96 protein-coding genes, 1 pseudogene and 1 other annotated feature are annotated in these 108,651 nt (G+C 43.2%); of the genes and pseudogenes, 11 read left to right on the forward strand and 86 right to left on the reverse strand.

Annotation, left to right across the window (positions count from 1 at the left end; genetic code table 11):
• Positions 1-303 precede the first annotated feature (303 nt).
• The 19 genes from NV379_RS23775 to addB form a co-directional block, all read right to left on the reverse strand.
• The gene (locus NV379_RS23775) at positions 304-618 is read right to left on the reverse strand and encodes a hypothetical protein (protein WP_258209837.1); all 315 of its coding nucleotides are present in this window, start codon (positions 616-618) and stop codon (positions 304-306) included.
• Positions 619-866: 248 nt separating this feature from the next.
• Positions 867-1,355, reverse strand: coding sequence for a GNAT family N-acetyltransferase (locus tag NV379_RS23780; RefSeq protein WP_258209838.1), 489 nt, complete (start codon positions 1,353-1,355; stop codon positions 867-869).
• 245 nt (positions 1,356-1,600) lie between these two features.
• On the reverse strand, positions 1,601-2,044 hold the full coding sequence (locus NV379_RS23785) for an NUDIX hydrolase (protein WP_258209839.1): 444 nt from the start codon (positions 2,042-2,044) through the stop codon (positions 1,601-1,603).
• A gap of 1,521 nt (positions 2,045-3,565) precedes the next feature.
• Complete coding sequence (locus NV379_RS23790) at positions 3,566-3,970, reverse strand: GNAT family N-acetyltransferase (RefSeq protein ID WP_258209840.1); 405 nt, start codon at positions 3,968-3,970, stop codon at positions 3,566-3,568.
• 171 nt (positions 3,971-4,141) lie between these two features.
• Positions 4,142-5,614, reverse strand: coding sequence for a caspase family protein (locus NV379_RS23795; RefSeq protein WP_258209841.1), 1,473 nt, complete (start codon positions 5,612-5,614; stop codon positions 4,142-4,144).
• A gap of 243 nt (positions 5,615-5,857) precedes the next feature.
• Positions 5,858-6,802, reverse strand: a complete 945-nt coding sequence (locus NV379_RS23800) for a hypothetical protein (protein ID WP_258209842.1) — start codon at positions 6,800-6,802, stop codon at positions 5,858-5,860.
• Between the two features lie 697 nt (positions 6,803-7,499).
• Positions 7,500-7,955: a hypothetical protein gene (locus NV379_RS23805; RefSeq protein WP_258209843.1), complete on the reverse strand. Its 456-nt coding sequence runs from the start codon at positions 7,953-7,955 to the stop codon at positions 7,500-7,502.
• A 236-nt stretch (positions 7,956-8,191) separates the two neighbouring features.
• A complete protein-coding gene (locus tag NV379_RS23810) occupies positions 8,192-8,644 on the reverse strand; it encodes a GNAT family N-acetyltransferase (protein ID WP_258209844.1) in 453 nt (150 codons plus the stop codon).
• Positions 8,645-9,496: 852 nt separating this feature from the next.
• Positions 9,497-10,174: a hypothetical protein gene (locus NV379_RS23815; protein WP_258209845.1), complete on the reverse strand. Its 678-nt coding sequence runs from the start codon at positions 10,172-10,174 to the stop codon at positions 9,497-9,499.
• 4 nt (positions 10,175-10,178) lie between these two features.
• Positions 10,179-10,550, reverse strand: a complete 372-nt coding sequence (locus NV379_RS23820; protein ID WP_258209846.1) for a hypothetical protein — start codon at positions 10,548-10,550, stop codon at positions 10,179-10,181.
• The gene (locus tag NV379_RS23825) at positions 10,525-11,424 is read right to left on the reverse strand and encodes a ParA family protein (RefSeq protein WP_258209847.1); all 900 of its coding nucleotides are present in this window, start codon (positions 11,422-11,424) and stop codon (positions 10,525-10,527) included. Before NV379_RS23825 ends, NV379_RS23820 begins: the two co-directional genes overlap by 26 nt.
• A gap of 471 nt (positions 11,425-11,895) precedes the next feature.
• Positions 11,896-12,288, reverse strand: a complete 393-nt coding sequence (locus NV379_RS23830; protein WP_258209848.1) for a hypothetical protein — start codon at positions 12,286-12,288, stop codon at positions 11,896-11,898.
• 178 nt (positions 12,289-12,466) lie between these two features.
• Positions 12,467-13,585, reverse strand: coding sequence for a tyrosine-type recombinase/integrase (locus NV379_RS23835; protein WP_258209849.1), 1,119 nt, complete (start codon positions 13,583-13,585; stop codon positions 12,467-12,469).
• A gap of 277 nt (positions 13,586-13,862) precedes the next feature.
• Positions 13,863-15,287, reverse strand: a complete 1,425-nt coding sequence (locus tag NV379_RS23840) for a sensor histidine kinase (RefSeq protein WP_258209850.1) — start codon at positions 15,285-15,287, stop codon at positions 13,863-13,865.
• Between the two features lie 3 nt (positions 15,288-15,290).
• On the reverse strand, positions 15,291-16,004 hold the full coding sequence (locus NV379_RS23845) for a response regulator transcription factor (RefSeq protein WP_258209851.1): 714 nt from the start codon (positions 16,002-16,004) through the stop codon (positions 15,291-15,293).
• Positions 16,005-16,027: 23 nt separating this feature from the next.
• Positions 16,028-17,395 carry a hypothetical protein gene (locus NV379_RS23850; RefSeq protein ID WP_258209852.1) on the reverse strand — a complete coding sequence of 456 codons (1,368 nt, stop codon included), beginning with the start codon at positions 17,393-17,395 and terminating at the stop codon, positions 16,028-16,030.
• 238 nt (positions 17,396-17,633) lie between these two features.
• The gene (gene adhE, locus NV379_RS23855; protein ID WP_258209853.1) at positions 17,634-20,243 is read right to left on the reverse strand and encodes a bifunctional acetaldehyde-CoA/alcohol dehydrogenase; all 2,610 of its coding nucleotides are present in this window, start codon (positions 20,241-20,243) and stop codon (positions 17,634-17,636) included.
• A gap of 484 nt (positions 20,244-20,727) precedes the next feature.
• Positions 20,728-24,849: a helicase-exonuclease AddAB subunit AddA gene (gene addA / locus NV379_RS23860; RefSeq protein WP_258209854.1), complete on the reverse strand. Its 4,122-nt coding sequence runs from the start codon at positions 24,847-24,849 to the stop codon at positions 20,728-20,730.
• The gene (gene addB / locus NV379_RS23865) at positions 24,846-28,448 is read right to left on the reverse strand and encodes a helicase-exonuclease AddAB subunit AddB (RefSeq protein WP_258209855.1); all 3,603 of its coding nucleotides are present in this window, start codon (positions 28,446-28,448) and stop codon (positions 24,846-24,848) included. The genes addA and addB overlap by 4 nt, the downstream gene beginning before the upstream one ends.
• A 201-nt stretch (positions 28,449-28,649) precedes the next feature.
• Between addB and NV379_RS23870 the strand changes: the two genes are divergently transcribed.
• Complete coding sequence (locus NV379_RS23870) at positions 28,650-28,868, forward strand: hypothetical protein (RefSeq protein WP_258209856.1); 219 nt, start codon at positions 28,650-28,652, stop codon at positions 28,866-28,868.
• 93 nt (positions 28,869-28,961) lie between these two features.
• On the opposite strand, the gene NV379_RS23875 is transcribed toward NV379_RS23870, so the two are convergent.
• The 3 genes from NV379_RS23875 to NV379_RS23885 form a co-directional block, all read right to left on the reverse strand.
• On the reverse strand, positions 28,962-29,174 hold the full coding sequence (locus NV379_RS23875; RefSeq protein WP_258209857.1) for a DUF3006 domain-containing protein: 213 nt from the start codon (positions 29,172-29,174) through the stop codon (positions 28,962-28,964).
• A 7-nt stretch (positions 29,175-29,181) separates the two neighbouring features.
• Positions 29,182-30,081, reverse strand: coding sequence for a ComEC/Rec2 family competence protein (locus tag NV379_RS23880; protein WP_258209858.1), 900 nt, complete (start codon positions 30,079-30,081; stop codon positions 29,182-29,184).
• A gap of 109 nt (positions 30,082-30,190) precedes the next feature.
• On the reverse strand, positions 30,191-31,396 hold the full coding sequence (locus NV379_RS23885; RefSeq protein WP_258209859.1) for a serine hydrolase domain-containing protein: 1,206 nt from the start codon (positions 31,394-31,396) through the stop codon (positions 30,191-30,193).
• 111 nt (positions 31,397-31,507) lie between these two features.
• Between NV379_RS23885 and NV379_RS23890 the strand changes: the two genes are divergently transcribed.
• The gene (locus NV379_RS23890; RefSeq protein ID WP_258209860.1) at positions 31,508-32,098 is read left to right on the forward strand and encodes a TetR/AcrR family transcriptional regulator; all 591 of its coding nucleotides are present in this window, start codon (positions 31,508-31,510) and stop codon (positions 32,096-32,098) included.
• A 54-nt stretch (positions 32,099-32,152) separates the two neighbouring features.
• Here the strand turns inward: NV379_RS23890 and NV379_RS23895 are convergent, their stop codons facing one another.
• Positions 32,153-33,199: a class I SAM-dependent methyltransferase gene (locus NV379_RS23895; RefSeq protein WP_258209861.1), complete on the reverse strand. Its 1,047-nt coding sequence runs from the start codon at positions 33,197-33,199 to the stop codon at positions 32,153-32,155.
• A 433-nt stretch (positions 33,200-33,632) separates the two neighbouring features.
• Between NV379_RS23895 and NV379_RS23900 the strand changes: the two genes are divergently transcribed.
• Complete coding sequence (locus NV379_RS23900; protein ID WP_258209862.1) at positions 33,633-34,415, forward strand: TerC family protein; 783 nt, start codon at positions 33,633-33,635, stop codon at positions 34,413-34,415.
• A gap of 199 nt (positions 34,416-34,614) precedes the next feature.
• Here the strand turns inward: NV379_RS23900 and NV379_RS23905 are convergent, their stop codons facing one another.
• The 9 genes and pseudogenes from NV379_RS23905 to NV379_RS23945 all read right to left on the reverse strand — a co-directional run bounded on the left by NV379_RS23905 (position 34,615) and on the right by NV379_RS23945 (position 46,195).
• Positions 34,615-36,939 carry a YcdB/YcdC domain-containing protein gene (locus NV379_RS23905; protein ID WP_258209929.1) on the reverse strand — a complete coding sequence of 775 codons (2,325 nt, stop codon included), beginning with the start codon at positions 36,937-36,939 and terminating at the stop codon, positions 34,615-34,617.
• A 137-nt stretch (positions 36,940-37,076) separates the two neighbouring features.
• Positions 37,077-39,368: a YcdB/YcdC domain-containing protein gene (locus tag NV379_RS23910; RefSeq protein ID WP_258209863.1), complete on the reverse strand. Its 2,292-nt coding sequence runs from the start codon at positions 39,366-39,368 to the stop codon at positions 37,077-37,079.
• A gap of 71 nt (positions 39,369-39,439) precedes the next feature.
• Positions 39,440-41,194 carry a YcdB/YcdC domain-containing protein gene (locus NV379_RS23915; protein WP_258209864.1) on the reverse strand — a complete coding sequence of 585 codons (1,755 nt, stop codon included), beginning with the start codon at positions 41,192-41,194 and terminating at the stop codon, positions 39,440-39,442.
• Between the two features lie 65 nt (positions 41,195-41,259).
• Positions 41,260-41,790: a hypothetical protein gene (locus NV379_RS23920; protein ID WP_258209865.1), complete on the reverse strand. Its 531-nt coding sequence runs from the start codon at positions 41,788-41,790 to the stop codon at positions 41,260-41,262.
• 154 nt (positions 41,791-41,944) lie between these two features.
• On the reverse strand, positions 41,945-42,598 hold the full coding sequence (locus tag NV379_RS23925) for a FusB/FusC family EF-G-binding protein (protein ID WP_258209866.1): 654 nt from the start codon (positions 42,596-42,598) through the stop codon (positions 41,945-41,947).
• 746 nt (positions 42,599-43,344) lie between these two features.
• Positions 43,345-43,911 carry a histidine phosphatase family protein gene (locus tag NV379_RS23930; protein WP_258209867.1) on the reverse strand — a complete coding sequence of 189 codons (567 nt, stop codon included), beginning with the start codon at positions 43,909-43,911 and terminating at the stop codon, positions 43,345-43,347.
• A gap of 113 nt (positions 43,912-44,024) precedes the next feature.
• Positions 44,025-44,204 (reverse strand): annotated as a pseudogene (locus NV379_RS26240) (ABC transporter); the annotation flags it as partial.
• A gap of 49 nt (positions 44,205-44,253) precedes the next feature.
• On the reverse strand, positions 44,254-44,796 hold the full coding sequence (locus tag NV379_RS23940) for a carbohydrate-binding protein (RefSeq protein ID WP_373426164.1): 543 nt from the start codon (positions 44,794-44,796) through the stop codon (positions 44,254-44,256).
• Positions 44,797-44,827: 31 nt separating this feature from the next.
• Positions 44,828-46,195: a class I SAM-dependent rRNA methyltransferase gene (locus tag NV379_RS23945; protein ID WP_258209868.1), complete on the reverse strand. Its 1,368-nt coding sequence runs from the start codon at positions 46,193-46,195 to the stop codon at positions 44,828-44,830.
• 121 nt (positions 46,196-46,316) lie between these two features.
• On the opposite strand from NV379_RS23945, the gene NV379_RS23950 reads away from it, so the two are divergent.
• On the forward strand, positions 46,317-47,306 hold the full coding sequence (locus tag NV379_RS23950) for a Na/Pi cotransporter family protein (RefSeq protein ID WP_258209869.1): 990 nt from the start codon (positions 46,317-46,319) through the stop codon (positions 47,304-47,306).
• Positions 47,307-47,336: 30 nt separating this feature from the next.
• On the opposite strand, the gene NV379_RS23955 is transcribed toward NV379_RS23950, so the two are convergent.
• From NV379_RS23955 to NV379_RS24030, 16 genes are all read right to left on the reverse strand, one after another.
• Entirely contained in the window at positions 47,337-47,765 is a 429-nt protein-coding gene (locus tag NV379_RS23955; RefSeq protein WP_258209870.1) for an NUDIX hydrolase, read from the reverse strand.
• Between the two features lie 288 nt (positions 47,766-48,053).
• Positions 48,054-49,391 (reverse strand): tRNA (N(6)-L-threonylcarbamoyladenosine(37)-C(2))-methylthiotransferase MtaB, encoded by a 1,338-nt coding sequence (gene mtaB / locus NV379_RS23960; RefSeq protein WP_258209871.1) that lies wholly within the window; start codon positions 49,389-49,391, stop codon positions 48,054-48,056.
• Positions 49,392-49,394: 3 nt separating this feature from the next.
• Positions 49,395-50,147 (reverse strand): 16S rRNA (uracil(1498)-N(3))-methyltransferase, encoded by a 753-nt coding sequence (locus NV379_RS23965; RefSeq protein ID WP_258209872.1) that lies wholly within the window; start codon positions 50,145-50,147, stop codon positions 49,395-49,397.
• Between the two features lie 229 nt (positions 50,148-50,376).
• Complete coding sequence (locus NV379_RS23970) at positions 50,377-51,075, reverse strand: site-2 protease family protein (protein ID WP_258209873.1); 699 nt, start codon at positions 51,073-51,075, stop codon at positions 50,377-50,379.
• A 38-nt stretch (positions 51,076-51,113) separates the two neighbouring features.
• Positions 51,114-52,082, reverse strand: a complete 969-nt coding sequence (gene prmA / locus NV379_RS23975) for a 50S ribosomal protein L11 methyltransferase (RefSeq protein WP_258209874.1) — start codon at positions 52,080-52,082, stop codon at positions 51,114-51,116.
• Between the two features lie 92 nt (positions 52,083-52,174).
• Positions 52,175-53,386 carry an ABC transporter permease gene (locus tag NV379_RS23980; protein WP_258209875.1) on the reverse strand — a complete coding sequence of 404 codons (1,212 nt, stop codon included), beginning with the start codon at positions 53,384-53,386 and terminating at the stop codon, positions 52,175-52,177.
• A gap of 12 nt (positions 53,387-53,398) precedes the next feature.
• On the reverse strand, positions 53,399-54,112 hold the full coding sequence (locus NV379_RS23985; RefSeq protein ID WP_258209876.1) for an ABC transporter ATP-binding protein: 714 nt from the start codon (positions 54,110-54,112) through the stop codon (positions 53,399-53,401).
• 115 nt (positions 54,113-54,227) lie between these two features.
• The gene (locus NV379_RS23990) at positions 54,228-54,437 is read right to left on the reverse strand and encodes a hypothetical protein (protein ID WP_258209877.1); all 210 of its coding nucleotides are present in this window, start codon (positions 54,435-54,437) and stop codon (positions 54,228-54,230) included.
• A 62-nt stretch (positions 54,438-54,499) separates the two neighbouring features.
• Entirely contained in the window at positions 54,500-55,366 is an 867-nt protein-coding gene (locus tag NV379_RS23995) for a hypothetical protein (RefSeq protein WP_258209878.1), read from the reverse strand.
• A 9-nt stretch (positions 55,367-55,375) separates the two neighbouring features.
• A complete protein-coding gene (locus NV379_RS24000; protein WP_258209879.1) occupies positions 55,376-56,623 on the reverse strand; it encodes an ABC transporter permease in 1,248 nt (415 codons plus the stop codon).
• Complete coding sequence (locus tag NV379_RS24005; RefSeq protein WP_258209880.1) at positions 56,620-57,297, reverse strand: ABC transporter ATP-binding protein; 678 nt, start codon at positions 57,295-57,297, stop codon at positions 56,620-56,622. Before NV379_RS24005 ends, NV379_RS24000 begins: the two co-directional genes overlap by 4 nt.
• An 82-nt stretch (positions 57,298-57,379) precedes the next feature.
• The gene (locus NV379_RS24010) at positions 57,380-59,113 is read right to left on the reverse strand and encodes an alkaline phosphatase (protein WP_258209881.1); all 1,734 of its coding nucleotides are present in this window, start codon (positions 59,111-59,113) and stop codon (positions 57,380-57,382) included.
• Between the two features lie 205 nt (positions 59,114-59,318).
• Positions 59,319-60,437 carry a molecular chaperone DnaJ gene (dnaJ, locus tag NV379_RS24015; RefSeq protein WP_258209882.1) on the reverse strand — a complete coding sequence of 373 codons (1,119 nt, stop codon included), beginning with the start codon at positions 60,435-60,437 and terminating at the stop codon, positions 59,319-59,321.
• Positions 60,438-60,560: 123 nt separating this feature from the next.
• On the reverse strand, positions 60,561-62,402 hold the full coding sequence (dnaK, locus tag NV379_RS24020; protein WP_258209883.1) for a molecular chaperone DnaK: 1,842 nt from the start codon (positions 62,400-62,402) through the stop codon (positions 60,561-60,563).
• A 45-nt stretch (positions 62,403-62,447) separates the two neighbouring features.
• The gene (gene grpE, locus NV379_RS24025) at positions 62,448-63,023 is read right to left on the reverse strand and encodes a nucleotide exchange factor GrpE (RefSeq protein WP_373426165.1); all 576 of its coding nucleotides are present in this window, start codon (positions 63,021-63,023) and stop codon (positions 62,448-62,450) included.
• A gap of 249 nt (positions 63,024-63,272) precedes the next feature.
• Positions 63,273-64,670, reverse strand: a complete 1,398-nt coding sequence (locus tag NV379_RS24030) for a TCP-1/cpn60 chaperonin family protein (protein WP_308860324.1) — start codon at positions 64,668-64,670, stop codon at positions 63,273-63,275.
• Between NV379_RS24030 and NV379_RS26125 the strand changes: the two genes are divergently transcribed.
• Positions 64,621-64,758, forward strand: a complete 138-nt coding sequence (locus NV379_RS26125; protein WP_308860325.1) for a hypothetical protein — start codon at positions 64,621-64,623, stop codon at positions 64,756-64,758. The two genes, NV379_RS24030 and NV379_RS26125, sit on opposite strands and share 50 nt — an antisense overlap.
• Positions 64,759-64,833: 75 nt before the next feature.
• Here NV379_RS26125 and hrcA read toward each other — a convergent pair whose 3' ends face one another.
• The 4 genes from hrcA to NV379_RS24050 form a co-directional block, all read right to left on the reverse strand.
• Positions 64,834-65,871, reverse strand: coding sequence for a heat-inducible transcriptional repressor HrcA (hrcA, locus tag NV379_RS24035; RefSeq protein WP_258209886.1), 1,038 nt, complete (start codon positions 65,869-65,871; stop codon positions 64,834-64,836).
• Between the two features lie 155 nt (positions 65,872-66,026).
• Positions 66,027-66,488, reverse strand: a complete 462-nt coding sequence (locus tag NV379_RS24040; RefSeq protein WP_258209887.1) for an N-acetyltransferase — start codon at positions 66,486-66,488, stop codon at positions 66,027-66,029.
• Positions 66,489-66,642: 154 nt separating this feature from the next.
• Entirely contained in the window at positions 66,643-67,797 is a 1,155-nt protein-coding gene (gene hemW, locus NV379_RS24045; RefSeq protein ID WP_258209888.1) for a radical SAM family heme chaperone HemW, read from the reverse strand.
• A 94-nt stretch (positions 67,798-67,891) separates the two neighbouring features.
• Positions 67,892-68,371 carry a hypothetical protein gene (locus NV379_RS24050; RefSeq protein ID WP_258209889.1) on the reverse strand — a complete coding sequence of 160 codons (480 nt, stop codon included), beginning with the start codon at positions 68,369-68,371 and terminating at the stop codon, positions 67,892-67,894.
• 147 nt (positions 68,372-68,518) lie between these two features.
• On the opposite strand from NV379_RS24050, the gene ytaF reads away from it, so the two are divergent.
• A complete protein-coding gene (gene ytaF, locus NV379_RS24055) occupies positions 68,519-69,124 on the forward strand; it encodes a sporulation membrane protein YtaF (protein WP_258209890.1) in 606 nt (201 codons plus the stop codon).
• A 57-nt stretch (positions 69,125-69,181) separates the two neighbouring features.
• Here ytaF and lepA read toward each other — a convergent pair whose 3' ends face one another.
• The 4 genes from lepA to gpr form a co-directional block, all read right to left on the reverse strand.
• Positions 69,182-70,996, reverse strand: a complete 1,815-nt coding sequence (gene lepA, locus NV379_RS24060; protein WP_258209891.1) for a translation elongation factor 4 — start codon at positions 70,994-70,996, stop codon at positions 69,182-69,184.
• Positions 70,997-71,078: 82 nt separating this feature from the next.
• Complete coding sequence (locus tag NV379_RS24065; protein WP_258209892.1) at positions 71,079-71,465, reverse strand: DUF3679 domain-containing protein; 387 nt, start codon at positions 71,463-71,465, stop codon at positions 71,079-71,081.
• A gap of 43 nt (positions 71,466-71,508) precedes the next feature.
• Positions 71,509-72,735, reverse strand: a complete 1,227-nt coding sequence (spoIIP, locus tag NV379_RS24070) for a stage II sporulation protein P (RefSeq protein WP_258209893.1) — start codon at positions 72,733-72,735, stop codon at positions 71,509-71,511.
• A gap of 433 nt (positions 72,736-73,168) precedes the next feature.
• Positions 73,169-74,194: a GPR endopeptidase gene (gene gpr / locus NV379_RS24075; RefSeq protein WP_258209894.1), complete on the reverse strand. Its 1,026-nt coding sequence runs from the start codon at positions 74,192-74,194 to the stop codon at positions 73,169-73,171.
• A gap of 219 nt (positions 74,195-74,413) precedes the next feature.
• Between gpr and rpsT the strand changes: the two genes are divergently transcribed.
• A complete protein-coding gene (rpsT, locus tag NV379_RS24080; RefSeq protein WP_258209895.1) occupies positions 74,414-74,686 on the forward strand; it encodes a 30S ribosomal protein S20 in 273 nt (90 codons plus the stop codon).
• 169 nt (positions 74,687-74,855) lie between these two features.
• Here rpsT and holA read toward each other — a convergent pair whose 3' ends face one another.
• The 6 genes from holA to NV379_RS24110 all read right to left on the reverse strand — a co-directional run bounded on the left by holA (position 74,856) and on the right by NV379_RS24110 (position 81,991).
• On the reverse strand, positions 74,856-75,890 hold the full coding sequence (gene holA, locus NV379_RS24085) for a DNA polymerase III subunit delta (RefSeq protein WP_258209896.1): 1,035 nt from the start codon (positions 75,888-75,890) through the stop codon (positions 74,856-74,858).
• A gap of 250 nt (positions 75,891-76,140) precedes the next feature.
• Complete coding sequence (locus NV379_RS24090) at positions 76,141-77,334, reverse strand: zf-HC2 domain-containing protein (RefSeq protein WP_258209897.1); 1,194 nt, start codon at positions 77,332-77,334, stop codon at positions 76,141-76,143.
• On the reverse strand, positions 77,331-77,879 hold the full coding sequence (locus tag NV379_RS24095; protein WP_258209898.1) for an RNA polymerase sigma factor: 549 nt from the start codon (positions 77,877-77,879) through the stop codon (positions 77,331-77,333). Before NV379_RS24095 ends, NV379_RS24090 begins: the two co-directional genes overlap by 4 nt.
• A 125-nt stretch (positions 77,880-78,004) precedes the next feature.
• On the reverse strand, positions 78,005-80,626 hold the full coding sequence (locus tag NV379_RS24100) for a DNA internalization-related competence protein ComEC/Rec2 (RefSeq protein WP_258209899.1): 2,622 nt from the start codon (positions 80,624-80,626) through the stop codon (positions 78,005-78,007).
• A gap of 96 nt (positions 80,627-80,722) precedes the next feature.
• The gene (locus NV379_RS24105) at positions 80,723-81,235 is read right to left on the reverse strand and encodes a deoxycytidylate deaminase (protein WP_258209900.1); all 513 of its coding nucleotides are present in this window, start codon (positions 81,233-81,235) and stop codon (positions 80,723-80,725) included.
• An 81-nt stretch (positions 81,236-81,316) separates the two neighbouring features.
• Entirely contained in the window at positions 81,317-81,991 is a 675-nt protein-coding gene (locus NV379_RS24110; RefSeq protein ID WP_258209901.1) for a ComEA family DNA-binding protein, read from the reverse strand.
• Positions 81,992-82,164: 173 nt separating this feature from the next.
• On the opposite strand from NV379_RS24110, the gene comER reads away from it, so the two are divergent.
• Positions 82,165-82,992, forward strand: coding sequence for a late competence protein ComER (gene comER, locus NV379_RS24115; protein WP_258209902.1), 828 nt, complete (start codon positions 82,165-82,167; stop codon positions 82,990-82,992).
• Between the two features lie 199 nt (positions 82,993-83,191).
• On the opposite strand, the gene leuS is transcribed toward comER, so the two are convergent.
• From leuS to NV379_RS24230, 23 genes are all read right to left on the reverse strand, one after another.
• Complete coding sequence (leuS, locus tag NV379_RS24120) at positions 83,192-85,639, reverse strand: leucine--tRNA ligase (RefSeq protein ID WP_258209903.1); 2,448 nt, start codon at positions 85,637-85,639, stop codon at positions 83,192-83,194.
• A gap of 68 nt (positions 85,640-85,707) precedes the next feature.
• Positions 85,708-85,956 (reverse strand) — a binding site (T-box leader).
• A gap of 94 nt (positions 85,957-86,050) precedes the next feature.
• Positions 86,051-86,803: a class I SAM-dependent DNA methyltransferase gene (locus NV379_RS24125; protein WP_258209904.1), complete on the reverse strand. Its 753-nt coding sequence runs from the start codon at positions 86,801-86,803 to the stop codon at positions 86,051-86,053.
• Between the two features lie 98 nt (positions 86,804-86,901).
• Positions 86,902-87,783, reverse strand: a complete 882-nt coding sequence (locus NV379_RS24130; RefSeq protein ID WP_258209905.1) for a CvfB family protein — start codon at positions 87,781-87,783, stop codon at positions 86,902-86,904.
• Positions 87,780-88,127: a ribosome silencing factor gene (rsfS, locus tag NV379_RS24135; protein ID WP_258209906.1), complete on the reverse strand. Its 348-nt coding sequence runs from the start codon at positions 88,125-88,127 to the stop codon at positions 87,780-87,782. The genes NV379_RS24130 and rsfS overlap by 4 nt, the downstream gene beginning before the upstream one ends.
• Before the next feature lie 33 nt (positions 88,128-88,160).
• The gene (gene yqeK, locus NV379_RS24140) at positions 88,161-88,727 is read right to left on the reverse strand and encodes a bis(5'-nucleosyl)-tetraphosphatase (symmetrical) YqeK (RefSeq protein WP_258209907.1); all 567 of its coding nucleotides are present in this window, start codon (positions 88,725-88,727) and stop codon (positions 88,161-88,163) included.
• The gene (locus tag NV379_RS24145) at positions 88,717-89,304 is read right to left on the reverse strand and encodes a nicotinate-nucleotide adenylyltransferase (RefSeq protein ID WP_258209908.1); all 588 of its coding nucleotides are present in this window, start codon (positions 89,302-89,304) and stop codon (positions 88,717-88,719) included. Before NV379_RS24145 ends, yqeK begins: the two co-directional genes overlap by 11 nt.
• Positions 89,305-89,328: 24 nt before the next feature.
• The gene (gene yhbY, locus NV379_RS24150; protein ID WP_258209909.1) at positions 89,329-89,628 is read right to left on the reverse strand and encodes a ribosome assembly RNA-binding protein YhbY; all 300 of its coding nucleotides are present in this window, start codon (positions 89,626-89,628) and stop codon (positions 89,329-89,331) included.
• Positions 89,629-89,635: 7 nt separating this feature from the next.
• Complete coding sequence (locus NV379_RS24155; RefSeq protein ID WP_258209910.1) at positions 89,636-90,499, reverse strand: shikimate dehydrogenase; 864 nt, start codon at positions 90,497-90,499, stop codon at positions 89,636-89,638.
• A 193-nt stretch (positions 90,500-90,692) separates the two neighbouring features.
• Positions 90,693-91,805, reverse strand: coding sequence for a ribosome biogenesis GTPase YqeH (gene yqeH / locus NV379_RS24160; protein WP_258209911.1), 1,113 nt, complete (start codon positions 91,803-91,805; stop codon positions 90,693-90,695).
• A 39-nt stretch (positions 91,806-91,844) separates the two neighbouring features.
• A complete protein-coding gene (locus NV379_RS24165) occupies positions 91,845-92,342 on the reverse strand; it encodes a YqeG family HAD IIIA-type phosphatase (RefSeq protein WP_258209912.1) in 498 nt (165 codons plus the stop codon).
• A gap of 129 nt (positions 92,343-92,471) precedes the next feature.
• Positions 92,472-94,727, reverse strand: a complete 2,256-nt coding sequence (locus NV379_RS24170) for a DUF4129 domain-containing transglutaminase family protein (protein ID WP_258209913.1) — start codon at positions 94,725-94,727, stop codon at positions 92,472-92,474.
• Positions 94,720-95,985: a DUF58 domain-containing protein gene (locus NV379_RS24175; protein ID WP_258209914.1), complete on the reverse strand. Its 1,266-nt coding sequence runs from the start codon at positions 95,983-95,985 to the stop codon at positions 94,720-94,722. Before NV379_RS24175 ends, NV379_RS24170 begins: the two co-directional genes overlap by 8 nt.
• Before the next feature lie 3 nt (positions 95,986-95,988).
• Positions 95,989-96,948 (reverse strand): AAA family ATPase, encoded by a 960-nt coding sequence (locus tag NV379_RS24180; protein ID WP_258209915.1) that lies wholly within the window; start codon positions 96,946-96,948, stop codon positions 95,989-95,991.
• Between the two features lie 199 nt (positions 96,949-97,147).
• On the reverse strand, positions 97,148-97,498 hold the full coding sequence (gene spoVAE, locus NV379_RS24185; RefSeq protein WP_258209930.1) for a stage V sporulation protein AE: 351 nt from the start codon (positions 97,496-97,498) through the stop codon (positions 97,148-97,150).
• Positions 97,499-97,503: 5 nt separating this feature from the next.
• Complete coding sequence (spoVAD, locus tag NV379_RS24190) at positions 97,504-98,517, reverse strand: stage V sporulation protein AD (protein ID WP_258209916.1); 1,014 nt, start codon at positions 98,515-98,517, stop codon at positions 97,504-97,506.
• 1 nt (position 98,518) lies between these two features.
• Positions 98,519-98,992, reverse strand: coding sequence for a stage V sporulation protein AC (spoVAC, locus tag NV379_RS24195; RefSeq protein ID WP_258209917.1), 474 nt, complete (start codon positions 98,990-98,992; stop codon positions 98,519-98,521).
• A 31-nt stretch (positions 98,993-99,023) separates the two neighbouring features.
• Positions 99,024-99,902 carry a DUF421 domain-containing protein gene (locus tag NV379_RS24200; RefSeq protein WP_258209918.1) on the reverse strand — a complete coding sequence of 293 codons (879 nt, stop codon included), beginning with the start codon at positions 99,900-99,902 and terminating at the stop codon, positions 99,024-99,026.
• Positions 99,903-100,166: 264 nt separating this feature from the next.
• Positions 100,167-100,937: a C1 family peptidase gene (locus NV379_RS24205; protein WP_258209919.1), complete on the reverse strand. Its 771-nt coding sequence runs from the start codon at positions 100,935-100,937 to the stop codon at positions 100,167-100,169.
• Between the two features lie 68 nt (positions 100,938-101,005).
• The gene (locus NV379_RS24210) at positions 101,006-101,311 is read right to left on the reverse strand and encodes a hypothetical protein (protein WP_258209920.1); all 306 of its coding nucleotides are present in this window, start codon (positions 101,309-101,311) and stop codon (positions 101,006-101,008) included.
• Positions 101,312-101,341: 30 nt separating this feature from the next.
• Entirely contained in the window at positions 101,342-101,569 is a 228-nt protein-coding gene (locus NV379_RS24215; RefSeq protein ID WP_258209921.1) for a hypothetical protein, read from the reverse strand.
• A gap of 116 nt (positions 101,570-101,685) precedes the next feature.
• A complete protein-coding gene (locus NV379_RS24220) occupies positions 101,686-102,279 on the reverse strand; it encodes a TetR/AcrR family transcriptional regulator (protein ID WP_258209922.1) in 594 nt (197 codons plus the stop codon).
• 27 nt (positions 102,280-102,306) lie between these two features.
• The gene (locus tag NV379_RS24225) at positions 102,307-103,476 is read right to left on the reverse strand and encodes a YhgE/Pip domain-containing protein (protein ID WP_258209923.1); all 1,170 of its coding nucleotides are present in this window, start codon (positions 103,474-103,476) and stop codon (positions 102,307-102,309) included.
• 83 nt (positions 103,477-103,559) lie between these two features.
• Entirely contained in the window at positions 103,560-105,011 is a 1,452-nt protein-coding gene (locus NV379_RS24230; protein WP_258209924.1) for a 4-hydroxyphenylacetate 3-hydroxylase family protein, read from the reverse strand.
• A 198-nt stretch (positions 105,012-105,209) separates the two neighbouring features.
• Between NV379_RS24230 and NV379_RS24235 the strand changes: the two genes are divergently transcribed.
• Both NV379_RS24235 and NV379_RS24240 read left to right on the forward strand, forming a co-directional pair.
• The gene (locus tag NV379_RS24235; RefSeq protein WP_258209925.1) at positions 105,210-105,851 is read left to right on the forward strand and encodes a Crp/Fnr family transcriptional regulator; all 642 of its coding nucleotides are present in this window, start codon (positions 105,210-105,212) and stop codon (positions 105,849-105,851) included.
• Between the two features lie 17 nt (positions 105,852-105,868).
• A complete protein-coding gene (locus NV379_RS24240) occupies positions 105,869-106,510 on the forward strand; it encodes a Crp/Fnr family transcriptional regulator (protein WP_258209926.1) in 642 nt (213 codons plus the stop codon).
• Positions 106,511-106,588: 78 nt separating this feature from the next.
• Here NV379_RS24240 and kynA read toward each other — a convergent pair whose 3' ends face one another.
• Complete coding sequence (kynA, locus tag NV379_RS24245) at positions 106,589-107,425, reverse strand: tryptophan 2,3-dioxygenase (protein ID WP_373426163.1); 837 nt, start codon at positions 107,423-107,425, stop codon at positions 106,589-106,591.
• A 207-nt stretch (positions 107,426-107,632) separates the two neighbouring features.
• Here kynA and NV379_RS24250 point away from each other — a divergent pair, with 207 nt between their 5' ends.
• A complete protein-coding gene (locus NV379_RS24250) occupies positions 107,633-107,920 on the forward strand; it encodes a hypothetical protein (protein ID WP_258209928.1) in 288 nt (95 codons plus the stop codon).
• The last annotated feature ends 731 nt before the right edge of the window (positions 107,921-108,651 follow it).

Consider the following 108,651-nt stretch of genomic DNA (forward strand, 5'->3'; position numbering starts at 1 on the left):
TAAATATGTCTATAAAGTCATTATTGACGATATAAAACTTTCTTCGAAAAAACATAACGTAACCTCCTAGAGTACTTATTTATTTGATCTGTTCTTTCACGCACTTTCGGATATTTCCGATAACGTTTGCTGTGTTCACGAACCCGAGAGGCTTAAGGGAGCGCAGCGACTGGGTCCGCAGGACTTAGCCTCGCAGGGTTGTCTGCCTGAACCTCACTTCTCCGAATTGCCTCGGGCAGACCAAGGAGCCGAATGGTGACGCAGTGTGAAAACGATGTTAGGCGATTTTGCTGGCTTCTTGAGTTAGCTCTCATATATCCTTGTGGCTTCTAATAAATCATTATTTCTTTCCAGATCTTCCAACACTCTTTGAATATCACTTTCCGAATAGCTCTTAACGATTATCATGTGTTTTATGTAAAAGCCTGGTGGATCAATATTGTCTCTCGATAGATTATTCTTTAATCTTTCGGGTGTATACAAGATACTCCAACGCTTTGATCCATCATCAAAAATCATAGTTATTTCAATCCAATTCCATTCTTTTGGATCATCGCAAACCTCGTCATCAAAACTCCAACTAACTAATTTTGGTGTGCCTTGATTATTTTTTAACAACTCAGATTGCCCCCTAAATTAAATAATTTCTTCAGCAATTTCGCCTAACGTTCTGTGTGTTCACGAACCCGAGAGGCTTAAAGGAGCGTAGCGACTGGGTCGAAGACTTAGCCTCGCAGGGTTGTCTGACTGAAACCACTTCTCCGAATTGCCTCTGGCAGACCAAGGAGCCGTATGGTGACGCAGTGTGAAAACGATGTTAGGTGATGTTAATGCCCTCGCGGATTACTTACTAACTCTTCTCTTATTCAGACTTTAAAATATTGATAAATTACTTTGTGCCCTTCCTCAATCTCTGCTTTCTCATAAAATTCAATTCCAAATGATCTGTAAGTGTTCTTCCAAAATTGAATCGCAGGAATATTGGTTTCTATTTGACTTATAGCATATCTTCCGGGGAATTGCTTGAAGAATACTTTACATGCCTCTTTCCCTAAGCCCTGTCTACGATATTTCTTAAGGATAAAAAATGAATTCAAAACATAATCAGCAAACTCTTGATTAGAAAAAGGTCCGCTCTGAAGCAGTATAAATCCTATTATTTTATCTGTGTTCTTTATGAAGAATGGAGTTAAACCTTCCTTCTCAAAGAACCAATCAAATACATCAAATTCAAACACACCTGTACTTTGGTTAATTTCTATATCATTGTTGTATTCTGATAAATCATGAAGAAATAAAGTCATTAATTGTTTGAGAATATCCTTGCCGTTCTGATCTACTCTGATAATTTGCATCGTTTGCCTCTTTTCAGTTTTTTAACATCGCTCTGCATTAATTTCACCTAACGTTTCTGTGTTCACGAACCCGAGAGGCTTAAGGCAGCATTGCTGCCGAGTCGATAGACTTAGCCTCGCAGGGTTGTCTGCCTGAACCTTACTTCTCCGAAATACTTCGGGCAGACCAAGGAGCCGACAGGCGACGCGGTGTGAACACGATGTTATAAGATGTCCCCGCCTTCTTTGAAATTTATATCAAATTATTATTCGTGTCTTAAATCGCATTTAATATTTATTGATTCATTAATAGTTTTTGTCGTTATCTTATCATACATTTTGTAATAAACATCTCCATAGTTCAATCCCTCAGGCAATGACTTACTGAACCGTATTTCTGCAATTTCATATGCTGGCAATTCACTCATTGCTTCTACATCTGCACAGAAAATCATTCCATAACTTTCATTAAACAAATATGTACCTATTGGTGTTAATTCAAATATTATTGATCCTGTTTCTTCATACAATTCTCTTTTTGCTGTTTCAATTATTGCTTCTCCTTCTTCTCTTCTACCTCCTGGAAGTTCCCAAACAGTACGATCCTTATTTCGTATTAATATCAATTCACCTCTATACTTTGCAATTACCACCACGAATTTGATCTCACAGTCATCTATTTCATTTAGGTCATACCAGCTAATATTCATACTTTTTTCCTTTCAAGACCATATTTTTTAACGAATTGCGGGGATTTCTTATAACGTTTGTGTATCTACGAACCAGAAAGGCTTAAAGGAGCATAGCGACTGGGTCGAAGACTTAGCCTTGCAGGGTTGTCTGCTTGACTCAACCTCCTCGAAATACCTCGGGCAGACCAAGGAGCGTATGCGACGTAGTGTAGATACGGTGTTATAAGTTGTTCCCCCGTATCCCCTTTGAAATGCCTTCTGCTCTTACTTCACTTGATCTATATATCATCTGAACTATTACCAGTTCTTGACCTGTATGTTCCTTAATCTTATTCGAGTTCTTAACCTATACGTTCCTTGATCTTATTCGAGCTCTTGACCTGTACGTTCCTTGATCTTATTCGAGCTCTTGACCTGTACGTTCCTTGATCTTATTCGAGCTCTTGACCTGTACGTTCCTTGATTTTATTCGAGCTCTTGACCTGTACGTTCCTTGATCTAATTCGAGTTCTTGACCTGTACGTCCCTTGATCTTATTCGAGCTCTTGACCTATACGTTCCTTGATCTAATTCGAGTTCTTGACCTGTACGTCCCTTGATCTTATTCGAGCTCTTGCACAATATTATCCTTAATCTTATACAAGTTCTTGATCTTTACGGGGGAATTTCTTATAACGTTTGTATATTCACGAACTCGAGAGGCTTAAAGGAGTGTAACGACTGGGTCCGTCAGGACTTAGCCTCGCAGGGTTGTCTGACTGATTCCACTTCCCGAAATTCATCGGGCAGACCAAGGGGGCTTGTCCCCCGCAGTGTGAATATGTTGTTAAGCGATGGCACTGACTTCTTAGAGTTACATTCAAAAAACTTCACTTCAACTGCTTCTTCGATTCGCTTTCAAAACCAAGCCCTTCAACCGCTTCTTTGAATCGCCTTCAAAACCAAGCCCTTCAACTACTTCTTCGAATTGCCTTCAAAACCAGTCTCTTCAACTACTTCTTCGAGTCGCCTTCAAAACCAGTCCTTCAACTACTTCTTCGAGTCGCCTTCAAAACCAGTCTCTTCAACTACTTCTTCGAGTCGCCTTCAAAACCAGTCCTTCAACCGCTTCTTCGGGTTGCCTTCAAAACCAGTCCTTCAACCGCTTCTTCGAATCGCCTTCAACACCAATCCTTCAACCGCTTCTTCGAATCGCCTTCAAAACCAATCCTTCAACCGCTTCTTCGAATTGCACTCAAAACCAGTCCTTCAACCGCTTCTTCGGGTTGACTTCAAAACCAATCTCTTAGATATGCCTTTGATATTCCGCTAAGTTTAAAATTATATTGTTTCGGTGCTTTCGCTTAACGCTGTTGTATCTACGAACCCGAAAGGCTTAAGGCACTTGCGCCGGGTGGTTCTGCCACTTAGCCCCTGAACCCACTTCCCCGAAATGCCTCGGGCAGACCAAGGAGCCGATAGGCGACGCAGTGTGAACACGATGTTATATGCTGTGACCGACTTCTTGAGATACATTCGATTATCTGTTTATATAGAGTACTATTCGAAGGTTTTATAAAAGTATGTTACTTCAGGTAGAGGCTTCCATCCATTATATTTCCAATATGACTGTGCACTTTCGTTTGTATTACTTACAAATAAAAAACCGTTATCTATTCCTATTTCCTTTAAGCAATTAATACTTCTTTCAATCATTTGTTTGGATATTCCATTTCCTCTAATATTCTCATCCAAAACAACGTGAAATAATGAACCTCGTCTGCCATCATGCCCACATAAAGCCGTTCCAACAACTTCCTCTTTAATTATGGCTACACTGCTTAAACCAGGATTTCTTGTTAGATATGAATTCATTCGATTTCGATTATCAAACTCTAAAGAAATATTAACTTCAGTTAATTTACCCCACAACTTCGAAATACTATCATAATCTTCAATTCTCATCTCTCGAATTTCAATCATTTCATGCCCTCGCTTTATTTATGTATTTTACTGATTTTCGGTCATTGCATATAACGTTTCTGTATTAACGACTCAGCGTATGCTGAGTGTCCGGCGAATGCCGGACCCAGGACGTATGTCCGCAGCGTGAATATTATGTTATGCGATGGTCTTTTATCTATACAATATTCTCTCATTTAAAATATAATCCTGAAAGCTAATTGTACCTTTTATTATATTTGTATCATATATAACTAAAACACTGTCTTTTGGTATTTTGTCAAGTATTATAGTGACAGCTGAACGAACCTGACTCATCGCTATATTTCTTTTTGGAGTGTAATAATAATATTTTTTGCATACTCCACTGGGCAATATAATATCTTCAGCTGTATATCTTCTAAAACCAACTTCATTTAATTTAATAACACAAATATCTTTGATAAAAAAAGCTGGTTCTTCTTCGAAAATAAGTGTGATAATGTTTTTTCCATTTTCATATTTGTACGCTGCACTCACTTGATTTAAATAATTCATTAAATAATTGTTTACAAAACCTAAACCTCTCTCTGCTGTTGTTTTTGCTCTTTCTAAGCTGTGAAATTCATTACCGTTAATGTATAAAGTTATTTCACTTGATGAGATTTCAAGTTGAATATCAGTCGATTTTTCATATTCGAAACCATTCATTATCAACTCAGTAAGTGTACGTTTAGTATCATGCCATAGAGAATCTGAAATTCTAATTTTTAAATCTTTAAAAACGGAATTGAATATGTCCTCATCCTCTCTAATTTGTATAATTGTATTGTTATCAAAATCATTTTCTCCTTCTAAAGTCAATTTATCATAGATACCCAAAATAACTTCTCCATTAGATTTTTCAGCAATATTAGGCCTTTGTTCAATACCTTGATATTCACGACAAATTGTCCTAACATTATCGAAAATGTAATTATACATACTTTGAACAGTTAGATAACCATTTTTCAAGCTTTCACTTTTTCCTTCAAGTGCTTCTATTAAAAAAGTAGTAAACAGACTATATTCACTGCTAGGAGATTCTTCATAAGATGCCTCATTTCTTCCACTCGAACTAAGAAGAATAGTTGAGCGTGACTCTTTCAAATAATCTTTAAGATTTTTAAAATTATAGCTTTCTATCCCCTTTACTCCTGAATTTACGACTCCGCTAAAGCATGCATCAATAATTATTAACTTGTGCTTACACTCACACATTTCAATAATTTCAACAATTTTTTTTATCTCTATTAACTCGTTTTCTTCGTTATTTATTGAATCTGATGGAACAATAAAATTTTTTCCATCAGATTCATATCCATGTCCACTAAAGTAAATTACAAGATCTTCATTTGCTGACACTCTTTTAGTGACAGCCTCTATTTCTTGAAGGATATTTTTTTTTGTACCTTCATTAAGAGTTCCGTTTGAAACGATTAACTTACTCTTTTCTATATTTAAGTTTAGATTTTTCACTTTGCTAAAAACTTCAAAAACTCCTAATGCATCTTTACATGCTTTGTTCAAATTTCTGAAGCATTCGTTGTCATAATTATTAACGCCTATGGATAACATAACTTTCTTTCCTAGTCTTTCATTAAGTATTTTTCTTTGCTTTTTATTCATCTATATCTTCCCTTCATTTCTTTTCAAAGACTTTCGCATAACGTTTCCCGTATTCACGAACCCTCACAGGCTTAAGGGCGCTTGCGCCCGGGTCCGACGAACTTAGCCAGTGCAGGGTTGTCTGCTGATTCCACCTCCTCGATAAGCCTCTGCAGACCAAAGGCCGTAAGGCCCGCCGCGTGAATATTATGTTAGGTGAGGTTGATCTCTAAAATGAATAACGTTTATATTGTAATGTTTGAATTATTTTGACTTATATCCAAGTATAGTTATCAATGATATTACATTCTCTACTCCATCAAGTAATTGTTCTTTAGATACACCCTCAGGTAAATGTCCCGTCCTATGTACAATGTGATTTCTCCATTTTACAACACTTTTTACTTTCTCAAGATCCGTCAGTTGAAGCTCATCAATATTCAAAATTAGATCAAGTAATCCAGAAAGTTTAGCGTAAAGACCAAATTCAGTACTTAAAAAATCTTTAACTCTATTACTACTAAACCCTTTGGAACTGGTTAAATATTTTGTTAGGAATCTAGTCAATACTATTTCAAGTCCAATAATCGATTCAACAACAGCATACCTGTAATTTTTATTTATTAGATGTTCTAGAGCATTTGTAGTAAACTCTATCTCTGGTGAAGGCGTGATATCCTGTAGCATAGCTTCTTCTATATCATTCCACTTCATCATATTAATGTTTACAAGACTTTGTAAATTCGAATAAACATTAAATAATAATGACCTATCAATCGATTTATCGAGCAATGGCATCCATGTTTCCTCATTTAAAATTTCAACACTCCATATTAATAATATATAATTATATTGACTAAAATTATAACTTAACTCTTTTAGAGGTGCTACTAGACCAAAATTGCGCACTGATCTTATGAATCTATTGGATGTATCAATCAGAATCTTAAACAGCTTCTCTTTATTAACAGAAGAGACAATATTGAATAATTTATTACTACCATCGAGGTCAGAAATAATGATTTCTAATTTTTTAATAGTTCTCATGTACTTTTCGTCAATTGCAGCTTCAAAATATTCTGGGTCATCGCCTAGGAATCTATACGTACAAAGAATACCCTTGTAATTATGTGTAAGCTCGACAAACAACATGTCAGATTTTGGAGCGTAAAGAAGTGCATTAATAGGAACTTCCCATTTAATTTTCATTATTTTTCTCCTTAGATCAATTTCACCTAACGTTTCCGTATCTACGAACCCGAAAGGCTTAAAGGAGCGTAGCGACTGGGTCCGCAGGACTTAGCCTCGCAGGGTTGTCTGACTGATTCCACTTTCCGAAATTCCTCGGGCAGACCAAGGGAGCTTGTCCCCATAGTGTGAATATGTTGTTAAGCGATGGCGCTGACTTCTTAGAGTTACATTCAAAAAACTTCACTTCAACTGCTTCTTCGATCCGCTTTCAAAACCAAGCCCTTCAACCGCTTTTTCGAATCGCCTTCAAAACCAAGCCCTTCAACTACTTCTTCGAATTGCCTTCAAAACCAGTCTCTTCAACTACTTCTTCGAGTCGCCTTCAAAACCAGTCTCTTCAACTACTTCTTCGAGTCGCCTTCAAAACCAGTCCTTCAACCGCTTCTTCGGGTTGCCTTCAAAACCAATCTCTTAGATATGCCTTTGATATTCCACTAAGTTTAAAATTATATTGTTTCGGTGCTTTCGCTTAACGTTCTCTGTGTTCACGAACCCGAGAGGCTTAAAGGAGCGCAGCGACTGGGTCGTCAGACTTAGCCACGCAGGGTTGTCTGCCTGAACACACCTCCCCGAAATACCTCGGCAGACCAAGGAGCCGTATGGCGACGATGTGTGAAAACGATGTTATCGGATGTCGGTGTCTTCTTTGATTCTACTATAAAAATGTTTGAAAAAATTTATTCTTTACTGATTTATTATTCCGTACTGCCCATTCATTCAATTGTCTTATCCCTATCGATTCTTGGTTTTTCTGAAAATAAAAGCATAATTCATTTGGAACCACTCTCTTACCGTATAACTTTATCCCTATTCTATTGTCATTCATGTAAATGCATTCAATGTCAGTTACTTTATACTTCTTACTACTAGTTGATATAACATAATCAGTTCCTAAAGTGATATTAAGTTTTGTGAAATATCGTCGCTTTACTATAGCTATCAAGTAAATCAATATGAATATCATCAATCCAACATTTATGTATTTTAAAATGACTTCATCACTAATGGATAGAGTAAGGTATAGACTTCCTTCAAGAAGTAACATAGCCATTATGTTTACAAAAGCCCTTGGATAAATGGTGTTAAATGTTAGATCATTTTGGTTCTTCATTTAGATAATTCCTTTCCCGTCGATTTCCGATAACGTTATTGTGTTCCTGACGTCGATTTCCCTAGATAGCCCTTATCTTAGGGGAATCGATGTGTCTGCCTGATTCTACTTCCTTGATATTCCTCGGGCAGGCCGAGCGGCGTCAGCCGCGAAGCAGGAACACTGTGTTATCTGATGGAATCGGCATCTTCGAAATAACCCTGATTCTCTTTAATTTAATCCCCTATGGTTCTTTATTACATATAGTAACTTAAAATTATATCTCCATTATCTTCCACTTCCCCGGTGTCTTGAAATCCGGATTTCTTATATAATGTGTTTGCTACAATATTGTGTGGTACATGAGATACTCTTATTTGTTTACAATCTATTCTATTTTTTAGCTTTTTAATGACTTCCTTGATCGCTAATTTAGCATAACCTTTTCCTTGGTATTTCTCATCAATCATAAACCTTAGTATCCAGTAGTATCCATCAGGATATATTTCATTATCAAACAAAATAAATCCTACCATTGAATCTTCTGCATATATCCCAAATGGCTTTGAAGTAATCTCTTTAGTTGCATGTAAAAGTGAATCTGAGTTCGATGCAACTAAATTTAATTGGTCTTCTCGCGGTCTTAGATTAATACACTCTAATTCTCTTTCTTTGGTAATAAGTTTTAGAATTACATTTGTTTGGAACATCGGACCACTCCTTCATAGTGACTATTGTTCTTTTGATTTATTAGATTTCCGATTCTTTCAGATAACGTTTGTGTATCTACGAACCCGAAAGGCTTAAAGGAGCATAGCGACTGGGTCCGTAGGACTTAGCCTTGCAGGGTTATCTGCCTGATACCTCTTCTCCGAAATCCTCCGAGCAGATCAAGGGGGCTTGCCCCCGCAGCGTAGATATGATGTTAGCTGATGCTTCCTCTTCTTAGTCTATACAATCAAATCGCTCTTCAAAGTTTTCGACTTTCAAATACTTTAAACTATTTCTTGGGGGAAATATTTTTTTCAACCTTCGAACCAAACACCTAAATACTGATTATTTGAAGTCTATTTATTGATGAAACTCTTTCTAACTTTCTCAAATTACATAGATATTTAACATATTACAACAGCAGTTTTATTGAAGATTCATTATTTAAAAAATCAAAAAGCATCGAGGAATCCCGATGCAAAAAGATTTATTTATCTTGGATCCTTAGGAGCCTCCGCATCTCATTGTTAGCATTGCATTACCATACTTTTTAAAGTTCACGAATCATATTTACCGCAACAGCCTATGAAATAATTGTGCTATTCGCTGTGCTTCGGGGTAAAATGTAAATTTGCTATGCTAATAGAGTGATTTGATACGGAGTCTCTGTGGGCATGAATAATAGCGAAAGAAGTGAAACACTAAAAACTTCGTTAAGCTAGCTAACATATCATGCCCATCTCTCCATCTAAAATCGTTCTCATTTAACCCACGTTAAGTAGCTTGAAGTATAAATTCATTTTTTAAATTCTCAAAAAAATGAGCTCTATTCTTTAGAACTACCATCAAATTCATATAATACTTACTTCCTCAAGTCTCTTAGAAGTTTGATTGATTAACTGATTTCTCAATCGCATTTTTGAAGCCAGATCCAAGTCAGCCTCTCCAACCTTCGAAATAAAGAAATCTTCAATGAATATTTCTTTCAAGATCTCAACCTTTTCACTAATATAGGTTATCAAATCAACATTAATTTCACTTAACTGTCTAAAGTTTAAAAGATCGGATGTGGTTGGATTGGAATGATGTATTAGCTCAGAATATTCATTGTATAAGTTATCTAAATCATCTTTTTTATTTAACTTACCTATCAATCTACTGCTCATTTTTCTTCTTTCATGCTTCCTAATAGAAGCCTCCAAAAGGTTAACATGATAATGTGCATATAAAATCCTATATAACTTTTCAATTAATAACCTAAAAAGAGAATCTACCAAATATTTATCATTAATCGGAACAACTAACAAAAGTCTACTTATATAACTTTTAAATTCATTTATTAAGTTGAAAAAATTCGCACTTTCATATTCCGATTTATTGAAACAACTACATATGACAAAAAAATCATTTATAGAAAAGTAAAGCTCTTTTAGAACATGCAAGTCCTCTTCTGATAAATTTGCATGATATTGCGGAAAGCTCATTTCCATATAATCAAAATAATTATTTACAATCCAAGAGTTAGTCATTTTTCTATTCCTTACTGTTTCTAGAAAATTTATTAATAATATTTGTCACTTCATTTGTGTGTATCAAATCTTTTTGCTCCAATAATTTTATTGTAGTTTTCTTAAAAACTTCTATGTTGAATTCTAAGTCTTCTTCCGAATCAGATTGTATTTCCCTTATAACTCTTGCTATTAAAGCCGTTCTACTATCAAATAAATAATCTTTTATACTGATTTTCAATTTCAGTTTTTCGATAAGCTCTTTTATTTCACGATTATTTTTAAAAATCTCTCTTGATAAAAGTGTAGGAATAAGCACAGCGTAGAAATCCATTTTGGTTTGGTACGGATCTCGTCTTACTTCTAATAGTTTAATTCTCTTCCACAGTGTTATCACTATTCATCACCACCACTCTTTTAATAAACTCATCACATATTTTGATCATCATATCATCTAAACTTTTGTCATTTCTATCGACAATACTTTTATCGAATGTTGAAGTAGATAGTTTATTGGATTCATAAAAAATATTCTCGAAAATATGAATCTTATTGTTTATGACAACCTCCGCTGTTTCCAGACCTTCCATAAAATCAGCCTGTTTAGGCTTAGCTCCCAGTTGCACCCGTGTCCACATTACACCTAGATTTTTGGGTTGCGAATCTTTAAATACAGTATTTCTTTGAGAATATACTATATCTTTAACTACTCTTTCTAATAAATCTACACCTAAAACAGAGTAAGCATCCGGAACTGCAGGAACGAAATAGTAATCACTGGTATAGAACGACATTTCTGTATAAACTGAATATGTAGGTGGGCAGTCTAAAAAGATAAAATCATATTGACTTCTTAAGTCTTTATCTATAATGTAATCCATTAATTTATTCGGAGTACTTGGATTCTGCTGCCTTTGCAGAAAAATCGTCTCTAATTCACCTGGAATTAAGTCTAAATTCTCGCTAAGCTCTAAGATTACATGTTTCCTTGTCATACCTACCATTTCTTGTTTGAAAACATTATCCACTGAGCACTTATAATCAATCTCTCGATTTTCTTTATAAAACGTGGTCTCTTTGTTGAATTTTTCCAACAGTGATTGAGTAAGATTAGCTTGGGGATCAATATCGACCAACAATACTCTGACCGATGATTTATCTTCATAATTATAGCGTTCTGATAAATAAAGCGCCATTTCTTTACATAAGGTCGTTTTTCCAACTCCCCCCTTCATATTAATAAAAGAAATAACCTTTGCGTCTTTAACCATATCCATATCCCCTATACGATGATTTTAAGTAAAAACACTTAGTAGAATCTTTACAACTTAACACTCTGCACTTTGTTGATTTCAAATTATGACACTATTCTTGTTTTATTCGACTAATTTCGTCTAATTCCCTGCTTTGATTATGGATTTATGATGTTATGTTTTAGCAAACTTAAATATCAACTAGCTATACTAATCTTAACCAATTAATTCAATATGATATTTTTCTTAATATTGTATTTGCCGTAGGAAGTTTCAGCTAACGTTTCTGTGTTCACGAACCCGAGAGGCTTAAAGCAGCGTAACTGCTGGGTTCGTTAGGACTTAGCCTCGCAGGGTTGTCTGCCTGATCCTACTTCTCTGAAATGCCTCGGGCAGACCGAGGAGCCGATAGGCGACGCAGCGTGAATATTATGTTATAAGATGTCCCCGCCTACTTCGAATTGCATCAAAAATTCACTTGATAATCCTTTAACTTTGATTCTCTTTTCTTTTCATTAAAAGCTTTTCGATTGTTTTGAAAATGGCTTTTGATAAAGTTCCGCCACTCCCCTTGTATTCCTTGGCCTCCTTATCGAAAACTATAAATTTATACCCTGAACCAATATTCTTTAATAATCTCATTCCATATCCCTCTATATGTATCCAATCAAAAATCTCATCAATTGTATACAAACGTAATCCTTCTAAAAATACTTCCTGTGGAGCTAGCATTGATTCGTTACCTGTTATTTGCCCCCCAATAGACCATTCTTCATTCTTATATTGATAAAATTGATATGCATAAACCTCCCCTGATTCATAAGGCGGTTTAAAACCTAATTGATTCAGTCTAATTACATCTTCCTTCTCTAGGTATATCATAGTCCTCCTATAGATCCGTTATCTTTATGAGTTTTTGAATGTATTTAAGACTTTGCGGGGATTTCTTATAACTCCTTATTTACGTACTTCGTATAATTATATCATATATGGGAATTTACGTATTTCGTAAATCCCCATAATTACCCTATATTTGCGCCCTTCCCATTGCACTTCCACCTCACAACTCCATCTGATCCAGGGGACTCTTAATATTCCTTATATCTTTCACACTCACATGTGTATATCTTTCGGTCGTTCGAACACTTGCGTGTCCTAGTAATTCTTGAATAAACCGAATATCTATACCTCCCTCCAATAGATGCGTAGCGAAAGAATGACGCAGAACATGGATACTCACTTTCTTTTGGACTCCTGATGCAACTCTTGCTTGCTCGAATATTTTCTGAACGGAGCGTTCTGTAATGTGGCTATTCGGATGTTGACCAGGAAACATCCATTTATCTAGCTTTTCCTTCTGCATATATTCCCTTATCATCGCCATCGCAGAATCTGATAGGAATGTGATTCGATCTTTACGTCCTTTTCCTTGGCGGACACGCAATGTCTTACGTTCATAATCAAAGTCATCTAACTTTAATCGAACAACCTCACCTACTCGTAGTCCTGAGGAATAAGTGATGTACAAGATAGCACGATGTTTCAAATTATGTAGAGCTTTCAATATACACATGACCTCCTTCAAAGATAGAACATGTGGCAGCTTACTTTCCTTCTTCGGTCGAATATAAGATGCTTTTGTCACCATACAGAGTACATGCTCGACATAAAATTTTATTGCACTAATTGCTTGATTTACATAAGAATGCGAACGATTAAGTTCAAGCAATTGAAGTGCATATTCAGTAATGTTCTTCTCCAGGCTAAAACTTTTGTTCGCTTTAACAAAAATGTGAAACCTTTCAACCTGACTACAATATGCCTTAATCGTCTTTACACTGTAACCACGAAGTTTTAGCTCATTAGTCAATTTTTTCTTTGCGTTCTCATCCCAGGACAATTCATGATCATCTTCTTCGATAGAATCGTGATTATCTGAAGTTTGTTTTTGAAAAATGTAGCCTTCATCTATAAGATCAGGCGATACATGAATTTTGGCATCAGTAAATGATTGTACAAATTCTTCTGCCGCTTCCAACGTATAAGGAATAACCCATTTCCGTTCTGCTTGAATCCATTTTCTCCCCTTGATCCCTCTAATTCGGTTAATTATCTCTTCGTTATACTCAAATTGAATATAAAGATACTTGTCATCCTTCTTCATAACATGAATAATCACAATAATCCCTCCACCTGGTAATCAATCTACATCATTGACAACAAAAAAAGAGCCCACACAAGTCTTTATCGACTTGTAAGTGCTCCCGATGCTTTCGGTACAATCTCTTATAATTTTATCATAGATTACTACTCACTATATCTCCAAAACTATTCATCAGGTTCAATTAATCCCAAATCAAATGCAATGATATTTTCACTAACCGGTTTTATTTCAAAAATAACATAACAAGAGGATGGCATCTCTACCATCCTCTTCCCCTCTATCCTTAATCTATCTACTCCACCATTCCGCCTTCAAGCCCCAACTCTTCCAAATCCAGCGCTGGTATCTCTAGTGTAACAGTTGTTCCCTCGCCCCACTTGCTTGCAATGTGCAGCTTACCGCCATGCAGGCGGGTAAGTTCCTTACTGATCGACAGGCCTAAGCCGCTGCCCGCGTGAAGGGTTCCTGCCTTGTAGAACTTATCTGTTACATAGCGCAACTTCTCAGGAGGAATGCCAATACCCGTATCTTTCACTTGAACAGTTACAAGCTTATCTACCTGCTCCGTTATAATCGTAATCGTTCCACCTGCAGGGGTGAATTTAATCGCATTATCAAGTAAGTTAACGAACACCTGCTTCAAGCGATTCATGTCCCCCTCAATCAACAGCATTCCTTCTTGCATCTGCAGCTGAAGGTTTATCTGTTTCTGTGTACAAGTGGGAATGAATTGACTGCCAATATCGGTTACGATCTGGTTCATGTTTAAATCGTTGTAATGCAGTGTCATGGTGTCGCCATGCAGCTTGGAGAAATCAAGCAAGTTCTCAACAAGGCCAATTAGCCGATCCGTCTCTTTAGAAATGACATTGAGTCCTTCACTGATCTCTTCTTTATCGTCCATTCCACCTGACACGAGTGTCTCATTCCAGCCTTTAATCGAAGTCAGCGGTGTCCTTAATTCATGAGAAATTGAAGAAATAAACTCACTCTTAATCTGATCATTTTTCTGGATTTCGGAGCTCATATAGTTGAGTGTCTCTGCCAAATGACCAATCTCGTCATCCTGCCTCTTAATCGCTTTCACTTCAAAATTACCATCAGCAAGTGTCTTCGCTACTTGGGTTAGCTCCTGAATCGGGCGCACAATCTGATTCGCCATAATAATTGATCCACCAATGGCAAGTAGTATGATCGCAATACCAACACCAATCGTAATGTATACGATCAATCGGACAGTCTCATCGATAAGTTCCATGGATGTCGTATAGCGTACGACACCAATTACGGTGTTTTCTTTTTTCAGAGGCTTAGATAATGCCAGAATACGCTCACCCGTACTTTTATTGATTCCGATCCATTGCCCCGTATCGCCTTTAAGTGCGGACTTCACATCAGGGGTCGTAAGCTTCTCCTTCGATTGAAATCCATACGAATCAATAATTAACCCACCATATGGATCTAATATCTCCGTTCGCGTCTCATCGTTAACTGGTGAATTATCTAGAATATATCTAGCTTTCTCTAGTAACGAGGAGCTTTCCAAATATTTATTGTAGAATGCTACCGAGATGTCTGCCTTCTGATTCAGCGCATGGGAAGCACTGCCATAATAATATTGCCAAGTCATACCTGTGAACATGCCGCCCATTAAGACCACAACTACGAAAATAATAATGACAAATTTCCAGACAACCCTACCCTTAATACTGTTCAAGTACTATTCCTTCTTCCACAAGTAACCAAATCCCCATACCGTTTCAATATACTGCGGTTGTGAAGGCTGATCTTCAATTTTTTGCCGGATCCGTCGTATGTTAACATCCACGATCTTGAGGTCGCCCATGTAATGTCTACCCCATACCTCGTTGAGAATATCGTCCCGGGAAATACTTTTGTTCGGTGAATCCATGAATAGCTTCATGATCGAAAATTCAGTAGGAGTAAGTTCAATAAGTACATTATTCTTATAAAATTTACGTGTATCCATCGAGATGCAGAATGGTCCTGATCGCTGTTCATCGTGATCCGTCTCTTGAGATGTACTTACTGAACCCATTCTTCGTAGTAGTGCTTGAACCCTTGCTACAAGTTCTACTGGTGAAAAAGGTTTGGTTACATAATCGTCTGCTCCACTTTCAAATCCTTCAACTTTATCATGATCCTGTCCTTTGGCCGTCAGCATAATAATCCCGATATGCGGATATAATTTGCGTAGTTCGCGACATACATCAAAGCCAGAACAAGAAGTTGGAAGCATCACATCAAGTAGAGCGATACGAATATCTGTCTCTCTTTTGACAATATCAAGCGCTTCTTCACCTGTCTCTGCTTCAATGACTTGGAATCCGCCACGTTTTAAGTTAATACGTACAAAACTGCGAATCGATGATTCATCTTCTAACACCAGTACTTTTGTTTCAGTTGTTTCCACTCCATTACCCTCCCACTTGCCTCTTACTCGACATTCAATATCTTAATATTCTCGTCCAAATAGGTCGTATTCGTTCTTAAATTACTATATCGATTACGGTCCGTTACCTTTAAATTTTCAGGCATTGGATATACAGCAGCAAAGATCGTTTTGCCGTAATTTTGTCCAATTAATGTGTATTCGGTCATCGCATCTTTTAACTTCTTCTCCGTATCAGGCCAGTCCAAATTATCTACATATCGGATTGCAGCAAGTGGAATCAAACGTTTCTTATCCTCCGCTATGTAGTTGAAGATCGACTCCCCGCTCGTTTCACTTTCATTGCGCTGAATGGTCATATACGAATTCCAAGTTTGTGGATAATCAAAGCGATAGCCAGCTGTGTAGTTGTTATAGTTTTTGTGAACCGGTATTAGCCCATTCTTACCATCCCACTGCAGCCAATTCGTGATCCAAGGCATTTCGGCTAAGCTCACATTCTCTTGTTGTGGCGGCTCTTCAAGCACAGCAATCTCGATGAGATTATCCCCATTCATATCTTCTGAATAGACCGATTGCGCTTTATAGGTCAGTTCATAATCGAAATCTCCCTTTCGAAGCACATCGAACAGCTTTCCATTCTCCATCGTTAACAGCAATGTATAAGCGGAATGTGCGCCAACACCAATCTCTGCAAAAACTCCCTTTTGCTTCGGTGTTGCTAGTCCCGTAGTCACATTCATAAATCCATTGATGCCACCATCAAGCATGATAGAATCAATGCGAATGAGTCGCTCTTTTTCCAAATGATAGACGGAAGCGCTCGTTTCCATTTTGACATGATCGTGGTTAAAAAGAATTAGGTCTTGCTTGCCATCTTCATCCAGATCATCAATCGCAAGATCCGAGTAGCTCATCTGCCCGACTTGCTTTAACTTTTCATTGTCATAGTGATAAATATTAAGCTGTTTCAGGCCATAGTCCCCGCCATTCCAGCCTACGAGTAGTTCTTTTCTCCCGTCACCGGATAAATCACTGAATTGAATATAGTCAATAGATGCACCGACATCGGTGTACTGCTCAGTCTTGATCCACTTGTTTCCTTCTTTTTTCAAGATTAAGATGCCAACTTCAAGCTGTGTTTTCTCAATTTTGTAAAATGCTACTGCTTCATCAATGCCGTCCCCATCCATATCGATCTCCTGAATAGAAGATTCCACGGTCTTGTGCCGCGAAGGAATTAACAGCCTTGCTCCTGATGGCATGTAGTACGAAACCGCTTCACGAATTTGATTCAGATCAGTCGTCATTTTCGGCGCACGAAGCAGCTCCGTAGGGAATGTCTGAAAGCTGCATCCGCTAAGAAGTAAGGATAACGCTATAAGGATGAAGCCAATTGATATTCTAGGCATTCGATAAATGGCCTCCTTCTAGGGTAGTTTCTAACGCTCATAGAATTGTATTCATTGTAGAAAACACGCCTAGTAAAAGCGTAACAATACAGTAACAAAAAGAGGCCAGCAAAGCAATTTAACGAATCACACTCTCAATTGATAAAAAAAGTGCCGTGCAACAATCGCTGCACGGCATAAGAGGGTGGACACTATGAGGTTCATGAGTCAAACATGAGTAAAGCTCCAAAATACTTGCTTAGAATTTGCCGTAGAATGCGTTGCGATACACATCTGCAAGTTCACTTACTAGCGGCATCTTCGGATTGGCAGTCGTACATTGATCTTCGAACGCACGGTCTGCCAAGTAATCCACTTTGGATTCAAAGTCTTTGGCATCAAAGCCTAGGGCTTGGAAGCTTTCAGGTAAGTTCAAACGCTTGTTCAGATCACGAATCGCTTGGATCAAGGAGTTAACCCCTTCTTCTGTTGTGCTAGCTGGAAGTCCAAGAATTCTTGCGATCTCTGCATAACGCTTATCCGCTACGAAGTGGCTGTATTTCGGGAATGAAGCGAACTTCGTCGGTTTCTTCGCATTGTAGCGAATGACGTGAGGCATTAGAATCGCGTTCGTACGACCGTGAGCTGTGTGGTACTGACCGCCCCATTTGTGTGCAAGGGAGTGGTTAATGCCTAGGAATGCGTTAGCGAATGCCATTCCTGCAAGTGTGGATGCATTATGCATTTTCTCACGAGCATGTGGGCAAGCCGTCTTATAAGATTCTTCAAGGTGCTCGAATACCAGTTGAATCGCTTTGATCGCAAGACCATCTGTATAGTCACTTGCCATCACAGACACATAAGCTTCAATTGCGTGAGTCAGTACGTCCATACCTGTATCAGCTACCGATGTTTTCGGTAAGGAGTATACGAACTCAGGGTCGATAATGGCTACGTCTGGTGTTAGCTCATAATCCGCTAATGGATATTTCGTATTTGCTCCCTCACTCTTATCAGTAATAACCGCGAAGGATGTTACTTCGGAACCTGTACCGGAAGTTGTCGGGATGGCAACGAACTTCGTTTTCTTGCCAAGCGCTGGATATTTGAAGACACGCTTACGAATGTCTAGGAATTTCTTTTTCAAATCGCTGAAGTTTGCATCTGGGTGCTCATAGAAGAGCCACATTGCTTTCGCAGCATCCATTGGTGAACCGCCGCCTAGTGCAATAATGCAGTCTGGCTTGAACTCGTTCATGAGCGCAGTTCCTCTTTCCACTGTATCTACAGACGGATCTGCTTCAACCGCGGAGAACACTTCGATCGCTACTGGAACTTGGCGTTGGCGTAACCAGTGCTCAACTTTAGCTACATAACCAAGCTTCACCATCACTTCGTCCGTTACGATCATTACTCGGGAAATATCCTGCATTTTCGCAAGGTATTGCGTTGAACCTTTTTCAAAGTAAACTTTAGAAGGAAGCTTGAACCACTGCATGTTAGTTGTACGATGTGCTACACGTTTCACGTTAATAAGATTCACCGCCGTTACGTTAGAAGATGTGGAGTTCTTACCGTAAGATCCGCAACCAAGTGTTAGAGATGGCAAGTTCGTATTGTAAAGGTCACCAATCGCACCATGTGTGGACGGGGAGTTTACAAGGATACGGCCAGTCTGCAATCGTTCACCGAACGCTGTAATGACAGCTTGGTCTTTGGAGTGAATCACGGAGGAGTGACCCATACCGCCGAATTGTACTACCTGTGCTGCACGCTCAATACCTTCTTCAGCTGTATTCACTTTATAACAAGCAAGGATCGGGGACAACTTCTCAGCTGATAGCGGGAAGTCATATCCTACACCATCAATTTCTGCAATCAGAATTTTCGTATCTTGTGGTACATCAATACCTGCAAGAGCAGCAATCTTAGCTGCCGGTTGGCCGACGATGTCAGGGTTAACGGCACATTTTTCAGGATTAATCGCAAGTTTAGTCAATTTCTCTGTTTCTGCTTTATTTGTGAAATAGCAACCTTTTTCAATCAGAAGTTTCTTCACTTGATCATAGACAGGTTTTTCAATGATTACGGCTTGCTCAGAAGCGCAAATCATACCGTTATCGAAAGTCTTCGAAAGAATTAAATCCGTTGTAGCTTGCTGAAGATCTGCCGTCTTTTCAATAAAGCAAGGTACGTTACCAGGACCTACACCAAGTGCTGGCTTACCCGTGGAGTAAGCGGCTTTCACCATGCCTGAACCACCTGTTGCAAGGACAAGTGCTACACCTGTATTATTCATCAGTGCATTCGTTGCATCAATGGAAGGTGTTTCGATCCATTGGATACAGTTCTCAGGAGCGCCATGCTTAATAGCTGCATCTCTTAGAATCCGAGCTGCTTCCGCCGAACATTTCTGTGCAGATGGGTGGAATGCGAAGATGATCGGGTTACGCGTCTTGATTGCGATTAGCGCTTTGAACATCGTCGTTGAAGTTGGGTTCGTTACGGGTGTAACCCCTGCAACCACACCGACTGGCTCCGCGATCTTCTGGAAGTTGCCGTATTCATTATCTTCAATTACGCCTACTGTCTTGTCGTTCTTAATGCTATGATAAATATATTCTGTTGCGAACATGTTCTTAATAATCTTATCTTCGTACACGCCTCTGCCTGTTTCTAAGTGCGCCATCTTCGCTAGCGGCATATGTTGCTCAACACCCGCAAGCGCCATTTCATGAACGATCGTGTCAATCTGTTCTTGATTCATTGTCATAAATTGATCGAGTGCAACTTGAGCTTTCTTCACCAATTCATTCACTTGGTCTTGCGCAGTAACCGGCTTTTTGATCTCTTTTTCTGTTTTAGCCATTTTGTTTCCCTCCAATGTTATCTCTCTATTTAATGAGTTATGGGTGATTAAAAATGTTAAACACGTTGTTACGGTGTTGCTCGAAAATCTGATCAAATGAAGCATGTGCGTGAGGCAGTTCTTGATGCTCTAAACCTTTAAATTTCTTAGGTTTTTGATGTTTGTGTGTGCCTCATGTCTGTATTATAATCCACTGCCATTTCGGCGTATGTGAAATTTATCACAAAATATGTGAAAACAATCACAAAGTTTTGGGAGGTGTATTTATTGATTGGTTTGTAAGGGTAAAATTAAGATTTTGTAAGGACTTAGAGTGGGTGTTGGGCTGGTGGTGGCCGGGGACAACGAAAAAACTGCTGTCAGATCGTTAACGTATCCCCCTTCTTTGCAAAAGAGTTTAGAGAATGCGTGATCCAACAGCAGTCCTTATGAAGTTTACAACTACGTGTTCCTTGCTAGCTCTTACTGCATTTCACAGACACTCTTACTCAACGTTTTTGAGCGCCTCATCCAGATCCACAAGAATCTGACCTTCAAAGTAATATAGATACTTACGCTCCAGTGGCTTGCGATAAATATGCTCAATTGCTCGTGCATACAAGTCCATCTGCACTTGATATTGCTTCGCTAAATCTTCTAGCGTCTTACCATGTGTGCGGTCTGTCTTATAATCGAGCAACACAAGCCCCTCTTCATCTTCAAACAAACAGTCGATGACCCCTTGAATGAGTACGGTTTCCTGCGCTGTGATTGGATCAGCTTCCCCATACACCTCTCCTGCACGAAGTCCATAAGAGAACGGAACCTCACGGCGGATGATCGATGCCTTCAATAACCTCTTACCCACTTCGGTCTGGAAAAAGGATACAATCATCGCGGCATCCACCGCTTCGCACTGTACGCTCGTCAACATCTCACGCTCTACCATTCGTGCTAACGTGTGCTCCACGAGCTGTTCATCTGGCACTTCCCCTTCTAAAGGCAAGTTCTGCATGACTGCATGGTACACGGTTCCCCGCTCTGCTGATGTCATCTTCCTCTCTTCCAAGAATCGAGGACGACGCAATAAGGAGGAAGGTTTCCATTCCAATCGTGCATCAGGCATTTCGCCAGCAAGCGCTAATCGCTTCTCTTCCCCAACACGCTTCATTTCCGAAACAGTTGTCTTTCCGAAGTACGTCTGTGCAAATGGATGAGCATACTGCCACTCCAAGCGTTGTCTAACCTCGTGACTCGTATTAAGCTCGACTAAGTCTAGGCTAACTTCACTCGTAACTAAAGCCTGTTCTTCAACCACGTCCGCACGCGCCTCATCAGCTTCTGCGAAGGTCTGATGAACATCTACTGGTCTGCCCTCTTTAACCGCAGTTAAGAAAGGGTCACCCACAGTCGGATCAACTACTTCATTACTCACTTCAAAAAGAGCATGCAGCGCTTTGATCTCAAACGTCCACTTGGAACGGTCATTCGCCACGTCACCAGTCAGCCTATCGAATCCATATTCTGCAGCTTCTCGCCACATGCTTGCATCTTGATGTCTCATTAGAGCAGGTCCGAGCCAATCCAAGTAACTCTTCGCCTTCGCTAAATCATTATCAGGCAAGTTCCATGGCTTATGTTCGACGAGTCTAGACCAATCTTTCATTTGTTTCACTGCGTCTTTCACGGTTCCAACAAGATAGAGCTTCTCTCGCGCACGCGTTAAGGCGACATACAAGACTCGCATTTCTTCCGCTAATGTCTCAAGCTTCATCGCACGGCGAATCGCTAGAAGCGGCAAGGTCGGATAAGCAACTCGAAGTTCCGTATCCAAGAACCTCGGACCAAACCCTAACTCCTTGTGCACTAAAAATGCTTCATTCAAATCGCGCTGATTGAACATCTTCGCGATACCTGCTACGAACACGATAGGGAATTCAAGTCCTTTACTCTTGTGAATCGATATGATGCGTACGACATTCTCGCCTTCACCGAGCGCTCTTGCTGTACCTAGATCACCACCTGAATCCTGCATTCGCTTAATAAAGCGCAAGAATCGGAACAATCCTCGAAGTGACGTACTTTCGTACTGCTTCGCACGATCATACAGCGCGCGTAAGTTCGCCTGACGCTGACCACCATGCGGCATCCCGCCGACAAAGTCGTAGAAGCCTGTTTCACGGTAAATGTTCCAGATCAGCTCTGCAAGTGATCCGCGTCTTGCCGCGGTACGCCATTCGTTCAACTTGGCAAGGATATGCACAAGTTTCGCTTGAAGAGCGGAAGCTGTAGCTTCATCATCCATATCTTCAATTACAGCTGCAGCACGTAGGGTGTCGTAGAAGCTAATCTTCTTACCACCATTAATTCGAATGAGCGCCAGCTCGTCCGCTGTAAGCCCGACAAGCGGTGAACGAAGTACAGCTGCAAGCGGTACGTCTTGATACGGGTTATCGATTATTTTCAAAAGAGAAATCATGACTTCTACTTCAGTTGCTGAGAAATAACCTGAACTTAAATCCGCATATGCCGGAATACCCTGCGTTTGCAATTCTTCCATAAATGTCGGAGCCCAAGAGGAAGTCGCACGCATCAAGATCACAATATCGCGATACGTCGCTTCACGCATGCCTTTACTCTGCTTGTCATACACCATGAACGGCTTGCCACTCTCAGGGTTCAACAGTTCATGAATTTGACGCGCAATCGTTCTCGCCTCTGCTTCTGCGGTCGCTAGTTCTTGCGCTTCTGCAAACGGACTTTCACTCTCCGCCCCATCACCCGATTGGGATTCAGCTGAATCCGCTGCTTCCTCCGTGTCTAGCGCCTCATCTCCACCTGAACCATCACTACTGCGATCGATTAACGTCACATGCACAGCAAAATCTTGATCTGCATTCGGATACGTGGCACCATGAATCAATTCGGCATCCACATCATACGAGATTTCACCTACACGCTCATTCATTAATTGACGAAACACAAAATTGACCGCATCTACCACTTCCAACCGAGAACGGAAATTACGCGCCAGATCAATCTTCACGCCATCTTCGCTCGCACCTGTTGAGAAAGCTTTATATTTATCCAAGAAAAGTCCTGGTTCGGCTAGACGGAATTTATAAATACTCTGTTTCACATCACCCACCATAAATCGGTTACCTGGAGATGTATTCGAGATCAGATCTAAGATCGCTTCCTGTACACGGTTCGTATCCTGATACTCATCAATAAGTACCTCAACGAACTGCGCCCGATACTCAAGTGCTGCTTGCGATGGTACTGTATGTGTCGGAGAGGAAGATGGATCCCGTAAAATTTGCAACGTATAATGCTCCAAATCTCCGAAATCCAGTAATCCCTTATCCGCTTTAGCCGCTTGATACCGCTGACCGAAATCTACAACAAGCGCAGACAACGTCCTCAGCATCGGTGCAAGTAATCGAACTTCTTCGGCATACTCATCTTCTGATCGGGAAAATAGTTCGGTACGCAGCTTGTCGAGCGCTGTCTTCGCTTTCTTTCGCAAATCGGAGGCTTGTTCTTTAAGCTCCGTATCGATTGAGTCACCACGACAAGGCTTGAGCCTCCGTGAAGGAATTTGCGAGAGCAGCTCTTGTACTTTAAGCCAAGACTGACTGGAATAAGCAATGAGTTCTCGAACCTCACTCAATTCCTCCCGGAACGTTTCCGCATAAGGCTCAGGGCCGCTTGGTATCTCCGCAATTCGAAGTGCTTGAGCAAATAACTCTGCCGCTCCTTCAAGCTCCAGTCTAACGATAGGGAGCAGGCTCTCCTGCCACAATCGAAGAGCAGCCTTGTCACAAGACAAACGATCATCAATTGCAGCTTCCGTTGATCCTGTGGATTCTGTTACCCATCTATCTTCCTCTGCATCTGAACTCATGCTCGCTAATTCAGCCACTTCATCATTCAGACCACCATCTGATCTAATACCGTCTTGCTGCCCACCAAACATCGCAGCCGTCTCCGTGAGCCAATGTTCTGGCCATGGCTGACTTCGTGAAATCTCATACAGCTTCTCGATCAGCTCAATTAATGGACCATCCCCGCGCTCACCGCCGAATCCATCAACGAGTTGCCAGAATGGCGCATCGTCAGCGCTTTGCTCATAATACTGCTCCAGCATGTCTTCCATCACATCCTGGCGAAGCAGGTCACCTTCGGTCTCATTCGCAATTCGAAACCCTGGGTCTAACCCAATCAAGCTGTAATAACGCTGAATCACCTCTAGGCAAAAAGAATGCAGTGTCGTTACCGACGCACGACCCATCAGCGCTAACTGCTTACGAAGATGTTCGGATTGCGGATTATCTTCCAGCTTACGCTCCAGTGCTTCACGAATTCGTTCTTTCATCTCAGCTGCCGCTGCTTTCGTAAAAGTTGCAACTAATAGCCGATCCACATCCACAGGGGCGTCTTCCGATGAAATACGTCCAATGATTCGTTCTACAAGTACCGCTGTCTTCCCTGATCCTGCTGCCGCAGCGACGAGCAGATCACTGCCACGTCGTGCAATAGCTTCCCATTGTTCATCCGTCCATGTACTACCTTCAGGCTTAACTGGAGCCGTCTGCATGATGATCTTATTCGCATCTAATGTCATACTCCGCTTCCCCCTTCAGCCTGTCTTCCTGTACCTACTTCTTGATTCATCACACACCGGTCAATCTCTGACCAGAGTTCATCCCCACTCATTTTCCTTCTTACTTGATACTGGCTACCTGCAAAATGCGGTTCGAACTGGCAGACTGAGCGATATGAACAGCGCATACACGCTGCTTTATTTCCCATCCGGTATGGAGATATATCGACCGCTCCATCGGTAATATCTGTCCCAATTTGCTTAATCTGACCTCGTACATACGAACGAATCTGCTTCCACTGCTTGTCTGTAGCAACAGATGAGTTTTTATAGAAACCGCCGTCCTTCGTGATTGCAACAGGCAATAGTTGTGAATGTCCTGTACCTGTCTTGAGTGCACTGTCCATCATCCCGATAATTTCCGTATCTGCCGCAAGCAAGCCCTTCATTTTATAGCGCTTGCGCGTCTCCTCTTCGGCCTTATCTGCTCCAATGCGATTGGCATGGAGTAGCAGTGGATTGTGCACGTGGAAATACAGAACACCCGCAGGCTTCGCTTCAATACCGAGCCATTTCTCCGCATGAGTAATGACAACATCCAAGTAAGTGAGCATTTGTAGCGACAACCCGTGGAACACTTCTGCCATATCAAGCGCAGTCGCAGAGGATTTATAGTCAATCACGCGCAATAGCACGCCGCCTTCGGTATCTGCCTGATCTACGCGGTCGATTCGACCGATAATCTCCATCGTACAACCGTTCTCCAGCGTAAATTCAAGCGCTGGCAATGTTGATCCCGGTCCAAAATCCAGCTCTGTCGCGAGAGGTTTGAACTCGCCGCGCTTTGCATGTTCAGCAAGTACAACCGATGAACGTCCCACAACATCCTGAAGCTTACGCGTAATGTGACGGAAGCGATGTGAACTTAATAGAATATCCCCTGGCAGCTTCGGTGCCAGCTCTTCAACAACCTGAGCAGAACGCTTATAACAATCCTCAGGCGATAGATCGCCCCAATCCAGTCCATCTCGCTGTAACCCTTGAGCGAATTCACTCAATGCCGCATGATACAGTTGTCCAATATCTGGTGCTTCAAGCGCATAGACCTTACGTTCACGCAATCGCAAACCATGTGAAGCAAAATGAGAGAACGGACAGCCAGCAAATCGCTCCATTCGAGACACACTCGCCTTCAGATGAGAGCCGTACAACTCACGACTTGTTGAAGCAGGCAGACGGTCCACATGATTGTCGAACATTAGGGCTTGTACCATACGTTCCAGTTTCCCGTTCCACGCCTCATTACCCAATAACCAGTTGTACACATCCCACCACGTCTTCGCGATATCTTCGCCTTGCATTCTGCGCTTTAACTGCACACCAAGGAATGAGAAGGCTTGCTGCGGATGTGCCAAGTAACTAAACAATTCCTTCTCACTCATAAATGGAGTCGGTTCAAGTGCTAGCTGCTTCACCTTCACCTGCGGGAATAAATAACGAATTCGCTTCATAATTTCTGATGGCAATAAACCCTTACCCTCTTCATCTGCAAGCGGGTAACTCATCCACAAGTACGAACTTGCTGAAGTTATCGCGTTATAGATCAAGAATTGTTCATCAAGCAACTTCCGCTTCGCACTATCTGCCATGCTAATATCTGCTTGTTGCAGCATCTCACGTTCATTTTCTGTCAGCAAACCGTCTTCGCTAAGTCTCGCAGGTAATACACCTTCATTCACACCAAGAATAAACGCATGCGTAACCGATCCCGATCTCGTCCGATCTACAGTACCTACTAGCACTTCATCTAAGGATGGTGGTACCAGTCCCATAGAAATACTCTCTAGACCCGTCTCCACCAAATCCGCAAACAGTTCATTAGATACTTCTTCTTCACCCAGCATGTCCACGAGCTGATCGAATACATCCATAACTCGATCCCATAATTGAGTATGCTCACGCGCCTCTTCAAGCTGACCCGCTTCACTGCATGTCAGACTCCAGCGCTCAAGACGTTCAGGGACATTGGCAAATGCGAGCAGCTCAAACAAAGCTTCCACTTTACCTTGAACTTTCGAGCGATCTTTCAGTCTACGGGCAAAATGATGCAGCGGAACCGACACCCAGCGGCGTGTCTCGTTAATCTCAGCAAGTGCCTTCTCCTCGGCTTCCCGCAATTCTTCCTCAGGACCTTCTAGCGATCTGCGCTCTCGATACGTCCAAGCCTTTTCTTCCGACCACCGACTGCCCTTAATACCGAATGCAAGGACATAATTCTCCAAGCGATCCATTTGCCTGCGAAGCCTACTCTCACTGTACATATGTCCCCATGGGAGCAGGAAGTCGGTCTTCACACAGCGGAATACAGCATCATAATGCCATTGATGATTCACCACTTCTAAGGCAGATCGAATAAACTCGACGAGCGGATGGTGCAGAACAGACCTTTTCTGATCAAGGAAGTGAGGAATATTGAAATCCGACATCACAGCGGATAACAGTTCGCCATATTCGTTCATATTGCGTACCATAACCGCCATATCACGCCAGCGAACCTCTTCTTCACGCGTAAGGCGCACCATCTCACGGCATACACCCTCGACTTCTGCACGGCGTGACGCAGCTTCAGCAATAACGATCGATTCATTCACACGACCATTGCCATGCACTTTCTCCGCATCCTTCTTATCAAATCGAACCCGTCCTGTATTCCGATCATAATATTGTTCTAAAAATCCGAGCATCGGATTGTTCGTAAACCTTGTCGGTAACTTTCGATCTGCAAGCTCTACCATATGTGGTGCCGGCAAGCCATAATTCACTAAGCTGCGCTGCAGTTGACGCATCGTACGAGCTGTCGGATGGAACAGAGCCAGATCATCCAAATCGTCATAATCGTAATAAGGGCGATCCAGACAGAATGTCATTGACACTTCGGGGCAACGAATCATGAGGCGCTCAATAACCGCCATCTCTTGCGGCGTGAATCCATGGAATCCATCAATCCAGATTTTCGCGTTAGAGAGCCACTCCGATTGAATAATTTGTTCTGCTAGAAGCGTCAGCACATCTTCACCGTCCAAGTACTGCGCCTTCAACTCTTCTTCAAACTCCCGATATACCATCATCAAATCTTGCATCTTCGGTTCAAGCGACTGCGAATGCTCCCAGTGGTAACGACCCTTATCCATCCGCTCTTCCAGATGCTGTGGCTGCATTCCATAACGCTTCCACTCCGTAAACAGCTCATCCATCCGATCAATGACACCCTGCTGATCCTGCGTTCCTGCATAGAACTTCAATTGACCCTGGCGGCGCTGCATAATACGTCTGAGTAGCAACTTCTTCCCTATCTCATCAATAGGAGTCCGTGCCGTTCCGCCCTCTGCTTGCATGATTCGCCAAGCTAGACGATGGAAGCTAAGCACCTGTGCACGAATCGTACCGCTCACACCTTCTTTGGACACGAGTTCCCGCTCTGCTTCGAACGTAAATTGCTGAGGAACGAGTAGGATTAACGGTGCTCCTTCCGGCTCTCGAATCAGATGTTCACGTATTTCATCAATACAATAGCGCGTCTTCCCGCTTCCCGCCCGACCAATTACGAACTTTACTGCCATAACAGCTTTCACTCCTTCCGATCTTCTACTTTCGCATACCTACTATTTTAACATAGGAAGCTAACAAACTCTTTTTCATTAAAATGCCAGTTCGATATGTTCATTCTTCGTTCATAACTTCGACCTTGTCACTTCATATTTATTTTTGGTAGAATAAGATGGTTATTCTATTGATCACGAATACATCAGGAGATGAACAACATGATTAATTTCTCTAACCTAGATAATTCCGCGATTACGAGTCTACTCGATCAGATCGATACCAAGGACTCAGATAAAGCGGCAGCGAAACAGGAATCGGAATTGTTACCTAAAGTGAAAAAGACTTCTTCCAAGAAAACCAAAACACCTACAATTGATGAACTCCTATATGGTTATAAAAAGAACAATCGCTTAGACGAACTAGGTCCTCTTTTTTAAAACAAATGCATCACAACGAGTAAAAGCAATCCACTGTTCCTCACAAGAACTTGGGATTGCCTTTATTTGTTTTACAGAGTCATACAGCCACTACTAATCTTCCCACACATCATCCATCAGCTTCTGGATCGATTGCCTGCGCTCTTCCGTCAGCTTTGGATTCGTCACCCATACCTTATCAACCAGCTCGACCGCATCGCCTTCCTTCACACCGCAAGCCACTTGATCACGAGGTACATCTTGATTCACACCGTCAATCTCAATGATCACATATTCGCCTTCGAATCGATCCACAATCCCTTGCATAGCTACACTACCTCTCTAGGGTCCATTTGATCTCCTTACCATCTGTAATCGCACCAACTTGGCCATTCAGGTCGTTACGATACACGGGAATCCCCTGTTTATCTAATCGATTTAACACAACCTCAGTCGGGTGCTTATACGAATTACCTGCCCCAACTTGAATGACCGCGTACTTCGGCTTTACCTTTTTCAAGAATGAAGCTGATGTCGAGGAGCTTGACCCATGATGACCTACTGTCAGCACAGTCGCAGATAGATCCGCCTTGGACTCTAGCATATCCTTCTCACTTACCCGCTCAGCATCGCCTGTGAACAAGAAACTCGACTGCCCATATGTCACCTTCACAACGGCACTTGTGTCATTCAAATCTTCATAAGTCGCCTGGACAGGAGCCAGCATCTCTACCTTCACCTTTTCGTCCCAATCCAGCGTAATTCCTGCTTTGGCTGTTGTGACTTTAAGACCCTTATTCTTGATCGACTTCAGCACATTCTCATACGTCTTTGTCGTATTACCTGCCCGCGGCATGTAGATCTTACCGATATCTATCTGATCAATAATGCTACTCGCCGTCCCGATATGATCCGCATGTGCGTGTGACAACACAAGAATATCAATCTTCTTGATGTCGTAATCCTTCATATACTTCAGCATAAGCTGCTCTTTATCAATATCCCCTGTGTCAATTAGCATCGTCTTACCTGCAGGTGAGATTAAGAGCTGAGAACTGCCCTGACCCACATCCAGATAAAATACACCTAACTTACCGGCAGCATCTGCCTTAAGCTGCTTCGCACTAAGACCTGTTTCCGACTTCGTGGTCGCCGTATCCCCAACCTGAATCGAACATCCAACTAGGCTTATCGCAAGCACGACCATCATTACAAACCCTAACCATTTTCTCATGAACATCACCATTCTCCCCTATGTCTTCACCTATGTATGTATTGGAATGTACGTCCCCAAGAACGTTTGTTCTGATTATATCATATAGAGAGCCCATTGAAAGTAATTTTCAGAGGCAACTATATACCGCTTTTCGTAATGCTAGTTCTCTTGGTTCATTTCCCATGCCAAAACCATGTTTGTTCATCGCATAAGCATAACCTAATTTTTCATCGGGATCGGCAAAACAGAAGGTTCCTCCTGCACCAGGGTGACCATACGAGCTTTCACTCCGCCCAAATTCCATATCCGAAAAAGGTTTCCAAAATCCCAACGAATAAGCTAAATTTATCCCATTCACATGATCATAATACCCTGATACTGGAGGGCTCGCACCGTTCCTTAATCCATTTAATGCTTCTTCACTTAATCCGAGGTTTGGTGCACCACTAGCAAAAGCACCATAAATTTTAGCCATAGCTCTTACTTGCCCCACCCCATTTCCCGAAGGGAATTCGATCGATAACATAGGTCGATGATTAAAATTATCATTGGCTACGAATTTTTTCGGATCGACTAAGCTTCTGGCTACTAACGACTTTTTATTAAGAAAACCAAGCAGCATCTTGATAGGCAGCTTTGTCATTCCCTTAAGCAACTGAATGGGATGATTGATTCCTTCGATCTTTGTTATTCTTTCTTCTGCTATATGATTAGGAAGTCCGATATAAAACTCTGCCTCTAGTGGTTCTGCAATTTCTTCTTGAAAAAATTGTTTAAGAGTCCGATGCTTGGGATCTGTCCTTCTAATTAGTTCTCCAATTAAAGCTCCAAGTGTCCAAGCATGATAACCATGCATTTTTCCAACCTCCCAAGCGGGTTTGCTTGCAGCAAGGGCAACGGCTAACCGAGAAGTGTCTAAGTCTTCTAACCGATCAATGTTCAATTCATCCAAAGGAGACAATCCAGCTTGATGCGCGAGCAGTTCTCTAACGGTTATTTGGTCTTTGCCATGCTGTGCAAACTCCGGCCAATAGCTACACACCTTCTCATCATAGTTCAAGTACCCTCTAGCGCTCGCTAAACTTAATGACAGTGCAGCAAAGCCTTTTGTTGCTGAAAACACTTGAACCAATGTATCCTTCTCCCATTCTGCACAGGTCAGTCGATTTCGATATCCCCCCCACAAATCAACAATAGGTTCATTGTTCTTGTAAATAGCAAATGCCGCTCCAACTTCCCCTCTTTCCATAAAATTTCTTTTAAATTCTTCCTTTACCCCTTCAAATCCCGGTGCAACAAATCCATAAATAGGCACATCTTTATTTGAATGCATATCGTTTCTCCTTTTCCATTTACAAAAGCCTTATTTTTCTGTAAAATAACCTTATCAGACATTTGACTAAATGTCTACAAATAGTCGAATAAGGATTGGCGGGGATATACGATGGCAAGAATTACACCAGAACAAAGAAAACAAATTCATGAAAAACTACTCGTTAAGGGTAAAGACCTGTTTACTCAATATGGGTTTTTCAAAACTAGTATTGACGACATCATACAAGCATGTGGAATTGCAAAAGGTACTTTCTATTCCTATTATTCTTCAAAAGAAGAGTTGTTTTACTCAGTGCTGCGAAAAGAAGAAGAAGTTAAAAATCTAGTTATTTCACGAATAATGTGTGAATCACTACCACCCAAAGAGCTCCTAATTCGTTTTTTTGAAACCTCTTTTAAAACCATAGAAGAAAACCCATTTTTGCTAAGCCTTTATCAACGAGGTGAATATGAGCGCATCGTACAAAGACTTCCCAAGGAGCTTTTAGATCAGCATGCTAAAGAAGATTTAGATGGTTCATTAGAATTTGTAAAATTTCTACAAGAACAAGGGGTTACAGAAAATGACCCTGAAGTATTGATCGGCCTTTTTCGATCCACACTCCTGCTTCCATTACATCGACAAGAAATTGGAGAACCCGCTTTTTCAAAAATGTTAAAGAAAATGATCGAATGCTTATCCGAGGGTCTAACTAAGTAACGTCAAATAAATAAGAAGCCTCAAAAACCTACGTTTCTGAGACTTCTTTATTGGTTAACGCGGCTTTGCCACAATCCCATTATGCACCTTAATGAACCCGTGACGCAGGATGTCGAAACCATTCTCGTACACATAAAGCCCCATCTGACGAACATCCATTAGCTCGCGGTACGTGTGGTTCATCACATCTTCCATAATCTTATAGAACAATCTCGATCTCATCTGATTGCGCGGTGTCGTCATCACTACATATCCACCTGGCTTCAAGAACTTACGATGCCACTCCATCACTTCTGCCTTATATTCATCTGGAAAATGTTCCAGCAGTCCCACACTCAGCACAATATCAAACTCTGGACCAAACGACAGATTGCGAATGTCTTCGACCACATAGTGAATGTTCATCTGATCCTTGTACCATACCTTCGTACTGCCTGTTGCGGGATTCGCCCCTAGGAATGGATAAGAACTTGGAAAATCAGCAAATCGATTCGTCTTGCAATATTCATCATAATCGACTAATACGACTTCACCGCCTGGATACATCGCATGAAGCTGCATCGCCTCGTACCCTTCGGCTGCCCCTAAGAATAGAATACGCGGCTTTTGCACATCCAACCCTTCGAACAGCGCCCGCTTGCCACGAGGGTCCCAGACACCATCTTGAATACGGTGTGCGTAATTCCATAAGCTAAGCGAGATTACATTATTAAGTGCTGTCTTCACTTCTTTCATTTCAAAACGTCCCATATGACGCATGAATGACTTTCTCGCACCTAGGAGCTCACTTGGGACATCCTTCTCAAACCACTCATGAAACGAACGATTGAACATCTCCCACGAAGTTCGAACCGGCATCTCCTTACTGTTCTCCCGCTCCCAACGTAGCCGATCCTCCGACATATTCTTCACTTCATACGGCTTACCGATCTGCTTCCAACTCACCTGTGACCAATCATTCACCTGATTCGCCTTGAAGAATCGATCGAGCCGCACATTGTTTGCATTGCGTAAATCCACCCGATACGAGGGTAACAGCTCCGAATGCTCCAAATCTTGTTCGGAATACGGATGTCGACCAGTCAGTACTTCCATTGCCATCAGAGAATCCCTCCCATTTTCCATGCCTACTGCAATATATTCAAAAAGAAAGCGTTCTTTTCCTGCTGAAAAAAGTTTCGTTCAAAAGAAAAACTGCACCTGAGCGTGTTTAAAAAGTTAGAACACTACGATAAAAATTTTTCTCACATTTTTTAATTTTTTTCTTTCTTTTTAAATAAAAAGTGAAACGTGTTTCGAAAGCGTAACGTATTATTCTTGAATCAAAATTTCACAACTCACCAAACCGAATATTACTCCAAAGGGGAGTAGCTGTAACAATAAAGTCGTCATTTCGAGAACGATATTCTCCGGCTTTATTGGCAACATCACTATGTTGTGGCGAGACCTTTGTCTGATTATGAATCAGGCAAGGGTCTTTTTTGTTGAGTGGTATGTATCACCTGTAATATTCATCGCTATAGGGGGAATGAACATGGATTTTGCATTATTGTTGGAGTATGGATGGGTACTATTAGTTCTTATTGCGCTGGAGGGATTACTAGCAGCGGATAACGCTCTAGTCTTAGCGATTATGGTGAAGCATCTTCCAGACGAGCAAAGAAAAAAGGCATTATTCTATGGTTTGGTAGGAGCGTTCGTATTCCGATTTGCATCCTTGTTTACAATTTCATTCCTCGTAGGGGTATGGCAAGTACAAGCGATAGGTGCCCTGTATCTGTTGTTCATCGCACTTAACCATATATTTAGAAAAGTTATGATTAAGAAGCAAGATAAGGATGCAAATAAAATTTCAAAGAAAGAAACGAAGAAGAGCGGTTTCTGGATGACTGTATTTAAAGTTGAAGTTGCAGATATTGCGTTTGCAGTTGACTCTATACTAGCAGCAGTTGCACTTGCTGTGGCACTTCCCACGACGAATTTGCCGAAGATTGGTGGCATGGACGGCGGACACTTTATCGTTATATTCCTAGGTGGTTTCGTTGGACTTATCATCATGCGTTTCGCTGCAACGTTATTTGTTAAAATGCTTGAGAGCAGACCCAATCTTGAAATTGCTGCATTTGCAATTGTGGGTTGGGTAGGTGTTAAGTTAGCGGTTTATACGCTATCTCACCCAACATTGAACGTGATCTCGCACGACTTTGCAGAATCTAAGCTTTGGAAAGTTATATTCTACTCCGTCCTTATTCTAATTGCTGTAGTTGGATGGTTCCTGTCTGGAAGGAAAGACAAGAACACCATAAAAGCGGTGTAACCATAATAGAGGACATGAGAAGGCTGTTCTGAAGTAGTTCTAAACTACTCCCGAATAGCCTTCTATATTTTTGATAGATTACTACGAATTTTCAAGTGAAAAACTTTGATCGAACTTGCCTTGCAAGTATACAAGATTCATGATCGCAACAGCGGCATACATGAAAAAACCGCCTCCTAAGAGGCGGATTCTTGAGCTATTAATACGGATAATTGTTCGAAACACCCTGATCTAATTTGCCTTGCAGATATACAAGACTCATAATTGCAGTGGCTGCTTCAGCTCTTGTCACTTTATCCTTCGGACTAAACTTCCCGTCTTTCGCTTTTAACAGTCCTAACTGTGTAGCGAGCCACACATCACCTTTATTCGTAATTTGGCTGCTATCTGCATATGACAAACTTGGGAACTTCGCACCAATCTCCTTCGACAACTTGCTGTATTTAGTTACAGACACCAAGTACGATGCGAATTGTTCACGAGTCAGTTCTTGCTCAGGGCCTAACTTTAGGGTTGCATTCGCTTCCAGCCACTTATACTGAAGCGCAAAGCGAATCGCATCATAATACTCATTCTTCTCATCTATATCGGCAAAAGGCTGCTTCTTGTCATTGGAGAAACTCATACCCGCAAATTGGGAAGTATGTGCCTTCGCCAACATCGTCCACCATTCGCCAATCGTTACAGCTTGATTCGGATTTACTTTTCCTGCATCATCTGTGCTTAATACTTTAAATTGGATGAGTGTATCTAGTTCCTTCTCTGCAACATGTCCCTTAATATCCACAGGTGCGATAGACGTCTTCGCATCTGCGATGCCGTACCATTGTTTCTTCCAATTTCCATCTGCAGCATCGATAACCGACATGAACGGGTTATCCTTTAAGGATTGTGTATAGACAAGCCCCATTTTCCTCAGCTCATCTGGATTACCATTGTAAATTCCACCTACATAAATATAATTTAATTCTAGCTTCGTATTTTTCCAAACCTTCTCAAGCGCTTGTTCTTTTGTCACAACAGGTTTCAGTGTATCTAAGTCTTTATCCGCAACATCGCTTCGATTCGCATAGTAACTTGAGATGTTACCTTGTAAATCCATATTAATATTCACTGTATCTCCTGAAACAGGAATATCCTTATAGAACCGTTGGAAAGTGAAGGAATAGTTCGTTATCTTCGAAGTAGAATCAGGTGAAACTACCTGTCTTAACTCCTGACTTGCATTCGGATACACTTTGTTCAGCAGGAGAATCGCCTTTTTCTCAGCATCTTCTTTCGATATTGAAGGAAGTGCATCATCCACCTTCGGCACACCCATCATATATTGATTACTGCTATAATCTCTAACGAATCCTTGCTTAACAAGAATTGATGCATAAATTCGCCCTTCAAAACTTTGCTGTCCTTCTTCAGCCCAATTTAAGTGCCACAGCTTCTCTTCACTATTGTTCCAATTATCTTGTGTGGACGAGTTCTCCAATTTCTTCTCTTTCGGAATACCGAATGCATCTTCTACTAATTTTGCTGCCTGCTCAGCAGTCAATTCTGCTTGGCCTTTATGGCCTGTATATGTACCTTCTGTAGCAGGAACACGCTTATACTTCTTGCCAGTTATATCATAATTGTTTCCATCTTCTAAAATTCGTCCAGTTTGTGCATCAATTGGATAAAGGAAAGGAACATAACCTAAATACCACTTGGAAATCTCACCTGAATTTTTACGATCAGGGATATATTGCAGTTCTGCCATCTGGTTGTCTTTTGCATATTTGGTAGCTTGATCTAATGTTAATGTAGGTTTAGATGATGCAATGTCATTTCCAAGCGCTTGCCTGTAAATACCCGATACCTCTCCATTCCCATCCACCGTTACGCGAATACCTCCATCTTGTACCTTCACTCCTTGTACAAGAACATCATAAGAGAATGTATAACGCACAGGACCAAACAATGTCGCATCGTACACGTCATAGTGTGTTTCCTTACTTTCTACGAAATCTTTCGCTGTTAAGGATGGAGATGCCTGCAGGACAAATGCTTTAGCAAGCTCACTAGCTTTCTCCTTCGTTACTTTTGGAGGATAGTATACAACATTCTGCTCACGATCTCTTGGATAATTATTCACAGAAACCTGTAAGAAATCACCTGTATCTGCTGCAATTCTACTGCTAAAACCGTAACTGCCATTCCCTTCCCGAATCTGCCATTCGATGGTCCATACATTCTCATTCGGACGTGGATATTGATTCGGCACTCCAAATTGTATACCTCGAACCTCAGCATCTTTTAACTTTGGAAACAGCTTGCGTATACGCTCAACTGCCTCATCCTTCGTGATCTTTGCGTCTGCTTCTGTGTACTTATGTACTGCTTTTGAATCTTTGACGATAACAACATTTTCCTTAGGCACAGCTACTACTGTCCCCTGCTCTGCTGCAAATGCCGCACTTGGCACAAGTAAGCTTGCACTAATCGCAGTTGTTAACATCGCCTTGCTTAGCGTACGATACGGTCGTTTCATGTTCTTCAAACGATTCACTCCCTGACTCATATTTAGGCAAAATGTTCTACATTCTTAATACGAACATTTATTGGTAAAAGTTGCATCTTTTAAGGATAAAACAAAAACCGCCTCAAATTGAGGCGGTTTTTTAATCATTAGTACATATTATGGTTCGTTACGTTCTGATCAAACTTGCCTTGCATGTATACAAGATTCATAATCGCAACAGCCGCGTCAGCTCTTGTCACTTTATCTTTCGGATTAAACTTACCATCCTTAGTTTTAAGTAAACCTAGCTGAACAGCTAACCAAACATCACCTTTATTCGTAATCTGGCTTGCATCGGAATAAGGAACACTTGGCAATTTCGAAGCTAATTCATTCGATACTTTGCTGTATTTAGCAACTGTAACAAGGTATGAAGCAAATTGTTCCCGTGTCACTTCTTGCTCCGGGTTTAACTTCTGAGCAATGTCTGCCTTTAGCCACTTACTTTGAATAGCGAAGCGGACCGCGTCATAATAATCGTTTTTCTCATCAATATCCGCAAAAGGCTGTTTGATCTCATTCGAGCTGCTATAACCCTCATAATAAGGCGTGACGGCTTTCGCTATCATCTTCCACCAGTCACCAATAGTAACTACTTGATTCGGATTCACTTTACCTGACTCATCTGTACTCAATACGTTAAATTGTACAAGCGTATTTAATTCTTTTTCAGCTGCATGCCCTTTAATATCAATTGGATTGATCGAAAATTGATTCTCCGCTCCGTCATACCATTGTTTCTTCCACTTACCATCCGTCGCATCAACAATTGGTGTGTTTGGATTATCTTTCAAAGATTGAACATATACAAGATTCATAACATTAGGTTCTGCCAAATTACCAGGGTTGTCCCCTCTTGAGGATGCATATTGAAGCTCTAATTTTGTATTGTTCCAAATCTTTTCCATAGCTTGCTCTTTCGTTACTGCGTGCTTAATAGCATCTAATTCTTTATCTGCGACATCGCTTCTATTCGCATTATAATTGGAGATGTTGCCTTGCAGATCCATATTAATACTCACTGTATCTCCTGATACCGGAATATCCTTATAGAACCGCTGGAATGTAAAGGAATAGTTCGTTTTATTCGAGCTGGAATCAGACGCAACAACCTGTTTCAACTCCTGGCTTGCGTTTGGATATACCTTATTCAATAGATCAATCACTTTCTTCTCTGCATCTTCTCGGGAAATCGCAGGAGATGATCCATCTTTCTTCGAATTGTCCCTGTATTGAGAGTTGTTGTAACTGATTACGATTCCTTCCTTAGCATGAATAACAGCGTAAATACTATTCCCAAACCTTTGTTGCTCTTCACCCATCCAATTTAATGTCCAGACTTTCCCCTTGGTATTACCCCAATCAGATCGTAACGATGTATCGGATAGTTTTAGGTCCTTCGGAATACTGAATGCATCCTCTGCTATTTTACCCGCTTGCTCAGACGTCATGTCAGCTTGCCCTTTGAAACCCTTATAAGCACTTGCGGTTGCAGGTACACTCTTATACGTTCTGCCAGACTCCCCAAGTTGATGTACATGATCCATAATCTGACCTGATTGTGCATCGATGTTATAAAGTAATGGCGAGTATGCTAAGAACCACTTCGTAGTTCTAGCCCCCCTTCGCTCAGGGATATATTGCAATTCTGCCATCTGATTGTCTTTCGCAAATTTAGAAGCTTGTTCTAATGTTAACTTAGGCTTTGATGATGGAAATTCACTTGCAGGTGTTTGTCTCGATATTTCCGTTATATCACCGTTACCATCAACATTGACCCGAATATCTCCACCTTGGACCTTTACCCCTTCAGCATAAACATCATACGCAAATGAATAACGCACAGGACCAAACAGCGAGGTATTATATGCGATATATCGATCCTCCGTATTCTCATTAATATTGTTAGTTTTTAGGGAAGGCGAAGCCTGCAATATGAATGCTTTTGCTAGTTCACGAGCCTGCTCCTTCGATACTTTTGGCGGATAATTTAGAGGTTTTGGTTGACGTTCCCCAGAATAACCGGAGCTGGAAAGTTGGAAACTCAGAACATCGCCAGTATCTGCTGCAACCTTACCTCTATAACTACGACTCTCATTGGCTTCTGTGATTTGCATAATTATTGTCCATACATTTTCATTCGGAATTGGATATTGATTCACTTCTCCGAATTGCACACTCTGAACTTCCGCGTCCTTCAGATGAGGAAATAACTTACGTATACGCTGGACTGCCTCATCTTTCGTAATCTTCGCATCTGCTTCTTTATACTTATGTTCTGCTTTAGAATTTGTACTGGAACCTTCTTTCGACACCGAGGTAGCTGTTGTAGTTCCTTGCTCAGCTGCGAATGCCGCACCTGGTACTAGTAAACTCGCACTAATCACAGTTGTTAACATTGCTCTGCTTAACATGCGAAACGGTCGTTTCATCTTCTTCAAAACCATTCACACTCCCATCAATTAAACTATTAAAATGGATTACTCCCAGAGACATTCTGATCTAACTTACCTTGTGAGTAGACGAGATTCATGATCGCTACAGCTGCCTCTGCTCTAGTCACTTTATCCTTCGGATTAAATTTACCATCCTTTGTTTGGAGCAGACCTAGCTGTACAGCTAGCCATACATCACCCTTATTCGTAATTAGACTTGCATCGGCATACGACAGACCTGGCAATTTGGCTACTAACTCTTTTGATAGTTTTTTATATTTAGCAACTGCTATGAGGTAGGATGCAAGCTGCTCACGTGTCAGTTCTTGATCAGGACTTAACTTTTCCGTTGCATTAGCTTCTAGCCAGCCGAATTGGAGCGAGAAACGAACAGCATCATAATAAGGGCTTTTCTCATCTATATCGGCAAAGGGCTGCTTAATCGCATACGAGCCAACATTACTTGTATAATGCACGGTAATTGCCCTCGCCATCATCGTCCACCATTCGCCAATTGTAACTACTTGGTTAGGATTTACTTTACCCGCTTCATCTGTAGACAACACTTTGTGCTGAAGCAATGTTTCCAATTCTTTCTCAGCCGAATGCCCCTTCAGATCAGAAGGTTGAACTGGAGCGCTTTGATCCATGATGCCATACCATGATTGTTTCCATGAACCATCTACTGCATCAATGATGGTACGTACCTGATTGTCTTTTAAACTTTGATTATAAACTAACTTGTTGACAACTGGCTCTTGCTGCTCACGATCGTATAGGGAACCTGTCTGTAAATATTGAAGTTCGACTTTCGTGTTTTTCCACAGTATTTCCAGTGCCTTCTCCTTCGTAATAACAGGTTTCAATACGTCTAAAGCGGTTAGCTTAATATTGTTTCGGTTGGCATAATAATTCAGCAAATTACCTTGTAAATCTAATGTAATGTTCACGTTATCTGCACTTATTGGGAGGCTGTTGTGGAACCGTTGGAATGTAAATGAATAGCTAACCGGAGCTTTCTTATTCCCGCCTGCCTCTTCCCTTACGGCTTGCTTTAATTCTTGACTGGCATTGGGGTAAAGTTTATTTAATAGGACAATCGCACGTTTTTCTGCTTCATCTTTTGTTATAGTCGGTAATGTTGGATCAAGTTTTGTTTTCTCTTGATAAGGAGTAAACCGATTCGAGTAATAGGATAGAATATCGCCTGTCTGTGCATTCACTGTTACACTTAATTGCCCTTCAAATCCAGCTTCTGGATTATCTCCGAAAGTGATATACCATTGCTTGTCACCACTTGAACCCCAGTTCGATTGCAAGCTAGAATGGAGTACTACTTTATCTTTAGGAATTTGAAGCAGTTCTCTTGCGCGATTGCTTGCTTGATCAGAAGACAAATCTGCTGCTTCCTTATTTCCTGAATACGTATTCTCTGTTGCAGGTACAGCTTTATATGTAGGTACTTTGAAAGAATTCATTCCATTCTCTAGAAACTTCCCAGTCTCTGCATCAATTGGCGAAATAGCTGGAACAAACCCCAAATACCAGGAAGAAATCGTACCATCACCCTTTTGCAAAGGCATGTATTGCAGCTCAACTTGTTGATTATCTCTTGCAAATTTCACTGCTTCATCAAATGTAACTTTGGGTGTTGCTGATGGAAACTCGTTTATAGATAATTGCCTTGAAAGACGTGTAACATTGCCTTCCCCGTCTAGCCCAATTTGAACGTTCTTACCTTTTGCAGGCACGCCATTCACAAGCACATCAAATTGAAATGAATAACTCACAGGTCCAAATAAAGAAGAATTATAGTAATCATATGAAGGATCTACCTCAACGAGATCTTTTTCAGTTATCGAGTTAGAGGCTTGTACGACAAAGACTTTGCCAAAGTAAGAGCTTGTTCTTTCGTCACTTTCGGCGGGTAGAACAACTTATTACGGTCTGAATCAAACGAAGGCATATACGCATCAATGATTTCACCTGTATCTGCTGCAATCCTAGTACTGAAGCTATGTCCACCACCATTAGACATTTTAAGTTCCCAATCAATACTCCATACATTAGCATCAGGGCGAGGCATTTGATTCTTCATGCCAAAATCTACACTTCGAACTTCTGCATCTTTAAGCCTTGGAAACAGTTTACGCGTGCGCTCTACAGCCTCATCTTTTGTGATCTTAGCATCTGCTTCTGTGTACTTCGGTTTAGCTTTAACTTCAGCCGTTTTTCCACTCATATCAATCACTACATCTACTTTTTGCGGGACAATAGTCCCTTGTTCTGCTGCGAGTGCCGCACTTGGCACAAGTAAGCTTACACTAATGGCTGACGTTAACATGACTTTGCTTAGCGTGCGAAGCGGTCGTTTCATTGTCTTCAAACCATTCACTCCTTCAATTTTATAATTAGGGAAAATGTTCCATCTCATTTTACCAGATTTAGTTGGAAAAAGTTGTATCTTTTTACGTACAAGCACAAAAAAGATCGAAACCCCTTTTATGAGAAAAAGAGTTTCGATCTTTCTACGATATATTTTAACTCATTACATGATGAATGAACTTCTCTAGCGCCGTGGTATCACGAATGTTCTTATTGCACTCCTGACTATCCATACACAAGTAGTTACCAACTGCCTTGTAGTAATCGGATGTAGCATTAATAGGTCGTTTCTTCGTAATGGCCGTGAAAAGTGCCAACTCCTCATAACGATTACACAGGAAACAGTAATTCTTCCTATTCGTAGGCGTAAATCTGCCCTCAAGCCCCACAATCTGCCCATCCATTGGATACAGAATAAATAGTTTATTGGTTCCAATATCATTCCAGCCTAGATACGTCACGAAGCGATGGTCGATTGTTGCTAGATCAGGCATTCTTAACTTCTTATTTTTCGGAAAAAGCTTCTGGATCTGCTTCGGCGTTACAGTTGGGAATTCCATCAGATACGGTTTTAACGCGAACAGATATTGATCGAAATCATGAACAGTTTGCAATACGGATATCGGTTCCAGCAGCTTCTTCTGCTCCTCAGTAGCATTTGGAAACAATCCAATGATCTTGGATTCAGAATCCCCTCGTAATGCTTGAACAATCTTCTGATCCGCAACTGTTCTGATCGTTTGTAGCAGAATTTCGCTTTGCTTCTTAATAAAATTATATTGGTGGTTTCTAATAAATGGTATACACATCTTGGCCAGCTCCTTAATGGTTGAATAAACTCCACTTAAGTTGCAAAGCCCATCTATTTAGAAACGAACGTATGCTATTGTAGGCGATATATATCATATATCCATCTCGCCCATGCAAAGTATCGCCGCTAAATCAGGCTTTGCATGAACTTGTGCCAATCCGGCAATCGCGAATTGCCATTGTTACCAACTCCTTGAGTAAACTGTACTGCTATTTTAATCCTATTTCCAATTAATCTCAATGTTTTAATTGTTTTTTATATACATTGTAAATTATTGGATATAAGATAAGAGGAAATCAGCAACCCGATTAGAAGGTTATAGCAATGGAGTCTCAGCCATACGCATTTATGTATAAAATCCTATGGACCTTCGGATTATTGGCTTTACTTATTGCCAATACCTACTTTGAGAAAGAGATCGATCGAATTGCCAATACCATTTACAGCAAAGAAGGTTCATATTGGTATTATGCAACTGTACCCTGTTTACTCGGCATATATCTTTCATTCCTTTTTATTAGAAAATGGACATGGCAACTCAATGTTCCTCTATTGTTAGGTGTATGTCTACCTTGCTTCCTACTCACTTTCTACTCCCCATTAGCCTACACAATCGCTAGACTCACAGCCACATCAACTACATATACAATCCCGATTCCATTATGGTTATATCAATTAAACTCACTTCATGTCTTTTCATTCGTTTGCGGTTTCACTCTCATGATGAGTTTGTTCGGGGGTAAATCAGCTCCACATTCTCATAACGTCAACTAGCTCTTGACCTACAAACTCCATTCGGTATACATCTGGCTTCGTGGTATGTAGTAGGAAGTTCAAGTCGTACCGATCATCATAATAATTCATCATTAAGGTCATTACAGCCCCGTGTGTGCCAATTGCGACTTTCTTCCCTTGATATTGTGTCAACAATTGTTGCAACTCTGCTACTGCCCGCTTCTGGCACGTTGCATTCGACTCAGCGCCTTCAAGTGCATAGTCAGGTTCGGCAAAGGATCTCTCCACTATGGGCATGAGCTCTGAATCTGGCAATCGGAAATTTTCTGCGAAAAATACTCTTTCCTTCAAATCTTCTATACCAATCACTTCTTTACTAGAATGCTTAGCTAACTCTTCAATAGTCAGGATTGCCCGTTTGTAGGGGCTGGATACGAATACATCGATTCCCTCCGATACTAGCAGCTCCGTTATTCGTGCCGAATCTTCCATTCCTCGCTCCGTAAGTTCTCTTACGCGCTCATCCCCAACCTTCGGTGATTCACCATGTCTAATCATGTAGATGTACGTTCTCATATTTGCCCTCCAGGATAAAATCATTACTTCATTTAATCACATTTCTTCTCATAAAAAAATCCCCAACGATCTACTCGTCAGGGATTTCATTCATGCATTGCACGTTAAAATTCTTATTTCATACCTGCTTCAATTTCTTTGATCATTGCAGGAACAGAGATCAATCCGCCGCCTGATAGGTACCAGAAGTCAGCATCTAGATATAGGATATGACCGTCTTTGAAAGCATTTGTTTTCTTAACAAGGTCCGTCTCGATAATCGCCTTCGCAGAGGATTTACCATCAACAGCCGCTGCAAAGGCGCTTTCTTTAGGGCTTATTACCTCTTACAATCGTACAAACCTATTTCTTCAACCATAATGCTGGGACATTTGCTGGTTCCCAGCCTGTTAGCGAAGTATGTGCTTGAAGGCACTGATACGTTGATCCACCATAAGACACAAGATCTCCGACCTTATATGCTACGCCCGGAGCCCATGGCGTGTTCGGATTCGGTGTCGTCGTATCGTTATTCGTCGTTACGCTTACATCATTACTTGCTGCGGAACGATTTCCTGCAGCGTCTTTCGCTTTTACTGTGAACGTATACGCTGTATTCGGAGTCAAGCCAGAGACAGTTGCCGACGTCGACGTAACCGTCACGACTAAGGAATTGCCTTGGTATACTTCATATCCTGTGACGCCTACATTGTCCGTCGAAGCACTCCAGCTAAGCGATACGCTTGTGTTTGTTTTGCCTGTGGAAGTTAAATTGCTAAGTACGCTCGGTGCTTGCGTATCAGCACCTCCACCTCCGTTTGCCGCCTGTACAGCAGCATAAGCATCAACAATACCAGATCCATATTCATATGTGCTTCCAGCAGGTTGTGCTGTAGATTTAAGTATGCTTTCGACTTGAGCAGGTGTAAGGCTTGGCTTAACCTCTGCTGCGTACCTCGAATATCGCGAACTTCAAATAGTTGCCTTCATCAACACCCAGAATTCTCGGGTGATCCTTGCCTGCTGCACGAAACTCGACTAAACGTAGCACTTTACGAGCATCAGCAGCCGCTTTATGAATCGTCTCTAAGAACAATTCTGGTTTCATGTGATAGGAGCAGCTTGCTGTAACTAAGTAACCACCTTCATTTACTAGCTTCATACCGTGCAAGTTAATGTCTTTGTAGCCTCTGCAAGCACCTTCTACCGCACCTTTGGTCTTCGCAAATGCTGGCGGATCAAGGATGACTACGTCCCATGTACGTCCACCTTTAGCAAGTGGCTTGGAAGTGTCGACCTTACTATCTGCTGCTTGTGACCATTGTTTACGCTGCTCCAGCCCCTTAGAGTGCTCACGCAGATAGTCGAAAGCATCTGCAACCACGAACTCCACACGATCCTCAAAACCATTCAAAGCCACATTACGACGCGCACTCTCAATTGCATGCTCGGAAATATCGAGGCAAGTCACTTTCTTCGCACCTGTCTGACAAGCATTCAGTGTAAAGGAACCCGTATGTGAGAAGCACTCCAGAACTGTTGCTCCATCCCATAGTGGGAACGTCACGACTTTGCCATTCGGATTTACTGGAAGCATCGTGAGCTCACCATCTTGTTCCACTTCTTTCACTTCAATGCCGCTCTGCTTACCCCAGCCTGTCATTAGTGGTGCGATCGCTGCGCGATTCTCACGTTGATCGAAGAAATAACCTGTCTTCTGACCTTCTTCAATATCAACTTCGATAATAAGGTCGTTCTCTGTCACTTGAACATGACGCGGGCACTCTCCATAAAGTAGACCCTTCACTTCCTCAAGACCTTCCAGACGACGGATGCTCACATCACTGCGTTCATAGATGCCTTTAGGCTGGAACACTTCAACTAAAGCTTGTACGATCTGATCGCGTCGAACGTCCATACCTAGTGTTAAGATTTGGACTACTAACACATCGCCAAAGCGATCCACGATCAAGCCCGGTAAGAAGTCAGATTCTCCGTAAACGAGACGACACGCATCTGCACCAGGTACAAAGCGCTCACGGTGTTCCTTGCAACGCTCAAAACGCTCCACGAAAAATTCCACGCTTGTATCTTCAAGCTCTTCATATGCCATCACACGAACCGTGATTTGTGACTTTGGATTGTAATAACCAGCCGCTAGAAACATGCCTACATGGTTGCGAATCGCAACGATTGACCCGGGTAGTGGCTCCCCTTCTACACGCTCAATTTCCGATGCGAACACCCAAGGATGTGCGCCTTCAATACGCGGCTTTCTCTTTTTATGTAGCACTACTGCTGTCATAATGTAGCCTCCTTCAATTCGATTTCAATTACGTATATTTCATTTACAAAAAAGGTTGGTCATGACCCACCAGATTGTCTCATATATTGTTAGGACAAGACCGTTACTTGGAGGTTTTTAAGTGATTCATTCTATCCTAGTTCCTTTATTCGCCGGTATGGCGATGTTTCTATTCGGTATGAAGACGATGGAGTGGGCTTTGCACAACTGGGCTGGCCCCTCGCTAGAGAGATGGCTGACAACACTTACCCGTACACCGCTGCGCGGCATGTTTACAGGTACAGTGCTCACAGCTCTGCTCCAGAGTTCATCTGCCATTACGGTTATTGTCATTGGACTTGTCAATGCCCGTATTCTGCGCTTCTCCCAGACCGTTGGGATCATCCTCGGTACGAATATTGGTGCATGTCTGACGACCGAACTCATTGGCGCAAGCTTAGGCAAGATCGGACTTCCACTGCTGATCGTCTCGGCAAGCATATGGCTCGCGACATGGCTGATGCATTCCATGAATGCAAATTCCACAGATCAAGAATCTACCGATCCCACTGTAAAAATAAAATGGTTGCACCCTGTACGCTGCGCTTCTGGGGCAATAGCGGGCTTCGCCCTTGTTCTACTCGGTATTCAGATCATGCAAAGCATCGGACCTGCCTTGCAAGCTCATGGACTGTTCACGTGGTTCATCGAACATGCCTCTGAATCCCTTGGTTGGGCGCTATTAGCGGGCGCATGTGTAACTGCACTCGTACACTCGTCAGCCGCTGTGATCGCCATAGCGATGAGCCTTGCTGCCGCACACAGCTTATCGCCCGAACTTGGTATTGCCGTTACGCTTGGTGCGAACATCGGTACCTGTGTCACTGCTTGGATGGCATCCATCGGCGGTACACGTGCGAGCACTTTTGTCGCGTGGACGCATATTGGTCTGAACCTCGTCGGTGCGTTACTATTTTTCCCATTTGTATCCGAATTAGCGCAAGCTGCTGCAACTTTCTCTCACGAGCCCGCTGTGCAGATTGCAAGAGCCCAGACAATCTTCAATGTGCTCTGTTCGCTCATAGCGCTGCCGCTCTGTTATGTCAAATGGCGAAAACCATCCAAACTCTAGAGTTTCAGTCAACGGTTAACGTCAAGTTTCCTATTCGACTACAATTCCAAGCTTCTCTAAGCCAAGACGCAATACGGAATCGTTATTATCGTATCCTGCACCAAGTTGTTCACGCCATGCATCCATCGGTGCAAGCCAGTGCACTTCACCAATCTCTTCAATCTGCGCTTTCGTATCGCCGCTGATCGCCTCTAGTAGGTAATAATGAACTTCTTTGTCCACGTCACCTTTTTCATGGTGTGAAAACTGGTACTTGATCATTTCTAAGAAATCGCGAATTTCGCTTGTGATCCCTGTTTCTTCCCAAATCTCACGAATCGCTGTTTGTTCGATCGTCTCGCCTGGCTCCATTTTCCCCTTGGCCAATGTCATCTTGCCGAAGCGGTCTTTAATCATCTGGATTTGTAATTCACCATTCACCTTGCGGTACACGACACCGCCTGCTGAAATTTCAAGCATTACGTTCACCTCTAGTTATAGGATAGGAGAGCATGTTCAAAAAGTTGGGTCACTGCAGAGAAATAAGCACTTCCGGTCGCTGTCTCAATCGTGAATTCTGAATTTATTTTATTGTATTTTCACGATTTCAAAGGCGAACGCTACGCTCCTGCAGTTGCTTTTTTCTCTTTCGTTTAACTTTTTGAACATGCTCTTGTTTATAAAAACAATGTTCACTTCACCAACAAGAAAGGATTTCACACTGCCAGATGGCGATGTGAAATCCTTTTTAATATCAGGAATTAATGACTAGTTACTTGCTGCTTTTGCAAGCTTTGCAACGCTAACTAGTTCACCTTTACATTCGTTCACACCAGCAACTGTTAGCTTCACTTGGCATACATGACCGATCAGATCTTCACTGCCAGGGAATACGAGCTGGATGTAGTTATCGGTGTAACCCATCACAAGACCAGCTTCATCGCCTTTGTGTGCGCGCTCTGGAATAACTTCAAGCGTCTCACCAACGAACTTCTCTGCGTATGCAAGCTGCATTTGCTCCGATAAATCGATAAGCTGATGAACACGTTCATTCTTCACTTCTTCATCAATCTGATCTGTCATACGTGCAGCAGGCGTACCTGTACGCTGGGAGTAAGGGAAGACGTGCATTTCGGAGAAACGCATTTCCTTCATGAACTCGAAGCCCTCACGGAACATCTCGTCTGTTTCACCAGGGAAACCTACGATAATATCCGTTGTAATCGCCACATCTGGCATTGCTTTATGAATCGCTTTGATCTTGTTACCGAACTCTTCGGTTGTATATTTACGACGCATACGACCAAGAACCGTGTCATTGCCTGCTTGAAGCGGCACATGAAGATGACGGCACATTTTATCCGAACTAGCGAGTACTTCAAGTACTTCATCCGTAATTTGACTTGCTTCAATAGAAGAGATACGAATACGCTTAAGTCCCTCTACTTTATCGAGATCACGCAGTAATTTCGCCAAGGAATAACCCTCGATGTCCTCACCGTATCCACCTGTATGAATACCCGTAAGTACGATCTCTTGGTAACCGGCAGCAACGAGCATACGCGCTTGTTTAATTACACTTTCTGGCTCGCGAGAGCGCATAAGTCCACGGGACCAAGGAATGATGCAGAACGTACAGAAGTTGTTACAACCCTCTTGAATTTTGAGGAATGCACGCGTACGATCTGCGAAATCTGGAACGTCTAATTCTTCGAATTGACGCGTCTTCATGATGTTGCGAACCGCATTAATCGGCTCACGCTTGGATTTAATTTCATTCACATACGTCATGATCTTATCACGATCTTGTGTACCAATAACAAGGTCAACACCTGGAATCGCCAAGATTTCTGCAGGAGAAGTCTGCGCATAGCAGCCTGTTACAGCAATGATCGCATCTGGATTACGGCGAATTGCACGGCGAATCATCTGACGACTCTTCTTATCCCCTGTATTCGTTACGGTACATGTATTGATCACATACACATCCGCTGTTTGTTCAAAATCGACTTGTTCATAACCTTCGTGCTTAAACATTTGCCAAATGGCTTCTGTATCGTAAAAATTCACTTTACATCCGAGTGTGTGAAATCCTACTGTCGACATTCATCAAACCCCCATTTCTCCAGATTCATATAAAATACATGTTAAGCCGACCATTGCGGCAGTCTCTGTTCGTAAAATACGCTTACCAAGTGATACCGACATGCAGCCATGCTGCTCAGCATCTGCAACCTCTGCTTCTGTAAAGCCGCCCTCAGGCCCGATCACAAGAAGCAATTTAGGCTTATCCGTTGCTTTAAGACTATTCTTGACGAGCTCTCTAAAAGACAGTCCGCCTTCCTTCTCATAGCAAATCCATGCAGCATCATAATCTTTCATGCTCTGCATGAGGTTTTTCCAGCTTAACACCGATTCTACACGTGGCACTCGATTGCGATGGGCTTGTTCAGCCGCTTCCTTCGCAATCTTATTCCAACGCTCACTGCGCTTCGCTTCTTTCTTGGCATCATACTGTACAACAGTACGATCGGAGACGAACGGAATAAATCCGGCTGCGCCGATCTCTGTCCCTTTCTGAATGACAAGTTCCATCTTATCGCCTTTCGGCAAGCTTTGTGCAATCCAGACCTGCGCACTTGCTTCAGCTGTTAAAGGAAGCACCTCTACAATTTCAGCAGTAACGCTGCCTTTTTCAATTTCTACGATTCGAACTTTCGCTTCACGATCCTCGCCATTCGAGCAAATACACTCATCGCCAACTTCTGCACGCATGACTCGTACCAGATGATGAGCATCATCACCTGTTATCGTGACCGTTTGATCGTGAAATTGTTCATTAGGTATAAAATAACGCTGCATCTTTTGACCTCTACCTTTACTTTACTTAATAAAGTGTGCTCAAAATGTTGGGTCACTGCGAAGAATGAAAGTGTTTTAATGCTTACGTAGTGGCTTTCCAAGGAAAGCCTGTGAGTCTCAATCGTGAATTCTGAATTGATTTTCATGGTAATCTCACGATTTCAAAGGCGAACGCTTACGCTCCTCCAACACCCTCATTCCTCTTCGTTAACCTTTTTTGAACACACCCCTATAGACCGAATAACGCTTTCGGAATTTGGATGTTGAACATCGGCTCTAATACGGAATAGAACACATCTAATATATCCCACTGTAAACTAAATATAGGTCCCAACGTCACATTATAAAGTGGTGGAATGAATACAGCCAGCAAAATAATGAAGAACATCCACTGCTCATAAGGACGAAGCTTCATGGAAATACGAAGCGGTAATGCATCAGATAAGATCCGATAGCCATCAAGCGGCGGAATTGGAATCAAATTGAAAATAAACAGGAATAAATTCAGTTTTACCATATATCCAATAAATACTAACATCGCTTCCTGAGCGCCTGTTGACCAACCTGAGATCCAGCCCCACTTGACCATCATAAACAGGACTGCAAGCGTCACGAATGAAAGTATTAAGTTCGATACCGGTCCTGCGACAGACACGATAATCGACATCAAGCGCCGACGTTTAAATTTCGATGGATTAATGAGGACAGGCTTCGCCCAACCAATTCCAAATATCACGAAGAGGATCGTTCCAAACACATCAAGGTGTGAACGTGGATTCAGTGTCACACGCCCCATACTCCTCGGAGTCGGATCACCAAATTTCGTTGCTGTATACGCATGTGCAAATTCATGAATACTGAAGGAAATCATCAGCACCAAGAGCACAAAGGGTATTCGTTCAATTGGAAAAGCCAAAAAACTACTCAAACCTTCACCACCTGAATCAATTTCATCTTACATGTTACTTAGCGTTTAATTGCAATTATTGCAACCCAATCTCCATCAACCATCTTATCTTCAATTTCAAAGCCAGCTGCAACTAAACCGTCCACAACTTGCTGCTCTTTAGAAATAATAATACCTGACGTAATGTAACGTCCACCTTGTTCCAGGACTTGGTATACATCATGTGTGAACAGCAGAATAATCTCTGCAAGGATGTTTGCTACAACCACTTGTACAGGCAACTTCACATTAAGCTCAGCACCCGCTTCATTTTCTTTCAATACACCAAGCAAGTCACTAACTTTCGTTGTAATTTGCGCTTCTAGCTGATTCTGAGCTGTATTCTCACCTGCAATCGTGACTGCTACAGGGTCAAGGTCTACTGCGAGGACTTGACGTGCACCAAGCTTCACTGCTGCAATAGATAGCACACCCGAACCTGTACCTACGTCGATTACATCTTCGCCGCCTTTGAGCACTTGTTCTAATGCTTTTAAGCAAAGGGAAGTCGTTGCATGCGTACCTGTTCCGAACGCCATACCCGGATCAAGCTCTAGAATAATTTCACCAGGAGACGCTTCATATTGCTCCCAAGTCGGTTTAATTGTCATACGATCCGTAATCTTAATTGGTTTAAAATACTGCTTCCAAGAATCTGCCCAATCCTCATCATCCACTTCACGCACTTCATACGTAGGCGCACCTGTGTCGATATCGAAATCCGCAAGCTCATCCACACGCTCTGTGAGCGTCCCGAGTATTTCATCCATCTTGAAATCTGTTGCAAAATATCCCTTAATAACAGCACGTCCTTCAGGAATATCATTGAACGGTTTATCGTACAACTGGCCATAAGATGTATCACGTTCTTTGTTTAGCGTACCGGACTCTTCGATCGATACCCCGCCAGCTCCTAGTTCATGTATAAAGTTCGTAATCATCTCAATTGCTTCTTCTGTCGTATTTACTGTAAGTTCATGCCAACGCATCGCTATATTGCCTCCGATTTCATGTATCAGTTATCCTGCTTATTGTACTATATAAACCCTTATGGGTAAAACGTAAGCCTCATCTGTCTGCATTAAAAGTACATCCATCGATTAAGTGTGTAGTGAATGACCCCCGTAGCTGCCACTCCACCAACAAGACCCATCCATCCAAAAGCGGAAATGCCTCCAAGTGCACTTATAACAAGCAGTCCCGGAAGCGCCAGCCAATAGGAGGTTGTGAGCACTACATCATGCCGAAAGCGATCAGATAGCGAGAATAATTGAAGAAAGTCTGCTTGAAGTGCATTTTTCGCCCAGGATCGCATCCAAATTTTGAGGACAAAAATTGCAGCCCCCCACAATATCCATTTTGCAAAAAGAGGGACAACCAGCATCGCCGCACTAATCGGTATTGCAAGCCGCAAGTAAAGACCCACTTGTCCACTATCACGAGTGAATACTTTAATTAAACTTTCAGCTACACCTTTAACTGGTGTGTATTTACGGAATAGACGATTAGACTGACGAAATAAAATTGGACGTTTACGCCTCGTCGGCTTCTTTTTGTCGTCTACTTGCTTCATCATCAGCGATAACAAGCGAGTCTTCATCTCTACTTCTCTATCTACCTGTTCGAAAAAAGTACCTTTCCACGACACTCTCCATGCGCGAACTGATGGAAGTAACACTAACATCACCAAAGTCATTCCAAGTCCAAGCCAAGGCAAATACGTTACGACATAGCCGAATCCAATAAACAGAGCAATCCCCATCAGAACAAACGGAATCCGGATGAAATAATATTTCCAACCCCTGTATGTATAAGAAATGCGCTCCAGTATTATTTTCTCAATAAAAATGAACAACGTTCCACCTATCACTAAGCTTGCCAATTGTAACCCACCAAATCCAAGCTGCGCATATAACCAAGGTGCAAACAGGAATACAATTAAACACATCATAATCAGACGTTTACCTAATGAGAACAAGAATCCGTACTGTATAATTTTCTTATACCACTGATCCCTTTGTAAAATGAATAATTGATCCGCTCCCTCGATGAAGTAGCGATTGTTACCGACACTTCCAAGTAACTTCATAATAAAAAACACGAATACGATCGGTAGAAAAGCGAACCAAGCTGGTGGCTGCTTCCACAATACGAAATATTGATAGCCCCCAATTAATACAGCTGGAACGACAAAATAAAGAGCGATAATCCAATCTATTACCAGGGAAATAACTCGCCGTTGAAAGCTGGCATTATAACGAATCCGATGGAGGAATAGTTGTTTAACATTCATCGTCTGCTCCCCCTATACCAGCTCGTGAAAGCAATCGAATAAAGTTGCCTCAGGCATCCCACACTGCGTCCTGATGTCATCAAGCGTTCCATTTGCAACGAGCGTTCCGCCTGCGATCAACACAAAACCATCGCAAATCCGCTCAGCCGTATCTAGTACGTGGGTGGACATGAGGATCGATGCCCCGCGTTCCTTTTCCTCATTGAGCAAATTTAATAAATCTTTGGTCGCATGTGGATCCAAGCCGATAAAAGGCTCATCCACAATATACACATCTGGTTGATTCAGAAACCCGATAATGAGCATTAACTTCTGCTGCATCCCTTTAGAGAAGTTAGCCGGAAGTTCATGCTTTGATTCTGTTAACTTAAAACGAGTTAATAACTGCTCCGCTCGTGTTTCAAACGTATCTTGAGGCATTTCATAAACAGAAGCAGCAAGCACCAAGTGCTCCCACATCGTAAGTCCATCATAAATGACAGGATGCTCTGGAATATATGCAAAATTCGCTTTTTTGTCGGCGAAAGAAATTTCACCCTTAAAGCTAGCTAGTAAACCAAGGATACTCTTGATTGTCGTACTTTTCCCAGCACCGTTAGGACCAATGATGCCTAGTAATTGCCCACGTTCTAGTGCGAATTGAATGTCGTGAATCGTTGTTTGCTCTTTGCTGTACCCTGCCTGCTCAATATGGACTTGCAGTGCGTGTTCTCCCTTAACTAACATTCCGATCTCCCCCCTCACAAACATCACCCTATTATTACATATAAACATAAAAAATCGTACCTACTCTTAAGTAAGTACGATTCTACACAGCTTTTAGATTCAGTAAAAGCGAATATTAAGCGTCTTGACGATCATCAGCTGCTGCTGCACGAGCTGCTGCAGCTACATCAGCTGCATCTGCTTGGTCTGCTGCAAACTCAACATCTTCGTTCTGACCAGCAGTTGCTTGACGAGCACGCGCTGCGCCTGCCACTTGACCTGCACCAGCAGTTGCTCCAGCTCCAGCTACGCCTGCATCTACACCATTCTTGTTCATTCCTGGCATGTTCATTCCCCTCCTTTATTCAGATCATTTAACCGTTATATTGTTCGCGACATCCGCGATTATTATTCTTTAATCTTTTCAAAAGAAGCATCATAGAGTCGGAACATCGTCTTATAACCAGACTCATCTAACTTAATGCCAACATCCAGCTTGCCAGTAATCATTAACGGACCTGATGTATAGCGGAGCTTAACGTTATCTGGAACGAACACGATCATAATTTTGTTCCAGTACGTCTCATCCCCGTTATCGAACGGACACTCTGCTCCCGGCTTCGGAATAAGCAGGAACCAGTGCTTATCAAAGGACAGCACTTCGCCCATAAACCCTTTAATCTGAACCGTCTTGCCGCTCATATCCCAGAAACTTTCAGATGGCGTATCCTGCTTATCATTATCAAAGAACTGCTCCCAATTAATCACGTTCGAAGCACTTGAGGAATTGGACTTGGCACTCGAACCGGGCTTAGCAGATTCCGTGCTCAACTTTGTAGCAGAAGGTTCTGGAGAAGGTGTAGAAACCGCTTTAGTTGGTTCGTTCTTCGCCGGTATTTGCGTTGAGGTTGAAGACGCTCCTCCTGTTTGTTGCGCAGCATTCATCTCCTTGGTCGCCTTATTCGTTTCATTTGAATTCGTTCCAGTCGAGTCAGTACCCGGGATAATAGGTAAACTCGTACTCGACTTTGGGTCGGGACTTGGACTTGAATCAGAATGCGATGTAGAGCTTGAGTCAACGCTAGAACTAGGAGTGGGAACTGCGCTTGATCCCGGTGCGGGAGTCTGAGTCGATGTGACCGTAGACGCGGCAGCAAGTGAACTGCCAAATGATTGCCCCTGAGTCGCTGTCACTTCATTCTTTTGACCACAACCGGATAACAGCATAATTGATAAGCCTATATAGGATACCAATTGAAATCTTACTTTGTTCATATCATCACCTCAAGTTCGGAATAATTGCAGGGGATCAACACGATACGCTTGCCATGCTGGACCAATTGACGCCAGTAAACCTATCAGAAGAGCTCCTACGATAAGCAGCCACTCCCCCGGCATAAACTGCCATGCTTCCAATTGCAGTCCCGCAAATTCAAACACGAGATCTCGGCCTAAATATCCTCCAATGTGACCGATCAACAGTCCCAACATCAGACCAAATCCCGTTAACAACACACCTTCACCAATCAATGTTGCCCATATGAATCGCTTCGATTTGCCGATTAAGCGCAATAAGCCGACATCCTTCTTCCGCTCGTGAACGGCCGCAATTAACGATAATAGAATAGAGCCCGCAGCCAGCACAATACAGATCACCGTCACAATACTGAGCGCCTGTGTTCCTTTGTCCACTACATTGACGATATCTGCGACTGCTTTACTCGTATAGATCGCTTGTACATTACTCACTTGGTTATACTTCGTCTTAATCGTCTGTGCGCCTAATAACGATTTAGGCTTTACGACGATTGCTGTTACATCTTTATGTCCTTGCTGCTGACCCGCATGTACCGCCCATGCGTAATCCAGTGTAGTATAAATCGCCCGATCATCTGAGGTGCGAAGCGATGGCAATATTCCCACAACCGTGTATGTAAAGCTATGATGGTCATGCACCTCAGTCCCCGCACTTTCGGTCGAAGCAGCATTTGCATGTTCATCATGATCGTCATCCTCATCTGCTTCGCCTTTCACGAGTCCATGCGCACCATGAAATTGATCTCCCACATGAAGCCCAAGCGTACTTGCCACATAGGAACCAACAATGACTTCACCTAACTTTCCATATAACTTCCCCGTAGCCATCTGTTTTTCTGCACCATATCTCGTGACGAAATAACCTGGCTCCATTCCCACAATCGGAAACCCATTATAGTTATCTCCTGTTGTCATCGCATATGCACTTTCAACTTGTGCATCTTGGCGAACTTCATCTACAAGCGAATAAGGAATATTGCCTGTTGGTGCGCCAACATGGTAATACGTGTTCAGTGCGAGCTGAGAAGCACTTCCTTTCGCACCTATTGTCACTTCATAAGGTCCATAACCCTTCTCTGCCCCTTGCTCTACGCCTTGACTGCATAGCAGTAGGATCACAACGAGCGCCACGGTTACGGTCACGGAACCAATCGTGAGGAGAGACAGCATTTTTCGATGAAGCATGTTCCGCCATAGCAATCCAATTAATTTCATATCACTTCTCTCCTTGCCAGTTCATTTAATTGCCCGATATGAACTTGCTTCGGGTACATCTGAGCAAGGTGCAAGTCATGGGTAACCGTAAGAAGTGTCAACCCCTCTTGTTCACATAAATCCAATAATAATGACATGATGTCGCGCGCTGTCTCCCAATCCAGACTTCCTGTCGGTTCATCCGCTAATATCAAGGGTGGCTTCGTAATTAGTGCTCGAATGATTGCGACCCGCTGCTGCTGTCCACGAGATAATTGCGATGGAAGATGATGCTCGCGATCCTGCATGCCAACACGTTCAAACCAGTAATCCAATTGTTCCTTACTTTGCTTCTTCGACCAATCTGCTGGAATTACGAGTTCGACATTCTGTTTAGCTGTAAGGGCAGACATCAAATGAAAATCTTGAAATATGTATCCGACCTGATTGGCTCGATATCGATCCCGTTTCACTTCCGAATATTGATGCAGCGGCTGCTTCTGAACCCAGACTTCACCCGAGTCCGGTACCATCACACCGCTAAGTAAGTGAAGCAATGTGCTCTTACCACTGCCACTTGGTCCGATCAGCGCGATTCGTTCCCTGTGTGGGATGCTCCACTCGGCTACATTCAATATCGGCAATGGCTTTCCATTTACGACAAACGATTTACGAACTTCGCGTAATTCAATCATTAGAAACTCCCCCCACATTCGCCTTATACAAAAAAGGGGACAGGGGCACATCATCCCTGTCCGCTTTTTCCAAAAAAACTGCTTAGTTTTTCACAATACGCTCATTGGATGCATCCCAAGTCAATTTAAGACCTGTCAATTGATTGAATGCTTCAAGTGGTAAATACAACTTGCCATTATCATCACTGCCTACAAGCTGACTTGCTGCGCCATTTACTGTAACTGCACCGCTATCAACTAAGACTACAAGTTTATTGCTGCCTTTTGTGAAAGAAACGGATCTTGTTTTCTCATCCCAAGCAACTGTGATGTCAAACGCTTCTGCAAGTGATTTGGCCGTAAATAGTGTCTTGTTGTCACGTGTTACTTTGAATAAAGGATATAAGTATTTATCTTGCAAATCTTTCGTAGCAGCCGCTAGATCGACACCGATTACTTTCGCACCATTCTTCGCGATATCTGTGTTATCTACATCCCCTTTAACAAGAGAAGCGATTGGACCATATGCCCATACCCCTACATCTACACCTGTATGTCCATGTCCTGTCCAGCCAACTGCAAGACGCTTCGAGACAACCGCATTATAACCGCCTGCGCGACCATAGCTAGAGCCATCACCTTTAAGGATAAGAGCGATTTCTTCATCTGTTAAATCTGTGAATCCAATATTGTCTGCTACAATTCTACGAATATCATCTGCTGTTTCTGCTTTTTTAAGTTGACCTTCAATAAATTCATAAGAGCGTTTTTGTTTATTAAATAAATCTACATTCAGTTCATACACGTTATCTCTAGCAAGCGACAAACCACCTGTTTCATGGTCAGCGGATACAACTACGGAAGTGTTGCCATCTTTTTTTGCAAAATCAATAATTGTCTTGAATGTTGCATCCATCTCTAACAACTCTTGAATGTTCGATGGTAGATCATTCGCATGTCCCGCATGGTCAATACGAGCTGCTTCAACCATCAACACGAAACCATTCTTATTCTGGGAAAGAAGGTCAATCGCTTTTTGCGTCATTTGCGGCAAAGTTGGCGTCTTGTCATCACGATCGAGAACGTAAGGAATTTCTGCACCTGCAAACAGTCCAAGTGCCTTATCCGTATTAGCTGGAATCGCATCTAAGCCCTTTTTGTCAAATGCGGTTTTGTAACCTTTTGCTTCAAAATCACCAATAATGTTCTTGTCTGTACGCTTACCCTTCTCTTCTTTTGTCGTAAAGTTTACTTTACCACCGCCGAAGAACACGTTCACACCACTATTCAAGTATTGGGAAGCAATTGCATTCTGATTACCGCGCTGACGTACATGAGAAGCCCATACTGCCGGTGTAGCGCCTGTAATGTTGTCAGTTGTTACAAGACCTGTTCCTTTACCTTGTTTCATCGCCGCTTCGATGACAGATCCGAATGGCTTTGCCACATCACCGTTCGATACACTAATCGCATTGTTATAAGTCTTGTTACCTGTGGAGAATGCAGTTGCTGCAGCCGCAGAATCTGTTACCGCACCTGATTCGCTTGTATAAGGGCCAGCTTGTGAATATGTAGTTGCTTTACCCACATAATAGCCGCCATCAAGTTCCAAACGGTCTTTATTCAAAAATTTCTTGGAGTAATAACGCGCAGCCGTTACTTCAGCCGGCCCCATGCCGTCGCCGATAAGTACGATCAAGTTCTTGGATGGTGCTGCTGGTACTTCAGGTGTTTTCGTTGGTGCTGGAGCTGCTGCAAGTGCCGATGCACTCACGCTTAAGGACAGCAAGGAAATCGCTAAGCCGGAGCCTAATAATTGTTTCAAACCTTTTTTCAAAATGGTTCCCCTCCATCAATCTTGATTAACTGTTACCATCATAGCTTGCTTAGATTTGGAGAGCGTCAATAACATGTTTGCGTTTTGTAAAATATCCCACCCATTGTTATCAATTTGTTAAAACAAAAAAACACTCCGCAAGAGAAAATGCGCAGTTAATATCTGCGAATCGCTCCATTGGAGTGTTCCTATATTGAAATTTAAATTAGTCGCCTAAAATTGCCTTCTTGAATCGTTCGAACAAGGAAAGCTGTTGACCATGTGTGTTCTCGCCGCTAAGTGAAGCGAATTGACGAAGCAAGTCTTTCTGCTCATCACTCATGCTCGATGGTGTCACAACCGTTACTTTCACGTGCTGATCCCCTTGACCATGTCCACGAAGACGAGGAACACCTTTACCTCTTAGACGGAAGTACGTGCCTGTTTGTGTTCCTGCTGGAATCTTCAGCTTCACTTTCTCCGTAAGAGTTGGAATCTCGATCTCATCACCAAGTGCTGCTTGTGCAAATGTTAGCGGCACTTCGCAATAAATATCGTCGCCTTCACGATCAAAGAACTCATGTGTACGTACACGAATCACAACATATAAGTCACCAGATGGACCTCCGCGTGTACCTGATTCGCCTTCACCGGAAATACGAAGCTGTGCACCATCGTCCACACCTGCTGGAATTTTCACATGGATCGTACGTTGTTTCTTCACTTTACCTGCGCCATGGCAAGTTCCGCATTTCTCACGAATGATCTTACCTGATCCACCACAGCTTGAACATGCACGACGGTTTACGACGCGGCCAAATGGTGTATTCTGCACCACTTCTTGTTGTCCGGAACCTTTACATGTGCTACAAGTGTCTGGTTTCGTACCTGCCTTTGCACCACTGCCATGACAGTTATCACAGTTTTCGGTACGTGGAATTGTAATGTCCAATTCTTTACCGAATACCGCTTCTTTAAACTCTATCGTTAACGAGTATTGCAAGTCGTTACCGCGCTGCGGTGCGTTCGGATTGCGTCTGCCTCCGCCACCGCCGAAAAACATATCAAAAATATCCCCAAAGCCGCCATTAAAGTCAGCACCACCGAAACCGCCCATGCCCTGGTTTGGATCAACGTGACCGAACTGATCGTACTGTGCACGTTTTTGATCGTCGCCAAGCACGTCATAAGCTTCTTTCGCTTCTTTAAACTTATCTTCTGCATCAGCAGCCTTATTCACGTCAGGGTGATACTGCCTTGCAAGCTTACGGTATGCTTTTTTTAAATCGTCTGGCGAGGCATCTTTACCAACACCTAACACCTCATAGTAATCGCGTTTGCTCATCGTTCCACTCCCACTTATCAGCTACCGCTGCATGATTGCTTTTTATTACAGTTACAGTTAAAAGTCAAAGCACGCTTAAATCAGCGGCTTTGACTTTCAATTATAGCATATTTGACAGGCAAATTACTTCTTGTCTTCGTCTACAACTTCATAGTCTGCATCTACTACGTTATCACGTTTAGGTTGCTGACCTTCAGCGCCGCCAGCTTCGCCTTGTGCTTGCTCCGCTTGTGCAGCTTGCTCATACAACTTCACAGAAAGTTGTTGAACGATCTCGGAAAGCTCTTCAGTCGCTGCTTTAATTGCATCTGAATCTGTACCTTCAAGAGCTGTCTTCACTTTTTCTTTTGCAGCGTTCGCTTTATCCACTTCAGCAGCATCTACTTTACCTTCAAGGTCTTTAAGCGTCTTATCTACTGTATATACAAGTTGATCCGCATTGTTGCGAACTTCAACCATTTCTTTACGTTTGCGATCTTCTTCCGCATGAATCTCAGCGTCTTTCATCATTTTGTCGATCTCTTCGCTGTTTAGGCCTGAAGAAGAAGTAATTGTGATCTTCTGGCTCTTACCTGTACCTTTATCTAGAGCAGACACGTTTACGATACCGTTCGCATCGATGTCGAATGTTACTTCGATTTGTGGAACGCCTCGCGGTGCTGGTGGAATGTCACCTAACATGAAGCGACCCAATGTTTTGTTATCTGCAGCCATGGAACGCTCACCTTGCAAGACGTGAATTTCTACGCTTGTTTGGCTATCTGCATACGTGGAGTACACTTGGGATTTGCTTGTAGGAATCGTTGTGTTACGATCGATCATCTTCGTAAATACGCCGCCAGCTGTTTCGATACCAAGGGAAAGTGGAGTTACGTCAAGAAGAACAACGTCTTTCACATCACCTGTTAGTACGCCCGCTTGAATTGCTGCACCAAGTGCTACAACTTCATCTGGGTTAACGCCTTTATGCGGATCTTTACCTGTTAATTTCTTGATTGCATCTACAACTGCAGGAATACGAGTGGAACCACCAACAAGAACGATCTTGTCGATATCATTAGCTGTCATACCCGCATCGCTAAGTGCTTGACGAGTTGGTCCTAATGTTCTTTCAACAAGGCTTGCTGTAATCTCATCGAATTTCGCACGAGTTAAGCTCATTTCCAAGTGTTGAGGCACGCCGTCAACAACTGTGATGAACGGTAAGGAAATTGCTGTTGTAAGTACGCCAGACAATTCTTTTTTCGCTTTTTCAGCTGCATCTTTCAAACGTTGTACAGCAGATTTATCTTTGCTTAGGTCGATTCCGTGCTCTTTTTTGAACTCAGATACGATATGGTTCATCACCACTTCATCAAAGTCATCTCCACCAAGGTGGTTATCACCGGAAGTTGATTTAACTTCGAAGAATCCATCACCTAGTTCAAGGATAGATACGTCAAACGTACCGCCACCAAGGTCAAATACTAGGATTGTGTGGTCTTCTGCTTTTTCTAATCCGTATGCAAGAGCTGCAGCCGTTGGCTCGTTCACGATACGAAGAACTTCTAGACCTGCGATTTTACCTGCGTCTTTAGTTGCTTGACGTTGGGAGTCGTTGAAGTAAGCAGGAACTGTAATAACGGCTTGTGTTACCGTTGTGCCAAGGTAAGCCTCTGCATCTGATTTTAATTTTTGCAAAATAATAGCGGAGATTTCTTGTGGTGTGTAGTCTTTGCTATCAATGGATTCTTTGTGATTCGTACCGATGTGACGCTTGATGGAGCTAATTGTACGATCTGGGTTTGTGATCGCTTGACGCTTCGCTGTTTCACCAACTACACGCTCGCCATCTTTCTTGAAACCAACTACGGAAGGTGTTGTACGGTTACCTTCTGGGTTAGGGATTACGACAGCTTCGCCGCCTTCCATTACTGCTACGCAAGAGTTTGTTGTACCTAAGTCAATACCGATTACTTTACTCATGTTTGATTTCCTCCTTGGATCTTTACGATATATTATAGTTTGAAATTACATGCTCACTTTAACCATTGCAGGACGGATTACTTTGTCCTTTAGCTTGTAACCTTTTTGAACTTCTTCCACCACATAACCTTCTTCATACTCGTCAGACTCGACTTGCATGATCGCTTGATGGAAGTCTGGGTTAAATGGCTGACCCACAGACTCGATTGCCGTTAAACCTTCTTGCAATAGAACACTGTCAAATTGACGGAATACCATATCAATACCTTTGACAAGCCCATCTAAATCTTGACTTTCTTTGGAAGCTGCAATTGCGCGTTCCATATTATCAAGGACAGGAATGAGTCCTTCGATTACTTTAGATGATGCATATTTAGCGAAATCTTCTTTCTCCAAACGTGCTCTGCGACGGAAATTATCAAAGTCTGCTTGTGTACGCAGGTACTTTTGGTAATTCTCATCTGCTAGTGCGCGTAATTGTTCGATTTCGGAATTGCTCTCTACAGTCTCTTCATTCTCTACGGTTTGAGCCGTTTCTGTTTGTTGTTCCAACGATGATGCATCTCCTTCTTGTGTATATGTAGAGGTCTCGTCTCCTACTACCTCTGGGTTCTCATCCAGGTTTGCATCCAACGCATTAACATCTTTCTCTTGTGCACTCACTAGGATTCACCTCCTTAACATAATCACATCCAGAGCGTGTTCAAAAAGTTAAAACGAAAGAGATAAGAGCAACTGTAGGAACGTAGTGTTCGCCTTTGAAATCATGAAAATACCAATAAATAAATTCAAAATTCATGATTGAGACAGCGACCGGAAGTGCTCTTTTCTCTGCAGTGCCCAAACTTTTTGAACACGCTCATCTAGTATTTATTTCATCTTGATCACAGTATGAATGCGAAGCACGGCTGCTGCAACTTCACCAGCAGATCGCAAGGCATGAATCTTAACATTCGTCGGATCGATTACGCCTGCTTCCATCATGTTCACGAGTTCACCTGTATCACAGTTTACACCAATCTCATCACTACCTGTTAATAACTGCTCGGCTCGCAAGGCTTCCACCTTCTCAAGTGGATTATAGCCGCTGTTGAGCATCATCTGACCCAGCGGCTTACGAATCGCGGCAGCAACCGCTTGAATGCCGAAGCTTTCCATGCCAGTTACACATTCACGGGATTTCTCCACAGCCTGCGCAATTGCCATCTCTACAGCACCGCCGCCTGGTACATATCCACCACGTACAGCTGCTTGAACCGCAGATGCAGCGTCTTTGGCAATACGCGTTCGTTCACCAACAACCTCTTGCGTTGATGCCCCGACAATGACCGTGACATTACGTGCCCCGCCGCCACCGCTTATCTTAACGAAATCTAGCTCATCATCGTAAAATAATTCCTCTGCATACCCCAATCCATGTCGCAGCTCTTCTACGCTCTTCTTCAGCGCCATACGGCGCAGTGGCTTCGCACCTGTATAGGTGCAAAGTGCTTCAAGTTCGCGCTTAGGGACACGCTGCAGCACCATGATGCCATGATCCGAGCAGATTTGCTCGGCTTCCGGATCAACGCCGCGATCAGCAGCGATGAGCCCGACGCCAAGCTCAACGAGCTTGCGTACATCTTCGCGGAACAGTTCGCGAAGATGCATATACTGCTGGAAGCCCGCCTCGGTAACGAGGGCTTCTTCAGCGACTGCTTCGGGCGCAAGCTCGTCGCGGAGCACGAGCACTTTCGCGCGGCGTATATGCTCCACCGCCGCGCCCGGGTTCATCGGCATCGCCCGCAGGACGATGCCAGGCCACACCTCGCTCACGGCGTCAGCATGAGCGAGTACACTGTCGGAGAAGCGATACGCTTCCTCCGACAGCTGCTCGAGGCCGAGCTGCTGCGCGGCCTCTAAGACCAGCGCCGCGATGTCGCGCTGCTCGCGGCCGGCCGTGTACGCGATCCGTGCAAGCACCGGATCGTCGATCCCTGCAACCGCGCGGCTGCGCTCTCGCAAGCTCAAGACGGCGGTTGCTACGCCGTCTTGCAGCCCGCGCACAACCTTCGCGACCGGTACGCCGCGCGTGACGTGCGCCACACACTCAGCGACGAGTGCGCCGGCAAGCACCGTTGCCGTCGTCGTGCCGTCGCCAACATATCGCTGCTGCGACTGCGCGACGCCGACCATAAGGCGAGCGGCGGGGTGAGTCACATCCATTTTTTCAAGAATCGTGACCCCATCATTCGTAATGATGACTTCGCCTTGCCCGCCGACAAGCATCGTATCCAGTCCCTTAGGACCTAGTGTCCCTTCAACTGCTGCGCAGATTGCCCTGACAGCACCTGCATTATTAAGCAACGTTGCGTAGGCTTCCTCACCCTCAGCTGCTCCTGGCTTCCATCCATTACTCATGGGACCGCAATTCCTTTCGACTTATAACTTACTATCCGTTTGTGTTCTTGTACCATTGTGCAATCGCCTGCTCCAAATTTTTCGAAACATGGTCGAGCACACGAATAACTTTGCCATATTCCATACGAGTCGGTCCCAGAATGCCAATCGTACCAATTGGCCTGTCTTCAATCGAATACGTAGCGGTGATCAGCGAACAATCATTCATAATTTGCATCGTATTTTCAGATCCAATTCGCACTTGAACCCCATGCTGAGTATCCGAAAACAAATGAATAAGCTTCGGTGTTTCGCCAAGTAGATCAAGGATATTCTTCACTTTATCCACATCTTTAAATTCGGGCTGGATCAACATATTTGTCGAACCGCTCACATAAATGCGATCTTTATCGCCTCCATGCAGCACTTCTTCAACAACCGTTAGCAGTTCATGATAACCCGATACATATTTGCCAAGTTCAGCCGAAACCTCATTAAACAGCTTCGATTTGAATTCAAGCAAGGACACATTCGCAAGCTTATCATTTAGCAAATTCACAACCGTCTGAATGTCTGACATCGACATCCCTGGTGGAATCGTTACCGTCTTATTCTCCACATGACCTGTATTCGTTACAAAGATCGCCACCGCCGTCGTATCCGAAAGCGGAACAATCTGCATATGTTTAAGTGTCGTCCCATACACCTCGGGAGCGAGCACAATCGATGTATAATTCGTTAAGGAAGATAGAATTGTTGCCGCATGGCTAACCACGTCTTCCATCTCTTGAATCTTCTGTGTGAAAAACAGCTTCATCATGTTGATCTCTTCAGGGCTTAGCGCACCTTGCTGTACCAGATGATCAACATAATAACGATACCCTCTATTAGAAGGAATGCGCCCCGCAGAAGTATGGGGTTGATCTAAGAAACCCATCTCCTCCAGATCGGACATTTCATTACGAATCGTCGCAGGGCTAAAGCCCACATTACCGCGCTTGGAAATCGTACGAGATCCAACTGGTTCGGCGAAACGAATGTAGTCATCGACAATAGCGCTAAGAATCATACGCTGGCGATCCGTCAACATATCAGATACCTCCATTTGAATTTTGTTTTTGTCATCGTTAGCACTCTCTGCCACTGAGTGCTAAATCATAATATAAAAATAACAGACCCAAAGGTCTGTTGTCAAGAACTTACGGCTGTACATCTACGGATCCATGCGCCCGTTTCTCGCGTAATTCAATCCAGTTTGCGTAGCACCGCGATCTCATCGCAGCAATACTGCTTCTTACAATTCATGCAGTCTTTCCATACTTTCTCGGGAAACACTTCTTTGGGTACGATCGTGAATCCATTCTTCTGAAAAAATCCAACTTCATATGTCAGCGCCATTACTTTGGTTATTTGTTGATTACGCGCTTCATCTACTAACTCATCGATTAACATGCCACCAATACCTTGACCTTTATATCCATCACTTATCCCAAGTGAGCGAACTTCTACTAAATCAGGTCCTAATTGTGTAAGCGATCCACAACCGATTAGACCTTCCTCTGCTTCTGCAACGACAAAGGTGGATAACTGATCGATCAGCATCTCACGTGTCCTTGCCAGCATAATCCCTTGCTCTGCATACCCTTGAATGATTGTGTATAAATCGTCCAAATCTCGTTCTGTTGCCTTACGACAAGCTACCCCCATGAAGATCCCACCTTTAATAACCTTGTTCAGAATTGATTGAATAAATATACAACAACTAATATATTTATACAAGACTAAATTTTTCGTCAATTTATTTTCAAAAAAAGAAAAGAGTACACCCAAGTCCTACGCTTGAACGTACTCTATTCGTACTCTATTCTAGGAATTCACCAAACACTTCATTACCTAATAGTAACCCGCGATCAGACAATCTGTACGTTGGTCCATCAGTCTCAATAAGTAGACCCTGCTGAACTAGCTTATCGAGCTTCGCACCGAATACATCATGCAACAACACATCGAATTGTGCTTCAAAATCTGCAGAACAGACACCATCTAACAGACGAAGTCCAACCATCATGAAGTCTTCCATCGCTTCTTTCGTAGACACTTCGTGTTTCTCAAGAATCGGTAAGCCTTTCTCCGTCGCATTGATATAAGGCTGTACACCCTTTACATTCACATGACGCAAGCCCCGAACATAACCGTGCGCTCCAGCACCAAGACCATAATACGGATGATTCAGCCAATACGTAATGTTATGCATTGACTTTCTACCGGGACGTGCGAAGTTTGAAATTTCATACTGCTCATAACCCGCCTCCTTCAAACGGCGCATAATAAGCTCATACATCGCAAGTTCTTCATCCTCATCAGGTAGTGGCAATTGATTCTTATTAAAAAGAGTGTGGAATAGCGTGTTCTCTTCTACTTTAAGTGAATAAATCGAGTAATGCTGCAGATCCAGCTTCAACGCTTCATCAAGTGTCGTATTCATAATATCGACCGTCTGCTTCGGTAAACCGAACATCAAGTCAATCGAGATATTATCAAAACCAACCTTCTTCGCGTTCGCAACACTACGATATACATCGTCTGTGTTGTGAATACGTCCAATTCGCTCTAATAAGCCATTATCGAATGACTGCACGCCGAACGATAATCGATTCACTCCTCCAGCACGCATAACAGCAAGCTTCTCTTCATCGGTTGTACCCGGATTGGCTTCCATTGAAAACTCTAGCTCGGGATGATCTAGCGGGAAGTATTTCCCCACAATTCGCAAAAACTTCTCCATCTGCGGAGGTGTTAATACCGTCGGTGTTCCACCACCTACGAAGATCGTCTTAATTTCCCCTGGCGGCACTTGTGCCACCGTTAACTCCATCTCACGTTCAAGAGCATCTAGATATGCTTCTACAGGTTGACCCTGCAAGACGAAAGAATTGAAATCACAATAGAAACATTTATTCGTGCAAAATGGAATGTGTATATAAACCGCCTTCGGCGCTGCTAATCTTACGTTCATACGATGTACTTCCCTTCAGGTTACTATCCTCCATTGTACATCAAATTCACTCCACACCCAAACATAAATAAAAGGAGCATCCACCTGCCCCTTTTTATTTTCCATAAATAGAAATCCAATCTGCACGCCATTCTTGAAAAGTTTTACTTTGAAAAGTTTCACCTTGAATCTCTTCCAATGACTTGCCTTCTAATGACCAACATCCACCTGCCATTACAAAATTAGAATCACTATACGGAATCGAAGTCCCTCCAACTGGCTTACCTTCCACTTCAAATACATTAACCACAACATTTCCTCTTGATAGGGGATGATTGCTTACGATAAATTTCTCAACATGAATCATTTTTCCAATATAGCTTTTAGGATTCAGCTGTTGTAATCCCCAAACCATCATATACGGCATCGCAATCAATTTCTCAGAGGTTAGTTCATAATTTTCTGGATGACCTTCATAAGAAACCATCTTATATCCCTTTTGTTCTAAAAATAATTTAGCTGTAAGACGGTCTTTCGGGATTTGATTGCATCCTATTAGCAAAAACAATAGAAAAACGGATAGCCACCTTTTCATTTCATCCCCCGCTTAATTAATTCATCACACTTATGGTTAGTACACAAAAAACGAAGCTCAAACAAATATTGTTTCAAAATTCACTTTTTCATATGCGCCCACATAGTCTAGAGAAATAAATAGGCTTTTACGAGGTGGGAGAACACAATGCATATTTTATCTATACTGCTTGTTGCCATTGCTTCAAATTTAGACAATCTCGGAATTGGGCTTTCATTCGGGATGAAATCCACCCGTATTCCTTTCTGGTCAAACTTCATGATCGCCTTGATCACCATGACTGGAACATACCTCTCCATGATAGTCGGAGAATGGATATCCGAATATGTTTCAGCGGACTTCGCTAATCTGGCAGGTGCACTTGTGATCGCCATTATCGGTTTACAAACCATCTGGTCCAGCTTACGTCCTAAGAAAGTACCTGAGCTCACAGATGGAGGAGCAGATCTCGTTCAAGTCCTTCGCCATCCCATCCAAGCTGACACCGATCAGAATCAGACGATTTCATGGAAAGAATCGTTAGCACTTGGAGTCGCCCTTGCTCTAAACAATATTGCGACTGGTATAGGAGCAGGTGCCACTGGGATCTCACCTATTTGGACGACGATCAGTGCAGGCATATTCTCTTACCTATTCGTTGGATTTGGCGTACAGTTTGGACTCAAGCTTGGGCAAACTCGCCTGGGCAGCTACTCAAACATCTTGGCTGGACTACTCTTAATTGGGATTGCGATTTATGAAGTCCTCGTCTAAAACAACAAAAAACAGGAGCCCTCAAGCTCCTGTTTCTTCATTTTCTAATCGTCAATTCTAGTCGTCAATACGTAATACAGCCATGAATGCCTCTTGTGGAACTTCCACGGAGCCGACTTGCTTCATGCGCTTCTTACCTTCTTTTTGCTTATCAAGCAATTTACGTTTACGGGAAATGTCACCGCCGTAACATTTCGCAAGAACGTTCTTACGCATCGCTTTAACCGTCTCACGGGAGACAATCTTCTGTCCGACTGCCGCTTGAATCGGCACTTCAAACATTTGACGCGGGATAAGCTCTCTAAGCTTCTCACAGATGATCTTACCACGGTGGTACGCACGATCACGGTGAACGATGAAGGACAAGGCATCGACTTGTTCGTTGTTAAGCAAGATGTCCATTTTCACCAAGTTCGAACGCTTGTAACCGGACAGTTCGTAGTCGAAGGACGCGTATCCTTTTGTACTGGACTTCAGCTGATCGAAGAAGTCATACACGATTTCAGACAGCGGCATGTTGTAGATCAACGTCACACGCGTAGTATCCAAGTATTCCATGTTCATGAACTCACCGCGTTTGTTTTGACAAAGTTCCATAATTGCACCTACGTAATCTTTCGGCACGATAATCGATGCCTTCACGTAAGGCTCCTCAATAAACTCTACACGCTGTGGATCTGGGTAGTTCGATGGATTATCAATCTGGAAAGACTCACCGTTCGTGAGTGTAATGCGATATACTACGCTCGGCGCAGTCGTAATAAGTGGAATGTTAAATTCACGCTCAATACGCTCTTGGATAATCTCCATGTGAAGAAGTCCCAAGAATCCGCAACGGAATCCGAAACCTAATGCAGAAGATGTCTCTGGCTCGTACTTCAAGGCAGCATCGTTAAGCTCCAGCTTCTGAAGTGCTTCACGCAGATCGTTATAATCTTGCGTCTCGATTGGGTACAAACCGCAGAATACCATTGGGTTAATCTTACGGTAACCTGGTAGTGGCTCAGGAGCTGGATTAGCAGCCTCTGTAATCGTATCACCGACACGTGTGTCGCCTACGTTCTTAATACCCGCTACGACGAAACCAACATCACCCACGTTAAGCTCATCCACCATCGTCATACGCGGCATAAATGCGCCAACTTCGATAACTTCAAACGTCTTGTTTGTCGCCATGAACTTAATTTTCGAACCAGGACGAATCGCACCGTCAACTACACGTACATATACGATTACACCTTTATAAGCATCGTAGTGTGAATCGAAAATAAGCGCTTTAAGCGGCTTTGAATGATCCCCTGTTGGAGCCGGTACCTTCTGGCACACTTGCTCGATAATTTCCTTGATTCCAATACCCGCTTTAGCTGAAGCAAGTACAGCTTCCGATGCATCTAGTCCGATCACATCTTCAACTTCTTGTTTCACGCGCTCAGGGTCTGCACTCGGCAAGTCGATCTTGTTAATAACCGGCAAGATTTCAAGGTTGTTATCCAGTGCCAAGTAAACGTTCGCAAGTGTTTGCGCTTCGATCCCTTGTGCTGCATCGACAACGAGAAGTGCACCTTCACAAGCTGCTAAGCTTCGAGATACTTCATACGTGAAATCGACGTGCCCCGGTGTATCAATCAGGTTCAAGATATATTCTTGTCCATCATCCGCACGATAGTTAAGACGTACCGCTTGCAATTTAATTGTAATACCGCGTTCACGTTCCAAATCCATCTGATCCAGCACTTGCTCTTGCATTTCGCGCGAAGAAAGTGCGCCTGTATATTCCAATATTCGATCCGCAAGTGTCGATTTACCATGGTCAATATGAGCGATAATCGAAAAGTTACGAATCTGCTTTTGTCTTGCTTGAATGTCCGTCATGCCTTACCCCCACTAAATTACGCAATAACTTTTATTATATCAGTCAATGGAATCGGCATCAATGTTTTGGACCCTGTTTCACTCAAAATGCATCAAATAACCCTGCAAAAACCGAAATTACGCCTCTTGCTGCACCCTGCACTAAATCTCCGAGCCTATTACCAATCCCATTCATGTTCGAATTATCCGATGCGTATACTCTAGTATTGCCAAGTGCATCCAATTGCTTTTCCTTGTCAGCTCGCGCTTTCTCAAGTTCCGTCTGAAGCTGCTCACGCGCCTTTCTTTCCCGCTGAAGCTGGAGAAGCAGCTTTTCATTCTCACTACTATCTTTTTTCACAAGAACGGCTTCGTCTGCTGTTCCACCATGCACCCGGTCAACACCCTGCTTCGCAACACTCACTCCGAAAAGAATGCAAAAAGCTACAATTGCAATCATTAGCAGCATTTTAAAATAATACCGATGCATAAGTGTACTACCTCCATAGCCGTCCTTTGCGGCTTCTTATTTCTTATTTCTTATCCCCACTCGGAGTTGGGCTCGCTGCCTGTGCATCTACTTTCTCTGCTTTTAGAATGACTTGTGAGATCGCCTTAGCAAGCAAGTCTGCTGTTCGGTAACACTCTTCTAGCGTATTCTCCGGACCGCCAATCTCGATGACAGCAAGGTTAGGAGAGAAGTTCTGATTATAGAGTCCGTCGACATGTTTACCCGACTTCGCATACACACCTTTCGAGATGCCCGGCATTTGACTGTTGATCAATTGATGAATTTGATTCGCAAACCCCTCGTTTTGTTTCCACTTTGCGTTATCTCCACCGACAATGAAATAAAGCTGTGCATAATCTTTACCATCGATCGTAACGGTTGTCTTATTGCGTGGCAGCGAATCTCGGTGAATGTCAAAATAGAAATTTAATTTTGGATTAGCAGCAAATGCTTCTTTTAACGTATTCAAGGAATATTTGTACGAAAAATTATAATTAAAGTTTTTGACGGATTTCGGATAATACTCACTGGAATGCACCGTCCCGATTCCAGCTTTCTCTAGTCCCTTTGAAAGACGATCCCCAACCATTGTGATGTTCTTATCCGGGTCATGCGCTTGATCAGGGTCTGTGATCCCTTTATCTTTAATTTCTGGAAGGAACGACTCCGAACTATGTGTCTGATATATAAATGCCACGTTACCCCCTGTTATTGGAACAGGTGCTGGCTTGGCGCTTGGAGCAGGTGTAGGTATTGGAGCCGTTGTCGGCTGCACTTGAGTAGGTTCCTGTGTAAACACACTTCCTGGTGGTGTTAGATGCTCCGGTTCGCTCGGGTTAGTGACAATGCCTGGTCTTAGCATTGTCGTATTCCCAATACTCATCCCCGGCAACTCTTTGGTCATAAGCGACTTTTTGTCAGTAGGGTCAACGCTTGTCAGAAACCGAAACATGAATTGAAAGATGTTCTTCTGTGAAAAGGTGAAGCGCATCGATTCTTGCTGCAAATGCGGCACTTCCATCCCTAGGATGTCCACGATGAATTGATTGGATACCGATGCCATGAGGCCCTTAACCGTGTTCACAGGGGAGTTTGTCGCATGCGACTGCATGATCCCCCCGATGCCTATTAATAGAAAAATCGCTAGTGTCGTCATCATACTAACCACAAAAATTTTCACTAGTGATCCCGCATTCTGCACGCTTTTTCGAATAACACCAATATTTAACGTCAATGATACCCATTTCATCCCATATTCCTCCTCTTTCGCTGATCTCGCGATTCGCCCGCCACTCTATCGAATGGAATCTAGTTACTCTTAATCTATGAACGAAAGTAGTAGGGTAGAACAGTTTTTTACTAGGAGGTGTTTTGGAAAAAGTGGGGTACGTGCTGCAGAGAAACAGTAACTTCCGGTCGCTGTCTCAATCGTGAATTTTGAATTTATTTAATTGTATTTTCACGATTTCAAAGGCGAACACTTCGTTCCTCCAGTTACTGTTTCTCTTTCGCTTAACTTTTTCCGGAAAATCCTAGTAAAAAAGCTGTAAGGGAGGAAGGCAGAAAAAAAAGACGAAAGTCAAAAGCACAGGACAAAAGCAAAACATAAAAACAAAAGCAAGCTCCCTCACCTTACGGTATTGGGTGCTTGCTTCCTTACAATCATAGGGACATTAAAATACTTAATGGGTATACGCGGCGACGTTATTGACGTCGACTGCTTCGTGTAGCGCGGCGTTTAAGCCGGAGGCGATGATGTTCGCAATGTCTTCGATGAATTCATCGATTTCTTTAGGTGTGACCAGCAGGTCATGACCTAGCGGGTTCAGCACTTCTTTTACAAGTGACAGTCGTTCATTCTCCTGCATCCCACCGAACAACCCCATAATTGGTCCAGAGTCATTCGTCTGCGTTTTGAAATGTTCTTGCATCATATCAATACAGGAGTTCACGATCGTGGAGGCATACACAACTGTAGGCACACCAATTGCAATCACAGGTACACCGAGAATTTCTTGCGTCAGCCCTTTGCGCTTGTTCCCAATTCCCGATCCCGGATGAATGCCTGTGTCCGCAATCTGAATCGTTGTATTCACCCGCTCAAGTGCTCTGGAAGCAAGGGCATCGACGGCAATGACGAGATCGGGCTTCGACTTCTCCACGATCCCATGTACGATCTCACTGCTCTCGATCCCTGTTATCCCAAGCACACCAGGTGCAACTGCACTTACAGGACGATAGCCAGGGCTTACCTGATCAGGCATCAATTCAAAATAGTGCCGTGTCACGAGCATGTTCTCAACGACGAGCGGACCCAAAGCATCAGGGGTCACATTCCAGTTACCCAAACCGATGACGAGTATTTTGGCTGTCTTGGATACGCCCATATCAGCAAGAAACTTCTCGAATAGTTGAGCAAACTTCGTCGCTACCTGATCTTGCAGATCTGTATCTTTATTGCGAAGCTCCGGCACTTCGATTGTTATGTAACGTCCTTTCTGTTTCCCGATTCTCTGGGCTGCTTGATCGGTCTGGACGTGAATATTCGTGATCTTAATGCCATCTTCATCGGTATATTGTGACTCTAGACCGGGAATACTCGGTGCTTCTGGAGCTGGCGTGGCTCCTTGGTTGCTCGTGTTATTAACCGCCATATCTCTAGCTTCTAATGCGAGATCCGTTCGCACGGCATACATACTTAAATCCATCGTCTAACCCCTTTTATCCGTCATTTTGGGTTTATTGTACGGAATTAACCGACGGCTTATTCACAAAAAGATCGAACAAAGCTTTGCATTGATAGGCGTTTGTATAGTAGAATGTGTGGGTGTAGCTCTTGCAATTTAAATATACCCATGATAAACTACTGTAAGTTGTCAACAAAAGAAACGTTGAACGATGTTTATCGAAGTAGGAGGTGAACGTCAATGCCAAACATTAAATCAGCTATCAAACGTGTTAAAGTTAGCGAAAAGCGCCGTCTTCGCAACGCGTCTCAAAAGTCCGCACTTCGCACAGTTGTGAAAACTTTTGAAACTACAGTTGCTACAAATAATGTCGATTCCGCTAAAGAAGCTCTAGTACTTGCTTCTAAGAAATTGGACAAGGCAGCTTCCAAAGGATTAATCCATAAAAATGCAGCAGCTCGCAAAAAATCTCGTCTTGCTAAAAAGCTTAACGCTCTTTCCGCACAGGCGTAATAACGGCTACACACATAAGCTAGTCCAGAAACTCGCATGCGAGTGACTGGGCTTTTTTATGTTATTATGTTTGGATGGTTACCATTCTACTATATATAAGATAGAATACAAGCCCACTTCTAAGTTAGAAGTGGGCTTAACTTATTTGCCAAGTAGTTATACCCGCCTGTTATCCACGTGCCTGCACTTGCGCTAGCCCAAGCAGGAACATTTCCATACCGAGCACCTTATCGATGCCACCTGTTTTCATCTGATAATCAAGATCCGCAATATCTCCAATAATGCGTGAGAGTGCTCCGATCTCAAAGTTACGAGCTTGACCTTCCGCAACTTTGACTGCAAATGGGTGAAGCCCTAACTGCGAAGCAATCTGGCCTTGCGAATAGCTTTGTTTGCTCAATTCTTTCACTTGCAGCATGATACGGAACTGTCTGGCGATCAGCATCATAATCTTAATCGGCTCTTCCTTCTGCTTCAGCAGCTGCTCAAGCAGCATAAAAGCACGCTCTAAGCGAAGCCTCACCACTTCCTCAACTAACAGGAACACATTCTGCTCAGCACTACGAACGACAAGCTCATCAACGAGCTCCTGCGTCACTACACCACTACCGCCTAAGTACAGCGATAACTTCTCAATCTCCGCGGAGAGCGACTGTAGATTGCCCCCTGTGGATAGTATCAACTGATCTAACGCCCCAGGCTCGAATGTGAAGCCCTCCTTAGCTGCACCCTTAAGCACCCAATCCTGCACGCCTTCAGGCGATAACGACAAGAATGGCAGCGCGGCGTCCATTGCCTTCATCGTCTTCACGATCGTCTTACGCTCATCGAGCTTATCCGCGTCCACAATAAACACGAGAATGGAATAATCCACTGGCGATTTAAGATACGAAGTTAATTTATCTAAATTATGATCAACCTTACTTTGATCTCTTGCCCCTGTGAAAAATGTTGCGTTTTTCGCGATTACAATTTTGCGCGGAACCATAAACGGCAGCGTCTCTGTATCTTCAATCACGGTTTCAATGGAAGTCTCCGCAAGATCGAATTTACTAATAGCAAAATCGCGGTGCTCAGGCTCGATTAGCTTCGTTGTCATATAATCAATAAACTGCTGCATTAAATATTTTTCAGGACCATAACAAAGATAAACAGGCAGCGTCTTCCCTGCCCCAATGTCCTTGGCAACTTTCCGATAATCCATAAAGTCACTTCACCTCTTGTCCCTATCTTAACAATGACAAAGGGATTACGTCAAAACGTTGTCGTTTTGACGCAATCCCTTTGTCCGAGCAGAAGATTCCACATGTTAACCATGCGGTGGAAGCATCTATTTAAACATACCCACGAATCGCTCTAGAAACGATCCGTGAGATGGCGTAGTGCTTCAAATGAAGTTATATCACAATATACGTAAGTACGTTGCAATTGGTGCATAAATAAAGCAAACATTCTTAATTCAATTGCTGTTCCTTCTTATTGTTTACATCAATCGAGAAGATATGAATTGCATTACCTTGTGCAACTTCATATTGGAATATGTTCTCTGACACCCACCCAATAGGTGATACGGTTTCAAGCTCTGACCATAAGCGCATCGAGGCAAAGACAGTCTCACCCGTTGTAAGCATGGATATGGAAACTTTACGATCTTTAATTTCCGCGACATACATTCGATTCGCTATACGAATATCGTTGTTAATAGTTGGTGTTATCAAGCTATTAAACTTCAGAATATTCAAATCTCTAGGTGCGACTGCAGACGAATTCGCACTGCCTTGAACTTCTTTGTTCGAGTACAGGTTCACATCATTAGAATCATCTTTTTTCGATGGATCCGCGTTGTTGGAACCTGGCGAAGGTGATACAGGATCAATTGAGGACATTCGTTTCGAATCGGCATCTTGCTGCTTAGCAGTAGACTTCGGCTGACTTGTCCCTTTATTGTTGTCGATAGTCGACACCTTTACATTCTTCTCCTCTGGAGTAGGTGAAGGCTTTGCAGTTGGTGACTCCTCACTCTTCGGCGGTGAACCCGTATCCGGTATCGCAGCGCCCGCTTGCTGCTCCTGCTGCGGCGGATTCGGACTTACAGTTGACTCATTTGCATTCGGCGGAGCAGCTACGCTAGCTTGTTCTTGCTGCCCCCCTGCAGGAGTTACTGTCGCTTGTGCTACAGGAGTATTATTGGCATTCGTATCCAACATATCCGTAACTTCCGATGCTGCTTGATTCAATTTGGGGTCTTGCACCGTTTGCTCATTCCAAAGCAACATGATTGCAGCGCAGCCGGCAACTGCAACGCCACCCACTAATTTCCAAGATATGTAGGATGATAATCGTTTCGTCCATGGAATAGACGGTTTCTTAGCAGCTACATGATCAACAACAAGAGCAGCACTTTCCTCTCTCTTGTTCACGTTCTCATTCAATTCCGCAAGCTTAGGCAGTATCGCATCAACTAGGCTGTAACGAGGATTCACCTTAGGCAGCTGATCAAGTTCAAACGCTAGCAGCTTCATTCGCTGTAGCAGCTCCGCACATTCATGACAGTTCTGCGTATGAGCGAGAAGCTCCCGTTCTTCTTGCTGCTCTAGGTCATTATCGACATATCTCTGGATCCATTCAGTTGCTTTCTCGCAATTCATCCCCGGACACCTCCGTTCTGATACTCTTTAAGTAGGTTTTGAAGTTGCTGCCTCGCTCGGAAAAGATACGACTTTACCGTGTTGAGAGGCAAATCTAAGCTCTCCGCAATTTCGTTGTAAGAAAAATCCTGCAAGTACCGTAATACAATTACGGATCGATGGTGCTCAGGCAACTGTTCAATTGCTTCTCGAACGTCTTGAGCAACGTATGTAGACATGACTTCTGACTCAACATCTTTACTATATATAAATTGCATATCATTCTCTTCAATGGAAACCTGCGGACGCTTTTTACGAAATTTATCAATACAAATATTCGTTACAATTCGTTGAACCCAAGTTTTAAATAATGCCTTTTCTTCGTATGAATGAATCTTGGTATAAATCCGAATGAGAGCCTCTTGTGAAGCATCAAGTGCATCCTGCTCATTACCTAACATGTAGAAGGCAGTGCGGTAGACGTGCGATTCAATTTCTCGCAATAGGGTGATAAGAGCTTCCCGGTCCCCCGATTGTGCTGCTCTAACGAGTTCTGCCGCAATCAATGGGATTCCTCCTCTCCCGCAACCTTACAGACGAACGTGTCTTCTAAAAAGTTGCGCTTTCCTCAAAATTAATCAATATTTTCCTCTCTAGAATAGCAAAAAAATGAGGGAATCTCAAAAATTCCTTATTTCGGTGCATTTTTGGTTCGCCATGAGATGATCCCATCTTGGACAATTGCCTGTATTTCACCCATTCGGTCTGTTCGGAAAACAGAACTTTCAGACTCAGCTAAACGCTGAAGGGTCGCCTCTGATGGGTGCCCGTAGCTATTCTTCTCCCCTACTGAGATTACTGCTACCTTAGGTTGCCACCATGCAAGCCACTCTCTGGATGTCGAATGCTTGGAACCGTGATGCCCCACTTTCAGCACATCGATTGGTCCATAAGGATTGTTAGGATGTTTCTGCTGCCATGTCTGAAGTAGTCCGAGCTCTGTCTTCGAACCCAGATCACCGACAAACAGCCACTTCGTACCATCCATCTCCAGCAAAAAAACGATCGAGCTTTCATTCTGTTCGGCTTCGATCTTAACTTCATTCCCATCTTCATTCGCATGAGGAAAAAGAATATGCAGCTTCGTTTTCTCATCAAGTGTAAGTGTCTGTCCGCTTTGGACAGCACGAAGCGAAATAGATTTTGCAAGTACAGTCTGAAACAAACTCGCATTATCTGCTGATGGTTTATACGTTCCATTAAACACAAAGTTCTTCACAGGAATGTCCTTTAATACTGCAGCAAGTCCACCAGCATGGTCTGCATCGGCGTGACTTAAGAACACCCAATCCAGTTCATGAACGCCACGTTTCTTCAGAAGTGGTACAAGAAGCTTGCGTCCTACTTCATAAGGATCTCGTCGAATTTTCCATTCCTCGCCTGCTTTGCGAAAAGTAATCGTACCGCCTCCATCAATTAATGCGCGCTTGCCTGTCGGTGTTCGTATGAGAATAGAGTCTCCCTGACCGATGCTAATGAACTGTACTTCTCCTTTTCCGCTTAAGCTGTCTGGTGAATAACCGACAAAAAGCAGGAACATCCATGCAATAAGAGTTAAGATAGAGCCGTATATGGTTACTGACCGGTAAAATGTCACCTTTCCTCTTGCTGCAATCCACTCGTTCGGCTCGACTTGACCGCTTCGATAAGCGAACCACTTGGCGATAAATGCGTACATGACAAGCAGCAATCCAAAATACGCCATGATCCAGAGAATCGTAGGCGATGGCCAGATCATTGCCCCCTTCCACTGCGCCATTAAATCCATCGTTTGAAACAGTACACTGTTCAGATACCCAAGCAATGTGCCCAGCAGCTTCCCTAGTGGCAGCCAAATGAGACCGAATACTAACGCTAGTAAGCCAACTGGATAGACGACTAGAGAAAAGATAGGGACGAGCAGCAGATTAGCAATCGGGGATAACAAGGAAAACTGGTTAAAGTAGTAAATCGATAGTGGAAAAGAAACGAGTTGCGATACTCCCATTACTGTAAGTGCGCCATACAACTTCGGTCGATCAGATGGTAGCAACTTCATTACACGAGGCGCCGCCCAAATTAATCCAGCTGTTGCGATAAAAGATAATTGAAAAGATACATCAAGCACCATGTAAGGTTCCCAGATTAGCAGGATAATGGCAACGATACACAAGATATGAAGCACATCTTTCAAGTGCCCTTGTCTGGTTGCCCAGAGCCCAATCATCGCCATAATCCCTGCTCGGACGATGGATGGTGAAGCTCCTGTAAGCAGAATGTACGGTGGCATCATACAAATACTGACGAGTAGATATGTTTCCTTAGATAGTCGAAAACGCTTGAAAATTGCGATAAGCGCACCTAAAAAGACAGCTACGTTCAGTCCAGAGATTGCAATGATATGTGTAAGCCCTAGCGAAGAGAATTGAGTAAAGCGTTCGGGCTCCAAGGCATCGTTCATGCCAAGCAGCATGCCCTTCATAAGCGGAGCGTGCTCCGGCGCGAAGAGAAGGTCGATGCGGGCTGCGAGGTACGAACGCAAGGTATCTGTCTGGCGCAGCACTTGGACTGCGCTAAGCGCTTTAGGAGCAGCCACCACGGTGACGGAGGCTGTGCCTTTGGCTTCGAGCATCCAATGGATGCGGTGCTCGCGAAGGTAGCGGCGGTAATCGAAGCCGCCGTAGTTCTGGGCTGGCGTTGGGCGCACAAGGGTCGACCGGATCGTGATCCGGTCCCCGCGCCTCCATGCGCTAGCGGTGGTCTGCTCCGCCTGCTGCGTGAGGCGGAGGGAGATTTGGACGCGCTCCTTGGCGGGGAGCGCGGTTGGGGTTGGTGTTGCCGCCGATGACTGAGTCGAGCTTGCCGCTACAGAGGTGTTGACCGTTGCTGTTAGCGCTTGTGCCAAGCTATTAGCAACGATTTGAGCCGACGTATGCGACAGCTCACTCACGTCGAGCGTAAAGCTAACTTTATCCCCGTCGATTTCGACCGGGGAGGCGATGTCTCCTTTTGCCACAACTTCGGTATTCTCGTGCTCTAATGGAATTGCGGTCTGATTCCGACTGTCATTACCGTGATAGTAGCCAATTGCGATGATGGCGACAAGGGCAATCGTAAGCTTATCTCGATGTGGAAGTTTGAGTACATGAATGAGCACACAACTCAGCAAGGCAGCCCCTGCCATCACATAGCCTACTTTGGTCCATTCATAATAAATTTGCAGTCCATAACCTATTACCCAAGCAATTGTGATCCATATGATTCGATTGTTCATATTCACTTGATCCTTCCATATGCACAAAAAGCACCCCACTTCTGCTTGCGCAAAAATGAGGTGCTTCCTCGTACAATTATTTCATTCATAACATATTTAGTTCGTAACAACACTTACTGTGCCAATAGGCGGCTCGTAAGTCGTTAATTGACGGAACACAATTTGCCTAGTCTGCATCAGATGACTTACTTTACTGCTGTCTTTCGGGTAAGAGCGATGATACACAATCTCTGTTACGCCAGAATTCGCAAGCATGTTCGCACATGTCCAGCATGGCTGATCTGTTACATAAACAGTTGCACCTTCACGGTTGTGCATATCTGTGAACAACAATAAGTTCTGTTCCGCATGAATCGTGCGAATGCAGCGTTCTTTGCGAATCATCTCTTCCTTGCCCTCAACCACTTTTAACTCATACTCTTCAACAAGCATACAGCCCGCTTCCGTACAATCCGGTACACCCATAGGTGCGCCATTATATGCAGTACCTAGTAGCTTCTTGCCCTTAACAAGCACTGCACCGACATGTCGTCGTTCACAGCGGGAGCGCGTTGAAGCCATATAGGCGATATCCATAAAGTAAGTATCCCAATCTTTTCTCATTGCCATAAAATCACCTGCTATCCATTTGAAGGGGTTTGTGCTTATTTTCTCATATTTTGCACGTAATGGAAAGGCATGATTGAACGGCTAATCGACATATACAAGGGGCTCTATCTTCGCTAACATCTTCTCCCCAATCCCTTTCACGCTATCCAGTTCTTTGACTGATTTGAAGCCGCCTATTTTCTTGCGATGATCAAGAATGGCTTGTGACTTACTTGGTCCAATCCCAGGTAGGGTTTCGAGCTGGGTGGCGGTAGCCGTGTTAAGGTTGATTTTGCCGGATTTGTTAGTGGTTGAAGCTGCTGCGCTTGACTTTGAAGAACTACTGGAATTCTTTTCGTTCGAGCTCTGGCTAGAACTAGAACTTGGACTTGAGTTAGTATTTAGACTTGAGTCTCCATTGGAACTTCGTGATGAGTCAGAACCCGAGGCAGAAGATGCTTCTGTATTCGAATTGGAACCCTGCTGAACAGAAGCCCCTCCTCCTTGCGTAGTGGAACCTGATTGCGAAGCTTGTCCCGCTCCACCAACTTGCGACTGCGTACCTGTTGTTCCTTTACTTTGATTACTGTTCGCAGGATTATTACTTGTTGTGCCATCCTTCTCCGTCTTCGAACCTCCATGCTGCTTTAACAGCACTTCCATCTCTTTATTCACTTCTTTGAACCCTTCCGACAGCGGATTCGTGTTACTCGATGAGACGAGGATATAGATTGCAACTCCAATTCCACCACAGGCGATCAAGAACCAAAGAGTCATTTTTCTAGATAATAGATGCAATAGACTTACCTCCATAATCATAATGAAATAATGAAATCATAAAATCTACATTTTGAAATATTGTTCGACAAAGCCGAATGATGACAAGCTGTGTCACATATATATGGAAGAAATAAATTGGGTCGTTTGTGAAGTTCCGGGAGGGGATTGCGATGAGAGTCGGCTTCATTGGCACCGGCAGCATGGGAAGTATTCTAATCGAAGCATTTATTCAGTCGGGAGCACTTGCTCCACAACAAATAATCGCTAGCAATCGCACGGTTAGTAAAGTGGAACGTTTAGCTGAGCAATATCCAGGTGTTAGCGTAGCTCGTTCTAATATTGAAGTGGTGCTGGATAGCGACATTGTGTTTCTATGTATCAAACCTGTTGAATTCAAGAAAGTTATTGATGAGATTCGCAAAATCATTCTACCCACACAGACGGTTGTATCGATCACATCATCGGTTCTGATCAAACATCTTGAAAATCAAATGCCTTGCAAAATCGCCAAAGTCATTCCAAGCATTACGAATTTGGTACTTAGTGGTGCAACACTATGTATGTACAGTGAACGAATGCAGCCTGAAGATATTGAGGAATTAGAGAGCTTGCTCACACATATCTCGGCACCGATACGGGTAGAAGAAGAGCATACACGTATTTGTTCAGATCTATCGAGCTGTGGACCTGCTTTTATGGCATTCGTCTTGCAGAAGTTTATTGATGCAGCGATTGAAGAGACAGGTATCCCTGCGGAGAAAGCAACTTCACTCGCTTCTGAAATGTTACTAGGAACTGGAAAATTATTAACATCTGGCGGGCTTGATCCAACAATTGTGCAGAATCGAGTGTCCGTACCAGGGGGAATTACTGCTGAAGGACTTCGCATGATGGAAGGCGAGCTCATTGGTGTATTCAACAAGCTCGTTCACATCACTCATGCCAAGTATGAAGAAGATTTAGAGAAGGTCGAGTCCCTGTTTACGACGAAAAAATAATGTTTTGACGCTATTCGAGCGTGTTCAAAAAGATAAACGAAGAAGAATGAGGGTGTTGTAGGAGCGTAGCGTTCGCCTTTGAAATCGTGAGAATACCATTAAATAAATTCAAAATTCACGATTGAGACAGCGACCGGAAACACCCTCATTCTTCGTAGTGACCCGACTTTTTGAACACACTCTACTCGTAATTGGTTAATTAGCCAACAACGATATTGACTAACTTGCCTTTAACAACAATCATCTTACGAACTGTTTTGCCTGCCATTGCTTCTTGGACTTTTTCCATCCCAAGTGCAAGTTCTTGCATGTCAGCTTCAGCAAGATCTTTGGAGATCATGACACGCTCGACGATTTTACCATTAACCTGAACGACGATTTCAACTTCGTTGTCCACTGTCCATGCTTCATCGAAAGTTGGCCACACCGCGTAAGTGATAGACTCTGTACCACCAAGCTTCGCCCACAATTCTTCTGCAATGTGCGGTGCAATTGGAGATAGCATTTGTACAAAGTTTTTCATTGCTTCAAGTGGAAGCACTTCTGTCTTATAAGCTTCATTCACGAAGATCATCATTTGTGAAATAGCTGTATTGAACCGTAGACCTTCAAGGTCCTCGGTTATTTTTTTGATCGAACGGTGCCATACGCGCTTGAATGCATCGTTGCCAGCGGAAGCCTCGTCTGTAATTTTCTCGTTCAATTTACCAGTGTTCTCATCCACGAACAAGCGCCAGATACGAGCCAAGAAGCGGTAAGAACCTTCTACCCCGTTCTCGTTCCAAGGCTTCGTCGCTTCAAGAGGACCCATGAACATTTCGTACATACGAAGTGTATCTGCACCGAAGTTGTTCACGATCTCATCTGGATTTACAACGTTGCCGCGGGACTTACTCATCTTCTCATTATTCGTACCCAAGATCATACCTTGGTTCACTAGCTTGTGGAACGGCTCTTTCGTTGTTACAACACCTAGATCGTACAACACTTTGTGCCAGAAACGAGCGTACAACAAGTGAAGTACCGCATGCTCTGCACCACCGATGTATAGATCAACCGGCAACCATTTCTCAAGCAATTCAGGAGAACATAGCTGCTCGTCGTTGCGAGGATCGATAAAGCGCAAGTAGTACCAGCAAGAACCTGCCCATTGTGGCATTGTGTTCGTCTCACGACGCGCTTTCATACCCGTCTCTGGATCGATTGTGTTCACCCAGTCCGTAGCATTCGCAAGCGGTGATTCCCCTGTACCAGACGGTGCAATTACGTCCATTTCTGGCAACATAAGCGGCAATTCCGATACTGGAACAGTCTTCATTGTGCCATCTTCCAAGTGAAGAATTGGAATCGGCTCACCCCAGTAACGTTGACGGGAGAACAACCAATCACGCAAGCGATAAGTCACTTTACCCTGACCTTTGCCTTCCGCTTCCAACCACTCGATCATACGAGCCATTGCATCTACATTGCTCATGCCATCCAAAATACCGGAGTTCACGTGTGCACCATCGCCAGCGTACGCCTCTTCTTGTACGTTACCGCCTGATACAACTTCAATGATCGGAAGATCGAAAGTCTTCGCAAATTCCCAGTCACGCTCATCATGTGCAGGAACCGCCATAATAGCGCCCGTACCGTATCCAGCAAGTACATAGTCTGCGATCCAGATTGGCGTTTTCTCACCATTGACTGGATTAATCGCATAAGCACCTGTGAACACACCGGATTTTTCCTTAGCTAAGTCCGTACGTTCCAAGTCACTCTTACGAGATGCTTGCTCTTGGTACGCCTTAACAGCTGCTTCTTGCTCAGGCGTTGTAATGCGTGCCACAAGATCATGTTCTGGAGCAAGTACACAGTACGTCGCACCGAACAATGTATCTGGACGTGTTGTAAATACAACTAACTCCGAATCTGCATGGCCCTCGATTGCAAAACGAACCTCTGCCCCTTTGGACTTACCGATCCAGTTACGCTGCATATCCTTGATGCTTTCCGCCCAATCCAATTCTTCCAAATCTTCAAGCAAGCGCTCTGCGTATTCTGTAATCTTCAAGATCCATTGACGCATTGGCTTGCGAACAACCGGGTGACCGCCACGCTCGGATAAGCCGTCAATTACTTCTTCATTCGCAAGTACCGTACCAAGCGCTGGACACCAGTTCACAGGTACTTCGTCTACGTAAGCAAGACCTTTGTTATACAATTGGATGAAAATCCACTGCGTCCATTTGTAGTACTCAGGATCCGTCGTGGAAATTTCACGATCCCAATCGTAGGAGAAGCCTAACGATTTAATTTGAGCACGGAACGTATTAATATTTTCCACTGTAAAGCCAAGCGGGTGTTTACCTGTATCAAGTGCGTACTGCTCAGCAGGCAATCCGAACGCATCCCAACCCATTGGGTGAAGTACGTTAAAGCCTTTCATACGCTTGTAACGAGACACGATGTCTGTCGCTGTGTAACCCTCTGGGTGACCTACGTGAAGTCCAGATCCGGATGGGTACGGGAACATGTCAAGTGCGTAGAACTTCGGCTTGCTCTCATCATCAAGCACCTTAAATGATTTATGTTCATCCCAATATTTTTGCCATCTTGGTTCTAGCTCCGTTGGTTTATAACCAAACTGCTCTCTTTCTGTCATACGACTTCCTCCTCGATTCAAAAAACTCATTATTAAAAACCAAAAAACCTCCCGCCTCTAGCTTTAACGCTAGGGACGAGAGGTTATAATTCCCGTGGTACCACCCTAGTTAGCAGCCGGCATACTTTGCCAGTGCTCACTCGATCCCCTTAACGCGGGGTAAACGTTCCAGCTAGGAATACCTTTTATAAGTTAAAAAGGATTCGTTCACCTTCAAGCTCCATGGCGAGTTCACGACGACCGTCTATCGGCTTCCACCAAGCGCCGACTCTCTGCGTAAGTACGTTCATTCGTTACTGTTCCATATCCACTATCTTATATATTGATTAAATTCAACTAACGATATGTTGTTGATTATATGTAAAAATGTCCCTTGGTGTCAAGAACCTGACGCTTAAAGGTGCAAATTCACTATTTTTGAGCAGAAAAGAACGCTCTTGATGTCGCTTTATTCGGTGCATCTGTCGTAAAATCAGCAGTCACTTCGATATTCGTAAATCCAACCGCACGGAGCTGCTCGCTCAACCAATCAAGCTCATATGCACGCTGTACATGTTCTTCATCTGTCCGCCGATACAACCCACTTGGTTCTTGTGAAAAAATCGACAACTGATGATGAATCGTCATCTCTTCCTCATCCAGCTCACATACCCAAGTATAGGCAATTTCCTCTTCATCTAATACATACGGCTGCTCAGCCGCGTAATTGCGTAAGAGTTGCGGGGTATGCACATCGAATAGGAACAAGCCCCCATCCACGAGTCCATCGTATACGCTTTGAATCGCCGCGATGATTCCTTCCTCATCCAGCACATAGTTCATGCAATCGCAAAGCGATATCGCCACATCCACCTTCTCAGGCAAGACCCAGTCGCGAAGATCGCCTTGTAGCCACGTGACAGAGCCGCTTGCAGGCAGCTTTGCGCCTTGCGATTTATCCTGCGCGACAGCGAGCATATCTTCGGATAGATCAACACCGAACACTTTGTATCCTTTTGAAGCAAGAGGAATTGCAATTGTTCCTGTACCACAGCCTAGATCCACGACCGTACGAGGGTTTAGTCCTTTGCTCAGACAACTTTGTTCAAACCACGCGATCCAGCTGTCGTAAGGCATGTCAGCCATTAGTCGATCGTATGTATAGGCGAATTGTTCGTATGCCATCGTCGCCGTTCACTCCTTTTATAATCGCAAAACAATCGTTTCACTTTCTAATCAGTTCCAAAAAAGGCCGCCGAGCTTATGCTCGCCGACCCTCCTGCTTACTTCTTCTTCAAATATGTCCAGTTCTCTTTAAGCTCGATCAAATCTTCCTTCAGAAGCTTGCCAAGCGCACGTTTGAACGCTGATTTACTAAAGCCAAAGCGGCTCATAATAATATCTGCTTCTGTCTTATCCGAATACGGAATACCACCGTCTGGGCGATCTTTCATCATTTGCAAGATGACTTCGGCATCATCTGTACGGCTAATTTCCTTCGCTGCTTTCATCGAAAGGTTCACACGGCCATCCTCAGGACGAACGTGAGTAACACGCACTTTAACCGTCTCACCTTGACGAAGTGCACGCGGACGCTCACCGCCAGGAATAAGACCGATCACACCAAAACCAAGTACGCCTGCATCACAGACTACGAATGTGCCCATTTGCAAAGGTTTGTACACCGTAGCGTCAACCCAACGATTCTTCCAGGATTCAGGTGCATGTACGCAAAGTCTAATCAACTCATCTTCACGAGTCGTCTTCGCGATCAAGCGACCGGATTTATCCGTATCCATCGTAACGTACACGTGGTCGCCTACAACTGGACGAAGCTCTTTCTTCTCCGGCAATTCACGAACGGGCAGCAATAGATTGCGACCCAGTCCCATCTCTAGGAAAATACCGAAGCGTGGATGAATGTCCACGACTTCAAGCTTAGCTGTCTGTCCTTTAAGAAGAAGCGGACGATTCATTGTCGCCATCATACGGTCGTAAGTGTCATGATAAAGGAAAACCTCAACACGCTCACCGATTTTAATTTTGCCGACGATCTCACTGTAATGCAATAAAATATCTTGTTCGCCATCCGTTAAAAAATATCCATTAGGCGCAATTTCACGAGCAACCTCTAAGGTTGCCATTGTTCCTGCTTCAAAACTCATATCCGTTCCACCACTTTCGCATCGGACCATATCCGTTCTATGTTGTAGTATTCTCGATCATCCCGATGGAATACGTGGAGCACAACGTCACCCATATCAATAAGCACCCATTTCGCTGTGTCAAAACCTTCGATACCGCGAACTTTCACACCTTTTGCATCCGCTTTTTTGCGTGCTTCAGTTGCTATCGCCTGTACTTGCGTTTCGGAATTACCACTGCATATAACAAAGTAATCCGATACCATCGAAATTTCGGTAACGTTCAAAGTGACCACATTCATCGCCTTCTTATCGTCGACAGCATGAACGATCAGTTCCATTAATTGCTTTGGGGATAGGCTCACTCTCGTCCTCCTCATCATTAGACCCTTATTTAATTACATGTTCAGCTTAGCTACGAGATCATTACGAGTTAATAGCGTCAGCGGATACACAATCTTTCTCTGATCCAATAACACACGGATCGTTCCTTCAAAACCTGCTAGTAATGCTTCATCAAGAGAAGTTGCTGCTAATTCACGCAGTCGTTCAACTCCTGGGAAGTCTCGGCCAGGCTCTATATAATCGGCTAAACCGACGATTTTTTCAAGTAAAGACATATTGGGACGACCGGATGTATGATAGCGAATCGCATTAAGAATATCTTCATCTTCGATCTGAAACGTTTCCTCGGCAATCCAAGCCGCCGCAGGTGCATGCCATAACTGCTTGTCGTATTCCAATACTTCTAGGTCACGACCGCTCTCACGCACGACTTCCGCTTGCTCATCTACCTGCCAATATTTACAGTAATCATGCAATATCGCGGCAAGTTCAGCTTTCGCAGGATCAGCACCATATTGCTCAGCCAGCCTAACCGATGTTTCCATCACACCAAGCGTGTGCTGCCAGCGCTTCTCGGGCATCTGTTCACGTACAATCTCAATTAATTGTTCACGATTCATAAAGCCCACACTCCTTGATATAGGTATTGACTGACTCCGTTACCAAGTAACGAATCGAATCACCAGCATGTACTTTGCTTCGAATAAATGTAGAGGAAAGCTCGATATTCGGCATCTCCACCATCGTAACGACTGAGGAAATTTGCGCCGGTAATTGATCATGGTCAATCACATAGCCACCTCGATCAAGTCCAAGAAACTTAACCTTCGTCACGAGCCTATCGATCTCGAACCACTTTGGAAGATACTGCACCATATCACCGCCGATAATGTAATAAAAAGAATACGCGGGATGAGCTGCAGTTAGTTGTTCCACCGTGTAGATCGAATAAGAAACTCCGCCTTTACGAAGCTCGAAGTCACACGCCTTGAAATGCGGATTTTCCTCTGTCGCAAGACGTACCATCTCTAGGCGCTGCTCAGGTGAGCCCAGCGGAGCACGTTCTTTATGAGGCGGGACGAAAGTCGGCATGAACCATACTTCATCTAGTCCTCCATCGACTCTAGCACGTTCTGCGGCAATTAAATGCCCAATATGAATAGGGTCGAACGTACCGCCCATAATTCCGATTCGCATACATTTCCTCCGTGTCCTGCTGAACTACTTGCTTTTCGGAAGCACGATTTGCTTGTGATCTTTGGATTCTTTGTACAATACGATTGTCTTACCGATTACTTGTACTAGCTCACAACCAGATTGCTGTGCGATTTCTTGTGCAACTTCATCACGATCTTCCATGCAGTTGTTCAGCACAGATACTTTGATTAATTCTCTAGGCTCGATCGCTTCAAGAATGTGAGTGATCAATTGTTCATTAACGCCGCCTTTACCTACTTGGAAGATGGGTGTCAAATGATGTGCTTCCGCTCTTAAAAAACGCTTTTGTTTACCTGTTAACATATGAAATTCAGCCTCTATTCTGTAATGATTCTAATACGATCTCTCGCATGACTTCGATAGGAGCAGGTTTGCCTGTCCAAAGTTCGAATGCACATGCACCTTGAAAAATAAACATCCCCAGCCCACCATGCGGACGTGCTCCGCATGCCTCTGCTTCTTGCAGGAGCTTCGTTACTCTAGGGTTATAAATCAGATCACTAACGATTAAACCACGATGCAAGTAATCCGCTGACAATGGAGTCTCATTGACGTTCGGAGACATGCCGACCGATGTCGTGTTAATCACGATCGTAACTTCATGCATAATGTCCCCTATTTCATCCATTCCAAGTCCAATCGCTTCGGTATACTTGTCAATAATCGCTGCGAGTTCGTTCGCACGTTTGCTCGTACGATTGGCGATATAGATACATGGAACGCCTTCACGAGCAAGCTCGTATGCAACTCCTCGAGCTGCTCCACCCGCTCCAAGTATGAGCACTCGTGCTGTCGTTAGATCAACACCTGTCTCTTCCTTCAAAGAACGAACATAGCCGATTCCATCGGTATTATAGCCTGTCAGTACACCGCCGCGATTCACAACGGTATTCACCGCACCTGCAACACGTGCGCCTTCATCAATGTGATCGAGATATGGCATGATCTCCACTTTATGTGGAATGGTGACATTCACCCCGCCAAGTCCTAGCGCACGAATCCCTTCGACGGCTCCATGCAGCCGATCGGCCGAAACATGAAAAGCCGTGTAAGCCGCATTCAATCCCAATTCACGAAATGCACGGTTATGCATAATTGGCGAGCGTGAGTGACCAATCGGGTCACCGAGCACCCCATAAAGCACCGTCTGACTGTTTAAAAGGCCTTTTTTCATGCGCTATTCCCCCTAGCGACTTGTGATTAAAAAGTGGGAGTTACTGCGGATAAAAGAATCACTTCCAGCCTCCGGTGAAATCGTAAACTTTTGAATTAATTATAAGGTATATTTACTCTTTCAAAATCGGTCGCTACCGCTCTTCCAGTGACTCTTTTTTCCTCCGTAACACTTTTAAATCACGTTATTTTTATTAAATTAAAGACTCACGAACAACAACTTTCACGCCTTTAGGGGCGTGGATGGCGATTTCAGCGCCGGCTTTGCTGTTGATTTTGATCCAGCCAAGCCCGGAGATCAGGATGTCCATCTCTTTGCCCCGCGGAATGGAGATTTGCTGTTTCACGAAGCTTGGTAAGTTGTCTACATCGTCTTTGGACGGTGGTGTTAATAGTTCACCCTTGTGTCCTGCATACAAATCATCTGCACGATCTAGCTTCGTACGGTGCAGCTTCAAACTATTAGCGATATAGAACGTGAATGATTGACGATCCCCTTTGATGAAATCAAAACGAGCAAGTGCGCCAATGAATAGCGTCTGTGCTTCGTTTAATTGATAGATCATCGGCTTAATCGTGTTGCTCGGCATCACTTTACCAAGGTCGCGACGCGAGATCAACTCCGTTAGACGGTGCTTGTACACGATACCTGGTGTATCTACGATGTATTTGCCATCCTCAAGCGGAATTTTAACGAGATCAAGTGTTGTTCCTGGGTATGAGGAAGTCGTAAGTTCCGATTGCAGATCACTGAAATCAGAGATTAGACGGTTAATTAGAGTAGATTTACCTACGTTCGTTGCCCCGACCACATAAATATCTTGATTGCCACGATGCTCACCAAGTGATTCAATCACACGATCAAACCCCATATTGCGCTTCGCGGAACAAAGCACGACATCCACAACACGCAAGCCATTCTGCTTCGCGTGCTTTTGTACCCAGTTCACGATTCGGTTATAATTCGTTACTTTTGGCAGTAAGTCAATTTTATTCACAACGAGAATGATCGGGTTATTCCCTACGAAACGCTGCAAACCTGAGATCATGCTTCCCTCGAAATCAAAAATATCAACGATATTCACAACAAGTGAATTCGTCTTGCCGATACCGCCTAATATTTTCAAAAAGTCATCTTGATCCAGTGCAATTGAACTTGATTCATTATAATGCTTAATGCGATAACAACGCTGACAAATAACGGGTTCCTTTAATAAGGCTTCTTCTGGAACGAAACCCAGTTTGCTTGGGTCTTCAAGCTGTAACTTCACGCCGCAACCCGCGCAATACAATACTTCTTCACTCATTTGTGTACATGTCCTCCTGGTCTTGCCTCATGCAAGAATTCATTTCTTCATAAAACGTAAAGCGATTTTCTCCAAATTGCGATTCACTACCTTGGTGAACACACCTTCATCTTTCGGTGCAATCGGATTCACTAGAATCGTATACAAACCTAGACGATTACCGCCTAGAACATCTGTCATCATCTGATCACCGATCATGATCGTCTCATCTGCGGTTGTACCAATCATTTTCATTGCCTTATGGAAAGGAATGCTTGTCGGTTTCTTCGCCTTATGAATAAATGGAATATCAAGCGGCTTCGAAAATATAGATACCCGCTCATGATAATTATTCGAGACGATAATCACTTTAAAACCGAGTTCACGGACCTTGTCCAACCACTTCAATAGTTCTGGCGTTGCATGTGGATCTCTCGCTCCAACTAGCGTATTATCCAGATCGGTAATAATACCGCGCTTTCCCTGATTCCATAGCTGCTCTAAATCTATTTCATATACGGTCCGGACGGACTGTTTCGGCACGAGCTTTGTAAACAAATGGTTCACCCCAAAATGTTCCTAATCTATACGAAACTATACCACACTTACTCACTGGGTTCAAAGGATTCCCTAGACAAAGAAACCCTCTCGCCCTTTCACGAGTAGGGTTTCCTTCATCTCCCAATATTATTTCATCGCTGTGCGTAATTTCAAGATTGTTTTGTGTGCAGTGACCCAATCATCCCGAGTGAGCGTCTGACAGCTGTACTTTGATTTTTCAAATAAGCCTAGCAGCTTCTCTAGATCGTGTGACAACCACTTACTTTGAACCGACCAGCGAAGTAATGTCTCACGCATTGTTTCGTGTTCATGTCGTACATAACCTTTGCGACGTGAGTATTTCAGTAGTCGATTCAATTCAAGCTGAATGATCTTGTTGTAATTATTTGCGAATCGCTTCTGTCTGCTACTCTCGATAAATTGATTCACCATATTACTGCCATAACGCTTGTAAAGATAGAACATAATCACAGCAAACGCTGCAATAACTGCACATGTTGTTACCCAGAACACCCATTTCGTTGGGGTTGGTAAGCTAGCAGTAGTCTCTGGCTGCTCAACCTCAGGTGCTTCTTGCGTTACAATTGGTTTGGATGGATCGAACACTGTAGGGAGCGCAAATCCCGCTGTTGCTTCGAATGGTACCCAACCATGTCCCGGGAAATATATTTCAGCCCATGAATGTGCATCGGCATTACGGATCGTATACGTATCTTCACCATCTGGATTGTTTCTAGCTTCCATTGCTGAGCTGCGTCTTTGCTCTTGGATTTGTTCACTTTCAGACACACCAGATGAGAAGCCTTTCACCCATCTTGCAGGCATCCCGATCGAGCGTGCCATCACAACCATAGATGTTGAGAAATAGTCGCAGTATCCTTCTTGAATTTCAAAAAGGAAAGCATCTACGAAATCCTTACTCTTCCCTTTTTTCACATCAGGTGTGCTCGTGTACTTATGCTTCTCTGCTAAATAACGTTCAAGCACTTTAACCTTGTCATAAGGATTATTAACATTACTAGTCAGTGATACGGCAAGCTCTTTCACACGAGCAGGCAGCGTTTGCGGCAAGCTCAAGTAGGTATTCCATTTCGGTGATGTAAACGTACTTACATCTACTTTACGAAGTTCTTCCGGATCATAAATCGGTATGCTTGAGATAAGCTGATATTGATTCGGGTAATTATCTTTCGCTATATAATGCAGCACCTCATCTTGCTTCGTCCAGCCAATCTGTGAGAAATCAATCTTCTTATCTTGACCCTGCTGCTCGGATATCGATAAAATCGAAGCCGGTCCAAACAAGACAGGATAATGTTTAGAATTGTCCACAGTTACCTTCCCTGTAATCTCTCTCGTCTTTAGCAAAGATTGATCGACCTTCTCATCTTGTGATAAGGGTTGACCATTTGTGATATCTGCACCTTTTTCAAACGATTCTTCTGAAGATTTCTCCCAGCCTGCACCCGTGTATGTACTGCGTGTTTCTCCACGCATATATGCACGTTGAGGAGATTTAACCGTCATCACAGTTCCATAATCAAATTGGAAACCGCCACCGAGTTTACTATCATCACGGCTGTAGCCAGAAGATGCACTACCAAAGTTTAATAGTTTGCTAACCCCAGTCTCATCAATAAACTTCTGGACCGATTCCCCATTATATTGTTTCCAAGCTGTATAAGGGTCCTTCAGAACTGGCGCCATGGTAGGAGAATACACAATGATAAGCCAGCAGATAACACTTAAACATGCGACAGGAATCAAGAACGGCATGGGTTTCTTAGATAGCTTGGTTACCGTTTCTGGTGCTTGTTTTTTCAAATTCTGAATGTGATTAATGACAAACAATAAGCTACCCGTTACCATCACACCTGCAACTTCTTGCCACAACGTCAAATTGGAGAATGAATCACGTGTACAAAGAATAAGAATCGCAAGCACAATCAGGGTAAATAGCCACCGCTTGTTCACCATTAGCACAATAGCAATCACATATATAAACCAAGCTCCAATTGAGAAGAAGATGTACGGTGTTAATTGATAAGTGTTCTGTTCCCAAAAAGTCATAAATGCTTGGAATGTCGCTTTCTCAAGCGGTACAAACTTATATTTGAGATAAACCCCATGGACGATCAGAATTGCAATCATTTGAATTACGATACGCAAACCATACGGAATCCGGGGAATCAAATAGGATAATCCAACAATAATTAGTGTTATCTTAACTAAGAGTGCCGTTGTATCTTGCCAAACGTCGGGTTCCTTTACCATCCACTGTACGAACTGTAGGAGGAATAAGCCGATTAGTATTGCCATTGCGCGATTTAGAAAATCTTGTACAAATATAAGACGAAGTAGACCTTCACGCTCTTTAACCATGCAATTTCGCCCCCCCTAATGCATTCGGAAGTGCTTCTAGATTCGAAATTGCATAGGCGAGGAGTCCGCTTCTACGCAGTTGATTGACCCATTCTTCACTGGAAATTGCTTTCGTTGGAACTGACTTAGCATCAATTAGAATGTGACAGGCATACATCCCTTGTGCTTCAAGATGTTTCATTTCAGTCAACAACTCTTGATTCTTACGAGGAGATACGAAGACGAACAACGTTCCACGTTTCCACTCTTTGGCGTAATGCCCCAGTGTCTGTTCCATGCTCTGCCAACCATCCGATTCTACCTCTACAAGATGTTGTGACATTTGTTGATAATGATCGCTCTTTACTTTAGATGGATAATATTTACCATTACCACCTGCAGACAATAGTCCGAATGGCAGCTGCTGGTGTGCTCCATATTTTAACAAGGAAGCCGTAACGGATACAGCAAGCTCAAATTCTTCTGTACTCGTATATGATTTCTGCCAACGATCAAGCACCACAACTGTAATCGGCAATGACTCACGTTCAAATTCTTTGGACTTCCAAGTACCGGTCTTCGCAGTTGCATTCCAATGGATACGAGAGAGTCGATCGCCATACATATACTCTCTGACCCCATTAATCTGCGTCGTTTCCCGATGGGCTAGAGTCGAGACCGTATGGTGCTCAATTCCCTTCATTAATTGTTGAAAATGTGTCCAGTAGCCTAATTCCGTCGTTTTTGGAAAAACGATGAGCGAATAAGGCAGCTCAACTTCGCCCTTGTGCTCGAATATGCCAAATACATCAACCGTCTTAAGCTCTGTTCGATCGAACGAATACACACCGCGACGAAGAGGCGGGGAGCTGAACTTGACTACTCCTCGACGTGCCCAATCGGGAACGAACGTTCCTTCTTGCACAACACCTTCTCCATTACGCCTGACAAGACTTTCCTTCACACGGACATAGGGAACTGGCCAAAAGCCGGGGATAAACATGATAAGCTCAGACTCCAAGGACTGACCTGCTTCAAGCTGAATTTGTCCATGCATGTTATGGAATGTTCTTGTACCACTGGTTTTGCGAATCCCGCTATAGCGACCTAAATACACATACACACAGAAGACCAGTGAGAAGATGAACAGCATCACCGCAAGCTTTCCACCTTGAAATAACATAAACAAGAGCGTAAATACAAAGAATGCACATAAATACCAGAATGATCTTGAAAGCTTCTTCTCGCTTAAAGTTCGATTCGCAATTGGTCTCTCCATCGACTATTTCTCCAATCGTACAGGTACCCTCACCTGCTCTAGGATAGACTGTATGACTGAATTCACGTTAGCTCCTTCCATTCTAGCTCCACTATGAATTAAGATTCGATGGCTGAGAACATAAGTCGCCAAATATTTAACGTCATCAGGTAGTACAAAGCTTCTGCCATTAACTAGCGCATAAGCTTTCGCCGCATTCACCAGAGCTAATGTAGCACGTGGTGAAGCACCTAAATATACAGCAGCATGCTCTCTTGTTGCACGAGTAATGTCTACGATATAAGTAGCAACGGAATTGTCGAGATGAACCAATCGCACTTGTTCTTGCATCTGCTGAACTTGCTGAATATCCGCGACAGATTCTAAGCGATCTAATGGGTGAGATTGTTCTTGTGATACGATCATCTGATGCTCGGTTGCTTGATCTGGATAACCAATTGAAAGCTTAAACATAAAGCGGTCTAACTGTGCCTCTGGCAAGGAATATGTACCTTCAAAGTCAATTGGATTTTGCGTTGCAAGCATCATGAACGGATCAGGTAGTGCATGCCCTTCTCCATCCATCGTTACGACTCTCTCTTCCATCGCTTCTAGTAAAGCCGATTGCGTCTTCGTCGTCGCTCTATTAATTTCATCTACTAATAATAAGTTTGTAAAAAGAGGGCCTGGTCGAAATACGAACTGTTCTTCTTTCGGATGATAGATCGATACCCCCGTTACATCGGTTGGCAGAAGATCGGGGTTACATTGGATTCTACGAAATTGCCCATCTATCGATTTTGCAAGCGCTTTTACAAATACCGTCTTTCCAGTACCGGGAACATCTTCAATGAGGACATGGCCCTTGGCTAACAAGGCAGTTAATAGTAAGTTAATCTCCGCTGGCTTCCCATGAATACATTCTTCTAAATTGCTTTTGATAGCTTTAAGAATAGTAGGGATTGTTTCTGAAAATAATGCCATGTAGGTGAGTCCTCCTTGGAATGTGTAAATTTAAGATGGGTCTTAATTCTATATTACTAAATGTTAGAATACTCTTACAATTAAAAGTTATGTAATAGACTTGTCTTTTTGGGAGAAATTTAAATAAATGGGGATAAAAAAACCTCTGTTCCTACGCACAAGGCGTGAACAGAGGTTCCACTTAACGATTAATGTTGTTTTAGCCCTTCGGTCTTACAAACAAAGACGCGAGGAACGAGAATATAATCGCCGAGGAAATACCCGCACTCGTAATCGTGAATATCCCCATTAGAACGCCGATCCATCCATGATGCTCAATTGCGGTAAGTGCCCCGTGTACCAATGCGTTACCAAAGCTTGTGATCGGAACTGTTGCACCTGCTCCAGCGAATTGAATGAGCGGATCATACAGACCTACTCCATCGAGAATCGCACCTGCAACAACAAGGGTACTCATCGTGTGTGCAGGCGTCAGCTTGCAGATATCCATTAACAACTGCCCGATCACACAGATCCCGCCGCCAACTAGAAAAGCCCAGACAAATGGCATCATCGTCAGTTTCCTCCATTCTCAATCGCTACGGCATGTGCGATACAAGGAATACTCTCATCTTGTTGGAACGTTAGCGGAGACAGCAACGCACCTGTTGCTACAACCAATATCCGTTTAAGTTCACCTGCATTTAGCCTCTTGAGCAGTGTCCCATAAGTAACAACAGCTGAACATGCGGCACCTGATCCACCTGCTTGTACTGCTTGCTTCTCGCGATCATAGATCATAAGACCGCAATCACCGAATTTCGTATGGTTAATTGGAAAATTGCGTTCTTTAAACAACGCCTTCGCAATGTCATGCCCAACTGCTGCCAAGTCACCTGTTACGATCAAATCATAATAGCTTGGATCGCGATTCAAATCTTTAAAATGGGTTTCGATCGTATCCACTGCCGCAGGAGCCATCGCTGCGCCCATGTTGAATGGGTCTGTAATCCCCATATCCACAACTTTACCAATTGTAGCAGACGTCACACACGGACCTTTGCCAAATCGAGCGAGCACACATGCTCCCGCTCCTGTAACGGTATACTGCGCTGTCGGGGGCTTCTGCGAACCGTATTCCGTTGGATATCGGAATTGCTTCTCAACAGAGCTGTTATGTGAACCAGTCCCGCAGAGGACATGTTGTGCACCACCTGAGGCAACAATCATCGAGCCAAGCGCAAGACCTTCCATCGACGTCGAGCATGCACCGAAAATCCCGATATACGGAATCGCAAGTGTTCGGGCTGAGAAAGATGCTGAAATAATCTGGTTCATCAAATCTCCACCTATGTAGAAATCCATGTCGCTTGTTTTTAAATTTGCCTTCTGCACCGCAATTTGCGCCGCTTGCTCCAACAACTTCTTCTCTGCCTTCTCCCACGTGCTCTCTTGAATCGTTGAGTCATCATGGACAATGTCAAAATCGTTCTGCAGCGGGCCTTGCCCTTCATCTGGCCCTACAACAGCGCTGCTTGAGATAATGATTGGCGGAATATCAAACAGCCAAGTTTGTTTGCCTTTTAGCATATCAATGTCCTCCAGGTGTTCCGAATATTAATTGGCAGATCCCAACGAAGAAAGCAGCAACCGTACCAAACACGATTACAGAACCTGCGAGCTTAAACATGTTACCTCCAACACCCAGCACCAATCCTTCACTACGATGCTCAAGGGCCGCAGAACACATCGAATTGGCGAATCCGGTAACAGGAACCGCTGTACCTGCCCCTGCCCACTGAGCCATTTTATCGTATACGCCTAAAGAGGTCAGAATCACGGAGATCAACACAAGCGTTGCAACAGTTGGATTGCCAGCTGTTTCTTTTGTAAAATCAAACACTTTCATATACATCATCGTCAAAGCTTGTCCAATAACACAAATAAATCCCCCCACTAGAAAAGCAAGAATCACGTTACGGAAAACCGGACGCTTCGGCTCAATATTTTTCGCCAGCTTCTGATATTTCTTTTGTTCAGGGGTTGGTTTCTTCTTATCACTCATTTGGGTTGATCCTCCAGTTCTTTAATTGGAATTACACTTGCGAGGCAGTCTCCATCGATTTTTTCATCGTTGTAAGCTGATGAAGGTGTGAGATATACCGCTTTTTCTGCATCTGATCATCTGTCTTCTGAATTAATTGCACCAGTTCTGCTTGACATTGCTTAATGCCCGTTAGTAGTAGCTGATGCTTGTCAGCCGGCTCTATAGCACTTGTCATCTGATTGGGACTCGGATCCTCATAAACATCGATATATAACTTGCCGTAACTATCTACCTGTGCGACAAAAATTTCACTTAAGGATAGACCTTGTTTCTTCAGCTCTTGTAATAACCAAACTTCAGAACGACCTGACTCGTCTAACCCTTCACTCAGGATCACACCATCTGTGATAATAAGAACGGGCTCGTGCTGGGGCGGTATACTTAAATTCAGGTGCTTCGGTGTTAGCGGCTGATTCTCAGGCTTTAACAGTACACTTACGTCACCTGTCGTTTCCAAGATGGCAAATTCAACATCCGCCACATTAAATACACTTTTGGTTCGCAATTGTTCCATGAGTTCATCGGCTGTAAAACGTTCTTTGCCTAAATTCTTCTCTAAGATGACCCCATGCTGAACGACGATCGTTCCTTTCCCTTCAAATAACTCTCGCATCGTCTTGCTCTTAAGCGATATCCATTCCACCAAAAAAGGGATTAAGAACCATACCATAATGGCGACCAAACCGTGTACGTAATTTGCCTCTACATCCGTCGATATAAATCCAGCTAAATCACCAATGGTGATACCTGTAATGTACTCGAAGAATGTGAGCTGAGAGATTTGCTTCTTTCCGAGTAACCGCGTCATGACAAACAGGGCTGCAATTGCACCTAATGCTCTTAATACAATGTGGCTAATTTCGAGCACATCATCGATTTCCTTTCATGCCATAATTTATTTTTTCATCCTAATTACTATTTGCAGCAAATCGGCTTGTTATGTACAACGCAAAAAGACACGTTGGAATACCTTGAACTTAATCGTTCAACCTATTCAAACGTGCCCTCTATATCCATTACTTTTTTAAAAATTTAATATGAGCAGAGTTACAAGCAACAGTACAAACAATAACAAAATTAAAAGCATAAGGTTACGTTTCCCAATAGCCATGTTCGCTTCCCGCCCTTAAAGTTATTTTCCTGTCCAAAGATCAAATAACATCCCTTTTTTCTTGAAAAAAGAATATCTTAAATACCCGTATCCTTGATCTCCCCAGCTCGTTCCCATAGAATTACGAACGATGAAATAGCCATCTGAGCTTTTCTTCTTATCGACATACCCGACGATCAACATCGCATGCGTGCCAAGTAATGTATCCTTACTTCGATTAGGATATGGAATCACACCTGACTTCGACACTCTGAGAAAGGACGAATACACTTTCATCCCGAACACAACAGGTTGATCTTCAGCTAACGCAATTTTTACCCCCAGCAGATTTCGAACTCGCTTGTATCCATTGATATGATAATAAGCTCGCTGCTCTGCATCTTCACTTGGTTTATGCTCGCCTTTGGTTAGATCATAGGGATAATCCGCTTCCTCACAAACCCCAAATTGGTGCAAAGCTTTCATGCCCTGACGAATACTAAACGCAAGAGTGGAAGAGCTGTCTCCATAAGACTTTTGCATCGTCCAATGATGATAAAGCGGGGATAGATCCACGATCTTTCGATCTTCGTAACGCATCCAATATTGCTTGAGTCCACTAACAATCGCACAAGAGATACTCGTACCCAGCTTTCCTTGATCCACGATCGGTGACATCGCCTGCCGCAAGTCCACTTGACGAGGAACTTGGGCTAATTGCGATATTTTCGTAGCTCGAAACGGAAAATCCCTATAATCCTGTGAGTCCACGCGTACTGCATATTTTCTTGTCATTGAAGTTGGTGTTGTCATGATCATTGACCTTCTTTGCATAGCGATTACTGCAGTCTATGCACAAACACCCAAGGACGTGAAACATATTACATCAGATTCATCGTGTCGATATGCTGCTTCGTCTCTGGAGTTCCAAGAGTATGCAGCAACTGATAAATCTGATTCAGGTTCTGATCATACCGATCATTCTCCTCATCTTGATTGTAAGGAATACCTGGTATGATGGCACGTAAATGCGACTCTTCGTCATATAATTCTTTAAATGCAAATAGCGATTGCAATTGATCCACTTCTGCATCATTTGCCGTAATCTCAAGTTCGTAAGCCGCATCCCCTTGATTGGGTAGGATCGATCCTGATTGGACGGAGACATAATATTTGTTCTTATTCATCAGTTAGACTCCTTATCGTATGAGTAGACGTTACATGAAATTTAAGATTACAACAGCACCGATTAAGACCAAGATTGGGAACAGGACATACGCATAAAAAATAGGGTTAGCTAGAATCGGATGCTTCACCCGCGTCTGACTAACACCTTGATCCATATCCTGCTGCTCCTGACGTCTCACAGTTTTCCACGTGATATACAATCCAGCGGCACATACCAGTACAGCTAGTCCCATGATAATCCGTATGAGTAGGGTCAAGATGAACACCTCCTTTTTGCTAAAGTTCAAATCTGTTAGTTTTGATTAGTTTGTTATGGAAAAAGAAAAAGCATGCACCAACCATCATTTTCATGACGTTATGCATGCTTTGTATCTTATTGTTTATCCTGTAATAATCGGTTTACGATATTCTCAATTTCGGAATCCGTATTTGCGATCTGAACGCCAACTATCGAGGAAAGGACGGGCGCCATTAGGACAGGAAACATAATCGCTCCGACTAATTGTCCGCACATCAAGAATAGCTTCGATATATCTTGTTCGCCCGTTATTTCTGTGAGTGTCTTCTGAATTTTATCGAAGCCGATGCTTCTTAAGAAGAGCTTGAATTCCAGATGCGTATCGAAACTTAATGTGCCTGTCGCAATCATTTGCCGAAACAGTCCGGGATGTTGCTTGAGCATCTGCGTATAACTCGTTAGAAATTGGATTAATCGCTGCTTTGGCGGAAGCTCCTGCTGATCCAATACGCCGAAACAACTCTTGAATGATTCGAACAAGTTACGCATCGCTTCATTCAGCAACTTATCCTTCGATCCGAAGTGATAATTGACGAGTGCGACATTCACCTCAGCTATCGTTGCAATCTTGCGAACGGTGATTGCCTCAATGCCTTCTGTCTTAATCATATCCAGTGTTGTATTCAAAATATGGTCACGTGTCGTGATATCAGCTTCTTCAGACCTCATCATACGATTCTCCTTACGAACATTAGTTTATGAACTTGCGAGTAGTTTCTTCTGAGCAGCGGTTCTTGGTTTCATGATTGATGTCAGTAGAAGGATAAGCCCTCCAAGACCAATCCAAGCAATCACCATGAAATCAGAGTTTGTTAAATCTGCTCCAAAGTACATCATAGCTCGAAGTCCTTCAACTGTAAATCGCATTGGGAACCATGTGTATAACCAATCATGTGCGAAAGTTGGCAATAATTCTGGCGCAACGGTCAGAACAGGTAAACCAAAGAAGAACAATAATAAGAAGATGACGAGAGCACCAGGACCAATCCATGACAAGATGGACAGGATCATTAAATAGAAGCAATAGTAGGTCAACACGAGGAACAGGGAGATCATCGCATACGAAGGAATATTCACCCCAACAATCCACTTCGCTACGCTCGTCACACCGAATCCCGCTGCAAATGCAAGTACAATTCCGATTAGAAGCTGCGTAATTACAACGTTACCTCTGCTTAGGTTAAGTCGTGCGTTTAACTTTGTTGTGAGTATAAATACAGCCATCGTACCCATCATGACCGATAACCATAACGGTTGGAATAGCGATATCGGTGCTGCGCCATTGCCAGATTTATCACCAGGAGCATTCACATTCTCTACTGTCTTCGTGATCGGTTGACTGACCACTTTCGCTTGTGCCGCTGTTAATGTCTTACCTTGCTGTTCGAATCCAGTTAGCAGCTGCGTACGCATCTGGCTATTTATCATATCCGTCATGTTCTGAAGAATTTGCGTCGCTGCACCTACACCGCTTGGATTCATCCCTGAATTGATCATAACTTTAAGTGCAGCCGGCTTCGGCGCTGCAGTCTGCATCGAACTCATATCACTTGTAAAAGAATCCGAGATCACGAGCGCGCCATAATACGCTTGCTCGTTAAGTCCTGCGGTAAGTTCATCCGTGCTTGTTACCTGCACCCACTTGATCGGCGAGGTTTTCCCCTTCGCCTCTGCCTGCTCTACCGTAGCAGTCAACTGCTCCACGATCTTCTTCGATATCGGTCCTTGGTCTTCATTGAGCAGGGCAAGTGGTAACGACTTCGGCGCTGCGTGAATCGAAGTCGCGGACGGCAAGCTAAATACAAATACAATGAGAAGCACAATGACAGGGATAACCCAGATCAATTTCTGTCTGAATAAAGACATACAAAACCACTCCTTAAATACTGTTTTAAACACTGTTTAAAATGTAAGGTTTAGGAGTGATATTGTCAATATAATTTTATTAATTAGGCTTTGCCTAACGCCTCATCAACGAGCTTAAAGTCATGCGATTTCTTATAATTGTTGTAAAAGATTGCGCGCTTACGGATCGGATCGCCCGTGTAATAACGCTCATATTGCAAGGCACGTTGTCCGAAAGCTTCTCCGCACAAATCCCACGCCAGCTTGAACAGATGAATGCGATCTGTCCCCGATACCCCTGCGCGACCACCATAGTAACGCTGCATATCTTCCGCTAACTCAGGATGAGTAAGATCAGCTTCAGTCGGTGACATGAGTAGCCCACCTGCCCCGATAATTTGCATCACTTCAATTGCACGAGGATACAGTGTTGGCAATAAACCACGGATCGTTTCAATTGGATTATATGCAGGAACAATGTCACCTGACGGTAATGTCTCGTATTCAAGTTCAGCTACCTTAAGCAGCGCACGAATCGTCTCCACACCTTGAATAATTTCCCCTAGATCATTCTGCACGTTCAAATACACATCGACACCAATGGAATCTGCCAATTGCACTGCGACTTCGACAGCGAATTGCAGCTTAACCAATCCTCGCACCCCTGTCTGATGCGAAGGTTGCTGACCGATCCCAGTCTTCGGGTAGAGCAGATTTGCCGCTTCCACATTGTTATACAGGAATACGCGATCCCACGGAACGAGCACATCATTGAATACGAGCAGGGCATCCATCTCTTCGAATCGCGATGCAAGAGGGTGATCCGCTACGCTGCGGAGTCCATCTTGCATCGGCTCCCGACAAATAATGCGTAGTCCCGGTGTATCGATCGGAATCGCGAAAGCCAGCGCATATCGCTCATCACCCGGCTTAAAGCCAGGGAACGAATAGATGATGACCTCGTCCGTGATCGGTGCAAGGGTGGCGAGCATCTTCGCACCACGTACAACAAGACCTTCCTCGGTTTCTTCTACAGCCCCTAAATGTGTGTAAATATCTTGCTGCTCATGCGACGATTTGCTGCGATCATTCTGCGGATTAATAATCGCATGCGTGAGGAACAAGTCATTGTCCCTTATATAACGATAATAATTCTGTATATTATTAGCCCAATCAGGGTTATATGCTTTCAAGAAATCAGAATTACTGAATAGTGAAGTGACAACGATATTAAGGAAATCAGGTGTTCTGCCCATAAGACCGAAAGTTGCTTTCGCATATGCCTCGAACAAGGCTCTTCGCGCCTCTAGATGATCAGCATTCTTAGGGACTAGGAACGCATTATTAACCCGCTCCCCTGTTTCCTCGCATACATGCGTTATCTTATCTTGAATGGATTGCTCGAACTGCATATCATATAACTTCGCAATCTCATGAATCGGCTGTTTGAAAACAGGTTCTTCATACACATTCGTCACTTTTCTCCCCGATAACCACACCTCTGGCTGGCGAGATTTCACTCCCTCGATATACGCTGCCCCTGTACGAATTCCCATTGTCGCATCCCCCTTAATCGGTATGTATCAGCACTTCATGTCTTGATTATATGAGTCAACAACTATAACAACTGTAAGGCTGTTAACGTTTTTCTGCTTTTTTAACCCTAATAACTAGCGCGAAAATCCGTTGTTGTCATCATCGCTTGTAATCTCCTATAATTGGAATGAAAGCGTTTACGATTAGGGGTGCGAATCATGGTAAGCCCATTTGAAATAAGTGAAAAGTGGCAGCGCATTTTGAAATACGGCAATCGTCGATTTTTCAAGAAAAAGACGGTCATCTACCGTCAAGGGACTATCGGTGACGGCTTCTATTATTTGCACAGCGGCTTAGTTAAGATTGTTACCTTAACCCCTTCCAGCAAAGAGCGCATGCTCAATATTGTTGTGCCCGGTCAACTGATCGGCGTACAAGCGGTTGATGGGCAGACGCATTTCACTACATCTATCGTTGCTAAGGATGCGGTGGTGTACCATTTTTCCGCCTCACAATTCCAAGAACTGATGACCGAACAGCCTGAGTTGGTCCACCTAATCGCGCAGACAATCATTCAGAAGATGCGCATCCTATTGTTCGCTGTTCAAGTCAAAATGCGCTCAACCGAAGCGCAAATTGCAATGATTCTCCTTAATTTATACGATGATTTTAAGAACTACGATATTCCACTTTCCAAGCAAGAACTTGCAAATTGTATTGGATTAACGCGTATTACCGTATACAAAATCCTCAAGCAATGGAAGGAAGCTGGCATCATCGAGATGAAGGACCGTACACTACTCATTCATCATGCGGATCGGTTGAAACAGATCGTCGAAGACCGCCCTATCCATGTCTAATAGAAAATGGTGACTGTATGCAACAACTTCGTTATCAATTAAAACCTTACCTCTCCTATGCGCAAGCCATAACTCTGGGTAAGCATGCAACCGTCTACAATCAAGGCGAGGTAGGTCGGGGCTTCTATTACTTAGAGGAAGGCGGCGTTAAGATCTTATTCTTATCGGAAAATGGTCAAGAGCGCATCGTCGATTATGTCCCAGTCGGTACACTGCTAGGTGAGCATGGCGTCAGTAAATCCCCGTATCTTACAACCGCTGTATGTACCGTGCCAAGCACGCTGTACCTTTTTTCCGATCAAGCATTGACTCTGATGTGCAATAATCATCCTGAGACGGCGCTGTTCTATACGAATTCACTCATTTACAAAATGAGGCTGCTCGCCGAAGTTATCGCCATCTACGATAGTCCAGTTGAACAACAAATGGCTCATTATATATTGAAATTACGCGATGTACATCAGAATGGCAGCATTCCAATCGATCAGACTTCACTAGCCCAATACGTCGGGACGTCTCGAATTACGGTCAATAAGACGCTTCAGAAATGGAAGCAGCAACAAGTAATCGACTTCTCCACTCGGGGTCAAATTCATGTTACGAATGTTGATAAACTAAGGGACATCTTAGCCCAAGGCGAATTCACACAAATCTTATAGTTACACACGAAAAAACAGCCAACCCATGTCAAAAGTGGATTGGCTGTTTCTGTTTATTTTACAATCGATAGAATGACCTTATAAGTCCGTTCTTAAACTCCATAGTTCTGGGAAATAACGCTGGGCCACGACATGCTTCAGGTAATCCACGCCAGATGATCCACCTGTTCCCATCTTAAAGCCAATTACTCGCTCCACGGTTACCATGTGGTTGAAACGCCACTGCTGCTGACGGCTGTCGATATCGACTAGTTTCTCCGCAAGCTCATACAGATCCCAATATTGATCCACATCGCGATATACAGTCGCCCACGCTGCTTTCACACTTGGATGTTCCTTATATTCTTGTGACCAATCGCGATCCAGACATGATGGATCAATCTCTAAACCACGCTTCGCAAGAGCCATAATCGCAGCATCGTACATGCTAGGCTGATTGAGGGCAACGGATAGAATCTGGTGCAATTCTGGCTGATGCTCATACACTGCAAGTGCCTTGGCACGCTTACCACCGAACATAAACTCGATTAGGCGATTCTGGTACGATTGGAATCCTGAAGATTTGCCAAGCTTATCGCGGAATTGCATGTATTCTGCCGGGGTCAGTGTGGATAACACATCCCAAGATTGGATTAATTGCTGCTGGATTCGAGCCACACGAGAGAGCATCTTGAATGCGGGCTCCAGATTATTCTGCAGAATCGCATCTCGTGCTGCCTCAAGTTCATGCAGGATCAGCTTCATCCACAGCTCACTTGTCTGGTGAATAACAATAAACAGCATCTCATCGTGATGACCGGATAAGCGGTGCTGGCTGGACAAGATTTGGTCTAGATGAAGATAATCGCCATAAGACATCTCTTTGGAAAAATCCTGATGAATCGTCGGATCGTTTAAATTGGACACGTTATTCACTCCTATGTTGAATGTTAAGGTAGAGTTGTTCTAAGCCCATTATACCGATAACTGATCGATTATTCAGTAAACTGATTTACAATAATGTTATTTATTTTTTTGAGCTTTATTCCATAGTCATTAGGTAGGAGAGATTGTGAAACTTTTATCTTCATTATTCGTACGTATTGTACACAGAACAAATGCAGCTTGGAGGTTTGATAGGAAATGGACTACATGTATTACATTCTCTTCATCATAGCTTTATTTATCATCATAAGTTTATCCGCACGGGTGGGTACATTAGAACGTCGCATTAAAAGAATGCAATCTACCTTAGATCAGTTAGCAGAGCAATCGGGACTACCTGAACATCCAATAAATGATGAACTACGTGAGCTAATAAAAGAAGGTGAAGATGTAAAGGCCATTAAGAAAGCCAGAGAGACATTAGGTCTTTCACTATTAGAAGGTAAAGAATATATTGATAGACTGAAGGACAATCAAGGGCACTAAATACGAAACAGAACTTTCAATGATATGGAAGCTCTGTTTTTTCGTTTATATAGACAGTAAGGAATATGACAATACCTCGTCGAATAAGGAAAATTTGTTATTGCACGCAATCAGCAAGGGGAACCTATTGGTTGCGGAGCGATTCGACCAATTGACACAAATACAGCAGAAATTAAAGAGAATGTATGCCAAATCGAAAACTAATGGTGTTGGTTCTGCTATTTTGTCTTATTTAGAATTTGGCTAGAAACACGTATAGTGAATCAAAAAGCCGTTTCATTTTATGAAAATAAGGGATATATTCGTATAGATTATTATGGTAGGTACCTAAACTGAGAAGAGTGTATTTATCTCGGTAAGTTCTTAAGCTAACGGAGAACTATAGCTTAATAGATAACTAAGACACGGCTGCCGACATGGATCGGCAGCCGTGTTACGCTAACGGGCAGGATAGTTCAAATTCCACCTGAGAATTATGGTATTATTGAATATGATGTATTTATAAAAAAGATTGCTTATTTTTAAGCTCCTTATTCCACTAAAGCATTTGTTAGTTGAAGAGTATCGCCTTCAAGTTGTTAGCATATACTCTAGTATGGTAAATTTAATTCTATAAAAACTATTACCAATTATCTAATATATACTTTTACTTACATTATAAAGAAAGGGAGTGTCCATACCATGAAAAAGAGAATACTTGTGCTTTTATCTATGGGTTATGGGTACTCTAC

It is taken from the genome of Paenibacillus radicibacter, from assembly GCF_024721995.1.
Lineage (GTDB): Bacteria > Bacillota > Bacilli > Paenibacillales > NBRC-103111 > Paenibacillus_AM > Paenibacillus_AM radicibacter.

Bases quoted from the DNA above. Each gene is read 5' to 3' on its own strand.
- NV379_RS23780 (WP_258209838.1), bottom strand. From the start codon at position 1,355: ATGCAAATTATCAGAGTAGATCAGAACGGCAAGGATATTCTCAAACAA.
- NV379_RS23785 (WP_258209839.1), bottom strand. From the start codon at position 2,044: ATGAATATTAGCTGGTATGACCTAAATGAAATAGATGACTGTGAGATC.
- NV379_RS23790 (WP_258209840.1), bottom strand. From the start codon at position 3,970: ATGAGAATTGAAGATTATGATAGTATTTCGAAGTTGTGGGGTAAATTA.
- NV379_RS23795 (WP_258209841.1), bottom strand. From the start codon at position 5,614: ATGAATAAAAAGCAAAGAAAAATACTTAATGAAAGACTAGGAAAGAAA.
- NV379_RS23800 (WP_258209842.1), bottom strand. From the start codon at position 6,802: ATGAAAATTAAATGGGAAGTTCCTATTAATGCACTTCTTTACGCTCCA.
- NV379_RS23805 (WP_258209843.1), bottom strand. From the start codon at position 7,955: ATGAAGAACCAAAATGATCTAACATTTAACACCATTTATCCAAGGGCT.
- NV379_RS23810 (WP_258209844.1), bottom strand. From the start codon at position 8,644: ATGTTCCAAACAAATGTAATTCTAAAACTTATTACCAAAGAAAGAGAA.
- NV379_RS23815 (WP_258209845.1), bottom strand. From the start codon at position 10,174: ATGACTAACTCTTGGATTGTAAATAATTATTTTGATTATATGGAAATG.
- NV379_RS23825 (WP_258209847.1), bottom strand. From the start codon at position 11,424: ATGGTTAAAGACGCAAAGGTTATTTCTTTTATTAATATGAAGGGGGGA.
- NV379_RS23830 (WP_258209848.1), bottom strand. From the start codon at position 12,288: ATGATATACCTAGAGAAGGAAGATGTAATTAGACTGAATCAATTAGGT.
- NV379_RS23850 (WP_258209852.1), bottom strand. From the start codon at position 17,395: ATGCCTAGAATATCAATTGGCTTCATCCTTATAGCGTTATCCTTACTT.
- adhE (WP_258209853.1), bottom strand. From the start codon at position 20,243: ATGGCTAAAACAGAAAAAGAGATCAAAAAGCCGGTTACTGCGCAAGAC.
- addA (WP_258209854.1), bottom strand. From the start codon at position 24,849: ATGACATTAGATGCGAATAAGATCATCATGCAGACGGCTCCAGTTAAG.
- addB (WP_258209855.1), bottom strand. From the start codon at position 28,448: ATGGCAGTAAAGTTCGTAATTGGTCGGGCGGGAAGCGGGAAGACGCGC.
- NV379_RS23870 (WP_258209856.1), top strand. From the start codon at position 28,650: ATGATTAATTTCTCTAACCTAGATAATTCCGCGATTACGAGTCTACTC.
- NV379_RS23875 (WP_258209857.1), bottom strand. From the start codon at position 29,174: ATGCAAGGGATTGTGGATCGATTCGAAGGCGAATATGTGATCATTGAG.
- NV379_RS23880 (WP_258209858.1), bottom strand. From the start codon at position 30,081: ATGAGAAAATGGTTAGGGTTTGTAATGATGGTCGTGCTTGCGATAAGC.
- NV379_RS23885 (WP_258209859.1), bottom strand. From the start codon at position 31,396: ATGCATTCAAATAAAGATGTGCCTATTTATGGATTTGTTGCACCGGGA.
- NV379_RS23890 (WP_258209860.1), top strand. From the start codon at position 31,508: ATGGCAAGAATTACACCAGAACAAAGAAAACAAATTCATGAAAAACTA.
- NV379_RS23895 (WP_258209861.1), bottom strand. From the start codon at position 33,199: ATGGCAATGGAAGTACTGACTGGTCGACATCCGTATTCCGAACAAGAT.
- NV379_RS23900 (WP_258209862.1), top strand. From the start codon at position 33,633: ATGGATTTTGCATTATTGTTGGAGTATGGATGGGTACTATTAGTTCTT.
- NV379_RS23905 (WP_258209929.1), bottom strand. From the start codon at position 36,939: ATGAAACGACCGTATCGTACGCTAAGCAAGGCGATGTTAACAACTGCG.
- NV379_RS23910 (WP_258209863.1), bottom strand. From the start codon at position 39,368: ATGTTAACAACTGTGATTAGTGCGAGTTTACTAGTACCAGGTGCGGCA.
- NV379_RS23925 (WP_258209866.1), bottom strand. From the start codon at position 42,598: ATGTGTATACCATTTATTAGAAACCACCAATATAATTTTATTAAGAAG.
- NV379_RS23930 (WP_258209867.1), bottom strand. From the start codon at position 43,911: ATGAGAACGTACATCTACATGATTAGACATGGTGAATCACCGAAGGTT.
- NV379_RS23945 (WP_258209868.1), bottom strand. From the start codon at position 46,195: ATGACAGCAGTAGTGCTACATAAAAAGAGAAAGCCGCGTATTGAAGGC.
- NV379_RS23955 (WP_258209870.1), bottom strand. From the start codon at position 47,765: ATGCTTGAAATTTCAGCAGGCGGTGTCGTGTACCGCAAGGTGAATGGT.
- mtaB (WP_258209871.1), bottom strand. From the start codon at position 49,391: ATGTCGACAGTAGGATTTCACACACTCGGATGTAAAGTGAATTTTTAC.
- NV379_RS23965 (WP_258209872.1), bottom strand. From the start codon at position 50,147: ATGCAGCGTTATTTTATACCTAATGAACAATTTCACGATCAAACGGTC.
- prmA (WP_258209874.1), bottom strand. From the start codon at position 52,082: ATGCGTTGGCATGAACTTACAGTAAATACGACAGAAGAAGCAATTGAG.
- NV379_RS23980 (WP_258209875.1), bottom strand. From the start codon at position 53,386: ATGAATGTTAAACAACTATTCCTCCATCGGATTCGTTATAATGCCAGC.
- NV379_RS23985 (WP_258209876.1), bottom strand. From the start codon at position 54,112: ATGTTAGTTAAGGGAGAACACGCACTGCAAGTCCATATTGAGCAGGCA.
- NV379_RS23990 (WP_258209877.1), bottom strand. From the start codon at position 54,437: ATGCCAGGAATGAACAAGAATGGTGTAGATGCAGGCGTAGCTGGAGCT.
- NV379_RS23995 (WP_258209878.1), bottom strand. From the start codon at position 55,366: ATGAACAAAGTAAGATTTCAATTGGTATCCTATATAGGCTTATCAATT.
- NV379_RS24000 (WP_258209879.1), bottom strand. From the start codon at position 56,623: ATGAAATTAATTGGATTGCTATGGCGGAACATGCTTCATCGAAAAATG.
- NV379_RS24005 (WP_258209880.1), bottom strand. From the start codon at position 57,297: ATGATTGAATTACGCGAAGTTCGTAAATCGTTTGTCGTAAATGGAAAG.
- dnaJ (WP_258209882.1), bottom strand. From the start codon at position 60,437: ATGAGCAAACGCGATTACTATGAGGTGTTAGGTGTTGGTAAAGATGCC.
- dnaK (WP_258209883.1), bottom strand. From the start codon at position 62,402: ATGAGTAAAGTAATCGGTATTGACTTAGGTACAACAAACTCTTGCGTA.
- NV379_RS24030 (WP_308860324.1), bottom strand. From the start codon at position 64,670: ATGCTTGTCGGCGGGCAAGGCGAAGTCATCATTACGAATGATGGGGTC.
- hrcA (WP_258209886.1), bottom strand. From the start codon at position 65,871: ATGTTGACGGATCGCCAGCGTATGATTCTTAGCGCTATTGTCGATGAC.
- NV379_RS24040 (WP_258209887.1), bottom strand. From the start codon at position 66,488: ATGGGGGTAGCTTGTCGTAAGGCAACAGAACGAGATTTGGACGATTTA.
- hemW (WP_258209888.1), bottom strand. From the start codon at position 67,797: ATGAACGTAAGATTAGCAGCGCCGAAGGCGGTTTATATACACATTCCA.
- NV379_RS24050 (WP_258209889.1), bottom strand. From the start codon at position 68,371: ATGAAAAGGTGGCTATCCGTTTTTCTATTGTTTTTGCTAATAGGATGC.
- ytaF (WP_258209890.1), top strand. From the start codon at position 68,519: ATGCATATTTTATCTATACTGCTTGTTGCCATTGCTTCAAATTTAGAC.
- lepA (WP_258209891.1), bottom strand. From the start codon at position 70,996: ATGACGGACATTCAAGCAAGACAAAAGCAGATTCGTAACTTTTCGATT.
- NV379_RS24065 (WP_258209892.1), bottom strand. From the start codon at position 71,465: ATGCATCGGTATTATTTTAAAATGCTGCTAATGATTGCAATTGTAGCT.
- spoIIP (WP_258209893.1), bottom strand. From the start codon at position 72,735: ATGAAATGGGTATCATTGACGTTAAATATTGGTGTTATTCGAAAAAGC.
- gpr (WP_258209894.1), bottom strand. From the start codon at position 74,194: ATGGATTTAAGTATGTATGCCGTGCGAACGGATCTCGCATTAGAAGCT.
- rpsT (WP_258209895.1), top strand. From the start codon at position 74,414: ATGCCAAACATTAAATCAGCTATCAAACGTGTTAAAGTTAGCGAAAAG.
- holA (WP_258209896.1), bottom strand. From the start codon at position 75,890: ATGGATTATCGGAAAGTTGCCAAGGACATTGGGGCAGGGAAGACGCTG.
- NV379_RS24090 (WP_258209897.1), bottom strand. From the start codon at position 77,334: ATGAATTGCGAGAAAGCAACTGAATGGATCCAGAGATATGTCGATAAT.
- NV379_RS24100 (WP_258209899.1), bottom strand. From the start codon at position 80,626: ATGAACAATCGAATCATATGGATCACAATTGCTTGGGTAATAGGTTAT.
- NV379_RS24105 (WP_258209900.1), bottom strand. From the start codon at position 81,235: ATGGCAATGAGAAAAGATTGGGATACTTACTTTATGGATATCGCCTAT.
- NV379_RS24110 (WP_258209901.1), bottom strand. From the start codon at position 81,991: ATGACTCTTTGGTTCTTGATCGCCTGTGGTGGAATTGGAGTTGCAATC.
- comER (WP_258209902.1), top strand. From the start codon at position 82,165: ATGAGAGTCGGCTTCATTGGCACCGGCAGCATGGGAAGTATTCTAATC.
- leuS (WP_258209903.1), bottom strand. From the start codon at position 85,639: ATGACAGAAAGAGAGCAGTTTGGTTATAAACCAACGGAGCTAGAACCA.
- NV379_RS24125 (WP_258209904.1), bottom strand. From the start codon at position 86,803: ATGGCATACGAACAATTCGCCTATACATACGATCGACTAATGGCTGAC.
- NV379_RS24130 (WP_258209905.1), bottom strand. From the start codon at position 87,783: ATGAGTTTTGAAGCAGGAACAATGGCAACCTTAGAGGTTGCTCGTGAA.
- yqeK (WP_258209907.1), bottom strand. From the start codon at position 88,727: ATGAATCGTGAACAATTAATTGAGATTGTACGTGAACAGATGCCCGAG.
- NV379_RS24145 (WP_258209908.1), bottom strand. From the start codon at position 89,304: ATGCGAATCGGAATTATGGGCGGTACGTTCGACCCTATTCATATTGGG.
- yhbY (WP_258209909.1), bottom strand. From the start codon at position 89,628: ATGTTAACAGGTAAACAAAAGCGTTTTTTAAGAGCGGAAGCACATCAT.
- NV379_RS24155 (WP_258209910.1), bottom strand. From the start codon at position 90,499: ATGAAAAAAGGCCTTTTAAACAGTCAGACGGTGCTTTATGGGGTGCTC.
- yqeH (WP_258209911.1), bottom strand. From the start codon at position 91,805: ATGAGTGAAGAAGTATTGTATTGCGCGGGTTGCGGCGTGAAGTTACAG.
- NV379_RS24170 (WP_258209913.1), bottom strand. From the start codon at position 94,727: ATGGTTAAAGAGCGTGAAGGTCTACTTCGTCTTATATTTGTACAAGAT.
- NV379_RS24175 (WP_258209914.1), bottom strand. From the start codon at position 95,985: ATGGAGAGACCAATTGCGAATCGAACTTTAAGCGAGAAGAAGCTTTCA.
- NV379_RS24180 (WP_258209915.1), bottom strand. From the start codon at position 96,948: ATGGCATTATTTTCAGAAACAATCCCTACTATTCTTAAAGCTATCAAA.
- spoVAE (WP_258209930.1), bottom strand. From the start codon at position 97,498: ATGCCATTTGTCTGGGCTTTTCTAGTTGGCGGCGGGATCTGTGTGATC.
- spoVAD (WP_258209916.1), bottom strand. From the start codon at position 98,517: ATGCTAAAAGGCAAACAAACTTGGCTGTTTGATATTCCGCCAATCATT.
- spoVAC (WP_258209917.1), bottom strand. From the start codon at position 98,992: ATGAGTGATAAGAAGAAACCAACCCCTGAACAAAAGAAATATCAGAAG.
- NV379_RS24205 (WP_258209919.1), bottom strand. From the start codon at position 100,937: ATGACAACACCAACTTCAATGACAAGAAAATATGCAGTACGCGTGGAC.
- NV379_RS24210 (WP_258209920.1), bottom strand. From the start codon at position 101,311: ATGAATAAGAACAAATATTATGTCTCCGTCCAATCAGGATCGATCCTA.
- NV379_RS24220 (WP_258209922.1), bottom strand. From the start codon at position 102,279: ATGAGGTCTGAAGAAGCTGATATCACGACACGTGACCATATTTTGAAT.
- NV379_RS24225 (WP_258209923.1), bottom strand. From the start codon at position 103,476: ATGTCTTTATTCAGACAGAAATTGATCTGGGTTATCCCTGTCATTGTG.
- NV379_RS24230 (WP_258209924.1), bottom strand. From the start codon at position 105,011: ATGGGAATTCGTACAGGGGCAGCGTATATCGAGGGAGTGAAATCTCGC.
- NV379_RS24235 (WP_258209925.1), top strand. From the start codon at position 105,210: ATGGTAAGCCCATTTGAAATAAGTGAAAAGTGGCAGCGCATTTTGAAA.
- NV379_RS24240 (WP_258209926.1), top strand. From the start codon at position 105,869: ATGCAACAACTTCGTTATCAATTAAAACCTTACCTCTCCTATGCGCAA.
- NV379_RS24250 (WP_258209928.1), top strand. From the start codon at position 107,633: ATGGACTACATGTATTACATTCTCTTCATCATAGCTTTATTTATCATC.